Source organism: Mesorhizobium sp. WSM4887 (assembly GCF_029625865.1).
Taxonomy (GTDB): domain Bacteria; phylum Pseudomonadota; class Alphaproteobacteria; order Rhizobiales; family Rhizobiaceae; genus Mesorhizobium.
Genome location: NZ_JARTVP010000014.1, coordinates 1 through 112,986, shown reverse-complemented (window position 1 = coordinate 112,986; position 112,986 = coordinate 1). Strand labels below are relative to the sequence as shown.

Sequence of the window (112,986 nt, the reverse complement as noted above, 5' to 3'; positions counted from 1 at the left end):
GTTGAAGGCCGCAGGAGGCAGGATCGGGCTATCTTTCCCGAAAGGCGCGCTGGAACGAGTCCACCAGCGGCTTGGTCAGATAGCTCAGAAAGGTTCGCTCGCCGGTTGAAATGAAGGTTTCGACCGGCATGCCTGGGTAGATCTGCTCGGGCTTGACCTGCGGTGGCAGCTTGTCGGCCATCTTAAGCCGCACGGTGTAATAGGGCTGTCCAGTGCTGGGAGTGGTCAGCCGGTCCGCCGAAATGTAGAAGACCTTTCCCGGCACTTTTGGTGTTGTCCGTGCGTTCAGGGCCGTGAACATCATGTTCGCGCCTTGGCCGACTCGGATAGAATCGATGTCTTCAGGCTTGATCTTTGCCTCGACGATAAGTTCCTTCGTCGGCAGAAGCTCCATCGCAGGCTCGCCAGCACGAATGACGCTGCCTTCGGAATTGTACAGAGAGCGGACGATGATGCCGTCCGCCGGGGCACGAATGGTCGTTCGCACCAGGACCGATCGAGCGGCGTTGATTTGTTCCTCAAGGTCGGCCACCTCTACCCGGGCTTTGTTCAGTTCGGTGACAGCATCCTCGACCCGGGTGGTTGTTAGTCTTTCAATCTGCTGGCGCGCTTCCACGATCTGGGTGGCCGCGCTGGCGATTTGCGCCTCCAGCGATCCCTCCTGACCTACCAACTCGGCGGTGCTGCGCAGAAGGTCGGTGTATTCGGAACGATTTGTCAGTCCCTTGTCGAGCAAGTGCTTTTTGCGTTCCGTCTCGGCATTGACGATCGCGAGCTGGTTTGCCGCAGCATCCTTTTGCGCCTTCAAGCCGGCAACAGCTTCCTGAAGGGCTGCCACCCGTTCCCTAAGGATCTCCTGATCTGCGCCATAGCGCGCTAGCCGAGCCCGGAACTCCTTGGTTTGCTCTGCAAAGACGTCACTGAATTCGGACGCGTCTGAGTAGGCGCCTAAATCGCGGGGCAGGACGATTTTCTCCAGGCCATCCCGTTCTGCCTCGAGCCGCGCGATCTCAGCCTTTTGTGCGACCCACTGTTTGAGGACTCGGTTGAGCTGCGACTGCGCCACCGTTGGATCGAGCACGATCAGCGCCTGCCCTCGTAAGACTCTGTCACCCTCTCGAGCTTTGACGCTGCTGACCACGCCACCTTCGAGATGCTGGATCATGACATTCTGTCCAGCTGCTGCAATCACTCCTGGCGCGATCGTTGCTCCGGCAATCGGCGCCATTGCGCCCCAGAATACGAAGCCAAGCAAGAAAACGGACACGCTTGCATACCCCGCGAGCGTGATGCGATCTGTGCGTGTGTCGACGTTGCGCTGCCAGCTATACGTCCTGGCGCCGATGGCTTGGCTAGTCATTAGCGACCTTTATCTCGCCTCGAGCAGATGAGGGGAAAGGCACCACTCCTTCGCGCGACTGAGAGGCTGCGGGCCACCCCGCTTGGGCGCGTCGCTCGACAAGTCTATCGAGCACGCCCTTGGTCAAACCGTAGATCTCGACCTGGCCATTGCGTAGCATCAATACGCGATCGCATTTGGAAGCGAGAGAGGGCCGATGGGTTATGACAAGCACGGTCGTTTTTCGTGAACGCGCCCCGCTAATCGCGCGCTCGAGCGCGGCTTCGCCGTTGGAATCGAGATTTGCATTGGGCTCGTCGAGAACCAGCACCTTGGGATCGCCGTAGAAGGCCCGAGCAAGCCCGATGCGTTGACGCTCGCCACCCGAAAGGCGAACGCCGGTCGGGCCGATCAGCGTCGAGTAGCCATCCCTCTGACCCAGGATGAGCTCATGCACTTGGGCCCGCTGGGCTGCTTGAACCAACTTCTCGCTGGGCGCATTCGGTTCGAACCGCGCGATATTTTGCGCGATGGTTCCCGGGAAGAGTTCCACATCTTGCGGCAGGTAACCAATATGGCGGCCGAGTTGTTCCGGGTCCCAGTTCCGAATATCGCCGCCGTCGATCCGGATCGCCCCAGAGCGGGGCGCGATCGCACCGACGATGAGGCGCGCCAAAGTCGATTTTCCAGCCTGGCTCGGCCCTACGATCGCGACTGTCTCGCCGGCGGCGACCTCAAAGGTCAAGCGCTTGATCAGCGGCAGCGAGCCATCGGCCGCGCCCGGAAGATGATAGACTATTTGCTCCACGCTTAGCGCTCCTTCAGGAGCCGGCAATGCTACGTTCTCCTGGTTGTCGAGCCCGGACCGGAGAGCCGAAAGCCTCTTCCACGCAAGATTGGCGTCGATGATCTGCCGCCAACTCCCAATGATCTGATCAAGAGGTTGCAGAGCGCGCGCCGAAATCATCGAGGACGCAAATATCATACCGGCGGTCATCTCGTTGTGCAGAACCAGATAAGCGCCGGCCCCCAATATCGCGATCTGCAGTGTCGAACGAGTGGTGCGCGATACACCGCCATAAAACGAATTGATGCGAGCGAGCCCATCCGAGGCGTGTAGAGAGCCGGAAAAACGGGTGCCCCAGAATTCTATCGCGTTGGACACCATGCCAAGTGCGCGAACGGTTTCGAAGTTTCGGGCGAAAGCCTGCGCCGAATTCATCGAGGCGTTGAGACTCTCCGCCGCCTCCTTGCCAGGTCGCGAGCTCGCGACCTGGTTCAGCATGGCGATGGCGACCATGAGAACCGCCCCGACGACCGTCACGAGGAAGAGCAGCGGATGGATGAAATAGAGCAGGCCTACGAAGATCGGCCCGAAAGGAAGGTCGAAGAGAAAGAAAATCGTTCTCGAAGCGATGAAGCCTCGCACGGTGGCCAAGTCGCGCAAGGCTTGAACATCGCCGAGGCCAGCGCGAGGGCCACTCATTGCAGCGAGAAAAGACGATGTGCCCAAAGAGACATCCAGTCGCGCCGCGAGCCGGCTTGCGTATACACCCCGCACGACTTCGAGCACGCCGAAGAGCAAGAGCGTCGAAAGCGCAAGCAATGTTAGATAGGTGAGCGTGTCCAAATTGGCGGCGGGCAACACCCGATCATAGACCTGCAGCATGTAGAGAGGCAGAACTAGCACCAGGGTGTTCATCACCGCGGAGAACAGGCCCATTTCGACCACGCTCTTCGACAGCACCCTTCTATTCGTGTAACTGGGCATCCCCGAAATCGTCTCTTTTGGTTAAGCGATCATTTTAGACAATGTTTATATATCATGCCAAGCAGCCGCGCTATCGCTTGCGACCTTTTGACAGCCTAGCCTCACTTTCACCGGAAGTTATCCACCGGGCATCCAGTTCGGCTGGGACGCCAGGAACCACCAATCCAGGATGGCGCTAAGCGTCTGATTCTCAAGCAGAGAATTGAATCGTCCAAACCTCGAAATTGCCCTAGTCAGCCAATCGTTTGCTGGCAGTGAAAATGACGTCTGCGAACGAGGCGGCGTGAAACTCTGGTTGCTACATGTTCTCCAATAATAGCGCCGCCGCCGCAGCAAGCTGGCCGCCGATAATGGTGTCGCCGCCATCGGCCCGATCGGTTTGGAATTGGTGATGGCAGCGCCGACCGCAAAGGCCAGCGCATGCGCATCCGCGGCGATCAATGCGGCCGACGTTTATGGCAACTTGATCGGCGTCCGCCGCCTTTCTGATCGGTGACCGTCGGAACCAGGCACGGCGGGGGGCGCGCCCGCCCCTCGCCATGCCATGGTCCGATCGCATGAACGATCAAACGACGAATACGTCGTGATAGGTCAGTGCCGCTCCGGGCTCCAGGTGGGCGATTTCCACCTGCGGGGCCGATCTCGAGCCGTCGGGATCATAGGACAAGACGCCCGTGGCCCGGTTGTAGAGCAGGTGATCGTTGCTATGGGTGGCGTGTTCTCGCAACTCAAAATACGACGAGTTCACCTGCGTCGGGCTGGACGAGGAACCGGCGCCGAGTTGGGTGAAGACGGCGTTGTCGAGATAGAGCGCGTCATTTACCGCGTCGAAGTCGGTCAGCGTGTCGACATTGCCGGCGCCATAGGCGGTGTCAAACACAAAGGTGTCGTGGCCCGCGCCGCCGGTCAGCACGTCGTTGCCACCCTTGCCCCGCAATGTGTCGTTGCCAGCCAGGCCATCAAAGGTATCGGCCGCGGCAGTGCCGACAAATGTATCGTTCCCGGTCGTTCCGTGGGTCGGGTCCGTCGGCAGGGTCGGAGATGACGGTAGCGGGTCGGTCGGCACGGCCGGAGATGACGGCAGCGGGTCCGTCCCGTCATGGGCTGCATGCCAGGCCGCCTTGGCGTTGGCCCAGTAATCGCGGGCCGCTTGGCCTTGAAGGACCGTCCAGCCGGCGGGCGGCATTGGATAATCCGCCGGCAGTGGCGTGTCGGAGAGGTTGAGATAGTAATTGCCGTGCGACTCGACCGTCTTGTCCCAGGCCCGTTGCACCCGCTCCAAGCCGTTGTGGTCAACGTCGGTGATCGCCACCACGCAGTCGATGAAGCGCAAGCTAGGAACGATATCGTCAGCGCCTGTGCCCTTGTCCAGTTTGAACGGCGAACCGTGCGTCATCTCGCCTTTGCGAAGATACTCTCCCATGCCTAGAAGCATGCCATCCATGGTGACCGTGTTGTCAGACCCATCGACGTCACCGTCGCCAAGGCTCACTCCGGAAAACACGTGGTCGAACAGCGAATCCCGGATGGTGCCGCCGATGACGTCGTCGTCCTCGACCGCGTCGTCTCGTGAGTAGCCGACATAGGTATCCTCGATGAGGAAGGTGCCAGTGCCGCCGACACGGATGCCATCCCAGGGCTTGGTGATCGTCCAGTCGTCGATGACAAAGTTGTGGGCTGAATTCACGCGGACTGCGGCGGAGTTGACGTAAACGTCCTCCCAGGCGCCGGTTTGGGAGACCGTGCCGTTGATCGTGCCGCCCGACGCCACGAGGTTGTCGCCGGGGTTGACGACCGCGAAGGGATAGAGGTTGGTGGAGCTTCCCTGATTGGCGACAATCCACGAGGCTTTGCTGGCATCGATAGTGGTGTCGGCGGGGAGACCGGATGCTTTATATTGGCGGTAGCCGTAGTCACCGCTCAAGACAATGGTATTCGTATCGGCCATTCTTGGCGACCTTTCACACCCCCACCCTTTCTGCCCAACATGCCTGAAGCCCGAATGGCTCGCGGCCAAAAGAGCCCAGGTTAGCGGTATGGAGCAAATCACAAAATTTAAAAAAAGTGTCTCAAAATGTAACAATATATCTCTCGCGGGAATTGGGTGGCGCGGCGATTTCAGCGCGGATTCTCTTCAGTGGTCTCAACGCGGCTTTCGATCCCTTGCCACCTCCAAAACCCACCGGCCTCGCAGGAGCAGTCCATGAGCGGAGACGGTGCGCACGGGTTCCATCGTTGCAAATCATCGAAATCCGGACGATTGGCGAGACGATCAAATTCGTCCGTGAGTTATGGGGCAAGAACGCACGCCGGGATGTCGAGCGCCCGGCAATGAACTGACCGATATTTGCGTCAGCTCGAGATCACGCTCTCTCAATATGAAGTGGAAGTCCGTGCTCTGGTCGCGGCGAGCTGTGGGGCAGGTCCCTCGACAATATCGGCCCGACCTCCTATATGCTTCGCGCAAAAGCACGGAGAAAGGGTGTGTCCCGAGAGCGTGACGTGCTTATGTGGCGCGAAGCCGGGAAACTTGCGTTATCTGGCGACTATGAAGGATGGCTTGCCATCGAATGGGAGCTTCGTAGCAGAGGATTCTCACGCGCCAAGCTGTTGTTCGATAACGACCGGGTCCGAAAAAAATTGGATGAGATCTGCAAGAGGGCACAGGAGCAACGCGCCGACCCCAAACAGACCTAAAGACCAGAAACGCCCCGCCTTTCCAGAACCCAGCCAACCTTTCTCTCTTTCCGATGAGTTGCATTTCTCCACGCCAGGTTTCTCGCCAGGCAGGCGATAGCGCCGGCCTAAACCTTTTCCGCCGACAGACGTTGTTTGTTCCAGACGGACCGAGCGACCGGCAGCGGAGAGGATCACCCGATGTATTTCATGGCACTGGCCACCGACTACGACGGCACGCTGGCGCATGACGGACTGGTCACCGCCAGCACGCTGTCGGCGCTGAAGAAGCTGAAGAAGTCCGGCCGCAAGCTCATCCTGGTCACCGGCCGCGAACTGCCCGATCTCAAAGAGGTGTTTCCGGAGGTCGGGCTATTCGACAAGGTGGTGGCCGAAAACGGCGCGCTGATCTACACGCCGGCGAGCGAAGAAGAGCAAACAATCTCGCCCTCGCCTTCCGCCGATTTCGTCGACAGACTGAAGAAGCGCGGCGTCAAGCCGCTCTCGGTCGGCCGCTCGATCGTTGCCACCTGGGAGCCGCACCAGGCCACCGTGCTCGACGTCATCAAGGAGCTCGGCCTTGAGCTGGAGATCATCTTTAACAAGGGCGCGGTGATGATCCTGCCCTCAGGCATCAACAAGGCCACCGGACTGGCGGCTGCGCTCAAGGACCTCAGATTGTCGCCGCATAATGTGGTGGGCATCGGCGATGCCGAGAACGACCACGCCTTCCTCAGGGCTTCGGGTTGCAGCATCGCCGTCGCCAACGCATTGCCCGCCGTGAAGGAAACCGCCGACCTCGTCACGAGGGAGGCGCGCGGCAAGGGTGTCGAAGAACTGATCGGCAAGCTGATAAAGCAGGATCATCTGATAGCTCGCAAGCGCTTGCGCGGCGTCCTGCTGGGAACTGCCAACGGCAAGAAGGTCTATCTGTCGCCCGTCGAGACCGTTCTGATCGCCGGAAGCTCCGGTATCGGCAAGTCGACATTGGCCACAGCGCTCACCGAGCGGCTTGCCGAACAGGGATTGCAGTTCTGCATTTTCGATCCCGAGGGCGACTATGACGGACTGGAGGGCGCCGTTCCGCTAGGTGATGGCTCGACTACACCCAGCAAGGAGCAATTGCTGGAGCTGATCGAAAAGCCTAGCACCAATATCGTGGTCAACGGGCTGGCGCTGAAGGTCGACGAGCGGCCCGACTTCTTTGCCGAATTGCTGCCAGGCCTCGGCAGCGTCCGCTACCGCACGGCAAGGCCGCATTGGCTGATCATCGACGAGGCGCATCACCTTCTGCCCCGGCGCCGCGAGGACACGCGCGCGGTGCTGTCGCTCGAGCTGCCGGGCACGGTGCTGATCACCGTGCATCCGGAAGCGATTTCGACCGGGGTCCTGCGCCTGGTGACGGCGGTCATCGCGCTCGGTCCGAAGGCGAAGAGCGTGATCAAGACCTTCTGCAAGGAGGCCGGGCTGGAGGCGCCCAAGAGCATTCCTTCGCCGAAGGGTGACCGGGTTCTGCTGTGGCGGCCGCAGGACGGCAAGAAGCCGTTCACGGTCAAGGCGATCGAACCCCACCAATCGCTGAAGCGGCACAGCCGCAAATATGCCGAAGGCGAGCTCGACGAGGCCGGCAGTTTCTATTTCACGGGGCCGGAAAAGGCGATGAACCTCAGAGCCCACAACCTGATTATTTTCGCCCAAATGGCAGAAGGCATCGACGACAAGACCTGGGAATATCACCTGCGCGCCGGCGACTATTCCAAATGGTTCCGCCAACAGATCAGGGACAAGGAACTCGCCCGCGAGACGGCAGAGGCCGAGAAGGACAAGCGTCTATCGCCCGAGGACAGCCGCAAGCGCGTGCTGGAGGCCGTGCGCCGGCGTTACACGGCGCCAGCCACGGCACCGGAGAGGTAACTCAGTCGGTTCCGGACGCCAAGCCGCCCTCAACTCGCCTCGCGCATCGCCTCAGCCGCCTGCAGGTCGACCGAGACCAGCTGGCTGACGCCCTGCTCGGCCATGGTGACGCCGAACAGCCGGTCCATGCGCGCCATGGTGATCGGGTTGTGGGTGATGATGACGAAGCGGGTTTCCGTCGTTTTCGACATCTCGTCCATTAGGTTGCAGAAGCGCTCGACATTGTGGTCGTCGAGCGGGGCGTCGACCTCGTCGAGCACGCAGATCGGCGCCGGATTGGTAAGGAAGACGGCAAAAATCAGCGACATGGCGGTGAGCGCCTGCTCGCCGCCGGAGAGCAGCGTCATGGTCTGCGGCTTCTTGCCGGGCGGCCGGGCGAGGATTTCGAGGCCGGCTTCCAGCGGATCTTCGGACTCGATCAGCTGCAATTCGGCCGTGCCGCCACCGAAGAGATGTGCAAACAGCCGCTGGAAATGGCCGTTGACCACCTCAAAGGCCGACAGCAGGCGTTCACGGCCCTCGCGGTTGAGGCTCTGGATCGCTTGGCGCAGTTTTCTGATCGCCTCGATGATGTCCTCGCGCTCGGACACGATGATTTCCAGGCGGTCCGACAGCTCCCTCTGTTCTTCCTCGGCGCGCAGATTGACGGCCCCTAGCCGCTCGCGCTCGATCTTCAGCCGGTCGAGCTGGCGCTCGACCTCGGCCATGTCCGGCATCGGGTCGTCGGTCTCTAGCCCGGTATGCTTGATGACGAGATGCGGCGGCGTGTTCAACGCTTCCTGGATGCGAGCCTCGACCTCGGCGCGGCGTTCGTCGGCCGCGGTCAGCCGCTCCTCGGCGCGGACGCGGGTCTCGCGCGCTTCGGCAAGCGACTGGATCGCCGCGGTCGCCGCCTTGTCGAGCTCGGCTTGCTTGGTCTCCGCTTCCTGCAGGCGATCGCCGGCGGCCTGGCGCAGCGCCTCGGCCTCGGAAAGCTGACTCAACAGCGCACGGCGCTTGGCGTCGATCTCGTCGGGCGCGTCGGCCAGCCGCTCGCGCTCAGCTTCGGCCTCAGCCTTGCGCTCGCCAAGCGCGGCGATCTGCGTCGAGGCGTTTTCGGCCCGCTCCAGCCAGTTCTTGCGCTCGGTGCCGATCGCGTCGAGCCGGCGCATGCGCGCTTCGGCCTCGCGCCGTAGGCCGTCATGCACGGCGCGCGTATCGGCAAGCGTGGCGCGGTCGCGAGCTACACTGGCGGAGGCCTGCTCGAGCTGGAGCTGCAGGTCGCCGAGATCGGGCGCGTCCCTGAGCATCTCCTCGGCTTCGAGGAAAGCGGCTTGCGTCTCTTCATGGCTGTCGACGATGCGCGCGCGGGCGTCATCCAAGGCAGCACGGCGGCTCGCCAGCTCGCCGCCGGCCTTCTCGGCCTCGGCCAGCGCGTTACGGGCGGCGTCCAGTGCGTGCTGGGCATCGCGGCCGGCCTGACGCGCGTTGCGCTCGGCCTCGCTCGCCTGGCGCATCGCCTGCTCGGCGCGCGCCAGCGCCTCCTCGGCCTCGCGCACGACGCGGGTCGCCTGCACGGCCTCGGCATCGAGCTCCGCCAGGCGGTTCTTCTGCGCCAATCGCTGCGCGGCAGCGGTTGGCGCATCGGCGCTGGCCGTCAAGCCGTCCCAGCGCCAGAGCGCGCCGTCGCGGCTGACCAGCCGCTGGCCGGGCGCGAGCTGCGCTTGAAGGCGACGGCCATCGGCGGCGTCGACGATGCCGATCTGCGCCAGGCGGCGGGCAAGCTGTGCCGGCGCGCGGACCACACGCGCCAGGCTCCTCACGCCTTCGGGCAGTGCCGCGTCACCCGGTTGAACCGCGCTCTCGCCCCAATGCACCGGGGCGCTGCGGTCGAGCGGCACGTCGAGGTCCTCGCCGAGCGCGGCGCCAAGTGCCGTCTCGTAGCCGCGCTCGACGCTGATCTGCTCCAGCACCGAAGGAAAGAGATCGCCGCTCGCGGCGTTGAGTATCTTGGCCAGCGTGCGCGCTTCCGTCTCGATGCGCTGCAATTCGGCCTTGGCATCCTGCAGAGGCGGACGGGCAGCACTTTCGGCGGCGCGCGCTTCGGCGACCGCCTGCTCGGCGGCGATGGCGCCTAACTCGCTCTCTTCCAGCCGGGCAAGCGCGTCCTCGACCAGCAGCCGCTTCTCGGCGGGATCGGGCAGGCCGGAAATGCGCGTGACAATATCGGAGAGCTCGCGATCGACCTCGGCAAGCTGGCGAGCGAAGCGGTCGCGGCGCTCGGCGGTCTCACGCAAAGTGCGCTCGATCTGGTGGCGCGAGGCGGCCGCCTCGGCGCGTTCGGCCGTCAGCGCGGCAAGCCTGGCTTCGCTCTGCGAGAGCGTCGCGCCGGCCTGCTCGAAGGCGGCGCGGGTGGTGGCTTCGCGCTCGGCAGCACCTGCATTGTCCGAATTGAGCTCGGCTTCCTCGGCGCGGAGACGCTCGAGAATGTCGGCATTGTCGCGCACCATCCGCTCCTCGCGGGCGATGTCTGCATCGAGCTGTTGCAGGCGCCGCTCCAGCTCCGCCTGGCGCGAGCGGATGCGGCCGGCCTCTTCTTCGATCTGCGTCTTGGCGATCGACAGGCGCTGAAAGGCCGCCGCCGCGGCCGCTTCCGCGTCGCGCAGGTCGGGCAGGCGGTGAGCGGCGATGCCCTGCTCCCTCGCAGCGGCCATCTGGGCTGCGGCGCGGTCACCGACCAGCGTGGTGGCAACGGCAAGCGCCGAACGCGCTTCGCCTTCCTGGGTTTTGGCCAGCGTCCAGCGCAGATGCAGAAGCGTCGCCTCGGCCTTGCGGATGTCGGCCGACAGGTTCTTGAAGCGCGAGGCCTGGCGCGCCTGGCGCTTCAGGCTGTCGATCTGGCTTTCCAACTCGCCGACGACATCGTCAAGCCGTTCGAGGTTTTGTTCGGCCGCCTTCAGCCGAAGCTCCGCCTCGTGCCGGCGCGTGTGCAAGCCGGAGATACCGGCGGCTTCTTCGAGCAGCGCCCGGCGCGCCTGGGGCTTTGCCTGGATCAGCTCGCCGATGCGGCCCTGGCCGACCATGGAGGGCGAGCGAGCGCCGGTCGACTGGTCGGCGAAGAGCAGCTGCACGTCCTTGGCGCGCGCTTCCTTGCCGTTGATGCGATAGAGCGAGCCCGCCTCGCGCTCGATGCGGCGCGACACCTGCAATTCATCGGCGTCGTTGAAGGCGGCGGGTGCCGTGCGGTCCGAATTGTCGAGGAAGAGCGTGACTTCGGCGGTGTTGCGCGCCGGCCGCGCGCCGGAGCCGGAAAAGATCACGTCGTCCATGCCGGACGCGCGCATGTTCTTGTAGGAGCTTTCGCCCATCACCCAGCGCAGCGCTTCGACAAGGTTGGACTTGCCGCAGCCGTTCGGCCCGACAATGCCGGTCAGCCCGCGTTCGATGACGAACTCGCCGGGCTCGACGAAGGACTTGAAACCGAGGAGGCGAAGGCGCGAAAACTTCATTCGCGCCGCTCCGCAAAGACCAATATGCCGAAGCCAAGCAGCTTCGGCGCGGCCTGGACGTCAGAGCAGAGGGTCGATGATGGCCGACATTTCCTCAATCGACATCGCCCCTTTGTAGGTCTTTCCGTTGATGAAGAAGGTCGGCGTCGAGTCGACCTTGAACTCGTCCGCTCCGCGTTTCTGGACTGCTCTCACATCGTCCAGAAGCTTCTGGTCCGTCAAGCAGGCCTCAAATGACTCCTGTGTAAAACCGGCGAGCTTGGAAATCTGCAGCAGCGCTTCCTTGGTGTTGCTGACGCCGACCCAGCTCGGCTGCTGCTTGAACAACACGTCCACCATGGCGAAATAGTTGTCCTTGGCGCAGCGCGCCAGCATGAAGCCGGCCTCGGCGCTCGGGTCGAAGGGGAATTCGCGCAGGATATAGCGCACCTTGCCCGTGTCGATGTATTTCGACTTCAGCTCAGGGAAGGTTGTGTCGTTGAAATGCGCGCAATGCGGGCAGGTCATCGAGGCATATTCGACGATGGTGACCTTGGCGTCGTCCTTGCCGAGCTGCTTGTCGGGCAAAGCGCCGGGCTTGAGCAGTTCCGCCATGTCGACGGTGCCCTGCGCTTCCAGCACCTGAGCGGCCGCGGGCGTGGCAGGCTTGGCTGGCGTCGACGGATTGGCGGGCTTCACATCGGCCGCCTTTGCCTCTTCACCCGAGTCGCTGCACGCGGCAAGCAGCGCCACTGCCGGAACGGCGGCCAGCGTGGTCAGAAGGTTTCTGCGAGACAAAGAGCGGTTCATGCGAATCACCTGATATCGGTTGGATTTTGCAATGCAAGGGCTAGAAAAGGCGAGAGTTGGCGCGAATTAAGGCATCGGCATCCCCAATCCAATCGCCAAATTTTTCGGGCGCGATCACGAATATGCGATATTGACGACAATTTTGCAGCGCGCTCCACGACTTTTCCCGAAACCGCCGGAACTTTCGGGAGACATGCTCAGGGCTTTTTTTGTCCGAGGATGGTCGCGCCGAGCCGCTCGAGCGAAGCGCGCAAGCCATCATCCTCGATCTTGCCGACCGTTCGCGCCAGCTTCGATTTCTCGGCCTCGCTGAGAGGCCGCGGTTGCGGTTTCGGCCGCGCTTTCGCCGAAAGGACCGGCTTCTGCAGGATCTTGATGCGGCCTATGGCGTTGAAACCCAGGAAGGCGTTGACGCGGTTGATGACCTCACCCGCCTCATGCTGAAGATGCAGCGCCGCCATGCCTTCGCAGGCAATGATCAGCACCGCCGGCTCGAACGGATCGTCCTCATGCAGGCGGCGCGGCCACTGGATCTTTTCCGGGCGCGAGTGGCTGGCCAGGCGCGGCCCGGCGATCTCTTCCCAGGACTGCACCAGTCCGATCGAGATGCCGGCGCGCTTCTTCAGGACAGGATCGAGGATCTCGGTCGCGAGATCGCTCACCGGAACGGGATTGCCGAAGGGCCTTTTCCCTGCCATGTGCGTTCTCCGATCCTAACTCACCCGATCAATGGCACCGCAAGACCAGACCCGCAAGGCCGCAGCCGAGAAGTGCGTATCCGGAGATAGCAGCATCGCCGTCCGCCTGCTTGCCTGGTACGACGCGCATCACCGCGACCTGCCCTGGCGCGTGACGCCGAGTGCGTTCTCGCGTGGGACAAAACCCGACCCTTATCGCGTCTGGCTCTCCGAGGTCATGCTGCAGCAGACCACGGTCGAGGCGGTGAAAGCCTATTTCCGGACGTTTGTCGAGAAATGGCCGACCGTCGAGGCGCTGGCGGCAGCGCCGGCCGAGGACGTCATGAAGGCCTGGGCCGGGCTCGGTTATTACTCGAGGGCACGCAATCTCAAAGCCTGCGCCGATCTCGTGGCGCAGCGGGGCGGCCGCTTTCCCGACACCGAGGCGGGATTGAAGGAATTGCCGGGCATCGGCGCCTACACGGCGGCCGCCATCGCGGCGATCGCCTTCGACCGGCCTGCCGCCGTTGTCGACGGCAATGTCGAGCGTGTCATTTCGCGGCTCTATTCGGTGGAGACGCCGCTCAGCGAGGCCAAGCCGGAAATCCGAGCGCTGGTCGAGAAGCTCGTGCCACGTGCAAGGCCCGGCGATTTCGCCCAGGCGATGATGGATCTCGGCGCAACGATCTGCACGCCGCGGCGGCCGCGCTGCATGCTGTGCCCGCTGCGCGAGGATTGCAGCGCGATCCTGTCAGGCGATCCGGAGCGCTTTCCAGTCCGCCTGCCCAAGGGCGACAAGCCGCTCAGGCGCGGTGCTGCCTTTGTCGCTCAACGCGATGACGGCGCCATCCTGCTGCGCAAACGGCCGGACAAGGGGCTGCTCGGCGGCATGACCGAGGTGCCGACCACGGCGTGGACGGCGCGGGCCGACGGCGCTACGACGGCGGACGCAGCGCCCATTTCGGCCGACTGGCGGCGCGCCGGGCGGATCGGCCATGTCTTCACCCATTTCGCGCTCGAACTCGACGTCTTCCATGCCCACATCAGGGGTGATGCGCCCAACGGGCATTTCTGGTCGCTAGCCCACGAAATTCCCGGGGAAGCGCTGCCCACCGTCATGAAAAAGGTAATCGAGGCAGCGATACCGGGCGCAACCAAAAAGCAAGCCCCGCTGCGCCCGCGTTGAAAGGACCGCAATGACTGACATCCGCCACATCGTGTTCGATATCGGCAAGGTGCTGATCCACTACGATCCGGACCTTCCGTTCAGCCGGCTGATCCCGGATGCCGAGGAGCGGAAATGGTTCTTCGACAATGTCTGCACCAGCGCCTGGAACATCGAGCAGGATCGCGGCCGCACCTGGCAAGACGCCGAGGCGCTGCTGATCGCCGAACACCCCGATCATGCCGAGAACATCCGCAACTTCCGTCGCTGCTGGCACGAGATGGTGCCGCATGCCTATGACGACAGCGTCGCCATCATGGTCGGCCTGATCGACAGGGGCCGCGATGTGACCATGCTGACCAATTTCGCCGCCGACACATTCGCCGAAGCCCGCCGGCGCTTCGACTTTCTCAATCGGCCGCGCGGCGTCACGGTCTCGGGCGAGATCGGCCTGATCAAGCCGGACCAAGCCATCTACGACCGTCACGTCGCATCCTTCGACCTGGAGCCGGCCGCCACACTCTTCATCGACGACAGCCAGAAGAATGTCGACGGCGCCAAGGCCGCCGGCTGGCAGGCGGTGCTGTTCACCGATGCCAAGGCGCTTCAAGCGGATCTTGAACGGCTCGGGATTGCGGCCTGAACTGAATCACTTGCGGCAATCGGTTGAGCTTTCGATTCAAGCGGATCAGCCGCCTGCCCGCTCCATTCCGAGGCGGGCGATGCGGCGCAATTCGTCGATCGGGGTGAGGCCGCCGCTGCGCTCATAGTGCCAGAAGGTCCAGCCGTTGCAGGCGTCCAAACCCTGCACCTCGGCGCCGATCTTGTGGATCGAGCCGGCGCTGTCGCCGATGGCCAGCGTGCCGTCGGCGCGCACCTTGGCCGCCCAGCGCTTCTTGGCGTCGTAAAGTGTGGCGCCCGGCGCCACCAGGCCGGTGTCGATCAGGCTTATGAAGGCGACGCGCGGCTCGGCGCGCTTGCCGGACAGCACGGTGAGGTCGGCCTCATCCAGCGGGCGCACGGCGGCGATGCGCTCATTGGCGGCATCGATGTAGGATTGCTCGCGCTCGATGCCGACGAAGTGACGGCCGAGGCGCTTGGCGACCGCACCCGTGGTGCCCGAGCCGAAGAAGGGATCGAGCACGACATCGCCCGGCTTGGTCGAGGCCATCATGATGCGGGCCAGCAGCGCTTCCGGCTTCTGCGTGGGATGCAGCTTGTTGCCGTTCTCGTCTTTCAGGCGCTCGGCGCCGGTGCAGATCGGGAACAGCCAGTCCGAGCGCATCTGCAAATCGTCATTCGAGGCCTTCAGCGCTTCGTAGTTGAAGGTGTAGCCCTTGGACTTCTGGTCGCGCGAGGCCCAGATCATCGTCTCATGGGCGTTCTGGAAGCGGCGGCCGCGGAAATTCGGCATCGGGTTGGTCTTGCGCCAGACGACGTCGTTCAGGATCCAGAAGCCGAGATCCTGCATCCTGGCACCGACGCGGAAGATGTTGTGGTAGGAGCCAATCACCCAGATCGTGCCATTGGGCTTCAGCACGCGTCGCGCGGCAAGCAGCCAGGCGCGGGTGAAGGCGTCATAGGCCTCAAAACTCTCGAACCGGTCCCAGTCGTCGTCGACGGCGTCCACCTTGGACTGGTCGGGCCGATGCAGGTCGCCGTCGAGTTGCAGGTTGTAAGGCGGATCGGCGAAGATAACGTCGATCGACTTTTCGGGCAGCCTGTCGAGGGCGGCGACGCAGTCGCCTTTGAGGATCGTGTCCAGCCATTCGGACTGCTGGGGAGCGTGGGAAAGCTCGTCGAGAAGACGCACGGCAGACATCAAAACACCCAAAGCACGCGTTACGATTTACTGGCCGTTATGGTTACCGATCAGCGTAAACATTCGGTGAAGGTCGGGCGAGAGCCTGCGGCCACTGATTTGCGAACATCGGCCCATTGGTGTATGCCGCGCCGCTTGGGCCAGTCAGGCCATTTTCCTCCCAGCTTCGGATTGCCATGCCCCAGCCAGACCTTGTCATCTTTGATTGCGACGGCGTGCTCGTCGATTCCGAAATCATCGCCGCGCGCGTCGAGGCCGAGCTTCTGACATCGGCCGGATACGAGATTTCGCCGGAGGAGCTTGCCGAGACCTATGCCGGACTGACCTTCAAGGACATCTTGATGCGGGTCGAGGAAAAATCTCACCTTCCCTTCCAAGCCTCGCTCATCGACCGCGCCGAGGAACTCGTCGATCGCAAGCTGCGCAGCGACGTGCGCATCATCGACGGCGCACGCGAGGCGGTGGCGGCGGTGACCACGCCGCGCGCCGTCTGCTCCAATTCGCGCACCGAGCGGATCGAGTTCATGCTTGAAAAGGTGCGCCTGCTGCCCTTCTTCGCCGGCCGCATCTTTTCGGGGCTCGACATCCCCAGCAAGAAGACCAAGCCGGCACCGGACGTGTTCCTCTATGCCGCCGAACAGCTCGGCGCCAATCCGAAGAACACTTTCGTCATCGAGGATTCGGTGCACGGCGTCACCGGCGCCAGGACGGCGGGCATGCGCGTCATCGGCTTCACCGGCGCGGGGCACAGCTATCGCGGCCATGCCGACTCGCTGACCGAAGCGGGCGCCGAAACCGTCATCCGCCGTTTGGCGGAACTCGGCAGCACAATCGCGGCATTGTCTGAGTGGTCGGAGGACGCCTAACCGCGGAAGCGCGATTGGCGGCGAATCAGATCAGTTTGTCGCCGCCGCGGCGGCGCGCTTCTTCCTCTTGGCCTTGGACTTGTCCGTCGCTGCCGGCGCGTTCTCGTCATAGCCGGCATAGGCTTGGTAGTCGCGGGCGGTCGGCTCCGGCACTACGACATTGGTGTCGGTGAAGACGAACTGCGTCGCGGCAGACGGATCGGTGACCTGCACCTGATACTGATGAAGCTGCGAATAGAGCACGTCATGCCCATGTTGGACCGCGATGCGGATCGGCATCGTCACGGTACCGGGCGTGAACTGCGGCCCCGGCACGACCTTACCGGCCACCGCGATCTTCATCGTCAGCTGGCCGTTTTCGTGAATGCAGTCGCGCGTCACGTCGGTGATCGAGGCCTGGTAAATGATCTTGGCGGGATCGCGATTGGGGTCGACGGGTTGACCGTTCGGTCCGGTCTGTGCGGCTGCGGCTGCCTCGGCTTCAGCGTCCGCCGCGGCATCGACTTTCTTTTTCTTCGTCTTGGCGGCGGCGCCCTTAGCATAGGTATTGAAGAAGGCGGTGCCGTCGCGCAGCGTCACTTTCGGGCAGTAGGCGCGCAACTGGCTGGCAAGCACCTTGGGGTCCTGCGGCGGTGGCGGCGCGGTCGGGTCCTTCTTGCTGAAGCCGAAGTTCAAAATGCCATTGTCGCTCGATTGGCAGCCTGCGGCGGCAAGCATAAAGCCGGTGAGCGCCAGACCCGCGACAACACGGCGGTTGACCGAATAAAACCTCATGAACTGCACTTCCCTCTCACAAAGCCGGTGACGTATATCAACGCCGCGGCGAAAATGCGACTGAGCCGGCTCGGAAAATTAACCAATTTGCCGTGGATGACGCGGCCGGCAGCAATGGGTTCTTGACGATGCAATATGTGAGTACCCGCGGGGATGCGCCCGTGCTTGGATTTTCGGACGCGGTGCTGGCCGGACTGGCGCGCGACGGCGGGCTTTACCTGCCGCGCGAATGGCCGCAGTTCTCGTCCGCCGATATTCGCGCCATGCGCGGCCTCGCCTATCCCGACCTTGCCATCCGCGTCTTGACACCCTTCCTCGGCGGCGAGATAGCCGTACCCGTCTTCGAACGGCTGGTGCGTGAAGCCTACGCGACTTTCCGGCACGATGCGGTCTGCCCGCTGGTGCAGACGGGCAAAAACACCTTCATCCTCGAGCTCTTCCACGGCCCGACGCTGGCCTTCAAGGACGTGGCGATGCAGCTGCTCGCGCGGCTTATGGACCATGTGCTGGCCGAACGGGGCAACCGCGCGACCATCGTCGGCGCCACCTCCGGCGACACCGGAGGCGCGGCAATAGACGCCTTCGCCGGCCGCGACCGCACCGATATCTTCATCCTCTTCCCCAACGGCAAGGTCTCGCCGGTGCAGCAGCGGCAGATGACGACGTCGAGCGCCGCGAACGTGCACGCGCTGTCGATCGAAGGCAATTTCGACGATTGCCAGGGCCTGGTGAAGGATATGTTCAACGACCACGGCTTCCGCGACAGGGTGTCGCTGTCGGGTGTCAATTCGATCAACTGGGCCCGCATCATGGCCCAGATCGTCTATTACTTCTCCTCGGCGCTGTCGCTGGGCGCGCCCGACCGGCCGGTGTCATTCACCGTGCCGACCGGCAATTTCGGCGATATTTTCGCCGGTTATGCCGCCAAGCGAATGGGGCTGCCGGTCGAGCGGCTGATCATCGCCACCAACGACAACGACATATTGGCACGCACGCTTGCAAGCGGCGAATATCGCACCAAGGGCGTGTTCGCCACCACCTCGCCGTCGATGGACATCCAGGTGTCCTCGAACTTCGAGCGCCTGCTGTTCGAGGCGGCGGGCCGGGATGCCGCGACGGTCAGGCGCTACATGAACGGGCTGAAGCAGTCCGGCGCCTTTACCGTCGAAGCGGGCGAAATGGCGAGGATGCGTGCGGAGTTCGACGCCGGCCGCGCCAGCGTCGACGAGGTCGCGGCAACCATTCGCCAGACGCTTGAAGCGAGCAGCTATCTGCTCGATCCGCACACGGCCGCCGCTATGCACGTTGCGGCCCGCCATATGTCGGGCGCCGTGCCCATGGTGGTTCTCGGCACCGCGCATCCGGCCAAATTCCCGGCGGCGGTCGAGGCCGCCAGCGGCGTTACGCCAGCGCTGCCGGCCTGGCTCGCCGGCTTGATGACAGCCGACGAAAAGTACACCATACTTCCATCCGAGCTGAAAATGGTGGAAGAATACGTGAGCCGCCACACGCGGGCGGCCCGTTAGGGAGTAGTTGCCATATGGGTGTTGAGGTAAGCCGTCTGTCGAACGGCCTGACGGTCGCCACCGAAACCCTTCCAAGCCTCGAATCCGTTGCCCTTGGCGCCTGGGTCAAGTCGGGCGCACGCAATGAACGCGACGAAGAGCACGGCATGGCCCATCTGCTCGAACACATGGCTTTCAAGGGAACGAAACGGCGCAGCGCCTTCGAGATCGCCTCGGAAATCGAGAATGTCGGCGGCGAGATCAACGCGGCCACCAGCGTCGAGACGACCTCCTACTACGCCAGGGTGCTTTCCGCCGACGTGCCGCTCGCGGTCGACATCCTGGCCGACATCCTGCAGGAATCGGAGTTCGATCCGGAGGAACTGGAGCGCGAGCAGCATGTGATCCTGCAGGAGATCGGCGCCGCGCACGACACACCCGACGACATCGTCTTCGACCGTTTCACCGAAACCGCCTTCCGCCACCAGACCATCGGCCGCTCGATCCTCGGCACGCCGGAGACGGTCAAATCCTTCACCTCCAGGCAGCTGCACGATTTCATCGAACGGCAATATGGCGCCGAGCGCATGGTGATCGTGGCCGCCGGCGACATCAAGCACGACAATTTCGTGCGCGAGGTGGAAAGGCAGCTTGGCGGCTTCCGCGCCAAGGCCACCAGCAACATCCCGCAATATGCGCAGTATGTCGGCGGCGACTTCCGCGAGGACCGCGACCTGATGGACGCGCAGATCGTGCTCGGCTTCGAGGGCCGCGCCTACCATGTGCGCGACTTCTATGCCTCGCAGGTGCTGTCGATGATCCTCGGCGGCGGCATGTCGTCGAGGCTGTTCCAGGAAGTGCGCGAGAAGCGCGGCCTGTGCTATTCGGTCTATGCCTTCCACTGGGGCTTTTCCGACACCGGCATTTTCGGTGTGCATGCGGCGACCGGACAGAGTGATATCGCCAAGCTGGTGCCGGTCATCATCGACGAATTGCAGAAGGCCGGGGAAAGCATCCAGCAGGATGAGCTCGACCGCGCACGCGCGCAATATCGGGCCGGCCTCATCATGTCGGCCGAAAGCCCGGCAAGCCGCGCCTCGCAGATCGCCAGGCAGTTGCTGCTGTTCGGGCGGCCGATCGCCAAGGAGGAGTTGATGGAGCGGCTGGCGGCGCTGACGGTCGAGCGGCTGACCGATCTCTCCTCGCGGCTGTTCTCGACCAAGCCGACGCTGACGGCGGTCGGCCCCGTGGGCACGCTGGCGCCCTACGAGGCGATCCTCGAATCGCTTGCGGGCCCGCAGACGACGGCTCGCAGGCTCGCCGTCTAACCTTCGTTCCAAAGTCGTGTTCGCGCTTCCTTTCTTTCGCCGCGACCTGCCGGCACTGAAGGGCGAAAAAGTCACGTTGCGCGTGCCTTTGACCAACGATTACCGCGAATGGTCGACGCTGCGCGGCGAAAGCCGCGCCTTTCTGGAGCCATGGGAGCCGCGTTGGCAGCCTGACGAGCTCGACCGCACCGCCTGGCGGCTGCGCATCGGCCGCTACCGCGAGGACTATGCGCAAGGCACGGCCATTGCCTTCTTCATCTTCGAGAAGTCGAGCGGCAAGCTCGCCGGCGGCATCACGCTTGGCAACATCCGCCACGGTGTCGCGCAAAGCGGCCACATCGGCTACTGGATCGGCGAGCGCTTCGGCGGCCGTGGACTGATGACCGACGCGGTCAAGGTGGTGTCGCGTTTTGCCTTCGATACGCTGCGGTTGCACCGGATCGAGGCTGCCTGTATTCCCGACAACGCACGGTCGATCCGCGTGCTTGAAAAAGCCGGATTCCGGCGCGAAGGACTTCTCAGATCCTATCTCCGGATCAACGGCATCTGGCAGGATCACTACCTCTACGCCCGGATCGCGGACGATCCGCCGGGTGATGGAACGAAGGGCTGATATGTGACGACTTTTTCGCGAATCGCGTCGCTGTTCGCCCTCATCCTGGCGCTCTTCGTCACGCTTTCAGCGGTTGCGCCGGCATTGGCCGTCGAGCCGATCAAGATTGCCCGCGACGACAAGGCGCTCGACCTTTCGGGCGCAGTCGAGATCTACCGGAACCAGGGCGAGAATTTCCAGGTCTCGACCGCGCCCGGCCCCGACGGCATCGTGCGGCGCATCGAGGTTGAGGCCAATGACGCTCGCTCGACCGGCGACTGGGCGGTGTTCGCGCTCGCCAACACCACCGACCAGCAGCTCGACAGGCTGATCGTCGCGCCGCATTTCCGCCTGGTGAATTCCGGTATCTTCTGGCCCGATCTCGGCTCGACGCGCATCGCGGCGATCACGCCCAGCGAAGGCTTCGCGCTCGACCGCCAGACCAGCCCCGACGCCGATGTGTTCCGAGTGACGCTCAACCCCGGAACGGTCGTCACCTTCATCGCCGAGCTCGCCTCACCCAAGCTGCCGCAGGTCTATCTGTGGGACCCGGAATCCTACAAGGACTCGGTCAATTCCTACACGCTGTTCCGCGGCATCGTCATCGGCATCGCCGGCCTCTTGGCGCTGTTCCTGACCATCCTGTTCGTCGTCAAGGGAACCTCGATGTTCCCGGCCACCGCCGCGCTTGCCTGGGCGGTGCTCGCCTATATCTGCGTCGATTTCGGCTTCCTCAACAAGGTCATCGAAATCTCGCCCGGCAACGAGCAGATGTGGCGGGCCGGTACCGAGGTGGCGCTGGCGGGTACCTTCGTGGTGTTCCTGTTCGCCTATCTCAACCTCAACCGATGGCACGGCCATTTCAGCTATGGCGCGCTGGTCTGGATCCTCGGGCTGCTGCTGATTGCCGGCGTGGCCATCGTCGATCCGGCGGTCGCCGCCGGCATCGCCCGCATCTCGTTTGCCGCCACCGCGCTCACCGGCCTCGGCCTCATCATCTTCCTCGGAATTCGCGGCTATGACCGCGCGATCATGCTGGTGCCGAGCTGGGTGATGGTGCTGCTCTGGCTATGCGGCTCGTGGATGGCGATCACCGGCATGCTGGACAACGACATCGCCCAGCCGGCGCTCGGCGGCGGTCTGATCCTGATCATCCTGTTGATCGGCTTCACCGTTATGCAGCACGCTTTTGCCGGCGGCGCGCTGCACCAGGGCCTGTTTTCCGACCTCGAGCGCCAGGCGCTTGCAGTCGCCGGCTCGGGCGACATCGTTTGGGACTGGGACGTGCTGCGCGACCGCGTGGTGACCAAGCCCGACATCAGCCTGCAGCTCGGCCTTGCCCCTAACAGCCTTTCGGGCGCCGCCCGCAACTGGCTGCCGGTGCTGCATGCCGACGACCGCGACACCTTCCGCACAACGCTGGACGTGGTGCTGGAGCACCGCCGCGGCCGCGTGGCCCAGAATTTCCGCCTGCGCGGCGCCGACGGGCATTATCATTGGTTCGCGCTGCGCGCCCGCCCCGTAATCGGGTCGGATGGCGAGGTGATCCGCTGTGTCGGCACCATGGTCGACGTGACCGAGCAGAAGAAATCCGAGGAAAGGCTGCTGCACGACGCCGTGCACGACAACCTGACCGGCCTGCCTAACCGCGAGCTGTTCATGAACCGGCTGGAGGCGATCATCTCGATCGCCCGCACCGAGGACAAGGTGCGCCCGACCGTCTTCGTCATCGACATCGACCGTTTCAAGCAGGTCAATGACGGGCTCGGCATTTCGGCCGGCGACACCATCCTGCTGACCATCGCGCGCCGGCTGCACCGGCTCTTGAAGCCCAAGGATTCGCTGTCGCGCTTTGCCGGCGACCAGTTCGCGCTGATGCTGCTGTCGGAACAGGATCCGGCCCGCATCGCCGCCATGGCCGATGCCATCAAGCATGCGATCAACAATCCGATCACCTTTGCCAAGCGCGAGATCGTGCTCACTGCCTCGATCGGCCTGATCACCTGGACGACGGCGCAAACCTCGTCGGAGGACATGGTCAAGGACGCCGAGCTTGCCATGCATCAGGCCAAGCGTTTCGGCGGCGACAGGATCGAGCCGTTCCGGCCGGCCTTCCGCACCGTCGGCACCGACAGGCTGCAGTTCGAATCCGACCTTCGCCGCGCCATCGAGCGGCGCGAATTCACGCTCGCCTACCAGCCGATCGTGCGGCTGGAGGATGGCAGCGTCGCCGGCTTCGAGGCGCTGCTCAGATGGGATCATCCGCGGCGCGGCATGATCCCGCCGGGAGACTTCATCCCGGTGGCTGAGAATTGCGGCCTGATCGTGCAGCTCGGCCTGTTCGCCATGCAGCAGGCGGCCGAGGATCTGGCCGCCTGGCAGAAGCAGATCGGCGACGCGCCGCTGTCGGTTTCGGTCAACCTCTCCAGCCGGCAGCTCATCCGCCGCGACCTGGTCAGCGACGTGCGCTCCGTCATTGCGCGGGCCAACTTGAAGCCGCGCTGCTTCCGGCTCGAACTCACCGAATCGCTGGTGATGGACAATCCCGAGCAGACCGCGCATGTGCTGACCAAGCTCAAGCAACTCGGCATCGGACTGTCGCTCGACGATTTCGGCACCGGCTATTCATCGCTCTCCTACCTGACGCGCTTCCCCTTCGACACGATCAAGATCGACAAGAGCTTCGTCGACGACGCAACGCCGAAACGTGCGGTGCTGCTCAAGTCCATGGTCAACATGGCCCACGAGCTTGGCCTGTCGGTCGTCGCCGAAGGCATCTCCGACGAGAGCGACGCGCTGGAGCTGCGCCAGATGGGCTGCGAATATGTCCAGAGCTTCATGTTCGGCGCGCCGATGCCCGGCGAACTGGTGCTGAAGACGCTGAGGGAGCAGTACCCGCTCACGCAGGCTTAGAGAGCGTTGCTTCGGCGCTTACGAACTGCGGCGACCTTCCAACTTCGTTATCACCCTAAACGCTCAGAGCGCCGCCATTCCTCGGAGGTGATGACGAAGCCAAGGCGGGGTTCGACTGATCCCGCAGCAAAGGCGTTTAAGCGTGCCCCGCGGCGGCGCTCAAATGGGCGAGATCGATGCCGATCGAGGCAAGGATGCGATCGTATTTGCGCTCGATGTCGGCGTCGAAGAGCAGCTCAGGCGTCGCCGGGCAGGTCAGCCAGCCATTCTCGGCGATCTCACTTTCGAGCTGGCCTGCGCCCCAGCCGGAATAGCCGAGCGCCATCAGCGCATGACGCGGCCCGCGACCCGTCGAGATGGCGCGCAGGATGTCGACCGTGGCGGTCAGGCAGATGTCGTCGGAGACGTTGAGCGAGGATTCCACGCGATAGTCGCCGGAATGCAGCACGAAGCCGCGGCTGCGGTCGACGGGCCCGCCATTGCGCACGACGAAATCGCGGGCATGCGCCGGCAAGCGGATTGCTTCCTGCTCGTTCACGATGCCAAGCTGCACCAGAAGGTCCGGGAACAGCATCTGCTGCGTCTGATTGATGATCAGGCCCATGGCGCCCTCGTCGCTGTGGGCGCAGATATAGATGACGGAGCGCGTGAAGCGGTCGTCCTTCATGCCAGGCATGGCAATCAGGAACTGATCGTCGAGAAAGCCGCGTCCGGCCGTCTTCTTTTTGTGACGCAACAAGTCCATGGAGCTGAGGGTAACCCGTTTCCGCGGCGCCGAAAAGATGGTCAGGCTGCCCGATGTCACGCAAATATGATACCTGCAGGAACATGAAATCATTGCGCGGCCAAGAACGGGCGATCAAATCACCGTCATGCGATACCTGAATATTGTGGCGCTCGGTGCCGTCGTCGGCCTGGCAGCGGGGCAGCCGGCCGAGGCATCATCCTCGGCCTGGTACAACAGCGAAGGCGGCAAGGTGCGGCTGGTGACCAGCGGCAAGCCGGACGAGGCGGGCAAGATCCACGGCGTGCTCGACATCGCGCTGAAGCCAGGCTGGAAAACCTATTGGCGCGATCCCGGCGACGCCGGTGTGCCGCCGCAGATCGACATCTCGGCCAGCACCAACATCGCAGATGCAAAGCTGTCGTTTCCGCCGCCGCAGCGCCACGACGACGGCTACGGCAAATGGGCCGGCTATGACCGTCCCGTATCGCTGCCGGTGACCTTCACGCTGTCGGCGCCCGACCAGCCGGCGACGATCGATGCCAACGTCTTTCTCGGCATATGCGAGACGATCTGCATTCCGGTGCAGACGCGGCTCAGCCTCGATCCTGCTTCCGATCCGGACAACGCCACCGACGCGGCGCTGGTGAAGACTGCGCTTGCAACGCTCCCTGCCCCGGCGCGATCTGATTTCGGCATCCGCGTGCTGCCCGGCGATCACGAGACGCTCATCGTCGAGGCGCATTCGCCCGGCGATGCCGAGTCCGTCGACTTTTTCATCGCGGGGGAGCGCGACTATATGTTCGGCGCGCCGGTGCGCAGCGAGAAGGACGGCAAGCTTGTTTTCACCGTGCCGATCCTCGACCGGCCGTCGGCGACGCCCACGGACGGCGGGCTCTACTACACGCTGACAAGCGCCGAAGGTGCGGTGGACGGATTGCTGCCTTTCCCTTGAGCCAATTCGTCGTGGAGCCGCAATTCCGAATGGAAAACCGCTGGGCACTTTTCCTGGCATTGCTCTGAACGGTTGCGGAATGCGGCCCGGTTCGATATCGCAGGCACAGATCCTTCCCAATCTCCCGAACGAGGAAACCATGACCATTTCGGTTGGCGAAAAACTGCCCGAGGCGACTTTCAAGGTGATGACCGCCGATGGCGCCAAGCCGATGACCAGCGCCGAGATTTTCGCCGGCAAGAAGGTGGTGCTGTTCGGCGTTCCCGGCGCCTTCACGCCGACCTGCAGCAACAATCATCTGCCGGGCTATCTCGAGAACCACGACGCCATCGTGGCGCGCGGCGTCGACACTATCGCGGTCGTCTCGGTCAACGACGTCCATGTCATGGGCGCCTGGGCACGCTTCACCGGTGGCGAAGGCAAGATCCTCTATCTCGCCGACGGCAGCGGAGACTTCGCCAAGTCGGTCGGACTCGACAACGACCTTTCCGCGAACGGCATGGGGCTGCGCTCGAAGCGCTTTTCGATGATCGTCGATGACAGCAAGGTCGTAGCGCTCAATGTCGAAGCCAAGCCGGGTGTCGACGAGAGTGGGGCGGCCAAGATCCTCGAGCAGCTCTGATGCTCGACATCGTCTGGCGCGCCATCGCGATCGGCATCGGCGCCACGGTCTTCATGGACGTCTGGGCGATTATCCTCAACAAGGCGTTCGGGCTGCCGCGGCCGAATTGGGGCATGGTCGGCCGCTGGGTCCGGCATCTGCCCGAGAAGGTCTTCCATGACGATATCAGTCAGGCCGCCCTCTACACGCATGAAAAGGCGCTGGGCTGGGCGTTCCACTATCTCGTCGGAATTCTCTACGGCGTGATCCTGGTCGTGCTGGCGGGAACGGGCTGGCTGGCAGCGCCGACCTTCCTGCCGGCCTTCATCCTCGGCATCGTCACCGTCGGCGCCGGCTGGTTCCTGCTGGCGCCCGGCATGGGCGCCGGCTGGGCAGCGTCGAGGACGCCCAACCCGATGCTGGTGCGCGCGCTCAACCTCGTCTCGCACACGGTCTTCGCCCTCGGCCTGTTCTCCACGGCGCTGGCGATCCGGTAGAGAACGTCAGGCGCGTCAATAGCTCTGGGTCGAGCGTCGGGGCGCGGGCTTCCTGGCCGGAGCACCAGCCTTCTGCGGCGCAGCCGCAACCGGTGCCGGCCGCGCCTGCTTCGGCTTGAACGGCGCCATGCCTTGCCTTGCCAGTTCGTCGGCGCGCTCGTTCTCCGGGTGGCCGGCATGGCCCTTCACCCAATGCCAGATAACCTTGTGTCGCCTGTTGGCCTCGTCGAGCGCCTGCCAGAGCTCACCGTTCTTGACCGGCTTCCTCTCGCCGGTCTTCCAGCCGTTCTTCTTCCAGCCATGGATCCATTTGGAAATGCCGTCCATGACGTATTTGCTGTCGGTATAGAGATCGACCGTGCAGGGTTCCTTCAGCGCATCGAGCGCGCTGATGGCGGCAAGCAGTTCCATGCGGTTGTTGGTGGTCTCGGCCTCGCCGCCCGACAGCTCCTTGGTGATGCCGTTATAGCGCAGCACCGCGCCCCAGCCGCCCGGCCCGGGATTGCCCGAGCAGGCGCCGTCGGTGAAGATCTCGATTTGCTTGTTCATGTCAGTCCGTATTCGGATGGAGACTTAATCGCCCGGTGGAAGCGCATGCGGCGGATATATTCGGTCGGATCGCGCTTCATCACCAGCCCGCCGTTGGGAATGGTCAGCCAATCATAGAGCCTGGTCAGCATGAAGCGTAGCGCCGAGCCGCGCGCCAGCATCGGCAGCGCCGCTTTTTCCTCGCCCTCAAGCGGCCTCACCGACTGGTAGCCGGCAAGCAGCGCGGCCCCTTTGGTGAGGTTGAAGGAAAAGTCCTTCTCGAAGCACCAGGCGTTGAGGCACGTGGCGACATCATAGGCATAGAGGTCGTCGCAGGCGAAATAGAAATCGATCAGCCCCGACAGCTTCTCGCCAAGGAAGAAGACATTGTCCGGGAAGAGATCCGCGTGGATGATGCCTTGTGGCAGGCGGGTCGGCCAGTTGCGCCCAAAATCGAGGAAGTCCGCGTCGACTTCGGCCGCGAGCCCCAGCTCGACCTCGTCGGCGCGGTCGCGCGACGCCGCCCAGAGCTTGCGCCAGCCGTCGATGGCAAGCGCGTTCGGCCGCTTCATCGGGAAATCCCGCCCGGCGAGATGGAGCGCGGCCAACGCCTTGCCGACCTCGCCGCAATGCGCTGCCGTCGGGCGCCTCAGCGACAGGCCCTCGAGGAAGGTGATGATGACCGCCGGGCGCCCGGCGAGAGTGCCGATGACGGTTCCGTCATGCGCGGTGACCGGAAGCGGGCAGGAAATGCCTTTTCGCGCGAGATGGCCCATCAGGCCGAGGAAAAAGGGCAGATCGGCCTTGTCGACGCGCTTCTCGTAGAGCGTCAATATGTAGGAACCGGTGGAAGCATGGACGAGAAAATTCGAGTTCTCGGTCCCTTCGGCGATGCCCTTGTAGGACAGGAGCTCGCCCACCGGATAGGCTTTCAGAAACGCGCTGAGCTCGTTTTCGTTGACGTCGGTGTAGACGGCCATCTGGGTTTACGCGGCTCCGTTGACGAAGGCCATGTCAGCCGCCGTCAGTTCGACATCGCGCAACACCCGCATCACCGGAAAATCCTCCGTTTCCGTGGCCGTGATGGCCAGATCGATGGTGACGTCGAAGCGTTGCCGGAACGCGTCGATGATCTCGTCGACGATGATTTCCGGCGCCGAGGCGCCGGCCGACAGGCCGAGCGTCGAAATCCTGCCGATCTCATCCCACGGAATTTCGGAGGCCCGCTGCACGAGAAGCGACATCGCGGCGCCCGCGCGCTCCGCCACTTCGACAAGACGCCGCGAGTTGGACGAGTTCGGCGCGCCGACGACGAGGAAAAGGTCGGCACCGGCGGCCGTCTCCTTCACCGCCTCCTGGCGGTTGGTGGTGGCGTAGCAGATGGATTCGGCGGCCGGGGCGTGAAGCTCGGGGAAACGCTCTTGCAGCGCCCGGATGATGCCGGCGGTGTCCTCGACCGACAGCGTCGTCTGGGTGACAAAGCCAAGCGCCGCCGGGTCTGCCGGCACGAAGCTTGCCGCATCCGCCTCGGTCTCGATAAGGGTCACGGCTCCTTCCGGCAACTGGCCCATCGTGCCGATCACTTCCGGATGGCCGGCATGGCCGATCAGGAGCACATGGCGGCCGAGCCGCTGGTGCCGCATCGCCTGCTTGTGCACCTTCGACACCAGCGGACAGGTGGCATCGAGGTAGAACAGGTTGCGCGCCTCGGCGTCGGCCGGCACCGATTTTGGCACCCCATGCGCGGAAAAGACGACCGGCGACTGACGATGCTCGGGTGGGATCTCGGACAATTCCTCGATGAACACCGCGCCCAGGCTCTGCAGCCCCTCGACGACGTAGCGGTTGTGCACGATCTCATGGCGGACATAGACCGGCGCGCCGTATTTCTTCAGCGCCAGCACGACGATCTGAATGGCGCGGTCGACGCCGGCGCAGAAGCCGCGCGGCTGGCAAAGCCTGATCGTCAGCGGTGGCTTTTTTTCAATCATCAAAACGGGCCGGTTCAGTCGGAAAGCTGAAGGCGAAATGAGGCGTGCACCCCTGCCCTGTCAAGAGCGGCGCTCACTCCTCCTTCGCCGGGCGGCGAAGCCTGAGGATCAGCACCGCGGCAAGGGCGGCGGCAAGGCCATACCAGGTGACGGCATATTGCAGGTGGTTGTTCGGCAGATCGATGATGGTGACGCCGCCGACCGGCAGACCGCCGGGGTTAGGAGTCTTGTCGGCATCGATGAAGAAGGGCACCAGCACGGCTCCCGCTGGCAGACCGGCGCTCGAGGCCATGACGTCGCGGTCCTTCCAGTAGAAGATGTTCTTGGCGACGTCGTTGTCGGGCAGCATCATCGAGGGTTTTTCGGGCAGCGGATTGCGGGCAAGCCCGGTCACCGTCACCGTGCCGGCGACCTCGCCCTGCTTCCGCTTGGCCGGATCCTTGAGATCGTAAGGCACGAAGCCGCGGTTGACGAGTACGAAGCGGCCGTCGTCGAGCCGCAGGGGCGTGTAGACATTGAAGCCCGTGTCGCCTTCCCAAGTGGCGAAGAAATGTCGTTCGCCCTGGTGCAGGAAAGTGCCGGTCACCGTAACCGGCGTGTAGTCGACATCGTGTGTGGCGGCGAATTCTTTCTCGACATCGGTCAGTGGCAACGGTGCCGCATGGGTGCGCTTGTCGATGGTATCGATCAGCCCTTCCTTCCAGTGCAAGCGCTGGACCTGCCATGTGCCGAGGCCGAGGAGAATGGCGAACAGGACAAGGCCGAGCCCAAGCAGCAGTGCCGAGCGCGGCCGCGAAGCGCCGGCAGTCGAGGAGGTCGCATCGCTCATTGGCCGCTGTCCAGCCTGCCTTCCGCGGCCTTCTTGGAATATTGCAGGGTGATCAGCACGCCCTTGATCAGGCGCAGCGCCGCCAGGCTCAGCACCAGCGCCAGCGGTATCCACAAAATGAAATGCAGCCAGAGCGGCGGGCTCAGCGTCACTTCCATCCACAGCGCCAGGCCGACGACGATGAAGCCGATGATGAGGATGACGAAGACCGCCGGACCGTCGCCGGCATCGGCAAAGGAATAGTCGAGGCCGCAATTATAGCAGCGCTTGCCGACGGTGAGGAAGCCGGAGAACAGCTTGCCCTCGCCGCAGCGCGGGCAATGGCCGCGCAGCCCGGCCGAGATCGGGTCGACGGGTGGCCAGATCGCCTTGTCTTCGCTCATGTCAGCACCGTAGACCCGTTCGGTCAAAAAGATAAGGCGGCCACGTCGCCGCAGCCGCCTCGTGAACTCAATCCAAAGGGTCTCAGTGGGCTTCGATTACCGCGCCGCTCGAGGCCCAGACATAGATCGCGGTGAACAGGAACAGCCAGACCACGTCGACGAAATGCCAGTACCAGGCGGCCGCCTCGAAGCCGAAATGCTGCTTCGGGGTGAAATCGCCCCGCATCGCCCGGATCAGGCAGACGAGCAGGAAGATGGTGCCGATGATGACGTGGAAGCCGTGGAAGCCAGTCGCCATGAAGAAGGTGGCGCCGTAGATCGAGTCCTTGAAGCCGAACGGAGCGTGCATGTACTCGTAGGCCTGCACCATGGTGAACAGCATGCCGAGGCCGACGGTTAGGATCAGGCCGTTGATCAGGCCCTTGCGGTCGCCGTGCAGCAGCGAGTGGTGCGCCCAGGTCACCGTCGTGCCCGACAGAAGCAGGATGATGGTGTTGTAGAGCGGCAGGTGGAAGGGATCGAGAACCTCCAGACCTTTTGGCGGCCAAACGCCGCCCGTGAAAGTGGTGCGGGCATATTGCGCGGCCTCGCCCGGGAATAGGCTGGCGTCGAAGAAGGCCCAGAACCAGGCGACGAAGAACATCACCTCGGAGGCGATGAACATGATCATGCCGTAGCGCAGGTGCAGCGAAACGACGCGCGTGTGGTGGCCCTCATGCGCTTCCTTGATGGTGTCCGACCACCAGGCGAACATCGTGTAGAGCACGATGATCAGGCCGATGAAAAACAGCCACGGATTGGCGATGTTGTGGCCGAATATTGGGAAGCTGCCGGCCTTCAGATACTGCATCAGGCAAACGCCGCCGACGGCCGTGACCAATGCGCCGATCGAGCCCAGGAAAGGCCAAGGGCTGGGATTGACGAGATGGTAGTCGTGGTTCGGTTTTGCGTGCGCGTCTGCCATATCAACCCCCGAGGCTTGCTTCGGAATCTGGAACTTTGTTGCTGCTGCCAGCGGCCGGCGCGGACGACGCGACTGGCTGCTTCTTTTCGACCGGGAACATGGTGTAGGACAGGGTGATGGTCTTCAAGTCCTTCAGTTCCGGCACGTTGACGATGTCTGGATCGACATAGAACACGACCGGCATGTCCAGCGTCTCACCGGGCTTGAGCGTCGTGTCGGTGAAGCAGAAGCACTCCACCTTGTTGAAATAGGCGCCGGCCATTTCCGGCTGCACGTTGAAGGAGGCGCGCCCGGTGATGGGGCGATCGAACTTGTTGGTGGCGCTGTAATGCGCCTGCGTGGTCTCGCCGATCTTGATCGTCACCGAGCGCGCGACGGGCTCGAACTGCCACGGAATGCCGTTGGTGTTGGCGTCGAAGCGGATGGTGATGTCGCGGTCGAGCACGCGACCGGCATATTGCTTCTCGACGCGCTGCGTCGTGCCGCCATAGCCGGTGACCTGGCAGAACATCTTGTAGAGCGGGACCGCCGCATAGGCCATGCCGACCATGCCGGTGAAGAAGGCAAGGCAGACCGCCACGACGATGCGGTTGCTGTTCTTCCCGATGGGTCCGGTCTCGCCGCTCATCGCCGCCTCACATCAAATTCGTCGGTATCAGGCCGGAGGCATGGTGGCCGAAGCGCACGATGGTGGCGATGTAGAAGATGATGACGAGCGCGGCCAGCGCGACGCCGATGGCAACGGAGCGGCTGCGCCGCGCCTTCCGCTGGCGTTCGGTCAAGGTGACCAGTTCGAGGTTCTTGTCGGCCACGATCATGCTCCCCCCATGACGAGGGCACGCCCGACCACGCTGTCGACGAGATAGGCGGCAAAGATTGCGAAGAGATAGAGCAGCGAAAAGCCGAACAGCGCCTTGGCCGCCTTCATCGCGCGGTCGGCATCGCTCATGCCCAGCACCTTCCAGGCATACCAGACGAAGCCCAGGCCGAGCAGAACGGAAACCGCTCCATAGGCGGCGGTGGTGTAGCCGAGCAGCCATGGCAAGACGCCGACCGGCGCCAGGATCAGCGCGTAGGCAAAGATCTGGCGGCGGGTCGAGGCGTGTCCGGCGACGTTCGGCATCATCGGAATGCCGGCGCGGGCGTAGTCGTCCGACTTGAACAGCGCCAGCGCCCAGAAATGCGGCGGAGTCCAAAGGAAGATGATCAGGAAAAGAACCAGGCTTTCGAGGCTGACCGATCCGGTCACCGCCGCCCAGCCGATCACCGGCGGGATGGCGCCGGCGGCGCCGCCGATGACGATGTTCTGCGGCGTCCAGCGCTTTAGCCACATCGTGTAGATGACGGCGTAGAAGAAGATGGTGAAGGCAAGAAGCGCCGCCGACAGCCAGTTGATGAGCACGCCCAGCGTCATCACCGACAGCGCGGAGAGCACGAGGCCGAAGCTCAGCGCCTCACCCGGCGTGACGCGCCCGGCCGGCACCGGACGGCTCGCTGTCCTGGTCATCACCGCGTCGATATCGGCGTCGTACCACATGTTGAGCGCGCCCGAGGCGCCGGCGCCGATGGCAATCGCCAGGATCGCGATCACCGCCAGCAGCGGATTGATGGCGACCGGCGCCGCGACCATGCCGACAAAGGCCGTGAAGACGACCAGCGACATCACGCGCGGCTTGAGGAGGGCGAAGAAATCGCCCGCGGTGGCTTCCGACATGCGAAAGCCAACTTCCTCCATCAATTTGTGGTCGGCAAGGGCCATGCGTACTTAAAGTCCATCATTCCGTTGGCCAAGACCGCCGGGCGAGCAGGCGGTCCTGTATCTGCGGCCTTACTTGATCTTCGGCAGCTGTTCCCACTGGTGGAACGGCGGCGGCGACGGCAGCTGCCATTCGAGCGTGGTGGCACCCTCGCCCCACGGATTGGCGCCCGCGACGCGCTTCTTCTGGAAGGCCTCGAACACGCCATAGAGGAAGATCGCAACGCCGACGGCGGCGATGTAGGAGCCGTAGGACGAGATCATGTTCCAGCCGGCAAACGCATCCGGATAGTCGACAGTGCGGCGCGGCATCCCGGCAAGGCCGAGGAAGTGCTGCGGGAAGAAGATCAGGTTGACGCCGACGAAGGTGACCCAGAAGTGGGTGTTGGCGATCACCGGCGAGTACATGTAGCCGGTCATCTTCGGGAACCAGTAGTACCAGCCGGCGAAGATGGCGAACACGGCGCCCAGCGACAGCACGTAGTGGAAGTGGGCGATCACGAAATAGGTGTCGTGCAGCGAGCGGTCGAGGCCGGCATTTGCCAGCTGAACGCCGGTGACGCCACCGATCGTGAACAGGAAGATGAAGCCCAGCGCCCACAGCATCGGCGGCTTGAAGGAGATCGAGCCGCCCCACATCGTGGCGATCCAGGAGAAGATCTTCACGCCCGTCGGAACCGCGATGACCATGGTGGCGAACACGAAATAGCGCTGCGTGTCGAGCGACAGGCCGGTCGTGTACATGTGGTGCGCCCAGACGATGAAGCCGACGGCGCCGATCGCGACCATGGCGTAGGCCATGCCGAGATAGCCGAAGACCGGCTTCTTCGAGAAGGTCGAGACGATGTGGCTAACGATGCCGAAGCCCGGCAGGATCAGGATGTACACCTCGGGATGGCCAAAGAACCAGAACAGGTGCTGGAAGAGCAGCGGGTCGCCGCCCTGGTCCGGCACGAAGAAGGCGGTGCCGAAGTTGCGATCGGTGAGCAGCATGGTGATGGCGCCCGCCAGAACCGGCAGCGACAAGAGCAGCAGGAAGGCCGTGATCAGCACCGCCCAGGCGAACAGCGGCATCTTGTGCATGGTCATGCCAGGCGCGCGCATGTTGAAGATGGTGGTGATGAAATTGATCGCACCGAGAATCGACGAGGCGCCGGCGATGTGGAGCGACAGAATCGCAAGGTCCATTGCGGGGCCCGGCTGGCCGGATGTCGAGAGCGGCGGATAGATCGTCCAGCCGCCGCCGACGCCGAAGGCGCCGGGCGCGCTCGGTACGAACATCGAGCCGAGCAGCAGGAGGAAGGCCGGCGGCAGCAGCCAGAAGGAGATGTTGTTCATGCGCGGGAAGGCCATGTCCGGCGCGCCGATCATGATCGGCACCATCCAGTTGGCGAAGCCGCCGATGAGCGCCGGCATCACCATGAAGAAGATCATGATCAGGCCGTGCGCGGCGCCGAAGGCATTGTACATGCTCTTGCCGCCATCGATGGCGGCATCACCCTGCATGCCGTAGACCATCTGCGCCAGACCGCTGAAGATCTGGATGCCCGGCTCCTGCAGCTCCATGCGGATGGCGACCGAAAGCGCGCCGCCGATAATCCCGGCCATGATCGCGAAGATCAGGTAGAGCGTGCCGATGTCCTTGTGGTTGGTCGAGTAGACCCAGCGGACCCAGCCATGCGGCCTGTGGTCGTGGTGGTCGTGAGCTGCAGCCTCTGCCATATTCCGCTCCGTTCCCTAATTCTTGCTAACCCGCGGCGTCAGTTGCCGGCGGCCGCTACCTTGTTGGTACCATCGATCTCGGCCATCAGCGCCTTGTTGGCGGTGGGCACGTCGGTCTTGGCCGTCTCCAGCCAGGTCTTGAACTGCGCGTCGGAGACGACGCGAACCGCGATCGGCATAAAGGCGTGATCCTTGCCGCAGAGCTGCGAGCACTGGCCGTAATAGAGGCCTTCCTTCTCCGCCTTGAACCAGGTCTCGTTGGTGCGGCCGGGCACGGCATCCATCTTGATGCCAAAGGACGGCACGGCGAAGGAGTGGATGACGTCGGTGGCGGTGATCAGCACGCGAGTCATGGTGTTGACCGGCACCACCAGCTCATTGTCGACGGCGAGCAGGCGCGGATAGAGGTTGCGGTCTTCCTTGCCGGCCTTGGCGCGGTCACCGTCCTGAAGGATCGCCGAGTTGAAGGAGAAGCTCTTGTCGACCTGGTATTCGTAGTCCCAATTCCATTGGTTGCCGGTCGCCTTGACGGTCAGCTTGGCTTCTTCCGGCGGGGTATACTGCGCGGTGAGCAGTTGGAACGAGGGGATGGCGATGAGCAGCAGCACGATGACCGGGCCGACGGTCCAGATCACCTCGATCAGCGTGTTGTGGCTGGTCCGGGAAGGAACCGGGTTGGCGCTCGCGCGGAACCGCAGGATGACATAGGCGAGCAGGACCAGCACCAGCAGGGTGATGACCACGATGAATACGAAGGTGTAGTTTCCGAACCATTCGATCTGCCGCATCATGTCGGTCGCAGGCGCCTGGAAGGCGATTTCCCATGGCCGCGGCTGATCCGCATAGGCGGATGCGCTGGAGAGGAGCGTGCCCGCGGCCGCAGCACCTGCCAGAAGTCTGGCGCTTGCCATGAATTTTCTCATCGCCCTCTCGTCTCCCACTTCCTGCAATCGGATCGCACCAATAACGAACGACGCCGGGATGGGGAATCCCGGTCTGTCCCTAAGGTGGTTCAAACCATACTCTATTTCCCTCCGCAAGGAAGGAGCGGGCGAAACCGTGCGGCATTTTTGCGCGCAGCCCGAAGGGCATCCCCGACCATCGCCGCCCCCGCGCCGGGTGGTCGCAATTCGGGCGAATTTGCTCTGGAAAAGCCCGTAATTGCCGGTATCTGGGCGGGCTGGCGACGGTCTCGTCCTTTACTTGGCCTTGGCGCAGCTTAAAGTGCCGTGATTCGCAATGGAGCCGTTATGACTTCCTGGCTTTCGAGACCCCTGGCGAAGGTTATCTTCCTTGCCGCCTCGCTTAGCGCCAGCGTGGCGAACGCCGCGCCACCGCAGACCGCGGCGCCGCCCAGCGGCACGGTCAAGTCGACGCATGGCGCGTGGTCGATCATCTGCGACAGGCCGGCCGGCGCAACCTCCGAGCAATGCGTGATGATGCAGAACGTCGTCGCCGAGGACCGTCCGGAGATGGGGCTTTCCGTCGTGGTGCTGCGCACCGCCGACAACAAGGCGGAGATCCTGCGGGTGCTGGCACCGCTCGGCGTGCTCCTGCCCAACGGGCTCGGCCTCAATGTCGACGGCAAGGACATCGGCCGCGCCTATTTCGTGCGCTGCTTCCAGGACGGCTGCTACGCGGAAGTGATCCTCGAGAAGCCACTGCTCGACACGCTGAAGAACGGCACGTCGGCCACCTTCATCGTGTTCCAGACGCCGGAGGAAGGCATCGGCATTCCGGTCGATCTGAAGGGATTCGCCGAAGGCTTCTCGGCTCTGCCCTAAGTCCAGCGGCGGCAACGCGGCCGCCAGTCGGCTCGGGGCGATGACGATCGCGTGTGAAGGCCGGCGATTGTCTTGACCTCACTTCGCCCCTACATCGGGGGAATGCGAAACCGCCAGCGGACAGCCCTGCCATGAACAGCCTGATCGGCCAATTCGACATTTCCGACGACCGCGTCAAAGAGATCGTCGCCGATACCATCAAGGGCGCCGACGACGGCGAGTTGTTCCTCGAATACAGCGAGAACGAAGCGCTGATGTTCGACAACGGCCGGCTGAAGACGGCGAATTTCAACACCGACCAGGGTTTCGGGCTGCGCGCCGTCGCCGGCGAGGCGAGCGGCTATGCCCATTCGAGCGACCTGTCGGAAGCCTCGCTGCTGCGCGCCGCCGATGCCGTCTCCGCGGTCAAGGGCGGCTATTCCGGAACGCTTGCCGCAGCGCCCGCGCGCACCAATCGCCACCTTTACGGCGACGAGAATCCCATCCCCTCGCCCAGTTTCGAGGCCAAGGCGAAGCTGTTGCAGGAGATCGACGCCTGGCTGCGCGCCGCCGATCCGCGCGTGCGCCAGGTGACGGCCTCGCTCGCCGCCTCCTGGCAGCATGTCGAGATCGTGCGCGGCGACGGCCAGGTGGTGCGCGATATCCGCCCGCTGGTCAGGATGAACGTCTCGGTGGTGGTCGGCGATGGCGACCGCCAGGAGAGCGGCTCCTACGGAATGGGCGGCCGCAAGAGCTTTGGCGAGTTCCTCACCGAGGAGAGTTGGAAGCACGCCGCGCGCGAGGCGCTGCGACAGGCGCTGGTCAATCTCGAGGCCGTTCCGGCGCCGGCAGGCACATTCGACATCGTGCTTTCCAGCGGCTGGCCGGGCGTGATGCTGCACGAGGCTGTCGGCCATGGCCTCGAGGGCGACTTCAACCGCAAGAAAACATCCGCCTTCGCCGGCCTGATGGGCAGCCAAGTAGCGGCAAAGGGCGTCACCGTCGTCGACGACGGCACGATCGCCGAGCGGCGCGGCTCGCTTACCGTGGACGATGAAGGCACGCCTTCGGCGCGCAATGTGCTGATCGAGGACGGCAAGCTGGTCGGCTACATGCAGGACCGCCAGAATGCGCGGCTGATGGGCATGAAGGCGACCGGCAACGGCCGGCGCGAAGGCTATGCCCACCAGCCGATGCCGCGCATGACCAACACCTACATGACCTCGGGCGATACCGCGCCGGAAGAGATCATCGCCTCGGTCAAGAACGGCATCTATGCCGTCTCCTTCGGCGGCGGCCAGGTCGACATCACCTCAGGCAAGTTCGTGTTCGGCTGCACCGAGGCCTACATGATCGAGGACGGCAAGGTGACGCAGCCGATCAAGGGCGCAATGCTGATCGGCAACGGGCCCGACGCCATGCACCGCGTCACCATGGTCGGCAACGACATGAAACTCGACAACGGCATCGGCATGTGCGGCAAGGCCGGACAGGGCGTGCCGGTCGGGGTCGGCCAGCCGCATCTGAGGATGAACCAGATGACGGTGGGCGGCACCAGGGTTTGAGCGCGCTCAATCCGGCAGGCTTGAATAGCACTCCGCCGCTTGAGTATCTTACCTGTGTCTTACATGGGGTAAGCTTGCGATGGCTGGTGCCGAAAGACTCATAACCACCGTCTCGACCAAGGGACAAATGATCCTCCCCAGCGCCATCGGAAAACGGAGAGACTGGGGTGCGGGCACGCGTCTGCAGGTCGAAGAACACACCAGGCGGTGTTCTTCTGAAGCCAGCGCCGGCCTTCACCCCGACGCGACCGGAAGGCGTGTTTGGCCTGCTGCCGCACCGCGGCAGCCGAAGACGCTTGAAGAGATGAACGCGAGTGTCCTTGCCGAAGCGCGGCGGCGCCATGCTCGCAATTGATACCAACCTTGTCGTCAGACACCTGACGAACGACCATCCTGAACGCTCACTTCGATCCGGCCGGAAAGCTCACACCTAGCTACCCGCCGGAGCGCGAACACAATCGTGTTAGCAGATTATTAATTGTTCAATTGCCTTGGCCGACGCTTCCGACTTAACTATCAGCAGTCTTCTCGTTGCGGTGGTGTTGGCAGTGCTGCGTTCCCCTGGCGTCCTGACCTCTTCATTCCTCCTTGGCCTTTGCTCAGTGATCGGTGTGACGTCGCTTTGCGTCGACACGGCGGCGGCGCAGTCGACATTGTTCAAACGGCCATCGAGTCCGGTCGACCTGCGCTCCGCCACAGTGGGAGGACGTACCAGCGTCCCTTATGGCTGGATCGATTTCTGCCACCGCCGGCCGAAAGAGTGCAAAGTGCCTGCCCTGCAGCCGGCGAACGTCAAGCTGACCGCGCAGAACATGCGAACCCTCAAGCGCATAAACCAGAAAGCGAACCGCGCCATCAAGCCCGTCAGCAACTATGATCACTGGGGCACGATGATGGACCACTGGGACTATCCGGTGGACGGCAAGGGCGACTGCAAGATCTACGCGCTCTACAAGCGCAAGCTTCTCATGGAAGCGGGATTTCCCCGCCAGGCGCTGCTGATGACGGTGGTGCGCGACCTGAACAACGAAGGCCACACCATCCTGACCGTGAAGACCGACAAGGGCGATCTCGTGCTCGACAATCTGGTCGACGAAGTCCGGCCCTGGAACGCGACCGGCTATTATTTCCTGAAGCGCCAGTCGCAGCAAAACCCGAATATTTGGGTATCGATCAATCAGCGCGGCGGCACGCCGAAAACCTGACGGATGCCGCCAGGCTCGCAGACCGGACGGCCTGGACAGCCGAGGCATCCCGCTTTGACGGTTGATACGCCCTACAGACCGGCGCCCCCTGCCTTGCACGTTCATGGCCGAAAAATCGGCTCGCAAAGGTAAGGCGCAGGCTCGACCGCGCCAACCTATTGGTTGCAGGCCGGCTCGCCCTGCTGTCCGCAAGAGAGCTTCTTCTTGGGCTGCGGCTTCTCCCGGGGGACACTCCGCTCTTGCATCTGCGGCCTCGGCTGCGAACGGAATTCCGGGCGAGGCTCCGATCTCTGCCGCCGCAGCACCTGCTCGTTAGGCCTTTCCTGCCTGAACTGGCGCTGCGCATTGTCGTTCGGCCTGTTGACTTTGAAGTTCCGCTGGACGGCGACATCCCGGCCGGCGGAACCTTCTTCGTTCTGCAGCCGGCGCAACGTCCTGCGCCTGTCGTTCCCGCTGGCCGAGCCCTGATTCTCGTCGGAGAACAGGGTCGGACTGTTCCTCCTGAGCCGCTTCTGCACGGCCGGTCCATTGTCGGTTGGCCCACCACTAACGCTCGGCAGTCTGCGGAACTTCTTGCTCTTGGCCGAGCCCTGGTTGTCATCGGAGAACATTTCGGGGGTGTTCTTTCTGAGCCGCTCGCGCACGCTCGGCCGGTTCTCGGCCGGCATCCGGTTGACGGTAGGCAGCTTGCGGACCTTCCTGCCCTTGTCGCTCGCGGCGGCCGAACCTTGTTCGTTCGGTTCGACCACGGACTGGCCTGCGGACAAATCCTTGCGCGTCAGCTTCCTCGGCTTGCCACCGCTCCGTTCGGATAAAGCCTTGGGACTGTTCTGCCTGAACTTCTCCCGCGCGCTCTGCCCGTTGTCGGCCGGCATGCCGTTGACGGCGGGCAGGTTGCGGAGCTTTTTGCCCCTCTTCCGATCTGTGTCCTGCTTCCCGGTCCGGTCAGGACCGGCATTTCCGATCGCCTCTTGGTTGCCGCCCGAGACGCCTTGCCTGCCGGGTTGCCTCTTCAATTTGTTGCCGCGCAAGTTCTGGCCGTCGGGCGCCGGCTTGCCGTTGACCAGCGGCAGCCTCTTGCCATCGGCTCCAGGCAAAGCGTGATCGGTTGAGAGCTTGCCGGTTCTGGACGAGGTCTCCGGCGAGGTGTCAGGCTGCTGGCGCTGGATAACACGCTGACCAGGCTTCGGCGGCAGGGCGCCCTGTTGCTGCTGATTGGATGTGGCCTGACGGAACTTGGCCGCCCTCTTCTGCAGAAGCGGCGGCAGGGGAACCTTGGCCGCCAGCGCATCGGCGCGGCCACCAACGGCGCCTTCCATCGTTTTCCGGGCTGTACGGCGGTCAAGCTGAACACGGGCGCTCGGCTGCGCGGCCCGATCGATGGTCTCGTTTTTGATCGTCGTGTTGATGGTGTTGATGACCGTCGTGTTGTGGATGTTTTTGAAGATGATGGCGTTCGGCGGCGGCACGACGTGGCGCGGCGGGTTGATGAATACGGGGATCGGCACGAATACCGGCGTCGGCAGGACGAACACTTCGATCGGCGGCGGAGGTGGCGGAAGCACGATGAAATCCGGCGGCGGCGGCGGCAGGAAGACCACCGTGATCGGCGGCGGCGGTTCGAAGTCGAAATCGGGATCGTCGAAATAGAGCACCGGACGGTCGATATAGATGAATTCCTCCTCCGGCGGCGGCGGCAAATCATACTCATAGACGGTGAACTCCTCCGGCGGCTCCAGGGCAGCGTCGAAATGTTCGAGCCGCCGTCGTGCGTCCCAGGCATGCGGACCACGCGGATAGCGCCGCAGATAAGACCAGTAGGCTTCCGGCGTGTCCTCCAGCCAGGTCTCGCGCCAGGAGATCGCCTCGCGCCGCGCAGCGACAATGGCGCGCACGCGCTTAGCCATCGGATCGTGTGGATAGGCGACGAGGAAATCCTCGTAGCCGCGCATCGTGTCGCGGTCGAGAGCCGCGACATAAGCGTCACGAGCGTCGAAATCCCGGATCGCCCTGGTCCGATTGGAGCGGGATTCGGCCTCCGAAACCTTGGGCGCGGGCGCGTCCGCGGCACGGTCGAAGAAGACGAAAGGCGCGGTGATCTTCGAGGCATGCCACGGAACTTCCGCGCCTTGCGTCATCTCGTTGACGCGCAGCCGCGTGCGGTCGAACACCTCGTCAAGCGACAACCCGCCCTCGCGTATCATTTCGGCGAGCGCCTGGGCATAGGCGCCGTAAGGGCCCTTGCCTTCCGGCGCGACCGTTCCCGGAGCCGCGTTGAACGCAATCAGCATGTTCGGGTCGGGATCGACCAGCGCGAGACCACCGGCCAGGGGCTGGCTCATCTTGGGCAAGGCATCAGGCCGCGCCGCGTCGAGCACGACGATGTTTACCTTCGTCGGCAATCCGGCCAACGACCGGGTGACATCGGAGAGCCGCATTGCCTGAAGCGGCACGTCGGCTGGACTGGCGATCTGGGCATCGACCGGAAGAAAGTAGTTCTCCCCCTCGAACTGCACGCCGTGGCCGGCAAGATAGACGAAGACGACCGCGTCGGGACCGGCGGCGGAAACCTTGCCGAGAAAATCGCGCAGCGCGCCGCGCAGCGAGTCCTGATCGACATCGCGCGCGCCGACGACGTCGAACCCTGCCGCCTGCAGGGTCTGCGCGATCAGGCCGGCGTCATTGGCGGCAGTCGCGAGCTCGCCGGACTGATAGGCGCCGTTGCCGATGACGAAGGCGAGACGTTTTTGCTCTTGCGCGAGCGCACCGGTCGCGGACGCGGCGCCAAAAGCGATGAGAACGATGAGGCTGAGGAATTTTAGAAGCGTCTGCATGGCAATGCGCTGTCCGTTATCCGCCATCCGCCATCCGCTTATTTCAGTAACGCCGAAAGAGCAGGAATGTTTCCCTAACAGCGCAAAACTAAGACCTCCAAGAAGGCGGCTTTAGGGCGCAAATTTCGGAAAAGAGAGCCTTCAAGTTTCTTGCGAACCGGCTCTCGCGGACTACCGGCGCCGCTTCGGCTTCTCCAGCAGCGCGACGGCCTCGACATGCGGCGACCACAGGAACTGGTCGATCGGCGTCACGCTCTTCAGTTGATAGCCGCCGTCGATGAGGATGCGCAGATCCCGCGCCAGCGTCGTCGGATTGCAGGAGACGGCCGCGACCAGCGGCACGTCTGAGCGGGCGATCTGCTTGGACTGATCCTCCGCGCCGGCGCGCGGTGGATCGAAGACGAGGCCGTCGAAGCCGCTCAGCTCCTTGAAGGTCAGCGGCCTGCGGAAGAGGTCGCGACGCTCGCTGGTCACGCGCTTCAAGCCGCTGGCGAAGCGGGAGGCACGGTCGAGCGCGGCAAGCGCCGGGGCGTCTCCCTCCACGGCGTGGACCTCCGACTTCGCCGCCAGCCGGAGCGCGAAGCTGCCGCAGCCGGCGAACAGGTCGGCGACCTTCTTGGCACGCGACAGGTGCTGGCAGACGAGACCGGCCATCGTCTGCTCGGCGGCCTCCGTCGCCTGCAGGAAGGCGCCGGGCGGCAGGGCGACGGCGACCGAGCCGAACTGCACCACCGGCTTCTTCGGCTCGACGATCACCTCGCCGTCGATCGAAAGCCTCGCCAAGCCCGCGGCCATCACGAAATTGGAAGCGATGCGGCGCTGGTTTTCGCCGAGCTTGCCCGCGTCATGGACGGCGACATCGAGGCCGGACGCCGTGGCGGTGACGGTCATGTGGAAGGCTTTCGGCGTCGCGCAGACCAGTCCTGCCAGCCTTCGCAAAGGATCGAGCGCATCAACGATTGCCGGCAACGAGATCGGGCATTCCTCGATAGGAATGATCTCGGAGGAGAGCGCGCGCACGAAGCCGAGCAGCATGCCGGCATCGGTGCGCCGAGCGCTGAAGACGACGCGCCGGCGCGTGTGCGGCGCGCAAGGCACCAGCGCGTCGATCTGACCAGCGATGCCCTTGATCTTGAGCGCCTGCACCACCCGTTCGCGTTTCCACTGCCGGTAGCCGTCGGCCTCGAAATGCTGCAACGCGCAGCCGCCGCATTCGGTGAAGTGTCGGCAGGGCGGATCAACCCTAAGCGGTGAAGCCTCAACAACCGACATCAGCGTCGCGCGGTCCTTCCGGCGCGCGGCGGTGACCGTCTCGCCAGGCAGCGTGAACGGGATGAAGACCTCGCCGCCATCGGCACCGGCGATGCCGTCGCCCTGCGAACCGAGCCTTGTGATGGTGAAGCGCGCGCTCATGGCGATGCCGCGTCCTTGATCGCGGCGAGCAGGAACTCGCGGTTGCCGTCGCCGCCCTCGATCGGCGATGGATGCAGCCCGAGCACGCGCCAGCCCGGCATGCCGGCAAGCCAGTCGCGCAAACCGGCGGCGATGCGCTCGGCCTCGCTCGGGTCCTTGAGCAGTCCGCCCTTGCCGATCGCCTCGCGACCCGCCTCGAATTGCGGCTTGACGAGAAGCAGCGCCCTGGCGCCCTCGCCCGCCAAGGCCAGCGCCGGCGGCAGCGCCAGCTTCAGCGAGATGAAGCTGACATCACAGACCAGGAAATCCGGATCGCGGTCGCCAAGATCGGCGGCGGTCAGGTCCCGCGCATTCAGCCCTTCAATGACCGTGACCCGCCGATCGGTGGCAATTTCCGGGTGCATCTGGCCGTGACCGACATCGATCGCCGTGACATGGGTAGCACCACGCTCGAGCAGCACCTGGGTGAAGCCGCCGGTCGAGGCGCCGATATCGAGCGCCTCATGCCCAGAGGGATCGAGGCCGAAATGGTCGAGGCCGGCAATCAGCTTCAGCGCCGCGCGCGACACATAGGCCTGCGCCGGATCGTCGACGGCAACGACACAGTGTGGCGCGACGGGCTGGCCCGGCTTGCGGGCGACTGCGCCGTCGACAGTGACGGTGCCGCGTTCGATCGCGTCGCGGGCGCGGGAACGGCTGGCGAACAGGCCACGTGCGACGAGCAGTTCGTCGAGACGCGGACGCGCGCTGGCGGGCAAAGAGGAACTCATCGGCCTTCATTGGCGAAAGCCGGCGGCGAAGGCAATGGCAGCCCTGTTGAATATGGCGCGGGGCACGGCAGAATGCCGGTGCCTATAGTCCGCTCACCCGGGCGAGGAGGAGCCATGCTGAAGGGAACCTGCCATTGCGGCGCCGCTCACTGGACGCTGGAAGGCGATCCGGGATCGATCACCGCCTGCAACTGCACCCTTTGCCGCCGCTACGGCACGCTCTGGGCCTATGACTATGTCGACGAGCGCATCCGCATCGCAGGTCCGACGAGCTCCTACAGGAGGGTCGAGGTGGCCGAGCCCGCGCTGGAAATCCTGTTCTGTCCGAAATGCGCCTGTGTGCTCGCCTGGCGCGGGTTGCTTCCCGGCTCGAGCGGCCGCACTCGCATCGCCGTCAATGTCAGGCTGGCCCCGCCGGAGGCGGTCGCCGACCTGCCGATCGAGCATTTCGACGGCCTCGAAACGTTCGACGACCTGCCGCGCGACGGCCGCTGCGTGCGCGATATGTGGTTTTAGAAAATAGTCCGCGAGACCGGGCGCTCGACCGCCGGCATCAGGCCGTCATTGTGGGAGGCCTGCTCGCGCGGCTCAGCAGGAGCCGGCGCCGTCGGCGCGGCTTCCTGCGGCACCACCAGTTGGGGAGCCTGCTTGTAGGAGAAGCCGCCGCGGATGTTGCCCATCTTGCCGGCAACGATGTCCATCACCGCCTTTTCGAGGTTGCGATCGTAACGCGTTTCGGCTGCCACCGGCGCGGCCATGGCACTCAGCAGGGCCATGCCGCAAAGGAACGAATTCATTGTTCTTATCCCCTGCCTAGACCAGGGTTTTAGCAGGGCGCCCGTTGAAAATCGGCCAAAAGACAAGGTAACCGAACGGCCAAATGAAAACGTAAACAAACAGTTGCAACCGCAGCCAGCAAACTCAATCGGAGAGCTGAGGTTTCGATTCAGGCGCGCTGCGCCTGCATTCCATGGCCGAGTGCGGCGAAGACCGTCCGCACGATGCCGGTCGTGTCGAGGCCCGCGTCGGCATACATCTTCTCAGGCTTGGCGTGATCGGTGAACTCGTCCGGCAAGACCAGCGGGCGCACCTTGAGGCCGTTTTCCAACAGGCCTTCATGGGCAAGGAAATGCAGCACCTGGCTGGCGAAGCCGCCGACCGCGCCCTCCTCGACCGTCACGAGAACCTCATGCGAGCGCGCCAGGCGGCGGATGAGATCCTCGTCCAGCGGCTTGGCGAAGCGAGCGTCGGCAACGGTGGTCGAAAGGCCCGCGGCGCCGAGCTCCTCGGCGGCCAGCAGGCAATCCTGCAGCCGCGTGCCGAACGAGAGCAGCGCCACCTTGGTGCCTTCCTTGAGAATGCGGCCTTTGCCGATCTCGAGCACTGAGCCGCGCTCCGGCATGTCGACGCCGACGCCGTTGCCCCGCGGATAGCGGAAGGCAATCGGGCCGCGGTCGTAGTCGGCTGCCGTGCGCACCATATGGCGAAGCTCCGCCTCATCGGCGGCGGCCATGACGACGAAGCCAGGCAGCGAGGCGAGGAAGGTCGTGTCGAAGGCGCCGCAGTGCGTGGCGCCGTCGGCGCCGACGAAGCCGGCGCGGTCGATCGGGAAGCGCACCGGCAGTTTCTGGATTGCCACGTCGTGCACCACCTGATCGTAGGCGCGCTGCAGGAAGGTCGAATAGATGGCGGCGAAGGGCTTGTAGCCTTCGGTGGCGAGGCCGGCGGCGAAGGTCACCGCGTGCTGCTCGGCAATGCCGACATCGAAGGTTCGGGCCGGGAACACCTCGCCGAAGAGGTCGAGGCCGGTGCCACTCGGCATCGCGGCGGTGATCGCCACGATTCGTTCGTCCTCGCGCGCCTCCTGGATCAGGCTCTCGGCGAAGACCTTGGTGTAGCTCGGCGCGTTGGCCGGCGCTTTCGCTTGCGCGCCGGTGATGACGTCGAACTTGTTGACGCCGTGATACTTGTCGGCGGCGGCCTCCGCCGGCGCGTAGCCCTTGCCCTTCTGGGTGACGACATGGATCAGAATGGGACCGTCGCCATTATCGCGGACGTTCTTCAGCACCGGGATCAGGTGCTCCAAATTGTGTCCATCGATCGGGCCGATGTGGAAGAATCCCATCTCCTCGAACAGCGTGCCGCCGGTGACGTAACCGCGCGCATGCTCGACCGCGCGGGTGATGGCGCTGTCGGCGCGCTTGCCGAGATAGGAGGTCAGCTTCTTGCCGAAATCGCGCAGGCCGAGATAGGTCTTGCCGGAGGCAAGCCTCGCCAGATAGGCGCTCATCGCGCCGGTCGGCGGGGCGATCGACATGTCGTTGTCGTTGAGGATGACGATCAGGCGGGCATTGAGCGCGCCGGCGTTGTTCATCGCCTCGTAGGCCATCCCGGCGGACATGGCGCCGTCGCCGATGACGGCGATGACATTGTTGCGGCCGCCCGCAAGGTCGCGGCCCATCGCCATGCCGAGGCCGGCCGAAATCGAAGTCGAGGAATGCGCTGCGCCGAAGGGGTCGTATTCGCTCTCTGCGCGCCGGGTGAAGCCGGAGAGACCGCCTTCCTGGCGAAGCGTGCGGATGCGGTCGCGGCGGCCGGTCAGAATCTTGTGCGGGTAGGCCTGGTGGCCAACGTCCCAGATCAGCCGGTCTTCCGGCGTGTTGAAGACATAGTGCAGCGCAACCGTAAGCTCGACGACGCCGAGACCGGCGCCAAGATGGCCGCCGGTGTGCGACACCGCATCGATCAGCTCCGCGCGCAGTTCGGTCGCCAGCTGCGGCAGCTCGCTTTCATCAAGCGTCCGCAAATCCGCGGGGATGCGGACTTTGTCGAGGAGCGGCGTGTCAGGCTTCGGGTTCACTCTGGGACGGCCTGTCAACTTAACCTTGGGTTAACCTTCAAATATGCGCTTTGCTATGCGCGAGATAGGCTGACGGCGCGCCAATGTAAATGCGTGTCAGTGACGCGCCTGGCGCAGAATGTCCATCCTGCGCTAACCTTCCGGCAGCGGAATGAATTCTTCCTCATCGCCAGGAACGATATCGAAGCGGCCCGTCTTCCATTCTTCCTTGGCCTGCTCGATGCGTTCTTTCGAGGACGAAACGAAATTCCACCAGATATAGCGCTTGGAGCCCAGCGACGCTCCGCCGAACAGCATGAAATGCGCGCCGCGCTCGGACGACACGACGATTTCCTCGCCCGGTTTGAACACCAAAAGCCGCTCGGCCGGGAAACGGTCGCCGGCAATCGAAACCTCGCCCTCCAGCGTGTAGATGGCGCGTTCCTCGGCGTCGCCGGGGATTTTGACGCTGGCGCCCGCCGCCAGCCGCAGATCGGCATAGAGCGTTTCCGAGGCGGTCGCGACGGGCGAGCGCAGCCCGGAAAATTCGCCGATGACGACGCGGCCGCTAACGCCCTCGGCATCGATTTCGGGCAGTTGGACGACCGACGTGTTCGCGAACACCGGGGCGATTTCTTCCTTGCTGTCCGGCAGCGCCAGCCAGGTTTGCAGGCCGGAAATCGACATCGGCGCGCGGCGCAATTCCTCGGGCGTGCGCTCGGAATGAACGATGCCGCGGCCGGCGGTCATCAAATTCACGTCGCCCGGCGCGATCACCATTTCGGTGCCGAGCGAGTCGCGATGCCTGATCTTGCCGTCGAACAGATAAGTGACGGTGGAAAGCCCGATATGCGGATGCGGGCGCACGTCGATCGCATGGCCGGCGCGCAGGATGGCCGGACCCATGCGGTCGAAGAAGATGAACGGACCGACCAGCCTGCGCTTCGCCGTCGGCAAGGCGCGGCGAACCTCGAAGCCGCCAATGTCCTTGGCGTTCGGAATGACCATCAACTCGATCTGGTCGCAGGCGAAGGCGTCGCCGGCCTCAGGATCGTTGCCCGGAAAGAAGCTCATGACCGGCGTCAGGCGAAGCGGAGCGCGGATCGGGCCTTCGCCTTGGCGGCCTCTTCCTCGCGGTTGCGCGGATGCTGGGTGGTTTCGAGGCTGTCAAGCAGCTCGCGCGCGGCGGCGGCGATCGCCTCGACGGCGTGGTTGAAGGCATGCTCGTTGCGCTTGGACGGCTTGGTCGCGCCGCTCAGCTTGCGAACGAACTGCAGCGCCGCGTCATGGACCTCGTCGTCGGTCGCCGGCGGATCGAAGTTGAACAGGGTCTTGATGTTTCGGCACATGCTTTAACTCCTTACCTGCTTTCTGCCCGAACCGGTCTGACATTGTGCACCGAGGTGTGTTGAGATTCAGGTCAGACCGAGCCGAAAATGGCGGGTTCCGAGAACCGGACCGGAGCGTACTTGAAGGACGTGAGCACCGGAACCGCAGAAAGCCGCGTTTGCAGGCGGCCTCACCTGAATATCAATACACCTCACTCGGCGTCGAGCGGCTCCGTTCCAACCGGCTTGCCGTCGCGCGAGAGCCTGATCTTCTCGACCTTGTCCTCGGCGGCCTTGAGCAAGCGGTCGCAATGAGCCTTCAGCGCCTCGCCGCGCTCGTAGATCTTGATCGACTGGTCGAGCGGAACGTCGCCGCGCTCCAGATCATCGACGATCTTCTCCAGCGCGTCGAGCGCCTGTTCGAAGCTCATCGCCTTGACGTCTTGGTTAGCTTCATCAGCCATCATTCATCCCTTCATCAGCCGCCCGACATGGGCGGCGACCGAAAATGCCAATCCTTGCAGATCGTAACCGCCCTCCAGCAGGCTGACGAGCCGGTTGCCGCTGTGGCGCCCGGCGCGCTCCATCAGCTGGCCGGTCGCCCAGTCGAAATCATCCTCGGTCAGGTTGATCGCGGCCAGCGGATCGCGATGGTGCGCATCGAAACCGGCGGAAATGATGATCAGATCCGGCTGGAAGGCGTCGATCGACGGCAGCACGCGCGACAGGAAGGCGTCGCGGAACGTGTCGCTGCCGGTGCTCGGCGCAAGCGGCGCGTTGACGATGTTGCCGGCGCCGGTCTCGCTCTTGGCACCGGTGCCCGGATAAAGCGGCATCTGGTGGGTCGAGCAATAGAGCACCGACGGATCGTCCCAGAAAATGTCCTGCGTGCCGTTGCCGTGATGCACATCCCAATCGACGATGGCGACGCGCTCGGCCAGATGCTTCTCCTGCGCATAACGGGCGGCGATCGCCGCGGTGTTGAACAGGCAAAAGCCCATCGCGGTCGCTTTTTCGGCGTGATGGCCGGGCGGACGCGCGGCAACGAAGACATTGGCGGCACGGCCCTCGAACACATCGTCGACGGCGGCGTTCGCCGCGCCGATCGCCGTCACCGCGGCCTGCCAGCTTTTCGGGCTGGCGCTGGTGTCGGCATCGATCGAGACGATCCCCGTCTCGGGAATCGCAGCGCGGACACGGCCGACGAAATCCTCCGGATGCGCGTAAAGGATAGTCGCCTCGTCGCCTTCCGGCGCCTCGACGCGGTCGAGGGCCGAAAAAGCCTCGTCGTCGAGCACGCGCTCGATGGCGCGCAAACGGTCGGGCCGCTCGGGGTGGCCGGGCGGCGTGAGGTGTTCCAGGAATACGGGATGAGTGTAAAGACGAGTGGTCATGGCGCCTAATCTAGGCACCTGTCGCACGGATAGCCATGTTTCAGCGCCGAATGATTGGGGAAATCGCGCCCAATCGTGTCGCTGGCGGCATTGGCCCGGCTTCGGCTTCGCGATAAGGTCGCGTCGCTGCCTGGTGCCCGCAACGCGGGAGAATCGGGAACACGGTTGAAATCCGTGGCGTGCCCAACGCTGTGAGGGGGACCGCGCCGGCAAACGCCACTGTCCCAGACGGGAAGGCGCCGGATGCGGGTCGATCCCGAGCCAGAAGACCGGCCCGGCAGACATGGTCATCCGCATGGTCAGGCGGAGGACTGCTTATCGCAAGGGGACAAGCGATGCAGGCACGAACAGCCGCCGCCGGCGGCGATGACTTTGACCAATTGGCGCGCGACGCCGTCTACCGGGCCATGTTCACCCGGCGCGACGTGCGCAGCCATTTCCTTACCGACGATCTCGACGACAGCGTTTTGGCGCGGCTGCTCACCGCGGCACACCACGCGCCGTCGGTCGGCTACATGCAGCCCTGGAACTTCATCATCATCCGGGACGCCACAAGGCGGCGGCAGGTGCGCGACCTTTTCCTCGCCGCGCGCGAACAGGAACTGCCGGCGATCGAGGTGGAGCGGCGGGCGCTCTACCGCAAGCTGAAGCTCGAGGGCATCTGCGAAAGCGCGCTCAACCTCTGCATCACCTGCAACCGCCAGCGCTCGAAGAACTCGCCGCTCGGGCGCTGGCACAATCCGGAGATGGACCTCTACAGCACCGTCTGCGCGGTGCAGAATTTCTGGCTCGCGGCGCGGGCGGAAGGCGTCGGGGTTGGCTGGGTGAGCATCATCGAGCCCGAAGCGCTGAAGCGACTGCTGTCGATCCCCGAGCACGTCACGCCGATCGCCTATCTCTGCGTCGGCCGCGTCTCGGAATTCGCGCCAAGGCCCGACCTCGAAGCGCATGGCTGGGGCAAGCGCCTGCCGCTGCCCGAGCTGGTGATGAGCGAGACCTTTTGCGGCGCCGGCGAGGCGCCGCTCAAATCGGCGATCGCTCGTCTCGGAGAACGATTGAAGCCTTAGAGCCGCTCGGCGTTCCATAGACCCGCACCAACCGCAACGCGCCGTTCGCGTTTGCGCAATGGCGCATTGGCAGGCCTGACCGTCGTTGCCCGCTCTCAGAAACCGGGGATTGTTCGCGCATCGCTTGACAACGTGACGGTTCTTCTTGGCGTGATTGGGCCGGATCTCCGCACTCGCTTCCTCACGGCTAACCCTGTGCCAAGCGATGTCGTTCTCGGGCTTCAACGTCTCGCGAATTCACCGGCGTTCGCAATTAAATTCTGTCTTCTCATGTGAATAGGCAGATTGAGCTGGGCTACGGCGCTTATTGTCGGGCGATAGATGAGACCCGGCGCGTTCCCATGAACTTTTTTGCAATAGATCGGTCCGCCGAACATGAGGGCGAAGCGGAATGGGAGCGCATCCGCGCAAAATACCCGCCGCAAGAACCATTCCTCAACTTGAACAACGCCGCGGTCAGTCCCCCACCGACTGTTGTCGAGGAAGCGACGGTTGACGCCTACCGCTTCATCAGTCGCAATTCCGACTACAATATGTGGAGCAAGCTCGACACAGCACTTCCTCATATCAAACGCGAGCTGGCGGAACTGATCGATTGCAGCCCCGGAGAGATCGCGCTGAACCGGAATTCGTCGGAGGGTCTTTCGACAGCGATCTTCGGAATACCGCTGACTAAGGGCGATCAAGTGCTGATCTCGCCTTGGGACTACCCCAGCGTTCGTGCGGGCTGGCTGCAGCGGCAACAGCGCGAGGGCATCGAGGTTGTAAACTGCACCTTCGACCTCATGGACAGCGACGACGACATCATCGAATCCTATGTTCAGGCGATGACCCCGCGTACCCGCGTCCTGCAGCTGACTCACATGTACCACTGGAACGGGCGTGTCCTGCCGGTGAACCGGCTCTGCGAGATCGCGCGGGAGCGCGACATCATGACTGTCGTCGACGGTGCCCAGACTTTTGCTCAGATGCCGGTCAGCTTCCGCGAACTCGATTGCGATTTTTTTGTCACCAGCCTGCACAAGTGGCTCGGTGCTCCTATCGGCAACGGGATGCTGGTCGTCAGCGAACGCCGGATCGATACCACCTGGCCATTGCTTGCACCTTTCGACCAGCCCGCGGTGCACATAGACAGGTTCGACCATTAGAATCTCGGCACCTACAATTCCGCTGTCCAGGCAGGAATCGCGCCCGCAATTCAATTCCACAAGGCGATCGGCGCGGAACGGATGCATGCGCGACTGCGCGAACTCACCCGATATTGGGTAGGTCTCGTCCAGGACATTCCCGGTTTCAGGCTCCATACGCCGACCGACACGGACAGCCTCGCTGCGATAAGTCTGTTTTCGATCGACAGCATCGACATGCAGCAACTCGAGCGCGACCTTCGCGAGAAACACCAGGTCCACGTGAAATACCGCAAGGTCGAGCACGTCGAGGGTTTGCGGGTTTCGCCACACATTTACATGCTTAAGCGCGATCTTGATGCCTTCGTCGCCGCGCTGCGAAGCGCTGTGGAGTGAACCGACGAATTTTCTCTGGCTGTGCCTGACCTTAGCCGTCTGCTGTCTGGCGAATAGCGTTTTCGCAGTCGAGGGGTGCAGGATGGCAGCGCCGCTATTTGCGCTTAAAGCTGCCCAGGCCTGCACCCCGACAAGAGTTCAATAGTTTCGCTCAAGGCCGTGAGCGTGGTCTGCATTTTTGAGGTCTATCAATGCGCCAAGTCTACGTGAGTGGATCCTATCTACCGGAAAGCGAGGCCCGCATCTCGGTCTTCGATCGGGGCTTCCTGTTCGCCGACGGAGTCTATGAGGTCACGCTCGTTCTTGATGGCAAGCTCGTCGATTTTGCCAGTCACATGGCGCGCCTGCGGCGATCGCTCCGTGAGCTCGATATGCCGTTCTCCCTGACCGAAGCAGATCTTTTGAAGATCCACAGGGAGCTCATTGGACGGAACAATGTATCCGAGGGACTTGTTTATTTGCAGATCACCCGGGGCGCGGCCGACCGCGATTTCATATTTCCTACTCGGGATACGCCGAACACCGTGGTGCTCTTCACACAAGAGAAGGCACTTGTCGAAAATCCGGTCGCCATACGCGGCCAGCACGTCATAACCGTGGAAGATCTCCGGTGGCGGCGCTGCGACATCAAAACGGTGCAACTCCTGTATCCCTCCATGGCCAAAATGCAGGCGAAATCACGCGGCGCCGATGACGCATGGCTAGTGAGGGATGGTTACGTCACGGAAGGCTCTTCCAACAACGCCCATATCGTGACTTCGGATGGGACGATCGTCACGCGGGATCTCTCGAGCGATATCCTGCACGGGATTACCCGGGCAGTCGTTCTGCAGTGCGCAAGTGAACTTCATCTGCGGGTGGAGGAGCGCCCATTCACAGTAGTAGAGACCAGACTTGCGACGGAGGCGTTTTCAACGTCATCATCCGGGCTGGTGAACCCGGTGGTCAGGATGGATGGTGCGCCGATCGGCAACGGGCTGCCGGGCTTAGTCACCCGGCGGTTGCGACAAATTTATCTCGATAGAAGCCGAGCATCGGCGATCTAGCGTTGATCGTCGACCGTGTTCTCTGCGGCGTCAAACCTCGATACGCAACCTGCCGGTGGCGTTACTCAGGGCGCATATGGACCGCGCTAACTCAAGCACTCCTGACGCCAGCCCTGCACGTGAATAGCTCGCCCGAGCACTCGCGGCGCCCAAGTAGCTTGACAAGGCCGCTGCTAGACTGGCGTTCGCGCCAGATGCTAGCGGCGATCCTTCCATTGGCGAGGCATCTTCTCTGACTCTAGTCAAGCGGTCCTTGGCGAATCCCAGCGCGAGCCGCCAAAGGGGCTGAGCGCCTTGTCGCGCAGCTCCATGAACTTGGACGAGGCTTCTGCCAGGCGCCGGTCCCATTCCGGGTTGGGGACCTGGCCCTCGATGGCGGCGAAGTAGACCTGCATCAGCGAAGCGATGGCGAAGGGCTCGATGAAAGCCGCCTTGAAGGCCCAGGCGAAGACGATGGCCAACACGAAGGCCCAGCCGGCAAGCTGGCCCGGCATGACCCAGAGGATCGCGGCGGCGGGCGCCAGCATCAAAAGGAAGATGACGAAGGAAACACCCCACATGATCACCGCCAGCCAGACGGCGTTCTTGACCATCAACTTGCCGTTCTGCGCATAGAGCACGACGCCTTGCCTGGCGGTCTCGAAAGGCGAGTTGGAATTGGTGCGGATGTTGTAGCCGAGGATGATCTCGTCGACATAGGTCAGCGACAGGCGGATGACGGTGTTGATGAAGCTCACCAGACCGCTCAAGCCTGGAATGGGTAGGAACGCAGCAATGCCGCCGATCAGCCCGGTGATCGCGCGGATGGCGCCTTTCACCAGCTGGTCGACGACGAAAAGGATGTTGGCCTCGGCGAAGCGCTTCGTGACCACTTCGCGCGCATAGGCGATCTGGCCCTGGCCGTCGGGAACTTCCTGCCCGTCGATCAGATGGACCATGACGGCGATATGGCCGGCCTTGAGCACATAGAGAATGAATTCGCGGATCCAGTAGACGGCGATCGAGACCACGCCGAAGCCGACGACCCCACCCCACAAGGCAAAGGACATCGGCCCGTCCGGATCGGTCGAGATGTGGCCGACGCCGTAACCGACGCTGGCGCCGGTGCCGGTCGCCGTTATGTAGGCCACCGTGATGCCGAAATAGACGATGATGCGAAAGACGATGAACGGCCACGTCCGCATCATGATGGACACCGACCGGCCGATGCTGAAATCCCACATGGCCCCGACCCTCCGCCTCAGAGAATTGGCGGGAGAGGATGCGCTCGCTCCTGCCAAAGTCAATGTCGGAGGGATTTTGAGCGGGGGACAATTGTCTGAGGCAGCGCGGACCCGAGTGATTGCCCGGAACGCCGCGACCGGATGCTATTTGGTTTTCAGGCCTTCCAGCAGCTGCTTGAACGCCGCCACAACCTTCTTCGACGTCGCTTCCGGATCCTTGGCATTGGCGATGCGCTGCGAGGCCTGGCTACTGGCGCCGTTGATGAGCCGCGCTGCGGTCTCGGGATCGAGATCGGGAACGACGACGCCCTCCTCCTGCAGCTTTGACAGGTGATCGGTCATTGAAGCCGTGCAGGCGCTGGCGTTGGGCCACTGAGCCGGATCGCCGAGCACGGCCGGGCCGTCCCTGAACATGATGCGCTGGATTTCCGGCTCAAGCGCCATCTCGATATAGGTGGTGCATTCGTCGACGAAATGCTGCCAGCGAGTAGGCGCCCGCGAGGCCACCTCGTTCACCCGCGCCGCCATCTCGGCGTCGATCTCGGCGATCACCGCCTGCAGGAGCCCCTTCTTGTCGCCGAAATGATGATAGAGCGCGCCGCGCGTCAGACCCGCCGAAGCGGTGAAATCGTCCATCGAGGCCTCGGCATAGCCGATCGTGCCGAAGGCATGGCGTGCGGCCGCGATCAGCTTGGCGCGCGTCTCGGCGATCATCTCCTTGCGGGGCTTATGCATGGCTCCTGGCCTTATTCACATACGCGTCGTATGCTAATTGACATACGCGACGTATGAACTATCTGACATTCATACGCTGCGTATGTAATTGCGGCACCTTCCCTTGTCGAGGAACAGGACCATGCGAAACCCCTATTCGGAAATCTTTCAGGCTCCTGGCACAAAGAGCTTCGCCGCGGCAGCCTTCATCGCCCGGCTGCCGATCGCCATGGCGCCGATCGGCATTGTGGCGATGCTGTCGCAAACGCATGGCGAGTACTGGCTGGCCGGCGCCGTCTCGGCCACCTACGCTTTGGTCAACGCCTTCCTGTCGCCGCAGGTCTCGCGGCTGGTCGACCGCCTCGGCCAGAGCCGGATTGCCGTGCCGACGACACTTGTCTCGGCGCTTGCCTTCGCAACCTTGATCGTCGCGGCCAACCAGCACTGGCCGGTGTGGACCTTGTTCCTATCCGCGCTGCTTGCCGCGTTAATGCCCAGCATCCCGGCGCTGGTCAGGGCGCGCTGGACCGAGATTTTTCGCGACCGCCCCGAGCTCAATACCGCCTTCGCCTTCGAATCGGCCGCGGACGAGCTGGTCTATGTCGCTGGGGCATCGCTGTCGGTAGGCTTGAGTGCCGCGCTGTTCCCGGAAGCCGGGATGGTGGTGAGCACCTTGCTGCTCGCCTTCGGCTCGGCGGCATTCCTGCTGCAGCGTTCGACGGAACCGCCCATCCGTCCGGCCGAGGATGGCGCGGCCGGTTCGGCGATCCGCCTGCGGCCGGTGCAGATCATCACCGTCGCGCTGATCTTTGTCGGCGCGACCTTCGCAACCACGGAAGTCACCACCGTTGCCATTACCGAAGAGCTCGGCCAGCCCGAAGCAGCCAGCCTCGTCATCGGCGTCTATGCACTGGGATCCTTCGTGCTCGGCATCATCGTCGGCGCGCTCAGTTTGCGCACGCCGCTGCAACGCCAACTCGCGATAGCGGTCGCCGTCATCGCGCTCACCACGCTGCCGCTGCTTTTTGCCGACACGGTGCCGACCCTGGCGCTAGCCGTCTTCGTCAGCGGCGTTGCCATCTCGCCGACCTTCATCACCGCCTTTGGCCTGATCGAACGCCACGTGCCGCCGGCAATGCTCACGGAAGGCGTGACCTGGGTGGCCACCGGGATCGGCATCGGCATGGCGCTGGGCTCCTTCGCCGCCGGCTGGATGGTCGACACTTTTGGACCGCAGAACGGGTTCTGGGTGTCGGTGGCGGCAGGCTCAGTCGCTTTGGTCACCGTGCTCGCCGGCCAGTGTCGGCTGGCGACGCCGGACAGCGCCCCGGATGAATGCGAAGCGGCGATTGCTCCGGCTGGATGATACCGATGCATCCGGTGCTGGCTGGCTATATGTCCTGCTTTTGAACGAACTTCGCCGCCGGGACTGCGTAAAGCCCCGTCGGCGCGCCATGGAGCATGATCTCCCGCTCGAAGACGAAGCCGCATTTCTCCAGCACGCGCCGCGATGCCGAATTGGCGGGACGCGCCAGTGCGATCACCCGATCGGCGCGCAAGGCGCCGAAAGCCGCGTGCAAGCTCCCCCGGACCAGTTCCGTCGCGTAGCCATGCCCCCAGGTCTCGGGGTGAAGATGATAGGACAGGTTCAGCCCATCGAAATCGCTCGATAAGGTGACGCCGCCGAAGCCAATCAGTTTCTCATTGGCTTCGACCGCCCAGCGACCAAATCCGCGCCTGTCCCAATGATCGATGTCGCGAGCGAGCCTCGCGGCACTCTGCTGCGGCGTGTCCGGCGTCGGGTCGGGGCGATGCGCCACCAGTTCGGGGCGCGAGAAAAGATCGGCCAGAAACTCCAGATCCGCCTGTTTGGGCCGGCGCAGCAGCAGTCGTTCGGTCTGCTGGCTGACAGGCAATGGCGCGGCCATCGTTTTTCTCCGTCGCCCTGTCGGCCGAAACGTCAGAGAATTTCCGTCTTGGCGATGTGAATGCCGAATCCTTCGAGCCCGACATAGTGGCGCTCGCGCGAGGCGATCAGGTTGATCGAGGAGATGCCGAGATCCTTGAGGATCTGCGCTCCGAGCCCGATCTCGCGCCACTCGTTCTCGCGCCGGCGCGCCTCTTCGTGATCCTCGCGGTCGCCGCTTTGTGGCCGCTTGCGCTCCTGATGGGCGACGCCGACCGAGCCTTCGCGCAGGTAGACGATGACGCCACGCTTGCGCTCGCCCATCGCCTTCATGATGTGGTCCAAGCGGTGGCTGGTGCCGAAGACGTCGGTGACGACGTCTTCCGAATGCAGCCGCACCGGCACCTCCTCGCCGTCGCGGATGTCGCCGAAGACGACCGCGACATGGTGCATGGAATCCCAGGGCAGCGTGTAGGTGAAGACCTGCGCCTTGCCGCCGGGCGTCTCGATGTCGGAGCAGGCGACGCGCTCGACCAGCGTTTCCTTGCGCTGGCGATAGGCGATGAGATCGGCGACCGAAACCTGCTTCAGCCCGTGCTGCGCGGCGAAAGCCTGCACCTCAGGTCCACGCTTGACGGTGCCGTCGTCGTTGACCAGTTCGGAGATGACGCCGATCGGCGGCAGCCCGGCGAGTTTGCACAGGTCGACCGCGGCTTCCGTATGGCCCGAGCGCATCAAGACACCGCCTTCGCGCGCGATCAGCGGGAAGATGTGGCCGGGCCGCACGAAGTCGGAGGCACCAACATTGCCATTGGCGAGGTTACGCACGGTGAGCGTGCGGTCGTCCGCCGAAATACCCGTCGTGGTGCCGTGCTTGAAGTCGACGCTGACGGTGAAAGCCGTGGTGTGGGCGGAATCATTGTCGGCCACCATGGGCGCAAGGTTTAGCCTCCTTGCGTCCTCGCGCAGCATCGGCGTGCAGACGATGCCGGAGGTGTTGCGGACGATGAAGGCCATCTTTTCCGGCGTGCAGTGGACGGCGGCAACGATCAGGTCGCCCTCGTTCTCGCGCCCATCATCGTCCATGACGACGACGATCTCGCCGCGCTCGAAAGCGCGGATCGCTTCGACGATCTTCTTCTGGTCGTATGGCATGGACGCTCGCTAGCTCGCTTGGGGAATAGGGCGGTAAGGGAGTAGGGGAACGGAAAAAGTTTGGCGTCGCCGAATGCGACGTAACATACTCACCTACTGCCCTACTGCCTTCCCGTCTGTCCTCTATGCCGCAGATAATGATCCGCGATCGCGCAGGCAACCATGGCCTCGCCGATCGGCACGGCGCGGATGCCGACGCAAGGATCGTGGCGGCCCTTGGTCATGACCTCGACGTCCTTGCCGTCCTTGTCGATCGATTTCCGCGGCGTGAGGATCGAGGAGGTCGGCTTGACGGCGAAGCGGGCGACGATCGCCTGGCCGGTCGAGATGCCGCCGAGGATGCCGCCGGCATTGTTGGACAAAAACACCGGCTTGCTGTCATTGCCGATCCGCATCTCGTCGGCATTCTCTTCGCCGGTGATGCGGGCGGCTTCGAAGCCGTTGCCGATCTCGACGCCCTTGACGGCGTTGATCGACATCAGGCCGGAGGCGATGTCCTGGTCGAGCTTGGCATAGATCGGCGCGCCGAGGCCCGCCGGCACACCTTCGGCGACGATCTCGATCACCGCGCCGACCGACGAGCCGGCCTTGCGAATGCCGTCGAGATAGGCGGCAAAGACCGGAACCGAGGCCGGGTCGGGGGTGAAAAACGGGTTTTCCGCATCGCCGACGAAACTCCAGTTCCAATTGGCGCGATCGATCGACTTTTCACCCATCGAGACCAGCGCGCCGCGCACCACCATGCCCGGCACTACCTTGCGTGCCAGCGCGCCGGCCGCCACTCTGGCTGCCGTCTCGCGCGCCGAGGAGCGGCCGCCGCCGCGATGGTCGCGCAACCCGTATTTGACCTCATAGGTGTAATCGGCATGGCCCGGCCGGTACTGGCGGGCGATCTCGCCGTAATCCTTGGAGCGCTGATCCACATTTTCGATCAGCATCGAGATCGGCGTGCCGGTGGTGATCATCGTCTCGCCGTCCTCGTCGAGGATGAAGCCGGAGAGGATCTTGACCTCGTCCGGCTCGCGGCGCTGGGTGACGAAGCGCGACTGGCCCGGGCGGCGCCGGTCGAGCTCGGCCTGGATGTCCTCGCGCTTGAAGCGGATCCCGGGCGGGCAGCCGTCGACAACGCAGCCAAGAGCGGCGCCATGGCTTTCACCCCAGGTGGTGACGCGGAAAAGATGGCCGAAGGTGTTGTGAGACATGGAAAAAACGCCCTGCCCGGCGCGGACCCGGTTCGCCGGTTCAAGCGTGCCTTCTATTGGCGTTTTCCACAGCGGTCAAACGGTGATCGGATGCATCAATCTGTGATCTGGAGGATTTAGTTTTGACACATTCGGTTGGTTTCTGCTCTCTTCCATCCGCCGTTGAGGATCCGCCGTTGCTCATGCCGGCGCAATGACCAAAGAGGACGACGATGCGTACCCTGATTGGCGCCGCCTGCGCCATGTTGCTCATTTCCACCGCTGCCGCGTTCGCCGGCCAGACCGAAGGCTTGATCAAGAAGGTCGACAAGGACACGCTGACGCTGACGCTGGACGACGGAAAGTCCTACAAGCTCAACGCCGAAACCGATCTCGACGCGCTGAAGCCCGGCATGGATATCGTCCTCGCCTACGACGTGACCAATGGCGAGAATGTCGTGACCGATATGCAGCTGCCGGACAGCGACTAGAATCATCCGCGCCGCGAGGTCTTGGCGGACGGCGCAGTACGTTGTAGCAGTACGTTGGTAGAGGACACCTTTGCCAATGTCCGAGCGCCGAACGCTTCGTCATGCTGGAGCGAAGCAAGGGGCGCAGCGACGCAAACGCAGATTCCCGGATGGCGACGTTCGAGGCCTTCGGCCTGCCTCCAACACACGGCCTGAAACGCAGGCCCTACAGCCACTCCAGGGTGCGGCCCTCGAGCCGTAGCAGGCGGTCCTGCGGTACGTCGAGGCTGGCGGCTTCCTGCTTGGAAATGCCGGTGACGAAGCGGAAGAAGCAGCGCATGATCCCGCCATGGGTGACGCAGACGGTCGGCTGGCGAAGCGCGTCGAACCAGGGTTTTATCCGCTCGAGCAGCATCTCGTAGCTTTCGGCGCCCTCGCCGGGCGGCTGGAAATCCCACTTCGCGGCGCGGCGGCTTTTGGTCGAACCCGGGACACGCTTTTCGAGTTCGGCAAAGGTGAAACCCTGCCAGTCGCCGAAGCTTAGCTCCACCAAGCGCGGATCGGTGCGATAGGCGAGCGGGTCGAGACCCATCGCCGCGCGCATCAGTTCCATCGTCTCACGCGTGCGGCGCATCGGGCTGGCGACAAAATCGAAATCCGCGGCGTTTCCGATAAGGTCCGCCAACCGTCGGCCGTTTTGCGTCGCCTGCTCGCGGCCAAGTTCGTTGATATCGGTATCCGCCTGGCCTTGCAGCCGACCCTCGGCGTTCCACTGCGTCTGGCCGTGGCGCGCGATGTAGACGAGCGGATACATCAGGTCTCCGGAGGTCGGGCCAGGGCCTGGACGATAGACAGGCGGAGAGAACTAGTCCTTGACGGTCGAGATGTCGGGCGCGTCGACCGCCTTCATGCCGACGACATGGTAGCCGGAATCGACGTGATGGACCTCGCCGGTCACGCCGCGCGACAGGTCCGACAGGAAGTAGACGCCGGAATCGCCGACTTCTTCCTGCGTCACCGTCTGCTTGAGCGGCGCGTTGTACTCGTTCCATTTGAGGATGTAGCGGAAGTCGCCGATGCCGGAGGCGGCAAGGGTCTTGATCGGGCCGGCCGAGATGGCGTTGACGCGGATCTTCTTGGCGCCGAGGTCGACGGCGAGATAGCGCACGCTGGCCTCGAGCGCCGCCTTGGCGACGCCCATGACGTTGTAGTGAGGCATAACCTTCTCGGCGCCGTAATAGGTCAGCGTTAGCAGCGAGCCGCCTTCGCTCATCAGCGGCTCGGCGCGCTTGGCGATGGTGGTGAAGGAAAACACCGAAATATCCATGGTGCGCAGGAAATTATCGCGCGTCGTCTCGACATAACGGCCGGTCAGCTCGTCCTTGTCCGAGAAGGCGATGGCATGGACGAGGAAGTCGAGCTTGCCCCAGTGCTTGGCGATGTCGGCAAAGACTGCGTCCAGGCTTTCCGGATCGGTCACGTCGCAATGGCCGGCGACATGCGCGTTGAGTTCCGCCGCCAGCGGCTCGACGCGCTTCTTGAACGCCTCGCCCTGATAGGTCAGCGCGATTTCGGCGCCGTGATCGACGCAAGCCTTGGCGATGCCGAAAGCGATCGACCGATTGTTTGCGACGCCAAGGATGAGGCCTCGCTTACCGGCCATCAGGCCCTGTCCACCCGCCATGTGCGCAATTCTCCGCAAGAATGTCTGCTTTGTGGAGCCCTATCGCACAGGCACAGGGCCCCTTCAAGCGTCGAAAACAGACTGGCTTGAGGAGAAAACCGCTTCGATCAGCCTTTCCGCTTGCGCATCAGGGCTTCGAGATCGGCGTCTCCACCCTCCGGCAGCATCAGCCGCACATGGGCGTAGAGATCGCCATGGCCACCTACTTTTTCCGGCAGGCCCCTGCCCTTCAGGCGCAACACCTTGTCCGAGCTCGACCATGCGGGAACGTTGACCGCGAGCTTGCCGGTCGGCGTCTCGACGGCCACCTTGGCGCCGAGCACCGCGTCGGCGAGTTCGATAGGCAGGTCGACATGCAGGTCGCGGCCCTCGATGCGATAGCGCGGATGGCGGCGAATGTGGATCTTGACCAGCGCGTCGCCCGGCTGGCCGGGCCCCTGCTCGCCCTGACCCTTCAGGCGGATGGTCTGGCCCTCCTCGACATAGGTGGGAAGCTTGACCGCCATCTTGCGGCCGTCAGGGAACATCGCCGTCACCTTCTCCGCGGTGGCGGCCTCTTCGACGGTGATGTCCAGCGTGACATTGAGGTCAGGCGCCTGGACCGGCTGGCGACGGTCGCCACGGCCTGGACCGCGCCCACCCGAAAAGGCCTCGCCGAAGATCTGGCTGAAGATGTCGCTGTTGCCGTCGAAAGGATCGCCGCCCGGACGACCGGTGCGGAATTCGAAATGCGCCCCGCCGGGGCCCTGCTGACGGCGGAATCCGGCAAACGGATCGCCACCGGCCGCGCCCTCGAAGCCCTGGAATCTCGGCTTGCCGTCGGCGTCGATCTCGCCGCGATCGTAAGCTGCGCGGCGCTTCTCGTCGCCGACGATCTCATAGGCCTGGTTGGCGGCCGCAAAACGCTCTTTCGCCTTCGGATCATTCGGATTCTGGTCCGGATGATGCTGCTTGGCGAGCTTGCGGTACGCCGATTTTATTTCCTTGGCCGAGGCGTTCTTGGCAACGCCCAGCACCTCATAGGGGTCGCGCATGCTTCCTGCCTGAAAGAGAGATTGGGTCCACAGTTGCCCTCTATATGCGCTCGCATAGGAAGAAATTCCAGTGGTGCAAGATGCCAATGGAGACTGAAATTAGAGCGCCTTGAACTCCTGCATGCGCCAGCCTCCGGCGTCGGCAATGCACAGCTCGCCCTGATACATGGCGACGCCGTCGAAACTTTCCCGCGTCGCGTTGAAGCGGCGGCAGGTCAAGCCGCCATCCTTGAGTTCCACCAGCTCGGTGATCGAGCCGCGGGAGCCGGTGCCGGCATTGGCCCATGGCACCGCCTGGCCGCCGAGCTCCTGGATGTCGGCGGAAGACACCGCATTGCCGATCGTGGTCTGGTCCGAGTCGTTGTCGCTGCTTGCCGGCACGGCGGGCGCGGACGGCGCGCTGGAGGTGATGATCGAGCGGTCAACCTCCGCCTTCTCGAGGCTGAAGCCGCCGGCGCCACAGGCCGCGAGCGGAAGCGCCAATGTCAGCAACGCAGCCTTGGCGCTGGCCGAAGCAATAACGCTCCATTGCCCGCTGTCAAAAGCTTGCGCGATACGCGACAATCGGCGAACTCCTCCCGCAACGTTAAAAATTTGGAAAACTATGAACGAAAGCGAGTTAACAAGCGGTGACTTCGCCGAGGCTTTGGAGCCGTTCCGGCTGTTTGCCGAGTGGCTGGACGACGCCGTCAAGAGCGAGATCAACGACCCCAACGGCGTTGCGTTGGCAACCGTCGACGCCGACGGCATGCCGGATGTGCGGATGGTGCTGCTCAAGGGGTTCGACGAAAGGGGATTTGTCTTCTACACGAATTTCGAGAGCGCCAAGGGCCGCGAGATTCTTGGCAGCATGAAGGCGGCGATGTGCTTCCACTGGAAATCGCTGCGCCGCCAGGTGCGCGTGCGCGGGCCGGTGGAGATCGTCAGCGACGCCGAGGCCGACGCCTATTATGCGACGCGGCCGCGCGGCAGCCGCATCGGCGCCTGGGCCTCGAAACAGTCGCGGCCGCTGGAAAGCCGCTTCGCGCTGGAAAAGGCGGTGGCCGAATACACGGCGCGCTATGCGATCGGCGAAATCCCGCGGCCGAAACACTGGTCGGGCTTCCGCATCCTGCCGCAGACGATCGAGTTCTGGCACGACCGCCCGTTCCGGCTGCATGACCGCATCGTGTTCTCGAGAAACGACGCCGGCGGCTGGCACAAGACGCGGCTCTACCCCTGAGATCGCCGAGAGCGAAGAGTTCAGCCTTTCTTGCGGGTCATGAAGGCGGTCAACGCCGCGCGCGCCTCGTCGGACTTCAGCCGCTCGCGGAAATGCTCGCTCTCGACCTTGATGCGGGCGACGATTTCCTTGCGCGGCTCACGCATCAGATCGCGGGCAATCTTAAGCGCCTGCGGCGGCTTGGCGGCGATCTCGGCCGCCGCAGCCAGCACCGCGCCTTCCAGCTCGTCTTCCGCGACCACATCGTAGATCAGGCCGGCGGCCTTGGCGCGCTCAGCCGAAAAACCTTCGCCGAGACCGAGCAGCGCGAAGGCGCCCTGGCGGCCGAGGACCTGCGGCGCGAGCAGGCTCGAGCCGGCCTCCGGCACGAGGCCGAGGTCGACGAAGGGCGTGCGGAAGAGCGTTCGCGGCGTGGCGAAGGTCAGGTCGCAATGCAGATTGAGCGTGGTGCCGATGCCCACCGCTATGCCATCGACACCCGAAACCATCGGCTTCTCCGCCTTGGCCAGCGCCATCAGGAAATCCCACACCTCATTCCCCCCCTCGCCGCCGGTGGCGATCACCAGGAAGTCCGCAAGGTCGTTGCCGGAAGAAAAGGCACCGGGCACCCCGAGAAAGACATGGACGCGAACGGTCGGGTCGGCATCCCCTTCAGAAAGGGCGGCCGACATTTTCGCATACATGGCACGCGTCAGCGCGTTCTTCTTGTCCGGCCGATTCATACGGATGATCTGCACGGCGCCCCAGCGCTCGATGAGGATATGGTCGGTCACGGTCGGTTCCTTCGGCTGACTGGCTGTTCAGGCGATCAGCGCCTTGCCGGCGGCGGCGAGGCTTTCGGCGCCGTCGATGACGCGCTCCTTGAGCGGGCGCGTCTCGCCTAGGAGATTCTCGGCAAAGAAGCGGCAAAGCGCGACGCGGCCGCGGTCGGCTAGGCCGCCTTGCGCCAAATAAGCGCCGCCGGCGGCGAGCGAGATTAGGCGCAGATAGGGCGTGGCGCCGGCCATCGCGGCATCGGCCTTGCCGTCGGCCAACAGCCTTTGCAAGAAGCGCGTTGCCTCGTCGAGATCGGCAAGCGCGCGATCGAGATTGTCGGCGGTGCGGCCAAAACCTTCGATGTTGGAGGTGCGCACCGCATCGGCCATCGCTTTCAATTCGCCGATATAGCGATGCACGTGCGCGCCGCCGCCGAGCGGCAGTTTTCGCGAGACGAGGTCGATCGCCTGGATGCCGTTGGTGCCTTCATAGATCGGCGCGATGCGGGCGTCGCGATAGAGCGCCGCCGCGCCCGTCTCCTCGATGAAGCCCATGCCGCCATGCACCTGGATCCCCAGCGAAGCGACCTCGACGCCGACATCGGTCGAAAAGGCTTTTGCCAGCGGCGTCAAGAGATTGGCGCGGTCGCGCCAGTTGGCGGCGGCCTCGCCCTCGGCGACACGGGCACGGTCGATGGCGTGCGCACAGGTATAGGCGATAGCACGCGCGATCTGCGTCAGCGCCTGCATGGTGAGAAGATTGCGCTGCACGTCCGGGTGACGGACGATCGGCGCCATGCCGGACCCTGAATAATCAGATGCCTTGCCCTGCCGGCGCTCATTGGCATAGGCGATCGCCTTCTGCGTGGCGGTTTCGGCTACCGCAACGCCCTGCATGCCCACCGCGAGACGAGCGTTGTTCATCATCGTGAACATGCAGGCCAACCCTTTGTTCTCCTCGCCGACCAGCCAGCCGATGGCGCCGGGCCTCATGCCCTCAAAACCGTCGCCATAGATCATGGTGCAGGTCGGCGATGCATGGATGCCGAGCTTGTGCTCGAGGCCGGAACAGAAGACGTCGTTGCGGGCGCCGAGCGAGCCATCGTCATCGACCAGGAACTTCGGCACCAGGAAGAGCGAGATGCCGCGCGTGCCGGCGGGCGCGTCGGGCAGCCTCGCCAGCACCAGATGCACGATGTTGTCGGTGAAATCGTGCTCGCCATAGGTGATGAATATCTTCTGGCCGAAGATGCGGTAGGTTCCGTCGGCGGCAGGCTCGGCACGCGTGCGCAAAGCGGCGAGGTCCGAGCCCGCCTGCGACTCGGTCAGGTTCATCGTGCCCATCCACTCGCCCGAGACGAGCTTCGCCAGGTATTTGGCCTTGAGCGCCTCGGAGGCGTGCTTGTCGAGCGCCTCGACCGCGCCCATGGTGAGCGTCGGGCCGATGCCGAAGGCCATCGCGGCGGAGTTCCACATCTCGAGCGCGGCGACGGCTAGCATGGTCGGCAAGCCCTGGCCGCCATATTCGGCCGGCCCGGACAGCGCGTTCCAGCCGCCTTCGATCCAGCGCCGGTAAAGCTCCTTCCAGCCGGGCGGTGTGGTGACAGAAGCGCCCTTCAACACCGCGCCATGCTCGTCGCCGATCTTGTAGAGCGGCGCAACCTCCTCGCTGGCGAAGCGCCCGGCCTCGGCCAGGATCGCGTCGACCAGGTCCTCGCCGAGGTCGCCGAAGGTGCCGTCGTCCAGCGCCGGCTTCAGGCCGGCTACCTGCTTCAGCGTGAAGGCGATGTCCTCGACCGGTGCGCGATACATGTTTGCTGCTTCTCCTCCAGTGCGGCCAACCGTAGTCGCGTAGCCGAAGCGAGGCCATTCATTCTTGGGGTTGGCCTGCGTCCTTCTTTTTACGTAAACGTCAAACACGCGGATTTTGCAAGCGTTGACTCCGTCATCCACGGCCGGAGAGGTTCAGTCGCTGTTCCGGCGCTGAACACCTCGCGGTTTGACAGCACTTCCTTAACCATAGCGGTTCAGGATCGTCGTCTGGTCAGTGGGGACACCCTGATTGAAAAAGCCGGCGCGCCCTCTTCGCCGCCTGGCGCTTCTCGCGGCTGCGGTTGCGCTGGGCACGGCGGCAAAGGCCTCGGATTTCTCCGAGCCGTGGAAGAATGCCGACCGCGCGCTGGTGATCGACGCCTACGAATATAACTCCATCGATTGGGCTGAGCTTGCCACCGACAAGCGCATCGTCGGCTTCATCAACAAGGCGTCCGACGGGCTGCCGCCGCCCTATTTCTGCTTCGGCGACGAGACAGAGGAGAAGCTCTGCAAGGCGCTGTGGAAGCGCCATGCGGTGACGCGCGAGCTTTTCCAGACACGCAAGGTGGTGGCGAAGGCGCTCGGCCTGAAGTGGGGCGCCTATCACCTCGCCCGCCCCGGCAATCCGGTCGAGCAAGCCAACAATTTCATCGATTTCGCCGAGCCGGCGCCGGACGATCTCATTGCCCTCGACATCGAGGGCATCGACCCCACGCAATGGATGTCGCTCGAGGATGCGGAAGAATTCGTGCGCCAGGTGCATCGCCGCCTCGGCCGCTTCCCGGTGCTCTACTCGAACGGCAAGACCGCCCAGTACATCGCCGACAACCGTTACACCCACCGGCTGTTGTCGCGGTTGCCGCTCTGGTATGCGCGCTACAAGCCGGACATCGACGTGCATTTCCCGATGGGCAACTGGCAGGGTTACGCGCTCTGGCAGTTCGCGGCAAAGGCGAATTGCGGCCGCTTCAGCTGCCCCTATCGCGTGCCGGGCACGCCCAACGACATCGACGTCAGCGTCGCGCCGATGAAAGCCGATGCGTTGCGCCAGCAATGGGCCTTTGGCGGCCTGATCGACGTGCCGGCGGATTACCTCGCCTCGATCCCGGTGCCGATCCCGCGCGAAGCGGGCCTCGCCGGCAAGGTCACCATCACCTATGCCGATGTGGCGACGCCGCCGACCATCGAGGAAATGGTCGCGGTGCTCGGCGCGCGCTGGGAGAAATTCCGCGACGGATTCCGCATGCCGGTGGTCAAGACCGTGCCGCAGCGCCCGAGCTTCGGCATCGTGCAATATGTCGCCTGGAAACGGGCCGGACAGCGCACGCCCGAACAGCTCGACGCCGCCTTCGCGGCCGCCGATCCGGTCAGCACTGCATCGACGACGCTCGACCACCGCAGGCAGTAGTCAACGGCAGCGTCAACGATGATTGCCCAGGCTGGCATACATGCCGGTGGTGCGGAACTGTGTGGGCGTGATGCCGTAGCAGCGGCGAAACACCTTGGAAAAGTAGTTCGGGTCGTCGAAACCGCACAGAACAGCGACTTCCTTTACCGGCAGGAAATCGGCCTTGGTCAGCAACTTGGCGGCGCGCTGCAGCCGCTGCTGCAGGACGAATTCGGCCGGCGGCAATCCTTCGCTCTCGGCGAAGCAGCGCGAGAAATGGGCGCGGCTGAGGCCGCTGATTTCGACCAGCTCCGCCACCGGCAGCGGCTTGTCGAGATTGGCGTTGATGTGATCGATGACCGGCTGCATGGCGCTCTGCTTCTCGGCGAAGGCGTGCGAGCCGAAGACATCGTCGTAAAGCGCCATCGCCGCCTCATAGGCGATCGCCGAGGCCGCGCCCGGCGAGGCGGCGCCCTTGATCAGGCGCAGGCTGCAATCGGCAAGGTGATCGATGGTCGCCGGCTGCAGCCGGAACACGGGACCTGAGACGCTGAGGATCGACTTGTGGACGCGCAGCGCCTCCTCGCCGTTCATCGATATCCAGAAATATTCCCAGCGGTCGCCCTTGGCCAGCCAGTAGCGATGGTTGTGCGGCACCAGCACCAACAGCGTATCGTTCGCCTGCAGGCGGTAATTGCGGCTTTCATAGCGCAATTGTCCGGTGCCGCTGATCGTATGCTGGAGCACGGTAAACGGGATCTGGCCGCGCTTTCGCCCGTCCCAGTCGTAAGTCTCGTCCTCGCGCACCTCGTAGCCGGTGCTGGTCGGCATGGCGTGCAGGCGCTGGCGCCCGCGCGGCAGCGAAATCGTGCGCATCAGCTTTCCATTGGCGATCAGATCCTGCAGCACAAAATTACCCTCGAAAGCATAATCCTTCTCTGGCCGCGCTGGCGAATAAGCGCATAATCCGGCTCACTCAAGAACGGGAAAGACCCGCGGTCGAGGAGCGGGCGGGAGGAGAAAGAGCTGGATTTCCGGCTCCACATGGCGAGCGCGCCTGCCGGCGCGCGGCCATATCCTCCCTTGCTGCTCCTTGCCTAACATTCGATTGGATCGAGGTGAAGGTGATGAGCTTCAAAATCGCTATTATTGGCGCCGGCAGCGTCGGCTTCACCAAGAAGCTGTTCACCGACATTCTCTGCGTGCCCGAATTCAAGGACATCGAATTCGCGCTGACCGACATCAGCGAGCACAATCTCGGGATGATCCAGGCGATCCTCGATCGGATCGTGGAAGCAAACGGGCTGCCGACCAAAGTGACGGCGACGACCGACCGCCGCAAGGCGCTGGAAGGCGCGCGCTACATCATCAGCTGCGTGCGCGTCGGCGGTCTCGAAGCCTATGCCGACGACATCCGCATCCCGCTGAAATACGGCATCGACCAATGCGTCGGCGACACGATCTGCGCCGGCGGCATCCTCTACGGCCAGCGCAACATCCCGGTGATCCTCGACTTCTGCAAGGACATCCGCGAGGTCGCCGAGACCGACGCCAAGTTCCTGAACTACGCCAACCCGATGGCGATGAACACCTGGGCCGCGATCGAATACGGCAAGATCGACACGGTCGGGCTCTGCCACGGCGTGCAGCACGGCGCCGAACAGATCGCCGAGGTGCTCGGCGCGAAGTCGCCCAGGGAGCTCGACTATGTCTGCTCCGGCATCAACCACCAGACCTGGTTCATCGAGCTCAGGCTGAACGGCCGCGCGATCGGCAAGGACGAGCTGGTCGCCGCCTTCGAAGCGCATCCGGTCTATTCGAAGCAGGAGAAGCTGCGCATCGACGTGCTGAAGCGCTTCGGCGTGTATTCGACCGAAAGCAACGGGCATCTGTCCGAATACCTGCCCTGGTACCGCAAGCGCCCCGACGAGATCACACGCTGGATCGACATGTCGGACTGGATCCATGGCGAGACCGGCGGCTATCTGCGCTACTCGACCGAGACCCGCAAATGGTTCGAAACCGAGTATCCGCAGTTCCTCGAAGCGGCGTCGAAGCCGATCGACCCGGCGAGGCGCTCCAACGAGCATGCCAGCCACATTCTCGAGGCGCTGGAAACAAACCGCGTCTACCGTGGCCATTTCAACGTCAAGAACAACGGAGTGATCACCAACCTGCCGCAGGACGCCATCATCGAGTCGCCCGGCTTCGTCGATCGCTTCGGCATCAACATGGCCGCCGGCATCACACTGCCCGAGCCATGCGCCGCCACCTGCATGTCCTCGATCAACGTCCAGCGCATGTCGGTGCATGCCGCGATCGCCGGCGACATCGATCTCTTGAAGCTCGCCATGCTGCACGATCCGCTGGTCGGCGCGGTGTCGACGCCGGAGGAGGTCTGGCAGATGGTGGACGAGATGGTCGTCGCCCAGGCCGCCTGGCTGCCGCAATATGCCGACGCCGTGCCGGCGGCAAAGGAGCGGCTTGCGAAGTCGAAGGTCAAGACCCGCGAATGGGCGGGCGCGGCGCGGCGCAACGTCCGCTCGATCGATGAACTGCACGCCGAAAAGGCGGCACTGAAACAGGCCGGCTGAGATTTCGGGCAGGCGGACCTGCAGGAGGCAGGTCAGCCGAAACGGTCCCCAAAATAAAGATCAAGCGGCGGGCAAGCAGCAGACGTTCAAAACATTTGGGAGGAGACAATGAGGAACTTACACAGAATTGGCATTGCCGCCGGACTGGCGCTCGGCGTTTCTATTCCGGCGCTCACCGCTTTCGCTTCCGAACCGACGATCCCGCCGGAGCCGGCGACATTCCCGGCCGAGGGCAAGATCCATTATGTGGCGCGCGACTCCATCCTGGAGTTCAAGGCCCTGCCCGACTACCACGAGCCGGACTGGGTGACGCAGAAATACGTCAAGACCGGCAAGCTGCCGCCGCTCAAGGACAGGCTGCCCAAGGAACCGCTGGTCTTCAAGACCGCCAACATGCCGGACGGCATCGGCGTCTATGGTGACACGATGCGCCATGTCATCGGCGGCAGGCCGGAAGGCTGGAACTACGGTGCCGGCCAGACGCAAGGCTGGGGCGGCATCGACATCGCGCTTTCCGAATGCCTGACACGCACCGCGCCGCTGTTCCAGGTCGACGCCAAGGACACCGAGCCGCTGCCGAACCTCGCCAAGAGCTGGGAATGGTCGAAAGACGGCCACAAGCTCACCATGCATCTCGTCGAAGGCGCCAAATGGTCGGACGGCGTGCCCTTCAACGCCGACGACGTCATGTTCTACTGGGACGACGAGGTCGTCGACCCCAACGTGTCGCCGCTCAACGGGGCGACGCCCGAAACCTTCGGCGTCGGCACGACGCTCAAGAAGATCGACGACTACACCGTCGAATGGACGTTCAAGGAAGCGTTTCCGAGGCAATATCTCTACGCAATGGCCTACGGCACCTTCTGCCCCGGCCCGGCGCACATTTTGAAGCCGCAGCATCCGAAATATTCGAAGAACACCTACGACCAGTTCAAGAACGCCTTCCCGCCCGAATACATGAACATGCCGGTGATGGGCGCCTGGGTGCCGGTCGAATACCGCCCGGACGACATCATCGTCATGCGGCGCAATCCTTACTACTGGAAGGTCGACGAGAAGGGCAACCAACTGCCATATCTCAACGAGCTGCAATACAAGCTCTCGACCTGGGCAGATCGCGACGTCCAGGCCGTCGCAGGCTCGGGCGACTTCTCCAATCTCGAGCAGCCCGAGAACTTCGTCGCCTCGCTGAAGCGCGCGGCTGACAAGAACGCGCCGGCACGGCTTGCCTTCGGTCCGCGACTCATCGGCTACAATCTGCGTATGAATTTTTCCGCCAATGGCTGGGGCAACCCGGACGAGCGAGGCCAAGCGATCCGCGAATTGAACCGCGACGAGGATTTCCGCAAGGCCGTGACCATGGCAATCGACCGCAAGGCGCTCGGCGACTCGCTGGTCAAGGGACCGTTCACCGCCATCTATCCCGGCGGCTTCTCCTCGGGCACCAGCTTCTATGACCGCAAGTCGACGGTTTATTACCCATTCGATCTTGAAGGCGCCAGGGCCGAGCTCGCCAAGGCCGGCCTCAAGGATACCGACGGCGACGGCTTCGTGAACTTCCCGGCCGGCACCGCCGGCGGCAAGAATGTCGAGATCGTGATGCTGGTCAACAATGACTACACTACCGACAAGAGCCTTGCCGAAGGCGTCGTGGCGCAGATGGAGAAGCTTGGGCTGAGGGTCGTGCTCAACGGGGTCAATGGCACGCAGCGCGACGCGATCCAGTATTCCGGCCGCTTCGACTGGCTGATCCGGCGCAATGACCAGGAGCTCACCTCCGTTGTGCAGAACACGGAGCAACTCGCTCCGGTCGGTCCGAAGACCAGCTGGAACCATCGCGCGCCTGAAAGCGGGGAAGTCGATCTGATGCCGTTCGAGAAGGACCTCGTCGACATCGTGAACAAGTTCGTCACGACGCAGGACAACGACCAGCGCGCCGACCTGATGAAGAAGTTCCAGAAGATCTCGACCGAGCACGTCTACAATGTCGGGCTGACGGAATATCCCGGCGCGCTGATCGTCAACAAGCGCTTCTCCAACATCCCGCAGGGAACGCCGATCTTCATGTTCAACTGGGCCGAGGATTCGATCATCCGCGAACGCGTCTTCGTCGCAGCTGACAAACAGGCGAAATATTTGCTCTTCCCCGACGAGCTTCCCGGCAAGCCCGGAGACAAGGGGCCGATGAACTAGTTAACCTCCGACGAAGAGAACTCCGGTCGCGCCAGCTGGCGCGGCCGGACAAAGCCAAATCTCCGGTAGCGCCCAAGGAGCGACCGGCCAGCAAAGGAAGCCGACCATCCATGTTGCGATTCCTGCTCATGCGCATAGCGTCGGCGCTTCCCGTGCTCGCCATCTTGAGCCTGGTCACCTTCGCCATCATCCAGGCGCCGCCGGGCGACTATGCCGACTACATCAAATCGCAGCTCATCAACCAGGGCGGCGCCTCCTATGCCGAGGCGGATGCACAGGCCCAGGCCTACCGGAAAGAACACGGCCTCGATAAGCCGCTGCCCGTTCAGTATCTCAACTGGATCGGCGGCATCGTCACGCGCGGCGATTTCGGCTACAGCCTCTACTACAACAGGCCGGTGGCGGACGTGGTCGGCGAGCGCCTGCCGCGCACGCTGCTCCTGGCGCTGGTCTGCCACCTGCTCGCCTCGGTGCTGGGCATAAGCTTCGGCATTTGGGCGGCGACCCGCCAGTATTCCTGGATCGACTCGACGCTCTCGGCCATCTCCTTCCTCGGCATGACGGTGCCGCGCTTCCTGATGGCGCTGATCATCGTTTATCTGTTGGTCTTCCAATTCAACGTGTCGGAGATCGGCAGCTTCTTCTCGCCGCAATATGGCGGCGCGCCATGGTCTTGGGCGAAATTCCTCGACCTGGTCAAGCATGTCTGGCCGGTGGTGGCAATCGCGACCTTCGGCGGGCTCGCCTACAATATGCGCGTCATGCGCGGCAACCTGCTCGACACGCTCAACGCGCAATATGTCGAGACGGCCAAAGCCAAGGGCCTGACTGGCGGCGCCGTGGTGATGCGCCATGCCGTGCCCAATGCGCTGCATCCATTGGTCATGTATCAAGGCGTGGTGCTGCCCTACATGCTGACCGGCGAGATCGAGACGGCGATCATTTTCGCGCTGCCGACCGTCGGGCCGGCGATCGTGGGCTCGATGGCGGTGGGCGATGTCTATGTGACCGCAACCTTCATGATGGTTCTGTCGGCGACGCTGATCGTCGGCAACATCATCGCAGACATGCTGCTGGTCCTGCTCGACCCCCGCGTGCGCCAGTTCGGGGAGCACTAGATGCTGGCCCGCGATCCCTCGCCCCCGCCACCCGCCGAAGGAGCCGCGATTCCGGCCGCGCATGGCAACGAGAGCTACATCGCGCTTGTGTGGCGCCGGCTGAAGCGCTCCTGGACCGGCATGGCCGGGCTATGCCTGGTCGTGCTGCTGCTTCTCATGACCCTGTTCGCGGAATTCCTCGCCCCTCTTGACCCGAAAGCGACCGATATCGCCTTCGCGCCACCGCAGATGGCTAGCCTTCACGACAAGGACGGCAACTTCGTCGCGCGGCCAAGGATTTACGCGCTGGCCGAATCGACCGACCTCGACCCGGTGACCTTCCAGCCGATCGTCGGCCCCGATTACGATCATCCACGACTGCTCGGCTTCCTCGTCGAGGGCGCTCCCTACAAACTCTTCGGCCTCATCCCGGCGAACCGGCATTTCTTCGGCTCGATAGACGGCCAGCCGGTGCATTTCCTCGGCACCGACAAGTTCGGCCGCGATGTGCTGTCGCGCGCCATCTACGGCTCGCGCGTCTCGCTGATGATCGCGCTGACGGTGGTCTTCATCATCACGGTGATCGGCACCAGCGTCGGCATGGTGTCCGGCTATTTCGGCGGCCGGTTCGATGTCTGGATGCAGCGCTTCGTCGAACTGGTGCTCGCCTTCCCGCAACTGCCGCTTTACCTGGCGCTGACAACGCTGATCCCGGTCACCGCGCCGACCAATGTCTTTCTCGCCTTCGTCATCATCGTCATGTCGGCGCTTGGCTGGGCGCAGATGTCGCGCGAAGTACGCGGCAAGACGCTGGCGCTGGCGCGCATCGACTATGTGCGCGCGGCCATGGCGGTGGGCGCCACCGATCGGCGGATCATCATCCAGCACATCTTTCCCAATGTGATGAGCCATGTGATCGTCGCCGTGACGCTGGCGATCCCAACGGTGGTGCTTCTGGAATCCTTCCTCGGCTTCCTCGGCTTCGCGGTGAAGCCACCGCTGATCTCCTGGGGACTGATGCTGCAGGACACCGCGACCTATTCGGTCATCGGCACCTATCCGTGGATTCTGTCGCCGGTCGGCTTCGTGCTGATCACGGTCTTTGCCTTCAACGCGTTGGGCGACGGCCTGCGCGATGCCGTCGATCCCTATTGAGGTGGCAGGAATGACGACGATCGCGCTTGCCCAATCCTTCGCTCCCGCCGTCCGGCTCGACCATGACGGACGCCACGACCAGCCGGTCATCGACGCCCGCAACATCGAAGTCGCCTTCAAGGTCGAGCACGGCATCGTCGAGGCGGTGAAGGACATCTCGTTCCAGCTCTATCGCGGCGAGACGATCGCGATCGTCGGCGAATCCGGTTCCGGCAAATCGGTGACGGCGCGCACCGTCATGGGGCTTTTGTCGCGGCGGGCAACGGTATCGCCGAGGTCAAGCGTCGACTATCTCGGACAGAACATTCTGAAATTCGCCGAGAGCGCCCGGCGCAAGCTGCGCGGCAACCGCATCTCGATGATCTTCCAGGAGCCGATGAGCTCGCTCAACCCGATCTATTCGGTCGGCAGCCAGATCGTCGAAGCGATCAGGGTGCACCGCAAGGTGAGCCGCAAAGAGGCCTGGGCGCGAGCGCTCGAGCTTTTGCGGCATGTCCAGATTCCCGAACCCGAAGCACGCCTCAAGCAGTATCCGCACCAGCTCTCCGGCGGCCAGCGGCAGCGCGTCATGATCGCCATGGCCTTGGCCAACGAGCCCGATGTGCTGATCGCCGACGAGCCGACCACCGCGCTCGACGTCACCGTCCAGGCGCAGATCCTCAACCTGATCCGCAATCTGCAGAAAGAAATGCGGATGGCGGTGGTTCTGATCACGCACGATCTTACCGTCGTGCGCAAATTCTCCGACTATGTCTATGTCATGCAGCATGGCGAGATGCGCGAGCATAACGTCACCGAGCGGCTCTTCGCCGATCCGCAGCATCTTTACACAAAGCGGCTGCTCGCATCCGAACCACACGGCCGGCCGAAGCCGCTGCCCGAAAAGTCCAGCACGATCCTCGAGGCGAACGGCGTGCGCGTCTGTTTCACGCTGCGGCACGGTACGTTCCTGAAGCCGGACTGGCGCGAGCTGGTCGCGGTCGACGATCTCGACCTCAAACTTTGCCGTCACGAGACGCTGGGCCTGGTCGGCGAATCCGGTTCCGGCAAGACCACTTTCGGCCAGGCGCTGCTTCGGCTGCTCGACGCCAGGCGCGGCGAGATCCGTTTCGACGGCCAGCCGATCCAGGATCTCACGCGCGCCGAGATGCGGCCGCTGCGCTCGCGCATGCAGATCGTCTTCCAGGATCCGTTCTCCTCGCTCAACCCGCGCATGACGATCGGCCAGATCATCGAGGAAGGCCTGGTCGTGAACAGGATCGGGGCCACACGGCGCGAGCGGATCGAGCGGGTGCGTGAGGCGCTGGTCAGCGCCGGCATGCCCGGCGATATCCTGTCCCGGTTTCCGCACGAATTTTCGGGCGGCCAGCGGCAGCGCATCGCGGTCGCGCGGGCCATCGCACTGGAGCCGGAATTCATCCTGCTCGACGAGCCGACATCGGCGCTCGATCTTTCCGTCCAGGCGCAGATCATCGACCTGCTGCGCAAGCTGCAGGACGAGCGCGGCTTGAGCTATCTCTTCATCTCGCACGACCTCAAGGTGGTGCGGGCGCTCTGCCACCGCGTGATCGTCATGCAGCACGGCAAGATCGTCGAACAGGGGCCCGTAGACGAGGTCCTCACCAGTCCCAAGACCGCCTACACCGAACGGCTCGTCCGGGCCGCTTTCGACGTGGCGTGACCATATTCCGGAGGCTCACAGTGGCAAGAAATCCCAGGATCACCTTCATCGGCGCCGGCTCGACGGTGTTCATGAAGAACATTGTCGGCGACGTGCTGCAGCGCCCGGCGCTGTCGGGCGCGACGATCGCTTTGATGGACATCAACCCGCAGCGGCTGGAAGAGAGCGCCATCGTCGTCAACAAGCTGATCGCGACCCTCGGCGTGAAGGCGAAGGCCGAGACCTATTCCGACCAACGCAAGGCGCTGTCCGGTGCCGATTTCGTCGTCGTCGCCTTCCAGATCGGCGGTTACGAGCCCTGCACCGTCACCGACTTCGAGGTGCCCAAGAGATATGGCCTGCGCCAGACGATCGCCGACACGCTGGGCGTCGGCGGCATCATGCGGGGCCTGAGGACGGTGCCGCATCTGTGGAGGATCTGCGAGGACATGCTCGCCGTCTGCCCCGACGCGATCATGCTGCAATACGTCAACCCAATGGCGATCAACACCTGGGCGATCGCCGCGAAATTCCCCCAGATCAAACAGGTTGGGCTCTGCCATTCGGTGCAGGGCACGGCGATGGAGCTGGCGCACGACCTCGACCTTCCCTATGAGGAGATCCGCTACCGCGCAGCTGGCATCAACCACATGGCGTTTTACCTCAAGTTCGAGCATCGCCAGCCGGACGGCTCCTACCGCGACCTCTATCCCGACCTTGTCCGCGCCTATCGCGAAGGCCGCGCGCCGAAGCCCGGCTGGAACCCGCGCTGCCCCAACAAGGTGCGCTACGAGATGCTGACCCGGCTCGGCTATTTCGTCACCGAAAGCTCGGAGCATTTCGCCGAATACACGCCCTATTTCATCAAGGAAGGTCGCCCCGACCTGATCGAGAAATACGGCATCCCGCTTGACGAATATCCGAAGCGGTGCATCGAGCAGATCGAACGCTGGAAGGGTCAGGCGGAGGCCTACCGCTCGGCCGACCGGATCGAGGTCGAGCAGTCAAAGGAATATGCCTCCTCGATCATGAACTCGGTGTGGATCGGCGAGCCGTCGGTCATCTACGGCAATATCCGCAACAATGGCTGCATCACCTCGCTGCCTTTAGACTGCGCGGCGGAAGTGCCGTGCCTGGTCGATGCTTCCGGCATCCAGCCGACCTATATCGGCGAGCTGCCGCCGCAGCTGACGGCGCTGATCCGCACTAACATCAATGTTCAGGAATTGACGGTGCGGGCGCTGATGAGCGAGAGCCGCGAGCACATCTACCACGCGGCGATGATGGACCCGCACACGGCGGCCGAGCTCGATCTCGATCAGATCTGGTCGCTGGTCGACGACCTGCTTGCAGCGCATGGGGACTGGTTGCCGGCCTGGGCGCGACCAGGCAAGAGCAAGGCTGCCTGATTAGAGCAATTTCAGGAAAAGTGAGAAGCGGTTTTCCGTCCGAAATTGCGTCAAAACAAATAGACGGGAGATTTCGCCGTTTCCGTGAAACGGTGAAATGTCCCTATTTGCCGGTCTGCTCGCGCTCGACGGCGCGCCAGCCGATGTCGCGGCGGAAGAAACCCTGCGGCCAGTCGATATGATCGGTCGCCCCGTAGGCCTTTTTTTGTGCCTCCCCGACGGTTGCGCCGGTTGCGGTGACGTTGAGCACGCGGCCGCCATTGGCGACGAGCGCGCCGCCATTGATGGCGGTGCCCGCGTGGAAGATTTCGGCGCCGTCGCTGGCGGCCTCGTCGAGACCGCGGATGACCGAGCCCTTTTCCGGCGTGCCGGGATAGCCCCTCGCCGCCATCACCACGGTCAGGGCCGCGTCGTCGCTCCAGCGGACCGACATGTGCGCGAGCTGGCCGTCGACAGCGGCGTTGAGCAGGACGAGCAGGTCGTCCTTCAGCCGCATCATCAGCACCTGGCATTCGGGATCGCCGAAGCGGGTGTTGTACTCGATCAGCTTGGGGCCCTGGTCGGTGATCATCAAACCGGCGAAGAGGATGCCGGCGAAAGGCGCGCCGAGATTGGCCATGCCGCGCATCGTCGGCTCGATGATCTCGCGCATGGTGCGCTCGGTCATCTCGGGCGTCATCACCGGCGCCGGCGAATAGGCGCCCATGCCGCCGGTGTTCGGACCGGTATCGCCGTCGCCGACGCGCTTATGGTCCTGCGCGGTGCCGAAGGGCAGCGCGGTGGCGCCGTCGCATAGGCAGAAGAAGCTCGCTTCCTCGCCGGTCAGATATTCCTCGACGACGACCTCGGCGCCGGCGGAGCCAGAAGCGCCGTCGAAACAGGCCTCGAGCGCGGCAAGCGCCTCCTCCAGCGTCATGGCGATGGTGACGCCCTTGCCGGCGGCAAGCCCGTCAGCCTTGATGACGATCGGCGCGCCCACCTTTTCGACATAGGCCTTGGCCGCGGCGAGATCGGCGAAGCGGCCATAGGCTGCGGTCGGGATGTTGAACTTGGCGCAAAGATCCTTGGTAAAGCCCTTCGAGCCTTCGAGCCGCGCCGCCGCCTTGGAGGGGCCGAAGACGCGGATGCCCCAGGCGCGCAAATCATCGGCAATGCCAGCCACCAGCGGCCCTTCCGGACCGACCACGACGAGGTCGATCTTCTTCTCCTGGCAGAAGGCGGCCACAGTGGAGTGGTCGGCGATGTCCAACTTGACCAGTTCGGCGAAACGGCCGATGCCGGGATTGCCGGGCGAAGCATAGAGCTTCGTCAGCAGCGGCGACGCGGCGATCTTCCAGGCAAGCGCATGTTCGCGGCCGCCGGAGCCGAGAAGAAGAACGTTCATGGCCACCTCTTGCTGATCGTCTCCCCGAACCCGCTATTGGTCCAAGGGCGACGGGTCAAGGCATCTTGGCGTTTCGGGGGGCGATTGCACACGGGAAGATTGCCCACATCAAGACGCAATGAGGCAATTTGCCGATGGGAAACCGATCCCGCCCGGCCCAATCCAAAGTCGACTCAGCTCCGGAAAACGACAGGGAACCAGTCCTCGCGCAACTTCTGGCCGGGCTTGATGTGCTTCCCATGCAGCGCATTGTTCTCGCCCACGACGCGCGCCTGCGCCTATCGAAGGCGGCACTCGCCTTCATCGAGACAGCGAAAGCATGGTTCGCCAGTCACGATGTTTTCACTGCCTGAGCGACAACGCGGCTGCTTGACGGCGCCCATCGCTGCTGCCACTCCAGCACGATGGAAACCATCCAGTCGAAAGCAGCCCAGGGCCGCGTCGCGGACGCGCCGAGCGGCCATTGGGTTTACCGGGTGCTGCCGCGCTGGCTGTGGCCCTATGCGCAGCTTGCGCGCTGGGACCGGCCGATCGGCTGGCAGCTGCTCTTGTGGCCCTGCTGGTGGTCGGCGGCTCTTGCGGCCAGCGCCTATCCGCGGCCGACGGATCCGCTGCTGACGCTGTTGCCCGCGCCCTGGTACCTGTTCCTGTTTTTCATCGGCGCCGTCGCCATGCGTGGCGCCGGCTGCACCTACAACGACATCGTCGACGAAGACATCGACAACCAGGTCGAGCGCACCCGCTCGCGGCCGCTGCCGGCCGGCAAGGTGAAGCGCCGCCAGGCCTGGGCGTTTCTGATCATCCAGGCGCTGGTCGGGCTCGCAGTGCTTTTGCAGTTCAACAGCTTCGCCATTCCGCTCGGCATCGCCTCGCTGGCCATTGTCGCGATCTACCCGTTCATGAAGCGCATCACCAATTGGCCGCAATTCGTGCTCGGGCTCGCCTTCTCCTGGGGCGCGCTGATGGGCTGGGCGGTCGAGTTCGGCGATCTCGATGGCCCCGCCATCATGCTCTATATCGGCTCGATCCTGTGGGTGATCGGCTACGACACGATCTACGCGCATCAGGACAAGGAAGACGACGCCATCGTCGGCGTGCGCTCGACGGCACGCCTGTTCGGCGACAACACGAAGACCTGGCTCACCGGGCTCTATGGCGGCACGCTTGCCTGCTTCGCCATCGCCTTTGCCTCGGCTCAAGTGCCGATGCCGGCGCTGGCCGGGCTGATTGCCGCCGGCGCGCATATGGCGCGCCAGATCATCCGGCTCGACATCAACGATCCCGATCAGTGCCTGAAGCTGTTCAAGTCGAACAACCAGGTCGGCTGGCTGATTTTTCTGGGGCTGATCGGCGGGGCGTTTTGGGTGGTGCTGAAGCCGCTGGTGTAGCGCCTCTCCTTCTCCCCTTGTCGTGGGAGGGTGGATCGGCGCGCAGTGCCGAGACGGTTGAGGGTGTTTCAGCGGAGTGAGAGCTCGGCGTTTCCTGGAGAACCCCTCATCCGTCGCCTTCGGCGACACCTTCTCCCACAGGGGGGAGAAGGGAAGGGTCGCTGCTATTCGCGCGCGATAATCTCCTCACCGCCGACGACGAGACGCAGGCCGAGATTGCCGGTCCTGCGGCGGGCGAGGAAGCGCGGGCGGCGCATGTTGGAGACACGGCCCTGGCGGCGTTCCTGCGGCGGCAGCGCTTTGATTGCGGCGCCCAGCGATTCCTCCAGCGTGCGGGCGACGCCGTCGGCCTCGATCAGAAGCATCGGCAGGCGATAAGCGTCGGCCCAGGCGCGCCAGTCGGCGGCGACGTCGTCGAGATCGTCGGCGACCAAAAGCGGCACCGACAGCATCGGATCATTGTGCAGAAGTTCCAAAGTCACGGTGACATTGCCGTCCGGATCCTCCATGGCGCGGGCGGCGACACCACGGAAGGCATTGGCGGGCAGCGCGATGATCGCCGGCACGCCGCTCATCTCCAGCGTGCGGCGAATGACGGCGCCGCGCGGGTCGATGGTGAAGGTTACATCGCCATAGTCGTCGCGCGTGGCATAGCTTACCATCTGCGGCAGGCGAAACGGGTCGAGACGCATGTTGCGCCCCGCCCAGACTGGCTTCAGTCCAGTGTTCATTCGAATGCCTTCCTGTTTCTCCTGAGGGCCGTTTTCCGGTTCTCTCCGGGCCGGTTTTTCCGGCCTCGTTATGCGGGAAACATTAGCGCTCGCTTCTTACCGCCGCGCTTAAGAAAGTCAGTTAAATTTTGCTGATCGGAGCCGATGGTTATCGGAATGCGACCAGCCACAAGATGTTGGAAGAATTAGATAACCTTACCGGGATTCATGATGCCGGCCGGGTCGAAGGCCGCCTTCACCCGGCGCATCAGATCGATCGCCATTGGCGGGGCCGTGGCGATCAGCTCGTCGCGCTTCAATTGGCCGATGCCGTGCTCGGCCGAGATCGAGCCGTGGAAGGAACGCACGACATCGTGCACGGCCTTGTTCATCGGGTGGTAGAGCTCAAGGAACGGGTCGTCCTGCCAATCCAGCGGGCGAGAGATGTTGTAGTGAAGATTGCCGTCGCCCATGTGGCCGAAGCAGACGACGCGGGCGCCGGGACAGACAGTCTGGACCACGCCTGCCGCCTTTTCGATGAACTCCGGGATCGAGGCGATCGGCACCGAGATGTCGTGCTTGATCGAGGCGCCCTCCGGCTTCTGGCATTCTGGCAGCGTCTCGCGGAAATTCCAGAAGGCGTCGCCCTGGGCAAGACTTGCCGACACCACCGCATCGCCGACGATACCCTGATCGAGGCCGGCCGAAAGAATCTCCTCGATCAGCGCCTTGCCATCTTCTTCCGAGCGACCTGAAGAGACCTGCATCAGGGCATACCACGGCCAGTCATCCGCCAGCGGTCGGGTGATCCCTTGCCCATGCTTAAGCGTGAAGTCGTAAGGCCGTTTGGCGATCAGCTCGAAAGCCGTGAGCGAAGCACCGGCGCGATCCATCGCTAAGCTGAACAGCGAGAGCGCTGCCTGGGGCGACGACAGGCCGGCGAAGGCAACCTCCCTGCCCTTCGGCTTCGGAAAGAGCTTCAGCACCGCGGCGGTGATGACGCCGAGGGTGCCCTCGGCGCCGACGAAGAGGTTTTTCAGATCGTAGCCGGTGTTGTCCTTCTTCAGCTTGCGCAGATCGTCGAACACTTCGCCGGTCGGCAGCACCACTTCGACGCCGAGGCAAAGCTCGCGCGCATTGCCATAGGCAAGCACGCCGGTGCCCCCGGCGTTGGAAGAGAGATTGCCGCCGATCTGGCAGGAGCCTTGGGCTGCAAGCGACAGCGGGAACAGCCGGTCGGCAGCGTCGGCCGCTTCCTGGAGCGTCTGCAGGATGACGCCGGCCTCGGCGGTGATGGTGTTCGACAGGACATCGATCTCGCGGATGCGGTTCAGCCGCGACAGCGAGAGCACGATGTCGCGGCCGGACTTGTCCGGCACTTGGGCGCCGACCAGCCCGGTGTTGCCGCTCTGCGGCACGACCGGCGTGCCGGTCTCGGTCGCGAGCCGCATGATGCGGCTCACTTCCTCGACGCTGCCTGGCCTCAGCACCAGCGGTGTCCGGCCATGCCAGAGGCCGCGCCGCTCGGCGATGTAGGGCGCGATGTCAGCCTGATCGCGCAGCGCGTATCTGTCGCCGACGATGGCAGCGAAGCGGTCGATGAGGGCAGGATCGAGGTCGAAGGGCTGGTCGTTCATGCGCCCAAACCTAGAGCAATTCCAGGAAAAGTGTGAAGCGGTTTTCCGTCCGGAATTGCGTCAAAACAAAGAGATAGGCTCAGTGTCACGCGGGGCGGCGGCGCGCGCGAGCCGGTCGTTGATCGCCTCGCCCAAGCCGTCGGCCGGGATCGGCTCGACGGCGATAGTGGGCGCGCCACTGCGGTCGAGCGCCTGCATATAGGCGAACAGATTGGCGGCGGCCTCCCGCAGATTCCCCGCCTCGGAAAGATTGCGCAGCGCCACGGCATCCTGCCAGCCTTGAGCGCGAGCGCGGCCGAAGGCGAGCAGCGCCTCGCCGCTCGTGAGCTTGCCGACGTTGAGCCGCATCGATGCGCGCGGCGCGTAATGCGAGGCGAGCATGCCGGGCGCCTGGATTCCGGTAGCGCCGCGGATCACCTCAATTCCGGCGACCGCTTCAATGTCCCGGGCAGCGATGCCGCCGGGTCGTAGCAGACGCAGCTTGCCGTCCTCGATCTTGACGATCGTCGATTCCAGGCCGACGGGCGTCGCGCCGCCGTCGACCACCAGCTTGATCTTCTCGCCGAGATCAGCCGCCACGGCCTCGGCCGTCGTGGCGCTGATCCTGCCGGAGGAATTGGCGCTGGGCGCCGCGAGCGGCCGGCCTAATCTCGCGATCAGCTCGCCGCCGAAGCCTCTCGGCATGCGCAGCGCGATCGTGTCAAGCCCGGCTGTGACGAGCGGATGGATGCCGTTTTCCGCGCGCTGCGGCAACACCAGCGTCAGCGGACCGGGCCAGAAAGCTTCCGCCAGCTTTGTTGACAATGGATCGAACGCAGCAATGCGGGTCGCCATGGCGAGGTCGGCGACGTGGGCGATCAGCGGGTTGAAGCGCGGGCGCCCCTTGGCCTCGAAGATACGCGCCACGGCAGCCCCATTGGTGGCGTCACCTGCCAGTCCGTAAACGGTCTCGGTCGGGATGGCGACAACATCGCCGCCTTCGAGCAGCGCCAGCGCCCTTTCCATCGCCTCGCCGACGCCAAGTATCTCAGCCAAATTCACCACCGATCCTGAACATGCCGGTCCCGTAATACGGCTTGGAAGCAGGGGCAAGGGCGGGCATTGGCGATTTATCAATCCCTAAAATGTTAGGTTTCCGCGCAAGCCGGCATCAATTCGCCGACGCTAGGGTGTGGATTTCCGGTTGGTGGGTGATGCGTATGTCTCGCTTCGATGCAATTGCGAACGGAAAGCTGTTACGTCCCTTTCCTGGAATTGCTCTAGGAGCGGTCGTTATCGGTCTTCTGGCGACGAGCGGCTTGGCACAGGCTTCGTCCATCGTCGTGCTCGGCGTGGCGACCTCGACGCCATCCGTCGTCAGGCTGGCCGCGATCGAGCCCGGCAAGGTTACACCGTCAGTTGTGGCGCTCGGCGAGCCGGTGCCAGCCGTCACCGATGAGAAAGTGGCCGCGATCCCGGAGAAATCCGGACAGAGGCACGCGCAGGCGCCGACGATCATTCGCGGCGGCATCGTCGGCGGCGCTTCGGCGACTGCCCCGGCCAAAGAGGCCGCGACACCGGCAAACGGCACCGCGCCCGCCCCCACGCCTCCCAACGGTACGGCTGCGGCCACGTCCCCCAACGGCACGGCTCAGGCTGCCGCCAACGGCGATACCAAGGCTTCCGAGAACAACCCCGCCACGACGGCAACCGCGTCTGGCGGCGAGACGCAACCGGAAGCCCAACCGGAAGCTGCCCCGACGCCGCCGCGGTTCAGCAAGGCGATGTAAGCGCGACGGCCTCCCGCGCCTTACGGAGCATGCAGCTTCCGACCGGCATTCTGGCTGTCAGCCGACGATTTTTGAAAAATCGGCGACCTGGTCGGTGGCGGCGCGGATGCGGGCAAGCAGCGCCAGGCGGTTGGCGCGCACGGCCTGATCCTCATCATTCACGAGAACCCCTTCAAAGAATGAATCAACCGGTTCACGCAAAACGCTAAGCGTCAGCATGGCGGCGGAAAAATCCTCGTTTTGAATCGCTTGGCCGGCTTCCTTCTCGGCCTGATTCACCGCAGCCGACAGCTTCTTTTCCGCATCTTCGCGGAACAGCGCCGGCTCAACTATCTCGGCGACCCGTGTTTTCTTCTTCTCCTCGGCAGCCAGGATGTTGGCGGCGCGCTTGGTACCGGCGAGCAGGTTCTTGCCATCCTCCGTGTCGAGGAACTTGCCCAGCGCCTCGACGCGACGAGCGATCTGCAGAAGGTCGTCGGACTGCGGCGTGATGACGGCGTCGATCAGATCGTACCGTGCACCGCTTTCGCGGAGATATACCTTGAGGCGGTCATGGAAGAAGCCGAGGAGATCCGAAATTTGTGCGACATCGCCGGCGAAGCTCGCAAAGGCCTTGGCGAAGACGGATGTCAGTCCGAGGCGAATGCGGTTCTCGATCAGGATCCGGACCACGCCGAGTGCAGCTCTTCTGAGCGCGAACGGATCCTTGCTGCCTGTCGGCTTTTCATCAATCGCCCAGAAGCCGGTCAGCGTATCGAGCTTGTCGGCCAGCGCGACAGCAACCGACACCGGGTCGGTCGGCACCCGGTCGGACGGGCCTTGCGGCTTGTAGTGCTCCTCGGCGGCCGCGGCCACCGACGGATGCTCGCCCTGGAGCAGCGCATATTTGCAGCCCATGGCGCCCTGCAATTCCGGGAACTCGCCTACCACCTCGGTCTGCAGGTCGGCCTTGGCGAGCACCGCGGCGCGGGCGACGAGCGCGGTAATCTCCCCCCTCGAGGGGGAGATGTCGCCAGAGGCGACAGAGGGAGTCGTCTCGCGTGGAGTGCCAACCTCTTCCCTCTTCGAAATGCCAGAATGCGTCGCACCAGCCGAAGCAACCCCCTCTGGCCTGCCGGCCATCTCCCCCTCAAGGGGGGAGATCGACTTCGCCACCGTCGGCGCCAATTCCTCGGCCAAGCGCTTGATGCGCGCCACGCGCTGCCCTTGTGTGCCAAGCTTGGCATGGAAGGTCACATTGAGATGGTCAAGGCGCGCCATGCGCTGGTCGAGCGGCTTCTTTAGATCCAGCTCGAACTTCGCCGCCGACTCTTGCAGCGTGCCGAGGTCGGGCAGATCGCCCTGGTCGGTCTTCCAGAAATAGAGGGCGTCTGAGAGACGCGCCCGCACCACCTTGCCATTGCCGTAGGCGATCTCTTTGCCGCCGTCCTTCGCTTCGATATTGGCAACCAGGATGAAGCGATCGGAGAGTGGCGATTGGCCAATCTCCCCCCTTGAGGGGGAGATGCCCGGCAGGGCAGAGGGGAGTGCCTCGCGCTGAGAGAACGGCGGGACGGCACCCCCCTCTGTCGGCTTCGCCGACATCTCCCCCTCTAGCGGGGAGGTTGGGCGCGACGTGACGAAGCATTTCTGATTGGCGCGAATGGTCAGGCGAATGACCTCGGCCGGGATGGTGAGAAAATCCTGCTCGAACTCGCCCATCAGCACGACCGGCCACTCGACCAGGCCAGAGACCTCTTCCAGCAGGCCCTCGTCCTCGACGAGATCGAGGCCGTTGGCGAAGGCGACATTGCGGGCATCGGCCAGGATGATCTCCTTGCGCCGGTCGGCATCAAGCACGACCTTGGCCGCTTCGAGCTTCGCCACATAGTCGTCGAAGCGGCGCACGGTGATCGGGCCCGGAGCATGGAAGCGGTGGCCGTAGGTGATGTTGCCGGAGCGGATGCCGTCGATCTCGAAGTCGACCACCACCGGCTCCTCGGTCTCAGGGCCGAAGGTGCAGACGATCGATTGCAGCGGCCGCACCCAGCGCAGCGAGCCGGGCTTGGCCGAGGCCGCGCCCCAGCGCATCGATTTGGGCCAGGGAAAGTTCTTGATGATGCCCGGCACCAGCTCGGCGATGATCTCTTCCGCCGCCCTGCCCGGCTTCGAGATGTGGGCGACGTAGAAGTCGCCCTTCTTGGGATCGGAATGGACATGCGCCTCGGCGATCGACGAAAGGCCGGCCTTGCGCAGAAAACCCTGCACCGCCTGGTCGGGCGCGGTGGTCGAGGGGCCCTTGATCTCTTCGCGAATGTCCTTCGAGCGCGCCGTCAGCCCGCGCACGTCCAGCGCCAGGCGCCGCGGCGTCCAGTATTCGCGCGCCGCCTCATAGGTCAGACCCGCCTCGACCAAGCCGTCGGTCAGCATCTTGCGAAGATCGCCGGCCGCCTTGCGCTGCATGCGCGCGGGGATTTCTTCCGAGCGGAGTTCTAGGAGGAGGTCAGGCATCAGTTAGCTCCTTACCCTCCCCTTGATGGGGAGGGTCGGCGCGCAGCGCCGGGGTGGGGTGGCGGCGTTTCAGCCGCCAGCACCTTCGGCACCATCGCGCAGACCAAGGTGTGATTTTCGTTCTTCCACAGCCGCATAGATTGTATCGAGAACGGAATCCAGTTCGTTTTTTATCTCGTGGTTCCAGAAGCGGACGACGCGATAGCCCTGGCTCTCAAACCATCTCGTTCGGACTGCATCATGGCACTGCTGGCCATCAAAGCCATGTTGGAAGCCATCCACCTCGATGATCAGCTTCAGCCGATGGGAGATAAAGTCAGGATAGTAACCGCCAACCGACGCTTGTCGACGAAAGTGCGTTCCTTCGACCGGAATACGCCAGAGGTGCCGCCACAGCCTGCGTTCCTCCTCGGTCATTGCCGCGCGCAGCCTTCGTGCGGACTGCAGCTTGAACCGATCAAGTTTTGGCATAGGGAAGCGCCCGTCACCCCCACCCGCCGCTTCGCGGCGACCTCCCCCATCAAGGGGGAGGTAGAGGGCGCATAGCAACTCGGCTCGCGCCTGTCACCCTGCCTGCCGGTCGGCAGTTCGAGCTATTTCAGGAAATTTTCAGTTCTTTGTCGGGACGACGCGAGCCCATCCGTCATAAGAACAGACACCCCATGAACCAAACGCAGCGCTGAAGCGACCAACGCTCAGACGGAGAACTATTGGCTGAACGACCATGAAGACGGCATCGAGAATCCTGCAGATCCTGGCACTGAGCGCCTGCTTCGCCGCCCAGATGCATGGCACATTCTCGATGCCGGGCGTGCGACAGGCACTGCGGACGATTGATGCCGCGACAGTCCAGATCACGTTGCCGATGGCAGCCGCCGCCGAGATCGCCAGCGTGACTTTGGGCTAAGTCGCCAGGCCGCCCGCGCGCGTCTGCAGGAACGCCTCTCCGCAAGCCTTGGCAAGGTTGCGCACGCGCAGAATGTAGCTCTGGCGCTCGGTCACGGAAATCACGCCGCGGGCGTCAAGCAGATTGAAGACGTGGCTTGCCTTGATGCACTGGTCATAGGCGGGGAAAACCAGACGATGCATCGACGAATTGTCGTTCGACGCCGGCGCGCCGGCGGCGAGCAGCGCCTTGCACTCGGCTTCGGCGTCCTCGAAATGCCGAAGCAGCATCGCCGTGTTGGCGAATTCGAAATTGTGGCGCGAATATTCCTGCTCGGCCTGCAGGAACACGTCGCCATAGGTGACCTTCTCCGGCCCTTCGCGGCCGTTGAAGTTCAAGTCGTAGACATTATCGACGCCCTGCACATACATGGCGAGGCGCTCCAGCCCATAGGTGAGCTCGCCCGCCACCGGCGCGCATTCGATGCCGCAGACCTGCTGGAAATAGGTGAACTGCGACACTTCCATGCCGTCGCACCAGCACTCCCAGCCGAGGCCCCAGGCACCCAGCGTCGGGCTTTCCCAATCGTCCTCGACGAAGCGGATGTCATGCAGCAGCGGATCGACGCCGATGGCTTCCAGCGATCCGAGATAGAGCTCCTGCAGGTTCGGCGGGTTCGGCTTCAGGATCACCTGATATTGATAGTAATGCTGCAGCCGGTTGGGGTTCTCGCCGTAGCGGCCGTCCTTCGGCCGGCGCGACGGCTGCACGTAAGCCGCGTTCCAGCGCAACGGGCCGAGCGCGCGCAAGGTGGTGGCGGGGTGGAAGGTGCCGGCGCCGACTTCCATGTCGTAGGGCTGCAGGATGACGCAGCCGTAAGCTGCCCAGTAGTTGTGCAAGGTCAGGATCAGCCCCTGGAAGGAGCGGCTGGGATGCATGTGGGCAGGGATCTCGACGGTCACGGCGGCCTCGGAAAGCGCTGGGAGTGGGCTTTCCCTAGTTGCCGGGCCGGCAAGCGTCAAGGCAGGGCGCCGCATCGAGGAGAGGTTGAAGCTTTGCCGGCGGGTGGCCCATTGCCGGCCGCTCACGCGGGCCGTTTGCTTCGGCGAGCCGCAACGACAAAGGTTCCCGCCATGCTCGGTCAACTCACTGTCCGCCCCGTCACCCAGCAGGACTACGAGCAGTGGCTGCCGCTCTGGGACGGCTACAACGAATTCTACGGCCGCTCGGGCGAGACCGCGCTTGCCGGCGATCACCCAGATGACCTGGTCGCGCTTCTTCTACGCTTACGAGCCGGTGCATGCTCTGGTGGCCGAGCGCGACGGCAAGCTTCTCGGCCTCGTCCATTATCTCTACCACCGCTCGACCACCGCGATCGCGCCGAACTGCTATCTGCAGGATCTCTTCACCTCACAAGCCGCGCGCGGCCAAGGCGTCGGCCGGGCGCTGATCGAAGGCGTTTACGAGTGCGCCAAAGCCGCGGGCTCGGGTCGCGTCTACTGGCTGACGCACGAGACCAACCACACCGCCATGCAGCTCTATGACAGGATCGGCGAGCGCTCGGGGTTCGTCGTCTACCGCAAGATGTTTTGAAACGTTGCGGGGCCCCCAAGGGCCCCGCCAAACTGCAGAAATGTGCGCCTCAGCCCTTCGGCGCCGCGGGCGGGACCGGTTTCAGCTTCGGCGTTTCCTGCGCCGTGTTGGACTCGATCGGCGGCAGGCCCTTCAGCAGCTTCTGCTGCAAGGTGGCGAGCACATCCGGGTCCGGCTTCAGGTCGCGTGCCTGGGTCCACTGGAAGGTCGCTTCCAGCTTGCGGCCGACGCGCCAATAGGCGTCGCCCAGATGGTCGTTGAGAACCGGATCCTCGGGCTTCAGCGACACGGCGCGCTCCATTTCGCGCACGGCGTCGTCGAAGCGGCCGAGGCGGTAATAGGCCCAGCCAAGCGAGTCGACGATGTAGCCGTCGCTTGGCCTGAGATCCACGGCCTTCTGGATCATCGCCAGGCCTTCCTTGAGGTTCGTGTTCATGTCGACCCAGGAATAGCCGAGATAGTTCAGAACCTGCGGCTGGTCGGGCTGCAGCTCCAGCGCCTTGCGGAAATTGGGCTCGGCCTTCGGCCATTCCTTCAACCGCTCATAGGCGATGCCGCGCTGGTAGAAGATGTTCCAGTTGGCGGCAGTCGGCGTCTTCAGCTGTTCGACCGCCTTGTCGTAGAGATTGGCAGCCGAACGGTAGTCCTCCTTGGAGGAGTAGACGCCGCCAAGCGCCAGGTAGCCGCGCATGTCGGTCGGGTGCGCATCGACGTAGCCCTTGAGATGCGCGATGGCTTCGTCGTGACGGTCGATGTCGGCAAGGTTCAGGCCAAGCTGCAGCTCAGAAAGCTCCTTCAATGGCGAGGAGGCCGGAATGCGCCGATAGAGCGCGATCGCGCCTTCGCCGTCCTTCAGCTGCTCGGCGACGGCGGCCAGCTGCACGAGGGCGGCGTCGCTGTCCGGCTTCAGCGCCAGCGCATATTGCAGATAGAGCCTAACGAAAGGCTCGCCGCCGCCACGGTTGAGCGCGGTGGCGAGGTCGAGCAGGATTTCCGAGGCGCCGTCGGCCGGGGTAGCGACCAGGGGCTCGATCTTGTCGCCTTTGCTGATCCTGTCGCGCAGCGTGGTGATTTCGAGCTTGCCAGGCGCGAAGGCTTCGGCCTGGTTCAGCACCGCCATCGCCTTTGTCTTGTCGCCCTTGCGGGCGAGGAACGAGGCATAGGCCTGGGCATTGCGCATCCACGTCTCGGGCGCGGAGCCGCCGGCGGCGGTATCGGCCAGGGTGGCGGCATAGATCTCATCGGCCTTGGCGGAAAGGCCGGCGGCGTCGGCGATGAGGGCGCGATGGAAGGACTTGAACAGGCCGAACCAGTCCGGCCCCTTCAGCTTGTCGATCGAAGCCATCGCCTCGGAGGCATCGCCCGCGCCTTCCTTGGCCCAACCGTCCATGACGCCGGAGAGCAGCCGGTCGAGATCGGATTCGAGCGACAGCTTCAGCCAGTACTGAGCCTTGGCGTAGTCCTTCTTGTGGAAGGAATCGACGGCAAGCGCCAGACGCGAGAAGCGCTCGACATCGGGAACTTCCTTGAGCTTGTCGGCATAGACCAGCGATTCCTCGAAGCGGCCCTGGGCGACCAGCGCCAGCATGAGGCTCTGCTGCAGCTCGGTGTCATTGGGGGCAAAGGCCAGCGCCTGCTTGTAATAGGCGATGGCATTGTCGAGATCGTTGTCGCTTTCGGCAATATGGGCGGCAAGATAGGCGCCCGAAAAGGACGTGATCTGGACCGGTTGGGAGTTTTCCTTGGCATGGGCAGGCAGCACCGACAGCGCCACACCCGCTAAAAATGCCAGCCTCGTCAGCCAGCGCGCACGTCCTTGCCGCATTGTATCCCTTTCAGCCAGACGCGATCCCCCCTTGGCGGACCGCCCATAGAGTCGATGTTTTCCCGACAAAGCATGGCCTTTTTGGGGTCAGGCTTCAATCCGCAGCGAATCACAATGCAATCATCGGGCTTAAAAAATACGGCGTGCATCCAAAAAGTCCGGCGCGGGAAGCCGCAGACAGCGCCGCCTAAAGACGCGTATCTTGGAATCCGCTGAGGGCAACCGCGCTGCACAGGTCGGACCATTCGCAGCCCGAGCACGCCTGACGCGTCAGGCCGGCGGAAAACGCCTTGCGCATCGGCGCCAGGCTGGAGGCATCCAACACGAGCCGGTCGCCGGCCCGGACGGGCCGGCCGAGGAGAGCGCCGACGTCGCGCGCCCCGAGCCCGTCGCGCTCGGCGGCGCCTTCGCCCAGGCAGTGCGGCTCGCGCTCGTCCAGCATCGGGGCGCAGATGTCGTCCGGCCCGGACACGATCAGGACCGCCTCGCCCTCGCCCAGCCGCTTCACCACATTGTCGTAGTTGGCGGTGAAGGCGGGCGAGTAGCCTTTGCCGACATAGGTCAGCAGGCAGAGCAGATGATGGGCGCGCAGCCTGACAGTCATTGCGTCTTTGACGAGCGGTCGCGCGGTTCGGCTCGATAGGTGGAAAAGAGCTTCAGCGTCGCGGCGCCCAGCGCCGACTTCAGAAGGCCGCCGACAATGAAGGGTAGGAAGCCGAAGGTGATGGCCTTCTCGGCGCCGATCATGGCGGCAAGCCAGGCCGTGCCGAGAACCAGGCAGAGAAGGTTTCCGATGAGCATGGCGGCGAAGGCAAGCATCACCCGATTGCCGTTCCAGCCGCGCTCGGCCAGCCAGCCGACGATCGCACCGACGATCGGGAAGGAGAAGAGATAGCCGCCGGTCGGGCCCATAAAATGCTGCACGCCGGCCGCACCGCCGGCCAGAACCGGGAAGCCGGCGGCACCCTCGACAAGCCAGGCCGCGATGGTGAGCGCGCCGAAGCGCCAGCCATAGAGCGCACCGACCAGCGTCACCGCGAAGGTCTGCATGGTCACCGGAACCGGCACCATCGGCACCTCAATGTAGGACGACAGCGCCAGGAACAGCGAGCCGAGGACGACGGCGCCGAACTGCCAGGCAACGGAGCGGCTGTGCAGTTGGAGCGGGCTGAAGGAAGACTGGCGGGTCGAAACGGCGATGTTTGTCACGGTGAGGTCCCTGGCTGAGTTGAAATTATAGATAATTCCTGCAATCGATCTATTATCGAATCCATATTTTTGCGGAGATGGCAAGCGCTGCCTTCGCGGAGGCAGATCGCAGGAGCGAAGAAGCTGAGCCGTTCACCGGGTTCTGGGGCGCGCAAAACCGACATTTGAGTGCGATTGAGCGCAGAAAGGCAGCTGTGTCTGCGTTCTCGCGTTAGCCGACAATGGCAAAGGCGTCGCGAGTCCTGCCGGAAGCGGTCTTGACCGGTTTTTGGCCGATCCATTGCACATGCCGGCCGAGCGTGGCGGCGGCCGATTCCGTGTTGCCTTGCCTCAGCGCGCTCAGGATCGCCCGGTGATCCTGATCGGTGCGGGTCTCCCATTCGGAGCGCCAGGCGGCGAACAGGAAACGCGCGCTTGCGGCATGCAGGTCGTCGATGGTGGAAAGCAGGCGCGGCATGTTGCAGGGCGTCAAGATCAAGCGGTGGAAGGTGCGATTGGCCTCCTCCCAGGAGCGGACATCGCGGGATTTGTCGCCCGCCTTGGTCGCCTCCTCGGCGCGGTCGAGGATCGCCGGCGTCAGATGCGGCGCGGCGTGGCGCAGCGCCAGCACTTCGAGCGCCGCGCGCATCTCGGCCACTTCCCTGACCTCGCCGAGGTCGAAAGCGGCCACACGCACGCCGCGGCGCGGCTCGCTGATCGCCAGACCCTGCGCCTCGAGGCGGCGAAAGGCCTCGCGCACCGGCACGTGGCTGGTGCCGAATTCCTCGGCGACATGGTCCTGGCGCAGCCGCGATCCGGGCTCGATAGCGCCCGAAATGATGCGGTCCGCCAGTTCCTTGCTGATGCGGACGGCGATCGTGTCCTCTGTGGTGGCCATGTTTTATAGATAATTTGCTGAGCTGCCGTTTGTCGAGACGGCCAGAGCGGAATCACAGGCGCCCGCCCGGCGGACGCCAGGCGATGCCAAGAAGAACCGACAGGCGCTCAGTTGACGCGGCTGATGCAGAAATCGATGACGTCGATCAGCGCCGATTTCTGCGGCGTCGCCTCCAGCGGCGCGAGCGCGTCGCGGGCGATCTCGCCGAAGTGTCGGGCGCGGCCAATCGTGTCGGCGATGGCGCCATGGCGGGTCATCAGACCGATCGCCTTTTCGAGCCCGGCATCGTCGGCGACATTTTCCTCGATGGCGCGCTTCCAGAAGGTGCGCTCGGCCTTGGTGCCCCGCCGATAAGCGAGGATCACCGGCAGCGTCACCTTGCCCTCGCGGAAATCGTCGCCGACATTCTTGCCGAGGTCCTTGCTGGAGCCGCCATAGTCCAGCGCGTCGTCTATGAGCTGGAAGGCAAGGCCGAGATTCATGCCATAGGAGCGCAGAGCCGCCCGGTCGGTGCGGGAAGCGAGCGCGATCACCGGACCGACCTCGGCGGCGGCCGAGAACAGGGCGGCGGTCTTGGCCTTGATGACGGCGAAATGCTCGTCCTCGGTGGTCTCCAGATTCTTGGCAGCGGCAAGCTGCATCACCTCGCCCTCGGCGATGATGGAGGCGGCGCTCGACAGGATGTCGAGAGCCTCCAGCGAGCCGACCTCGACCATCATGCGAAAAGCCTGGCCGAGCAGGAAGTCGCCGACCAGCACGCTCGCCTGGTTGCCCCAGATCATGCGCGCCGTCTTCTTGCCGCGGCGAAGCGCGCTCTCGTCGACGACGTCATCGTGGAGCAGCGTCGCGGTGTGCATGAATTCGACCGCGGTGGCGAGCTTGACGTGCCCCTCGCCCGCATAGCCGAACATCTGGGCGGCGGCGAGCGTCAGCATCGGCCGCAGCCGCTTGCCGCCGGACGAGATCAGGTGGTTGGCGACCTCCGGGATCATCTCGACGTCGGAGCCGGCCTTCGACAGGATCAGCTCGTTGACCCGTCCCATGTCGGCTGCCGTCAGGTCGATGAGATCCTGGATGGAAGCAGGTTCCCGCTTGCCTTCGATATTCAGAACGACACCCACCACGATCACTCCCGTCTCATTGACGCGCCCGACAACACCCTGGTCCCGGTGGGACTCTAGGTCGGCACAACCGCGCACGGCAAGAGGCGAATTGGCGCGGTTTGGCTGGCGCTGGGCTGCCCTGGCGTTTACATGAGCGCCGCAACCTGCGATTTTCATTCCATGATCGAGCTTGTCCGCACCAACGACGCCGTCCTCATCTCCTTCGTCGAATCGCTCATGCGCGACGCTGGCATCGCCTGCTTCGTCGCCGACCAGAACATGAGCGTGCTCGACGGATCGATCGGCATCCTGCCCAGGCGCGTCATGGTCGATGCCGAGAAAGCCGATGCCGCGCGGCGCATCCTGAAGGATGCCGGCATCGAGAACGAGATCCGCCGGCAATAATGGCAGCATCAACCGCCCTCGCCCCGGACACGCCGGCCCACACGGTCGACGCCTTCCATCGCGGGCGCTTCTGGCTGGTGCAGCCGCGACAAGGCCACCGTGCCGGCATGGACGCCATGATGCTGGCTGCTGCCGTCCCGTCCGGCTTTTCCGGCCGGCTCGCCGATTTCGGCGCGGGCGCCGGTGCGGCGACGCTCGCCGTGCTGTCGCGCTGCCCTGAGGCACACGCGGTTCTGGTCGAGCGTTCCGAGGAGATGGCGGCCTTTGCCGCCGCCACGCTTGCCCACCCCGGCAACGCGCATCTCGGCGACCGCGCCTCGGTGCTTAAGGCCGACGTCACGCTTGCGGGACGGGCACGGCACGGAGCCGGACTTGCCGACAATTCGTTCGACTTCGTCGTTATGAACCCGCCCTTCAACGCGGCACAAGACCGCGCAACGCCGGACGCGCTGCGCAGAGAAGCGCATGTCGCGGAGGACGGCCTGTTCGAGCGCTGGATCAGAAGTGCGGCCGCCGTCGTCAAGCCGCGCGGCGGACTGGCGGCGATTGCGCGGCCGGAGCAGCTTGTCGCCATCCTGGATGCGATGGAAGGCCGCTTCGGCGATGCCGAGATGCTCTGCGTGCACCCGCGCCCAGACGCGGCGGCGATCCGCATCGTCGTCAGGGCGGTGCTCGGCGCGCGCGGAAAACTGTCGATCCGGCCTCCGCTCACCTTGCACGGCGCATCCGGCAACGAGCCGACGGAGCGGACCGAAATGATCAGCAACGGGCTGGCGTCGCTGTTCGGCGATTGATCAGAGGCCGGCGATGCGGCATTGCCGTTGCGCGGCGAATTCCTACATGCCCGGGAGCAAGGATGAGGTCTGACCTTGCTCTAGCATCTGTTGTGGAGACAAGCTTTCGTGAAACGCTTCTTCAACCGCCTGCTGCCGAAATCCTGGCGCTCGACAGTCGTCACCATTCCGGTCATCCGGCTGCATGGCACGATCATGCCCGGCGGCGGCCAGTTCCGGCCAAGCCTGTCGCTCGCCTCGACGGCCGGGCTCATCGAGAAGGCGTTCGGCTTCGACGCGCCGGCGATTGCGATTTCGATCAACTCGCCGGGCGGCTCGCCGGTGCAGTCGCGGCTGATCTTCAAGCGCATCCGCGACTTGGCGGCAGAGAAGGACAGACGAGTGCTCGTCTTCATCGAGGATGTGGCGGCCTCCGGCGGCTACATGATCGCAATCGCCGGCGACGAGATCTTCGCCGACCCTTCCTCGATCGTTGGCTCGATCGGCGTCGTCTCCGCCTCCTTCGGCTTCCCGGAGCTGATGAAGAAGATCGGCATCGAGCGGCGCGTCCACACCGCGGGCCAGAACAAGGCCGTGCTCGACCCCTTCAAGCCGGAAAAGAGGGAAGACGTCGAGCGGCTGAAAGCCTTGCAGCTCGAAGTGCACGAGACCTTCATCGATCTCGTCAAGGAACGGCGCGGCACCAAGCTCAAGGACGACCCGGATCTGTTCACCGGACTGTTCTGGACCGCCAAAAAGGGTCTCGAGCTCGGCCTCGTCGATGCGCTGGGCGACATGCGCAGCGTGCTCAAGACCCGTTTCGGCGAAAAGACGCAGCTCAGGCTGATCACCGCGCCGCGCGGGCTTTTCGGCCGTTTCGGCTTGTTCGGATCGCGTTTTTCGGCGCCGGACATCGCCGCGGCCGCGGCCAGCGGCGTCATCGATGCGGCGGAAGAGCGCGCGCTGTGGGCGCGCTTCGGGCTTTGAAAAAGCCATGATTGCGTCTAGCATGGCCGCTTGACCGACCCATCCGGCCGGCCTTGCCGCGAGAAACGCGGGAGGAGTTGTGAGATGCCGCAGATCATTTTCTTCGTTGTCGTCGGCGCCGCCGCCTATTTCGGTTATCGCGCTTTCGTACGCGAGGCCGAGCGCGTGACGGCCAAGATCCGGCGCACCGAGAAGCAGGCGGCCAACGGCACGATGGGAACGCTGGTCAAGGATCCGAAGACCGGCGAGTACCGTCTGGCTAAGGACTGAACACCATCTCGCCAGCAGCCGACATTCTGGAGGCCGAGGCCAAGTCCCGGACATGGCTTGCGCCTGCCAAGATCAACCTCGCGCTGCACGTCACCGGACGGCGCGCCGACGGTTATCACCTACTCGACAGCCTTGCCGTGTTCACGCGCTTCGGCGACCGGCTCGAGATCGAGCTGGCGCAACACGATGCGTTCTCGGCGTCTGGTCCCTTCGCCGCCGGCGTGCCAATCGATGGCGACAATCTGGTACTCAAAGCGCGCGACGCGTTGCGGCGGGAAGCCGGCGCGCGACAGGCGCCACCAGTCGCCATCCGGCTGGAGAAGAACCTGCCGGTCGCTTCCGGCGTCGGCGGCGGCTCGAGCGACGCGGCGGCGGCGCTCAACGGCCTTTCGCGCCTCTGGGAGCTCGACATCGGGGAGGCGGGGCTGGCGCGGATCGGGCTGACGCTCGGCGCCGATCTCCCGATGTGCCTCAAGGCAAGGCCGCTAATTGCGCGCGGCATCGGCGATGAACTGTCGCCGCTGACGGAGTTTCCGGCGCTTGCGCTGGTCCTCGTCAACCCGGGCGTCGCCGTTTCGACACCCGAAGTATTCAAGGCGCTTTCCGGACCTGACAATGCGGCATTGCCGCCGCTGCCCGGCCGGCTCGATTTTCACGGCATACGCAATTGGCTGGACACGACGCGGAACGATCTCGAACCTGCCGCTCGCGCCATCCAACCGGCGATTGGCGATGCGCTCAAGGCGCTGAAAAAAGCGGGAGCCGCCTTTGCCCGCATGTCGGGCTCCGGCGCTACCTGCTTCGGCCTGTTCGAGACTGGCAATGTCGCCAAGCGCGCGGCGATCGACATCCGCCGCCGCCATCCCGGTTGGTTCGTGGCCGCGACGCGCAGCATGGAGACCGACTGATGGCCAACGAAAGCCGCCCCTTCATCCCGGTGCGCATCGCGGTGCTGACCGTTTCCGACACGCGCAGCCTGGCCGAGGACAAATCCGGGCAGATATTGGCCGACCGCATCGCAGAGGCTGGCCATATACTGATGGCTCGCGACATCGTCACCGACGACCGCGAGAAGATCCGCGAAAAAGTGCTCGCCTGGTCGAGGGATGAAACGGTGGACGTCGTTATCACCACGGGTGGCACCGGCTTCACCGGCCGCGACGTAACGCCGGAAGCGCTGGAGCCGATTTTCGAAAAGCGCATGGACGGCTTTTCGGAAGTCTTCCACCGGATTTCCTATGACAAGATCGGCACATCGACGGTCCAGAGCCGGGCGACCGGCGGCGTCGTCAACGCCACCTTTATCTTCGTGCTGCCGGGCTCGCCCGGCGCGTGCAAGGATGCTTGGGACGGCATCATCAAGGCGCAGCTTGACTACCGGCACATGCCCTGCAACTTCGTCGAGATCATGCCGCGGCTGGACGAGCACCTCAGGCGCCGCGGCAAGCCGGAGTAGCGGCCCCGTCCGGCTCAGCGGATGACCGGCTCGCCGTGGAAGCGGCGGCGCGACGGCCGCGAGACGCCGAAGCCGATTTCCATCATCAGCCGCGGCGTATGCGCCGGCACCGTTCCCATATGGAAGCCGAACGGATCCTCGACGAAGCCGAGGCCCGCCTCGCCCGTCAGCGTCACAGAGCTTTCCGGACCGTAGACGTCCAGCACGTCTTCCGCGGGGTGGCCGACCAGAAGCGTGAGCTGGTGCTTGAGCGCGCGGCGCCTGTGGCTGCCGCGGACATAGACATGCGGGCCGGTGCCGGCGTCGACCGGCACCAGATAGAAGAAGAATTTCAGCATCCGCCAATCGTCGAGATCGAAATGGTATTTGCCGAGCGAGGCGAGATTCTTGTCGGCATCCGAGGCCTTGCCGGTCGGAAAGCTCCACCACACGCGCGTCGTGATCAGTTTCGCCTGGCCGCCGAGATAGTGCTGCGCGACCTCGAGGAGCAGCGGATCCCGCTGGATGGCAAGCGCCGCCGGGCAATCGAGAATGCGTTCGAAATAATGCCCGCTGAGCAGCGAGCGGCCGAAACGCTTCTCCGCCTCGGCATGGTCGCCCGGCATGAATTCGAGACGGCGGTCGAAATTGCCGAAACAGGGCGTGCGTTGCGCAAAAACGGCGATCTCCTCATGGATCGCCGACGGCAGCGTGAACCCCGAAAACAGTCCATCGGAGCGAAGCGCCGCGACCACCGCCTCGCGATCGACGCCGGCAAACATCGTCTCTCCCGCATTGTCGAGCGGGCGAACGCGTCTGGCGCCTAGCCAGTGCATGCGGCGCCCCGGCATGGTGCGCGCCAGCACGAACATCGGCAGCCAGGCCGGATTTTCGCGTAGATCTTTCAGATAGGTCGGGATGCGCACGGCGATGCGCCTGAACAGGCTGCCATTACGAGCGATCGCCTCCAGGCTGGCCGCGCCTGAATTGTCTGGAGTACCAAGGTTCATCGGGTTCCTCGTATGCATGGCGTCCGACGAAGCGCCAGCCGTCTGCCGCTTCATCGTCACCCAATCCCGATTGTCCCGCTTCAAGCAGATGCTAATCCACTGCAGGTTTTTGTGCAATGCACAATAGTATGGGCCGGCAAAGTTCGCGGCCTTTTTCTCTCTTTTCGCCTTCTGGAGAGAAGGAGGGCATGCGCTCACTTCGGCGGCGCCACCCAGATTTCGGCAATCAGCCTTCTGGTGGCGAGGCCGCGCGCCAGGGCTTCGGCGCTGCGGGCGCTTTTCGCCAGCACCGTGGCCTGGCGCTTGCTGATGACAAGCCCTTCCTCCAGAGCCCGGTTGCCCGAAAAAACCCGGACCAGAAACGGCGTGCGATTGCCGCGGGCGCGTGAAAAACGCGCCGGCATCGTCTGTTTCGCCGTGTGAGCGACGACCTCGTCGATCCAGCCTTCGGCGAGCCGGGCGCCGGGTTCCAGAAGCAGCAGCCAGTCGCCCTTGGCCTGGCCGATGCCTGTTGCGATGCCGCCGGCGACAAGGTGGCAGCCGGCATGCTCGGCGACGCGATGCGTCTGGTCGGTCGAGCCGGTGTCGCAGACGATGACGTCGCGCACCACGCCCTCGACCGCGCCGCCGATCAGCGAGGCCAGCGTGCGGGCAAGGCCTTCTTCGTCGTTCCTGGTTTCGATAAGGACGCTGAGCATTTTAGCCGAATAGCGGAAAGCGCGGCGCTGCGCCAGTTGCGCTTTCTGAACGAGAAAGTTCTTGCTTTGTTCTCATTGGCAAAATAGGAATAGTTTCATGAACAGAGCGATTCGACAGCCTGCCCACAGTCCCTGGGAGAGGGCGAAAATGGAACAGATCGTGCGCGCCGACATTGCCGCTTTCGGAGCAGGCAGAGCCGAGATGGCAAATGCAATGATAGACCAGAGCGGCATGCGCGTGCGGCCGGACCGCAATCGCGGACGCTCCGCGGGCATCAATCCGTCCGGCCGCTTCGAGCCGGTCAGCCGGCATGTGTTCGACGATGGCTGGAACTCGCTGGAGGAACTGCCGCCGTTCAAGACGGAGGTGCAGGTCGAGAAGCCGCGCACCATCATCACGCGCAACGAGTCGCCGGACATTTCCTTCGATCGTTCGATCAATCCCTATCGCGGCTGCGAGCATGGCTGCGTCTACTGCTTTGCCAGGCCGACGCATTCCTTCATGGGCCTGTCGCCGGGGCTCGATTTCGAATCGAAGCTCTTTGCCAAGCCCGATGCGGCGCGAATGCTGGACAGGGAATTGTCGAAGCCCGGCTACCAGCCGCGCACCATCGCCATCGGCACCAACACCGATCCCTATCAGCCGATCGAAAAGCAATACCGCATCATGCGCGAGATCCTGGAGGTGCTGGAGGCGCGTGGCCATCCGGTCGGCATCGTCACCAAGTCGGCACTGGTGACGCGCGATATCGACATCCTGTCGCGCATGGCCGAGCGCGGGCTCGCCAAGGTGGCGCTGTCGGTGACGACGCTCGACCGCATGCTGGCGAGAACCATGGAGCCGCGCGCCTCGACGCCGACAAAGCGGCTGGAAGCGATAAGGCAGCTTTCGGATGCCCGCGTCCCCGCCTCGGTGATGGTGGCGCCGATCATTCCCGGCCTCACCGATCCGGAGATGGAGCGCATCCTCGATTCGGCGCGCGCCGCCGGCGCCAGGGAGGCAGGCTATGTCGTGCTGCGTCTGCCGCTCGAGGTGGCGCCGATCTTCAAGGACTGGCTGTTGCGCCATTATCCGGATCGCTACCGGCATGTGATGTCGCTGATCCGCTCGATGCGCGACGGCAAGGACTACGATTCGGAATGGGGCAAGCGCATGAAGGGCGCCGGACCCTATGCCTGGCAGATCGGCCGGCGCTTCGAGATCGCCGCCAAGCGGCTCGGCCTCAATGCCGAGCGGCGGCAGCTTCGGACCGACCAGTTCGTCGCAGGCTCCGGCGTCGGCGAGCAGTTGATGCTGCTGTGAAGATGATGCCGGCCGCGAAGGCCGGCGGCTAAGGCAACTCGGGAGGCAGAGTTTTGCGCCCGGATTGCGATCCGCTAACCCTCTGTTTTGATGTAACTTCGTACGGAAGGCCCGCTACGCACTCTTCCTGGAATTGCTCAAGAATCCCGTCCGGCCCAGTCCCCCGGCCGTGAGACGGTGCCCTCCCGGTCCGACGCCCCATCCGACCCGGAGGGACTTGCGGAGAATCGGAGCCGATGCGAACCTCGCCGCACCATGGCTCGCGCGCGTTCCGATTCTCCGCTTCTCTTCGAAATGGTCGAGAAGCCCGACTTCTCGATTGAAACGAAAGCGATGGTCGAGGGGCTGTGGCCGGTAGCGGGGATGGACGAGGCGGGCCGCGGGCCGCTTGCCGGTCCGGTGGTGGCCGCGGCCGTGGTGCTCAACCCGGCCAACATTCCCGAAGGGCTCGACGATTCCAAGCGCCTCACCCATCTGCAGCGCGAGGCGCTGTTCCTCAAAATCCTGGGCTCGGCGCTCAGCGTCTCGATGGCCTCAATCAGCGCCGAAGGCATCGACAACAGCAACATTCTGAAAGCCAGCCTGGAAGCCATGCGCCGCGCCGCCGCCGGACTGTCGCTGCCGCCCAAACTGGCGCTGGCGGACGGCCGCGACGTGCCGCCAGGGCTCACCTGCGAGGGACGCGCGCTGATCAAGGGCGACCAGCGCTCGCAATCTATCGCCGCCGCCTCGATCATCGCCAAGGTGATGCGCGACCGCATGATGTGCGGCTGCGGCGGCCATCATGAGCATTACGGGTTCGAAATGCATATGGGCTACGCGACGGTCCGCCACCGGACCGCGATCGAGGCGCATGGCCCGGTGGCGCGACTGCATAGGGCGTCGTTCGCACCGTTCCGGTTTGGCGGCGTCGAGGTGGCGGAAGCGGAAGAGAGCTTCGAGGGAATAGATTAATCTTCCCCGTCGGGGGGAAATGGCCGGCTGGCGGAGAGGGTCGTCGCGCGTGAAGCACCGACGCCCTCTTTAGTCGCACAAGGCGTCGAGCTCTACGCGCAACGATCCTCTCTGTCGGCTTCGGCGAAAGCTCCCCCTCAAGGGCCCTCAAGGGGGAAGATTGTTCGCGCCCAAAACAAAAAAGCCGCCGGGTTGCCCAGGCGGCTTCATGTCAGCAACGGCAGAGCCGCTCAGTTCAGCTTGGCCTTCACGTCCTGCAGCGCCGACTTGAACAAATCGGCGCCGGCCTTGGCGTCGACCTTGGCGGCAAGCAGCGCACGGGCGGCCTCGACGGCGATGTCGACGGCGCTGGCACGCACCTCGCCGATCGCTTCGCGCTCGGCCTGGCTGATCTTCTGCTCGGCAAGCGCCGTGCGCCGGGCGACGTAGTCCTCGGTCTTCTTATGCGCCTCGGAAGCAAGGAGCTCGGCCTCGCGCTTGGCGGCGGCGACGATGTCGGCGGCCTCCTTCTCGGCTTCCTTGCGCTTCTGCTGGTATTGGCCGAGCAGCTGCTGGGCCTCTTCGCGCAGGCGGCGCGCTTCCTCGAGTTCGCTGCTGATCTTGGCCGCACGGGAATCGAGCGACTTTGCGAGCATGCCCGGCACCTTCAGATAGATGACGGCGCCGAGGAAGATGATCAGGGCAATGGTGGCCCAGAGCGTGGCAAGTGATGTGGCGTCCATGATGGCCTCCTCACCGGGTCGCGGATTTGACCGCGGCCGAAATCTCGGCCTTGTCGGTCTTGCCGCCGACCAGCGCCTCGACGATGGCCGACGTGGTGTCCTCGGCTATCGTGCCGACTTCCTTCATCGCCTTGGCCTTGATCGAGGCGATGCTCGCCTCGGCTTCGCCGAGCTTCTGCTCGAGTTCCGCCTCGAGCTTCTTGCGCGTGCTTTCGGCTTCGCTCTTGGCGGCGTCGCTCGCCTGCTGGCCGATCTTGTTGGCGTTGGCCTTAGCTTCCGCCAATTCCTGCTCATAGGCGGCAACGGCAGCGTCCGCCTCGCCCTTCAGCCTGGCGGCGTGGTCGAGATCCTGGGTGATGCGATCGTTGCGGACATCGATGATACCGCCGATGCGCGGCATCACAACCCGCTTCAGGAACAAATAGAAGAGCCCGAAGGTGATGACGAGCCACAGGATCTGCGACGGGAAGGTCTCGGCATTGAACGGCGGGAACGTGCCATGCTCCTCGGCAGGCACGGCGGTGCCCGCATGCGTATCGCCCTCGGCCGTGGCCGGCGCGGATTCTTGCGCAAAGGCAGATGTCACGAACATCTCATTCCCCTGTCCATACGGCGGGGCCGCACCATGCGGCCCCTTTCGTCAGCGCGTGGTTCTTACCTGAAGACCAGCAGCAGCGCGATGAGGAGCGAGAAGATGCCCAGCGCTTCGGTCACGGCGAAGCCGAAGATCAGGCGGCCGAACTGGCCGTCAGCGGCCGACGGGTTGCGGAGCGCACCCGAGAGATAGCTGCCGAAGATGTTGCCGAGGCCGATGCCGGCGCCGCCCATGCCGATGCAGGCGATACCAGCGCCGATAGCAGCTGCTGCAGTTGCGTCCATTTCAAAACTCCTGTGGTTTTCGTAATCGTTGCGGTTGGTACGTTGGGTATGCTGGCGCCGGGGCGCCGGTGAAAATCGATCAGTGGCTCGGGTGCAGAGCGTCGTTCAGATACATGCAGGTCAGCACCGCGAAGACGTAGGCCTGCAGGAAGGCGACCAGCAGTTCCAGCGCCGTCAGGGCAACCGCCATGGCGAGCGGCAGGACCGAGCCGGCGATGCCGACCGCACCCAGCGCGCTGAGGCTGACGACGAAGCCCGAAAACACTTTCAGCGTGATGTGGCCGGCCAGCATGTTGGCGAAAAGACGAACGGAGAGGCTGACCGGACGCGAGACAAAGGAAATGACTTCGATCGCCACCACCAGCGGCATCAGATAGCCAGGCACGCCATGCGGCACGAACAGCTTGAGGAAGCCGAGGCCGTGCTTGGCGAAGCCGTAGACGATGACGGTGCCAATGACCAGGATCGCCAGCGTGAAGGTGACGATGATGTGGCTGGTGACGGTGAAGAAATAAGGGAACAGGCCGATCAGGTTGGCGACCAGCACGAACATGAACAGCGAGAACACCAGCGGGAAGAACTGCATGCCCTGCTTGCCCGCCGCATCGCGCAGCATGTTGCCGACGAACTCATAGGCCATTTCCGAGACCGACTGCAGGCGGCCAGGAATGAGGGCGCGGCTGGCGGTGCTCATGCAGAGGAAAGCGGAAGCGACGGCGATCGTCACGACCATGAACAGAGCGGAGTTGGTGAAAGAAATGTCGTAGCCGCCGATATGAAGCGGGATGATCGGATGGATCTGGAACTGGTGGATCGGATCGACCTGGTCAGCAGCAGCCACTTTAAATCCCCGTCAAAGCCACAACCGGCTTCTTAAGTTTCTTTCGCGCCTTGCGGCGCCTTACTTCAGTCCTTCGGTTCGGGCGGCTTGCCGCCCTGGCCGAATTCCGATGCAAGTCCCGACGAACGCAGGACATTGAGTATACCGGCGCCAAAACCCAGCAGCAGGCCGACGATCAGACCCCAGGGCGCGATTCCCGCCAAGCGGTCGATGATCCAGCCCAGGCCGACACCAACCACCACTCCGGCGATGAACTCGCTGGACAGTTTCAGGGCCTGACCGTAACCGGTCGCAGCTTTCGCTTCGTCTTTCCCCTCGAGCCGGTCCGTGCGTCTTGATGCAAGCGATGCTTCAAGCTCGCGCCGGCGGCGCTCAAGTTCGTCGTCGCGGATGGTGGCTTCTGGCTGCCTGCCGCGGCCGGTTTCTCCGGTTCCGTCTGGCCCGTTTTTGTCGGCCATCGCAACCCCCCTGCCCGGGCAGACGATCACCGTCCGTCCGCTTCTAAAGTCGCCGGCAACATAGTTAGCGGGTCCGCGCCCGTCAAGCCACGGGCCGAACTTCAAAGCGATGTATTTTCCGCTTTCAAATCAATGGCTTATCCGGGTGCGACATCGTGCCCGTCACGCCTGTGCGAGGACTCGGCGCGAATCCGGGCGACAAGCCGCGCTGATCGGTGCGCGCAGCAAACGAGAAAGAGCCGATCAAGCGGCTCAGTTCGAGCCGCCTAAACGGCTCAGCTCCAGCCGCCGCCATAGGTGCGATAGAAGATATGCAGGCCGATCCTGGTCATGCGCTGCATGGCGCGCGCCCAGCCCGGATGGACGTAATTGGCGTAGTAATGCGTCGAGGATCCGACCTCGGGGATGAAGATCTTGCCGGCGGTCACCGCCATGGCGACATCCTGGGCGGTCTTGTACGCAACCGCGTCGTTGATGCGCTTCTTCCTGCCGTCGCAGGCGAAGGAGAACTGGCAGCGGTTGAACCAGTTGTCGTTCTGGTAGACGACACCGCAGATCGTCTTCGGATAGGCAGGGTTGCGGACGCGGTTTAGGATCACCTGCGCCACCGCGGCCTGGCCGCGCACCGGTTCGCTGCGCGCCTCAAAATAGATGCCCTTGGCGAGGCATTCCTGTTCCGGCTTGGAGAAGACGGCCGCCGGCAGCGGATTCTGCATCCAGGCGTGATCCCCCTTGCCCATTGGCGGAATGAAGCGGCCGTCATTCGGATCGTCCTGCAGCAGAGCCTCAAAGGGCGAGGCCTTGGCATAGTCCGGCGCCGACTGGGCATAGGCGGTGGCGAGGATGTCCGGCTTGTCGTTGTTGACGAGAGCGACGAGAGCCGCCGGCAGATCCGGATCGGGCTTCTTGTCCTCGCGGATGTGGAAGGCCTGGGCGATCTGGATTTCCTTGCCCTTGATGCCGGGCTTGGCGAAAGTCAGCTTCAGGCCGCTGTCCATCGCCGGACGGAGCAGCGAGGAGGTACGCTCGAAGATGGAGCCGGCGCTGAAATTCTTCGGCGGCGCAACCGGCGACACCTGGACGAGGCGGCCCTTCTTGTCGGCGCGCACGACGCGGTCCTCATCGGGCGTAGCGCCGGCGACATTGCCCTTGCCGCGGAGCGCCACCGTGCCGACGCCAGGCAGGTCCACGCCGGAGCCGGAGATCGAGCCCTTGGCGGCCGAATCGACGAACGGCATCTCGGCGGCATGCACCGAGCCGGCGACGGATTTTTCGACATAGGCATTCCAGCGATGGCTGGGCGACTCCAGCCCGGACACGAGGCTTGCCATATCCTGGTAAGCGACGACGGACGGAAAGCCGACCCAGAAGCCGAGCCCCAGAACCAAAGGAGGAAGGAAGGAACGTTTATTCGCAACGGCGGCGGCGACGAGCCGCGTAAGAACGCGTCGATGCACGGAACTCTCCAGAAACGCTACTGACCCCGGAGAGCCAAAATGAAGCATTAACCTTGATGGGGGGTTAACGGCACCGATCGTGTTTTTTTCATGTTGCAGATAAGCCGGCCTCCGCCAGCTGTGGAAAGCCGGCGAAAACGTCAGGCCGTGCGCAGAAAAATCGGCCATGCGATCGCCGCGCAGATCGCGGCCGCCAGCCACACGCCCGGCCATGCGAAGAGAAGCAGAAGCCAGGGAATGGCGATCGGCACCAGGCAGAAGCCGACAAAGACCAGAGTGTTGGCGAGGCTGAGCGCGGTGCCGACATGGCCGGCACCGGCAAGTGTCGCAAGCTCGGTATAGGCAACGCCATGCCAGGCCGATACGCAGATGCCGGCTACGATCATCATAAGGGGCAGGAGCAACAGCAGCGACGGCTGCCTGGCTGCAGCGATGGCCAGAACCCATAGCACCAGGAAGGCCAGCGCGCTCAGCGCGCTGCAGAACCTCAGGAACGGCCTTCGGTTGCGGTGGCGGTCGGTGTAGCGGCCGCTCCAGACACGCATCACCATGGCGCCCGTCTGCACGGCGGCGAGGGTGGCGCTGGTCACCCATGTGCCCGTGCCGGCAAAGTCGTGCAGGAAGACGGAGGCAAAGGTGAGCACCGCCACCTGCGGGAAGCAGAGCAGGCCGATGGCTGCCGAGATGCGCCAGACCTCGATGTTGCGCAGCGGCGCCGGGCCGGTCGTGACGGCGGCGGCATGCGCGTCGCCTTGCGTCGGCGGCTCGTGCAACCAGCGCCGGGCAAAGCAAGCCGAGAGCGCGGAGAGAGCCGCCAGCAGGCCGAAGACGGCGGCGAAGCCGAAGCCCAAGGCTAGCCACGGCAGGACGAGCGCGCCGAGCCCGCCGCCAAGCGGCACCGCCATCTGCCTGATGCTCATGGCGAAGCCGCGCTCGCCTTCGCCGAACCAGCCCATGATGGCGCGGCCGCTGGAGCCGTTGACGCTGCCGCCGAGCAGGCCTGCAACGAGCAGGCTGGCCGAAAGCAGCACGACACCGGGAGCGGCTGTTTTCGTCGGCACGACGAGGATTGCCATGGCAAAAAGCCACACGGCCGTCGCGCCGAGCCCGGTCAGGAGCACGCGGCGGTCGCCCCAGCGGTCGGTAAGCACGCCCCAGGGCAGTTCGCTGAGCGCCACGCCGAGGCCGAGCAGACCGAGCGCAGCGCCGAGCGAGGCATTGTCGAGATGGTAGTCCTGGCGCATCACCACAGCCGTCGCCGGGATGCCGGAGAAGGTAGCGGAGAAGCCGGCATTGGCGGCGACGCCGATGCCGAGCACTTTCCATCGATGGGTGGGCCCGAAGGCGCGGCCAGCCGAAGCGGCGGCGCCTGCCGCGGGCCGCCGGCAATCGTTGCGAGTTACGATGGCGGACATGATCTCGTATTCCCTCTGCGCCGGTCGATCGGTCTTGACCGGTCGGATGTAGCGCCATAGCTTCATCCAGAAAATCAGCAAGTTTTTGATCGATAATCCTGAAAATAAGGACGATCTCATGCGACGCGTCACATTCGACCTCGACGTGCTCAGGACCTTCGTCACCGGCATGGAGCTTGGCAGTTTCGCCAAGGCGGCCGAGCGGCTCGGCCGCTCGACCTCTGCCGTCAGCGCGCAGCTGAAGAAGCTGGAAGAACAGGCGGCGACCCCGGTCTTCCGCAAGGCGGGGCGCGGCCTGGCGCTTACCGAAGCCGGCGAGACGATGCTCAGCTATGCGCGGCGTCTCATCGAGCTCAATGACGAGGCGGCCTCAGCTATCCGCGACGTCGAGCTGGAAGGCTGGGTGCGGCTCGGCCTGCAGGAGGACTTCGGCGAGGCCGTGCTGCCGGAGGTGCTCGGCCGGTTTGCCCGTGCGCATCCCAAGGTCCGGATCGAAGCGCGGATCGGACGCAGCCATGAGCTCGCCGAGCGCGTCGTCTCAGGCAGCCTCGACATCGCGCTGGCCTGGCACGACGGCACGATCCTGCCCTACAGCCGGCATGTCGCCGAGGTGCAGGCGCGCTGGATCGGCCCGGCGAAACCGATGCAAGCCGGCCACAATGGTGAAGCGCTGCCGCTGGTGTTGTTCGAGGCGCCATGCCTGCTGCGCACCGTGGCGACCGAGACGCTCGACCGCGCCGGCCTCGCCTGGCGCATGGCGTTCTCGAGTCCCAGCCTCGGCGGCATCTGGGCGGCGGTCGCCGCGGGTCTCGGGCTGACGATCCGCACCGATATCGGCCTGCCAGCCACTGTCAGGGCGATCGCGCCGGGCGTGCTCGGGCTGCCGCTCCTGCCGATGATGGCGCTGCATCTGCACCAGAAGGATGCCGAGCTCGATCCGGTGGCGGCACGGCTGGCAGAGATATTGTTGGAGGCGGCGCTGGATACGCTGCCGGAGGGAGCGCGTTTCGGCGAGGGCTTGCCAGCGGTCGCGTAGGATTCCACGCTATTCTTCATCCTCGAGCGGAGCAAGGAGCGAAGCGACACGGCACAGACCCGTGAATGACGACGGGAGGGGCGCTGCCGACCCTTTCCCACAAAGGGCTCAGCGCTTCTTCGCCCGACCTGCGAAAGGATTCTCCGAGGTGCGCAGCGCCATGCGGATCGGCACGCCGGGCATGTCGAAAGCCTCGCGCAGGCTGTTCGAGAGGTAGCGGACATAGGATTGCGGCATCGCGTCCGGGCGCGAGCAGGAGACGACGAAACCCGGCGGCCGGGTTTTTGCCTGCGTGACATATTTGATCTTCAGCCGGCGGCCGGCGACGGCGGGCGGCGGATGATGCGCCAGAATGCCTTCCAGCCAGCGGTTGAGCTTGCCGGTCGAGACGCGGCTGTTCCAGACCTTGTGCGTCTTGATGACGGCGTCCATCAGCCGATCGAGGCCGCGCCCGGTCTCGGCAGAGACCGTCACCGCCTGAATGCCGCGCACTTGGGGAAGCAACCGCTCGGTCTTTTCGCGCAGCTCGGCCAGAAGCTCCTGCGGGTTGTCGATCAGGTCCCATTTGTTGAAGGCGATCACCGGCGCGCGGCCCTCGCGAATGATCAGGTCGGCGATTTGCAGGTCCTGCTTCTCGAAGGGGATGGTGGCGTCGAGCACGATGATGACGATCTCGGCGAAGCGGATAGCGCGCAGGCCATCCTGCACCGAAAGCTTCTCGAGCTTTTCCTGGACTTTGGACTTGCGCCGCATGCCGGCGGTGTCGAACAGCTTTATCCGGCGGCCGCGCCAGTCCCAGTCGACCGAGATGGAATCGCGGGTGATGCCGGCCTCGGGTCCGGTCAGCAGCCGCTCCTCGCCGATCAGCGCATTGATCAGCGTCGACTTGCCGGCATTGGGGCGGCCGACCACGGCTATGCGCAGCGGCTTGGTCTCGTCATAGGCCGGCTCGGCGTCGGGGTCGGCGATATCCTCGCCGATCAGCACCTCGCTCACGGCGATCTCATCGCCCGGCTGTTGCGCGTCCTCGCCGAAGGCGCGTTCCTCGCCGAGTGCCGCGATCACCGCATCGCGCAGATCGGGCATGCCTTGGCCATGCTCGGCCGAGACGGGGATCGGCTCGCCGAGGCCGAGTTCCCAGGCTTCCAGCATGCCGCCTTGCGCGCCTCGCGCTTCCGCCTTGTTGGCCACCAGCACCACCGGCTTGCCGGATTTGCGGACCACGTCGGCGAAGGTCCGGTCGTCGGGCATCAGGCCCGACTTGGCATCGACGGTGAAGAAGATCAGGTCGGCCTCGCGGATGGCGATCTCGGTCTGCTGGCGCATGCGGCCGGGCAGCGTCGAGGCCGCCGCATCCTCGAAGCCGGCGGTGTCGATGACGTCGAAGTGAAGATCGTAAAGCTTGGCGGCATGGACGCGACGATCGCGCGTCACGCCCGGCGTGTCGTCGACAAGCGCCAGCTTCTTTCCCACCAGCCGATTGAAAAGAGTCGATTTGCCGACGTTAGGCCGGCCGATGATGGCGACTTTGAACGTCATCCGGGGTCACGAAGCGTTGCCCGACCCGCGGATCAGCTCGGACATCAACTGCGCCCGCTGGCGCGCATTGCGCGGGGCGCCGTCATCCGAAGCGATCTGGTCGAACAGTTTCAGCGCATCCGCCGACTTGCCTTCCTTCCAGGCGGCAAGGCCGAGCGCCTCGCGCGCCGAGCTGCGCAGCGGATTGGTGTCGGCGGTGAGCGCCTCGACACGGCTGGAGACATCGGCAAACGAGCCGTGATCCACCAGCAGCAGCGCCGCTCTCAATCGCGCCATGTCGCGGATGCCTGCGGGAATGGCGCTGTCGGCCGCGACCGCATCGAAATCCTTGACGGCGGCGTCGACGTCTCCCTTGTCGGCCTTGACGGTCGCGGCCCGCATGCGGGCGAGCAGCGGATAGGCGCCATAGCCATCCTTTTCCAGCTGATCGAGAGCGGCGATCGCCTCGTCGTTCTTGCCGTCATTTGCGAGCTTGAGCGCCTGCGAGAAGGCATCGCCCGACCGGTTGGCGCGGGTCTCGTCCCAGTAGCGGTAGCCGACGAAGGCGGCAGTCGCCACCACGATCAGGATCGCGGCACCGAGCAGGGCCGGACCAAAGCGGTCCCACAGCGCCTGCGCCTGCTCGCGACGAATCTCTTCGTTGACTTCGCGGATAAAACTGTCGTCCGACATCAATCAAAAACCATTGCGGCCCCGGAACGGAGCGCTTCTTGAGCCCCGCGTTTTAGCGAAATTTCGTCGGCATGGAAGAGGGATCGCCGGAAAATCGGCGGAGGCTCCCAGTGCCCCACAGGCCTTGCCGGAACGCATCGATGCTACATTTGGGCGATAGACGGCTTTCCTACAGCCCCAAAGGTTGCCCAAAAGGTTGCCAGTGCCACGTTCGTTCCGCGTCCTTGCGTTCAGCCTCGCCTGGCTTGGCTCCGTTGGCACGGGGCTTGCCGATCCGCCGAAACCGATGGCGGCGAAACCAAAGCAGATCGTGCTTATCTCCTTCGACAGCGCACGCGAGATCTCGCAATGGGAGCGCAGCCGCGCGCTGGCAAAGCGCACCGGCGCGCATTTCACGTATTTTCTGTCCTGCGTCTTCCTGCTCTCGCCGAAAACGCGCGCCGAGTACGTCGCGCCCGGCAAGGGTGCCGGCAAATCGAATATCGGCTTCGCCGCCTCGGAGCAGGATGTCGCGGACCGGCTGCAACAGATCCGGCTCGCGGCCGCCGAAGGTCACGACATCGGCAGTCATGCCTGCGGACATTTCGACGGCAGGGGCTGGAGCAAGGCCAACTGGCTGGCCGAGTTCTCGGCGTTCGGCCGCGTCCTCGAAAACGCCTATGCGATCAACGGCATTTCGCCCGAGCCCTCTGGCTGGCGTGAATTCGCCCGCCATGCCGTGATCGGTTTTCGCGCGCCGTACCTCTCGACCGGCAAGGCGCTTTACGAAGCGCTGCCCGAGGCCGGCTTCCAATATGACGCAAGCGGTGTCTCGAACGGCCCTGCCCTGCCGCGCGCAAAGAACGGCACCACCCGTTTTGCATTGCCGCAGATTCCGGAAGGGCCGAAGTCGAAGCGGGTGGTCGCCATGGACTACAACCTCTATGTTCGCCATTCGGGCGGCTTGGAGAAGCCGTCGATGGCGGGCGTGTTCGCCGACCGCGCCTATCGGGCGTTTCGCGCAGCCTTCGATGCGCAATACAACGGCAAACGACTTCCGCTGGGGCTCGGCTTCCACTTCACGCAGATGAATGCCGGCGCCTACTGGAACGCGCTGGAGCGCGTTGCCGGTGAAGTCTGCGTCATGGAGCAGGTCGAATGCATCAGCTTCCGCGACTATATCGAGCGGCAGCGCTCCGGCGATGCACGGGTTGCCGTGGGGGGGGGGGGGGGCCCCCCCCCAAAAAAAAGGAGGGGGGGAGTAAGGGAGGGGAGGCGGGCGGCCCAAATTTATAGGTGTAGGCGGGGGCGA

Annotated in this window: 105 protein-coding genes, 4 pseudogenes and 1 riboswitch; of the genes and pseudogenes, 44 read left to right on the top strand and 65 right to left on the bottom strand. The window is 64.1% G+C overall.

Annotation, left to right across the window (positions count from 1 at the left end):
* Positions 1-28 precede the first annotated feature (28 nt).
* From P9230_RS29460 to P9230_RS29445, 4 genes are all read right to left on the bottom strand, one after another.
* Positions 29-1,360 (bottom strand): HlyD family type I secretion periplasmic adaptor subunit, encoded by a 1,332-nt coding sequence (locus P9230_RS29460; RefSeq protein WP_067327876.1) that lies wholly within the window; start codon positions 1,358-1,360, stop codon positions 29-31.
* The gene (locus P9230_RS29455; protein WP_164748217.1) at positions 1,353-3,086 is read right to left on the bottom strand and encodes a type I secretion system permease/ATPase; all 1,734 of its coding nucleotides are present in this window, start codon (positions 3,084-3,086) and stop codon (positions 1,353-1,355) included. Before P9230_RS29455 ends, P9230_RS29460 begins: the two co-directional genes overlap by 8 nt.
* 589 nt (positions 3,087-3,675) lie before the next feature.
* The gene (locus tag P9230_RS29450) at positions 3,676-5,058 is read right to left on the bottom strand and encodes a calcium-binding protein (protein ID WP_127239396.1); all 1,383 of its coding nucleotides are present in this window, start codon (positions 5,056-5,058) and stop codon (positions 3,676-3,678) included.
* A gap of 647 nt (positions 5,059-5,705) precedes the next feature.
* The gene (locus P9230_RS29445; protein WP_127246395.1) at positions 5,706-5,984 is read right to left on the bottom strand and encodes a hypothetical protein; all 279 of its coding nucleotides are present in this window, start codon (positions 5,982-5,984) and stop codon (positions 5,706-5,708) included.
* Between the two features lie 3 nt (positions 5,985-5,987).
* On the opposite strand from P9230_RS29445, the gene P9230_RS29440 reads away from it, so the two are divergent.
* Positions 5,988-7,700 (top strand): HAD family hydrolase, encoded by a 1,713-nt coding sequence (locus P9230_RS29440; protein WP_127246396.1) that lies wholly within the window; start codon positions 5,988-5,990, stop codon positions 7,698-7,700.
* Positions 7,701-7,729: 29 nt separating this feature from the next.
* Here the strand turns inward: P9230_RS29440 and smc are convergent, their stop codons facing one another.
* From smc to P9230_RS29425, 3 genes are all read right to left on the bottom strand, one after another.
* The gene (gene smc / locus P9230_RS29435; RefSeq protein WP_278121450.1) at positions 7,730-11,188 is read right to left on the bottom strand and encodes a chromosome segregation protein SMC; all 3,459 of its coding nucleotides are present in this window, start codon (positions 11,186-11,188) and stop codon (positions 7,730-7,732) included.
* Between the two features lie 60 nt (positions 11,189-11,248).
* Positions 11,249-11,977, bottom strand: coding sequence for a DsbA family protein (locus tag P9230_RS29430; protein WP_095800285.1), 729 nt, complete (start codon positions 11,975-11,977; stop codon positions 11,249-11,251).
* A gap of 197 nt (positions 11,978-12,174) precedes the next feature.
* On the bottom strand, positions 12,175-12,675 hold the full coding sequence (locus tag P9230_RS29425; RefSeq protein ID WP_067327870.1) for a DUF721 domain-containing protein: 501 nt from the start codon (positions 12,673-12,675) through the stop codon (positions 12,175-12,177).
* 31 nt (positions 12,676-12,706) lie between these two features.
* On the opposite strand from P9230_RS29425, the gene mutY reads away from it, so the two are divergent.
* Positions 12,707-13,840, top strand: coding sequence for an A/G-specific adenine glycosylase (gene mutY, locus P9230_RS29420; RefSeq protein WP_278121447.1), 1,134 nt, complete (start codon positions 12,707-12,709; stop codon positions 13,838-13,840).
* Positions 13,841-13,850: 10 nt separating this feature from the next.
* Complete coding sequence (locus tag P9230_RS29415) at positions 13,851-14,462, top strand: HAD family phosphatase (RefSeq protein WP_095800287.1); 612 nt, start codon at positions 13,851-13,853, stop codon at positions 14,460-14,462.
* Between the two features lie 45 nt (positions 14,463-14,507).
* Here the strand turns inward: P9230_RS29415 and P9230_RS29410 are convergent, their stop codons facing one another.
* Positions 14,508-15,641 (bottom strand): site-specific DNA-methyltransferase, encoded by a 1,134-nt coding sequence (locus P9230_RS29410; RefSeq protein WP_095800288.1) that lies wholly within the window; start codon positions 15,639-15,641, stop codon positions 14,508-14,510.
* A gap of 176 nt (positions 15,642-15,817) precedes the next feature.
* Between P9230_RS29410 and P9230_RS29405 the strand changes: the two genes are divergently transcribed.
* Positions 15,818-16,507, top strand: coding sequence for an HAD family phosphatase (locus tag P9230_RS29405; protein ID WP_278121445.1), 690 nt, complete (start codon positions 15,818-15,820; stop codon positions 16,505-16,507).
* A 30-nt stretch (positions 16,508-16,537) separates the two neighbouring features.
* Here the strand turns inward: P9230_RS29405 and P9230_RS29400 are convergent, their stop codons facing one another.
* Positions 16,538-17,281 carry a hypothetical protein gene (locus P9230_RS29400; protein WP_278121443.1) on the bottom strand — a complete coding sequence of 248 codons (744 nt, stop codon included), beginning with the start codon at positions 17,279-17,281 and terminating at the stop codon, positions 16,538-16,540.
* Positions 17,282-17,409: 128 nt separating this feature from the next.
* Here P9230_RS29400 and thrC point away from each other — a divergent pair, with 128 nt between their 5' ends.
* Genes thrC through P9230_RS29380 form a run of 4 tightly spaced genes read left to right on the top strand, consistent with a single transcriptional unit; the run spans position 17,410 to position 23,619 of the window.
* Positions 17,410-18,807, top strand: coding sequence for a threonine synthase (gene thrC, locus P9230_RS29395; RefSeq protein ID WP_127246402.1), 1,398 nt, complete (start codon positions 17,410-17,412; stop codon positions 18,805-18,807).
* A 14-nt stretch (positions 18,808-18,821) separates the two neighbouring features.
* Entirely contained in the window at positions 18,822-20,114 is a 1,293-nt protein-coding gene (locus P9230_RS29390) for a pitrilysin family protein (protein WP_066997977.1), read from the top strand.
* 16 nt (positions 20,115-20,130) lie between these two features.
* Complete coding sequence (locus P9230_RS29385) at positions 20,131-20,727, top strand: GNAT family protein (protein WP_066997979.1); 597 nt, start codon at positions 20,131-20,133, stop codon at positions 20,725-20,727.
* 3 nt (positions 20,728-20,730) lie between these two features.
* Positions 20,731-23,619 carry an EAL domain-containing protein gene (locus P9230_RS29380; RefSeq protein WP_095830423.1) on the top strand — a complete coding sequence of 963 codons (2,889 nt, stop codon included), beginning with the start codon at positions 20,731-20,733 and terminating at the stop codon, positions 23,617-23,619.
* A 136-nt stretch (positions 23,620-23,755) separates the two neighbouring features.
* On the opposite strand, the gene P9230_RS29375 is transcribed toward P9230_RS29380, so the two are convergent.
* Complete coding sequence (locus P9230_RS29375; protein WP_066997984.1) at positions 23,756-24,364, bottom strand: YqgE/AlgH family protein; 609 nt, start codon at positions 24,362-24,364, stop codon at positions 23,756-23,758.
* A 127-nt stretch (positions 24,365-24,491) separates the two neighbouring features.
* Here P9230_RS29375 and P9230_RS29370 point away from each other — a divergent pair, with 127 nt between their 5' ends.
* The 3 genes from P9230_RS29370 (at position 24,492) to P9230_RS29360 (ending at position 26,396) form a co-directional block, all read left to right on the top strand.
* On the top strand, positions 24,492-25,298 hold the full coding sequence (locus tag P9230_RS29370; protein WP_278121441.1) for a protein-disulfide reductase DsbD domain-containing protein: 807 nt from the start codon (positions 24,492-24,494) through the stop codon (positions 25,296-25,298).
* Positions 25,299-25,437: 139 nt separating this feature from the next.
* Complete coding sequence (locus P9230_RS29365) at positions 25,438-25,920, top strand: peroxiredoxin (protein WP_066998201.1); 483 nt, start codon at positions 25,438-25,440, stop codon at positions 25,918-25,920.
* Positions 25,920-26,396: a DUF2938 domain-containing protein gene (locus P9230_RS29360; protein ID WP_067327862.1), complete on the top strand. Its 477-nt coding sequence runs from the start codon at positions 25,920-25,922 to the stop codon at positions 26,394-26,396. Before P9230_RS29365 ends, P9230_RS29360 begins: the two co-directional genes overlap by 1 nt.
* Positions 26,397-26,411: 15 nt before the next feature.
* Here P9230_RS29360 and rnhA read toward each other — a convergent pair whose 3' ends face one another.
* The 11 genes from rnhA to coxB form a co-directional block, all read right to left on the bottom strand.
* The gene (rnhA, locus tag P9230_RS29355) at positions 26,412-26,945 is read right to left on the bottom strand and encodes a ribonuclease HI (protein WP_127324222.1); all 534 of its coding nucleotides are present in this window, start codon (positions 26,943-26,945) and stop codon (positions 26,412-26,414) included.
* Positions 26,942-27,904 (bottom strand): homoserine kinase, encoded by a 963-nt coding sequence (locus P9230_RS29350; protein ID WP_067327860.1) that lies wholly within the window; start codon positions 27,902-27,904, stop codon positions 26,942-26,944. The genes rnhA and P9230_RS29350 overlap by 4 nt, the downstream gene beginning before the upstream one ends.
* Positions 27,905-27,910: 6 nt before the next feature.
* On the bottom strand, positions 27,911-28,915 hold the full coding sequence (gene ispH, locus P9230_RS29345) for a 4-hydroxy-3-methylbut-2-enyl diphosphate reductase (RefSeq protein ID WP_067327859.1): 1,005 nt from the start codon (positions 28,913-28,915) through the stop codon (positions 27,911-27,913).
* 73 nt (positions 28,916-28,988) lie between these two features.
* The gene (locus P9230_RS29340) at positions 28,989-29,744 is read right to left on the bottom strand and encodes an SURF1 family protein (protein WP_067327858.1); all 756 of its coding nucleotides are present in this window, start codon (positions 29,742-29,744) and stop codon (positions 28,989-28,991) included.
* A complete protein-coding gene (locus tag P9230_RS29335; RefSeq protein WP_067327857.1) occupies positions 29,741-30,127 on the bottom strand; it encodes a DUF983 domain-containing protein in 387 nt (128 codons plus the stop codon). Before P9230_RS29335 ends, P9230_RS29340 begins: the two co-directional genes overlap by 4 nt.
* A gap of 82 nt (positions 30,128-30,209) precedes the next feature.
* A complete protein-coding gene (locus P9230_RS29330) occupies positions 30,210-31,091 on the bottom strand; it encodes a cytochrome c oxidase subunit 3 (protein WP_066998007.1) in 882 nt (293 codons plus the stop codon).
* Position 31,092: 1 nt separating this feature from the next.
* A complete protein-coding gene (locus tag P9230_RS29325) occupies positions 31,093-31,719 on the bottom strand; it encodes a cytochrome c oxidase assembly protein (RefSeq protein ID WP_127246407.1) in 627 nt (208 codons plus the stop codon).
* Between the two features lie 7 nt (positions 31,720-31,726).
* Positions 31,727-31,909 carry a hypothetical protein gene (locus tag P9230_RS29320; RefSeq protein ID WP_066998013.1) on the bottom strand — a complete coding sequence of 61 codons (183 nt, stop codon included), beginning with the start codon at positions 31,907-31,909 and terminating at the stop codon, positions 31,727-31,729.
* The gene (locus tag P9230_RS29315) at positions 31,906-32,850 is read right to left on the bottom strand and encodes a heme o synthase (RefSeq protein ID WP_278121438.1); all 945 of its coding nucleotides are present in this window, start codon (positions 32,848-32,850) and stop codon (positions 31,906-31,908) included. The genes P9230_RS29320 and P9230_RS29315 overlap by 4 nt, the downstream gene beginning before the upstream one ends.
* A gap of 69 nt (positions 32,851-32,919) precedes the next feature.
* Positions 32,920-34,569 (bottom strand): cytochrome c oxidase subunit I, encoded by a 1,650-nt coding sequence (ctaD, locus tag P9230_RS29310; protein ID WP_066998019.1) that lies wholly within the window; start codon positions 34,567-34,569, stop codon positions 32,920-32,922.
* A gap of 38 nt (positions 34,570-34,607) precedes the next feature.
* Positions 34,608-35,480 carry a cytochrome c oxidase subunit II gene (gene coxB, locus P9230_RS29305; protein ID WP_278121436.1) on the bottom strand — a complete coding sequence of 291 codons (873 nt, stop codon included), beginning with the start codon at positions 35,478-35,480 and terminating at the stop codon, positions 34,608-34,610.
* A 339-nt stretch (positions 35,481-35,819) separates the two neighbouring features.
* On the opposite strand from coxB, the gene P9230_RS29300 reads away from it, so the two are divergent.
* From P9230_RS29300 to P9230_RS29285, 4 genes and pseudogenes are all read left to right on the top strand, one after another.
* On the top strand, positions 35,820-36,353 hold the full coding sequence (locus tag P9230_RS29300) for an invasion associated locus B family protein (RefSeq protein WP_278121435.1): 534 nt from the start codon (positions 35,820-35,822) through the stop codon (positions 36,351-36,353).
* A 131-nt stretch (positions 36,354-36,484) separates the two neighbouring features.
* Positions 36,485-37,897 (top strand): metalloprotease TldD, encoded by a 1,413-nt coding sequence (tldD, locus tag P9230_RS29295; protein ID WP_067327853.1) that lies wholly within the window; start codon positions 36,485-36,487, stop codon positions 37,895-37,897.
* Between the two features lie 79 nt (positions 37,898-37,976).
* Positions 37,977-38,252: pseudogene (locus P9230_RS29290) on the top strand (AbrB family transcriptional regulator).
* 247 nt (positions 38,253-38,499) lie between these two features.
* Positions 38,500-39,102: a transglutaminase-like cysteine peptidase gene (locus tag P9230_RS29285; RefSeq protein ID WP_082954009.1), complete on the top strand. Its 603-nt coding sequence runs from the start codon at positions 38,500-38,502 to the stop codon at positions 39,100-39,102.
* A 155-nt stretch (positions 39,103-39,257) separates the two neighbouring features.
* Here P9230_RS29285 and P9230_RS29280 read toward each other — a convergent pair whose 3' ends face one another.
* The 3 genes from P9230_RS29280 to P9230_RS29270 all read right to left on the bottom strand — a co-directional run bounded on the left by P9230_RS29280 (position 39,258) and on the right by P9230_RS29270 (position 44,119).
* Complete coding sequence (locus tag P9230_RS29280) at positions 39,258-41,963, bottom strand: caspase domain-containing protein (RefSeq protein ID WP_278121433.1); 2,706 nt, start codon at positions 41,961-41,963, stop codon at positions 39,258-39,260.
* Positions 41,964-42,107: 144 nt separating this feature from the next.
* Complete coding sequence (locus P9230_RS29275) at positions 42,108-43,349, bottom strand: class I SAM-dependent RNA methyltransferase (protein WP_095823804.1); 1,242 nt, start codon at positions 43,347-43,349, stop codon at positions 42,108-42,110.
* A complete protein-coding gene (locus P9230_RS29270) occupies positions 43,346-44,119 on the bottom strand; it encodes a TlyA family RNA methyltransferase (protein WP_278121432.1) in 774 nt (257 codons plus the stop codon). The genes P9230_RS29275 and P9230_RS29270 overlap by 4 nt, the downstream gene beginning before the upstream one ends.
* A 114-nt stretch (positions 44,120-44,233) precedes the next feature.
* Here P9230_RS29270 and P9230_RS29265 point away from each other — a divergent pair, with 114 nt between their 5' ends.
* On the top strand, positions 44,234-44,635 hold the full coding sequence (locus P9230_RS29265; protein ID WP_095823806.1) for a GFA family protein: 402 nt from the start codon (positions 44,234-44,236) through the stop codon (positions 44,633-44,635).
* Here the strand turns inward: P9230_RS29265 and P9230_RS29260 are convergent.
* From P9230_RS29260 to P9230_RS29235, 6 genes are all read right to left on the bottom strand, one after another.
* Entirely contained in the window at positions 44,632-44,916 is a 285-nt protein-coding gene (locus P9230_RS29260) for a hypothetical protein (protein WP_067327851.1), read from the bottom strand. The two genes, P9230_RS29265 and P9230_RS29260, sit on opposite strands and share 4 nt — an antisense overlap.
* Before the next feature lie 149 nt (positions 44,917-45,065).
* Positions 45,066-46,979, bottom strand: a complete 1,914-nt coding sequence (dxs, locus tag P9230_RS29255; RefSeq protein ID WP_127215634.1) for a 1-deoxy-D-xylulose-5-phosphate synthase — start codon at positions 46,977-46,979, stop codon at positions 45,066-45,068.
* 132 nt (positions 46,980-47,111) lie between these two features.
* Positions 47,112-48,032 (bottom strand): pirin family protein, encoded by a 921-nt coding sequence (locus P9230_RS29250; protein WP_278121430.1) that lies wholly within the window; start codon positions 48,030-48,032, stop codon positions 47,112-47,114.
* An 8-nt stretch (positions 48,033-48,040) separates the two neighbouring features.
* On the bottom strand, positions 48,041-48,307 hold the full coding sequence (locus tag P9230_RS29245; RefSeq protein ID WP_066998050.1) for a DUF2277 domain-containing protein: 267 nt from the start codon (positions 48,305-48,307) through the stop codon (positions 48,041-48,043).
* Between the two features lie 191 nt (positions 48,308-48,498).
* Positions 48,499-48,750: an exodeoxyribonuclease VII small subunit gene (locus P9230_RS29240; RefSeq protein ID WP_095778033.1), complete on the bottom strand. Its 252-nt coding sequence runs from the start codon at positions 48,748-48,750 to the stop codon at positions 48,499-48,501.
* A 3-nt stretch (positions 48,751-48,753) separates the two neighbouring features.
* Positions 48,754-49,680: a histone deacetylase family protein gene (locus P9230_RS29235; RefSeq protein ID WP_066998053.1), complete on the bottom strand. Its 927-nt coding sequence runs from the start codon at positions 49,678-49,680 to the stop codon at positions 48,754-48,756.
* Positions 49,681-49,794: 114 nt separating this feature from the next.
* A riboswitch (cobalamin riboswitch) is annotated at positions 49,795-49,973 on the top strand.
* A 42-nt stretch (positions 49,974-50,015) separates the two neighbouring features.
* Here P9230_RS29235 and bluB point away from each other — a divergent pair.
* The 3 genes and pseudogenes from bluB (at position 50,016) to P9230_RS29220 (ending at position 53,316) form a co-directional block, all read left to right on the top strand.
* Positions 50,016-50,747 carry a 5,6-dimethylbenzimidazole synthase gene (bluB, locus tag P9230_RS29230; protein ID WP_278121429.1) on the top strand — a complete coding sequence of 244 codons (732 nt, stop codon included), beginning with the start codon at positions 50,016-50,018 and terminating at the stop codon, positions 50,745-50,747.
* Positions 50,748-51,088: 341 nt separating this feature from the next.
* Positions 51,089-52,270: pseudogene (locus P9230_RS29225) on the top strand (aminotransferase class V-fold PLP-dependent enzyme).
* Between the two features lie 191 nt (positions 52,271-52,461).
* The gene (locus tag P9230_RS29220; protein WP_278121427.1) at positions 52,462-53,316 is read left to right on the top strand and encodes a D-amino-acid transaminase; all 855 of its coding nucleotides are present in this window, start codon (positions 52,462-52,464) and stop codon (positions 53,314-53,316) included.
* Between the two features lie 242 nt (positions 53,317-53,558).
* Here P9230_RS29220 and P9230_RS29215 read toward each other — a convergent pair whose 3' ends face one another.
* Entirely contained in the window at positions 53,559-54,539 is a 981-nt protein-coding gene (locus tag P9230_RS29215) for a hypothetical protein (protein ID WP_278121425.1), read from the bottom strand.
* Between the two features lie 144 nt (positions 54,540-54,683).
* The gene (locus P9230_RS29210) at positions 54,684-55,274 is read right to left on the bottom strand and encodes a TetR/AcrR family transcriptional regulator (RefSeq protein ID WP_066998060.1); all 591 of its coding nucleotides are present in this window, start codon (positions 55,272-55,274) and stop codon (positions 54,684-54,686) included.
* 121 nt (positions 55,275-55,395) lie between these two features.
* Between P9230_RS29210 and P9230_RS29205 the strand changes: the two genes are divergently transcribed.
* Positions 55,396-56,619, top strand: a complete 1,224-nt coding sequence (locus tag P9230_RS29205; RefSeq protein WP_278121424.1) for an MFS transporter — start codon at positions 55,396-55,398, stop codon at positions 56,617-56,619.
* Between the two features lie 25 nt (positions 56,620-56,644).
* On the opposite strand, the gene P9230_RS29200 is transcribed toward P9230_RS29205, so the two are convergent.
* From P9230_RS29200 to aroC, 3 genes are all read right to left on the bottom strand, one after another.
* The gene (locus P9230_RS29200; protein ID WP_278121422.1) at positions 56,645-57,181 is read right to left on the bottom strand and encodes a GNAT family N-acetyltransferase; all 537 of its coding nucleotides are present in this window, start codon (positions 57,179-57,181) and stop codon (positions 56,645-56,647) included.
* A 32-nt stretch (positions 57,182-57,213) separates the two neighbouring features.
* On the bottom strand, positions 57,214-58,314 hold the full coding sequence (ribB, locus tag P9230_RS29195) for a 3,4-dihydroxy-2-butanone-4-phosphate synthase (protein ID WP_067327840.1): 1,101 nt from the start codon (positions 58,312-58,314) through the stop codon (positions 57,214-57,216).
* A 101-nt stretch (positions 58,315-58,415) separates the two neighbouring features.
* Positions 58,416-59,516 carry a chorismate synthase gene (gene aroC / locus P9230_RS29190; protein WP_067327839.1) on the bottom strand — a complete coding sequence of 367 codons (1,101 nt, stop codon included), beginning with the start codon at positions 59,514-59,516 and terminating at the stop codon, positions 58,416-58,418.
* 212 nt (positions 59,517-59,728) lie between these two features.
* Between aroC and P9230_RS29185 the strand changes: the two genes are divergently transcribed.
* Positions 59,729-59,986, top strand: a complete 258-nt coding sequence (locus P9230_RS29185) for a DUF1344 domain-containing protein (protein ID WP_066998075.1) — start codon at positions 59,729-59,731, stop codon at positions 59,984-59,986.
* A 205-nt stretch (positions 59,987-60,191) separates the two neighbouring features.
* Here P9230_RS29185 and P9230_RS29180 read toward each other — a convergent pair whose 3' ends face one another.
* From P9230_RS29180 to P9230_RS29165, 4 genes are all read right to left on the bottom strand, one after another.
* Positions 60,192-60,779 (bottom strand): histidine phosphatase family protein, encoded by a 588-nt coding sequence (locus P9230_RS29180; protein WP_095800309.1) that lies wholly within the window; start codon positions 60,777-60,779, stop codon positions 60,192-60,194.
* A gap of 51 nt (positions 60,780-60,830) precedes the next feature.
* Positions 60,831-61,649 (bottom strand): enoyl-ACP reductase FabI, encoded by an 819-nt coding sequence (fabI, locus tag P9230_RS29175; protein WP_059186698.1) that lies wholly within the window; start codon positions 61,647-61,649, stop codon positions 60,831-60,833.
* Positions 61,650-61,756: 107 nt separating this feature from the next.
* Positions 61,757-62,683 carry a DnaJ C-terminal domain-containing protein gene (locus P9230_RS29170; RefSeq protein WP_066998086.1) on the bottom strand — a complete coding sequence of 309 codons (927 nt, stop codon included), beginning with the start codon at positions 62,681-62,683 and terminating at the stop codon, positions 61,757-61,759.
* A gap of 99 nt (positions 62,684-62,782) precedes the next feature.
* Positions 62,783-63,247, bottom strand: a complete 465-nt coding sequence (locus P9230_RS29165) for an RT0821/Lpp0805 family surface protein (RefSeq protein WP_067327836.1) — start codon at positions 63,245-63,247, stop codon at positions 62,783-62,785.
* A 40-nt stretch (positions 63,248-63,287) separates the two neighbouring features.
* Here P9230_RS29165 and pdxH point away from each other — a divergent pair, with 40 nt between their 5' ends.
* A complete protein-coding gene (gene pdxH / locus P9230_RS29160; RefSeq protein WP_278121419.1) occupies positions 63,288-63,905 on the top strand; it encodes a pyridoxamine 5'-phosphate oxidase in 618 nt (205 codons plus the stop codon).
* A gap of 20 nt (positions 63,906-63,925) precedes the next feature.
* Here pdxH and P9230_RS29155 read toward each other — a convergent pair whose 3' ends face one another.
* Positions 63,926-64,678, bottom strand: a complete 753-nt coding sequence (locus tag P9230_RS29155) for a crotonase/enoyl-CoA hydratase family protein (RefSeq protein ID WP_127241113.1) — start codon at positions 64,676-64,678, stop codon at positions 63,926-63,928.
* Positions 64,679-64,705: 27 nt separating this feature from the next.
* Positions 64,706-66,472 carry an acyl-CoA dehydrogenase family protein gene (locus P9230_RS29150; protein WP_278121418.1) on the bottom strand — a complete coding sequence of 589 codons (1,767 nt, stop codon included), beginning with the start codon at positions 66,470-66,472 and terminating at the stop codon, positions 64,706-64,708.
* 250 nt (positions 66,473-66,722) lie between these two features.
* Between P9230_RS29150 and P9230_RS29145 the strand changes: the two genes are divergently transcribed.
* Positions 66,723-67,883 (top strand): glycoside hydrolase family 25 protein, encoded by a 1,161-nt coding sequence (locus P9230_RS29145; protein ID WP_278121417.1) that lies wholly within the window; start codon positions 66,723-66,725, stop codon positions 67,881-67,883.
* A gap of 12 nt (positions 67,884-67,895) precedes the next feature.
* On the opposite strand, the gene P9230_RS29140 is transcribed toward P9230_RS29145, so the two are convergent.
* Positions 67,896-68,738: an AraC family transcriptional regulator gene (locus P9230_RS29140; protein ID WP_095801111.1), complete on the bottom strand. Its 843-nt coding sequence runs from the start codon at positions 68,736-68,738 to the stop codon at positions 67,896-67,898.
* Between the two features lie 251 nt (positions 68,739-68,989).
* On the opposite strand from P9230_RS29140, the gene P9230_RS29135 reads away from it, so the two are divergent.
* The 6 genes from P9230_RS29135 to P9230_RS29110 all read left to right on the top strand — a co-directional run bounded on the left by P9230_RS29135 (position 68,990) and on the right by P9230_RS29110 (position 77,970).
* Complete coding sequence (locus P9230_RS29135; protein WP_278121416.1) at positions 68,990-70,456, top strand: alpha-glucosidase/alpha-galactosidase; 1,467 nt, start codon at positions 68,990-68,992, stop codon at positions 70,454-70,456.
* Positions 70,457-70,564: 108 nt separating this feature from the next.
* On the top strand, positions 70,565-72,649 hold the full coding sequence (locus tag P9230_RS29130; RefSeq protein WP_278121415.1) for an ABC transporter substrate-binding protein: 2,085 nt from the start codon (positions 70,565-70,567) through the stop codon (positions 72,647-72,649).
* Between the two features lie 110 nt (positions 72,650-72,759).
* Positions 72,760-73,767: an ABC transporter permease gene (locus P9230_RS29125; protein ID WP_067327828.1), complete on the top strand. Its 1,008-nt coding sequence runs from the start codon at positions 72,760-72,762 to the stop codon at positions 73,765-73,767.
* Complete coding sequence (locus P9230_RS29120; protein WP_278121413.1) at positions 73,768-74,901, top strand: ABC transporter permease; 1,134 nt, start codon at positions 73,768-73,770, stop codon at positions 74,899-74,901.
* Between the two features lie 10 nt (positions 74,902-74,911).
* Positions 74,912-76,582: an ABC transporter ATP-binding protein gene (locus P9230_RS29115; protein ID WP_278121410.1), complete on the top strand. Its 1,671-nt coding sequence runs from the start codon at positions 74,912-74,914 to the stop codon at positions 76,580-76,582.
* A 20-nt stretch (positions 76,583-76,602) separates the two neighbouring features.
* Positions 76,603-77,970, top strand: coding sequence for an alpha-glucosidase/alpha-galactosidase (locus P9230_RS29110; RefSeq protein WP_278121408.1), 1,368 nt, complete (start codon positions 76,603-76,605; stop codon positions 77,968-77,970).
* Between the two features lie 103 nt (positions 77,971-78,073).
* Here P9230_RS29110 and purD read toward each other — a convergent pair whose 3' ends face one another.
* Positions 78,074-79,354: a phosphoribosylamine--glycine ligase gene (gene purD / locus P9230_RS29105; RefSeq protein WP_278121407.1), complete on the bottom strand. Its 1,281-nt coding sequence runs from the start codon at positions 79,352-79,354 to the stop codon at positions 78,074-78,076.
* A gap of 134 nt (positions 79,355-79,488) precedes the next feature.
* Between purD and P9230_RS29100 the strand changes: the two genes are divergently transcribed.
* Both P9230_RS29100 and ubiA read left to right on the top strand, forming a co-directional pair.
* Entirely contained in the window at positions 79,489-79,707 is a 219-nt protein-coding gene (locus P9230_RS29100) for a hypothetical protein (RefSeq protein ID WP_278121406.1), read from the top strand.
* A gap of 51 nt (positions 79,708-79,758) precedes the next feature.
* Positions 79,759-80,742 (top strand): 4-hydroxybenzoate octaprenyltransferase, encoded by a 984-nt coding sequence (ubiA, locus tag P9230_RS29095; RefSeq protein WP_067327822.1) that lies wholly within the window; start codon positions 79,759-79,761, stop codon positions 80,740-80,742.
* Between the two features lie 164 nt (positions 80,743-80,906).
* Here the strand turns inward: ubiA and P9230_RS29090 are convergent, their stop codons facing one another.
* The 3 genes from P9230_RS29090 to P9230_RS29080 all read right to left on the bottom strand — a co-directional run bounded on the left by P9230_RS29090 (position 80,907) and on the right by P9230_RS29080 (position 84,124).
* On the bottom strand, positions 80,907-81,473 hold the full coding sequence (locus tag P9230_RS29090; protein WP_067327821.1) for a DUF6101 family protein: 567 nt from the start codon (positions 81,471-81,473) through the stop codon (positions 80,907-80,909).
* 185 nt (positions 81,474-81,658) lie between these two features.
* On the bottom strand, positions 81,659-83,089 hold the full coding sequence (locus tag P9230_RS29085) for an FAD-binding oxidoreductase (RefSeq protein WP_067327820.1): 1,431 nt from the start codon (positions 83,087-83,089) through the stop codon (positions 81,659-81,661).
* A 60-nt stretch (positions 83,090-83,149) separates the two neighbouring features.
* On the bottom strand, positions 83,150-84,124 hold the full coding sequence (locus tag P9230_RS29080) for an L-threonylcarbamoyladenylate synthase (RefSeq protein WP_278121405.1): 975 nt from the start codon (positions 84,122-84,124) through the stop codon (positions 83,150-83,152).
* A gap of 263 nt (positions 84,125-84,387) precedes the next feature.
* Between P9230_RS29080 and P9230_RS29075 the strand changes: the two genes are divergently transcribed.
* Positions 84,388-84,858, top strand: a complete 471-nt coding sequence (locus tag P9230_RS29075) for a hypothetical protein (RefSeq protein ID WP_278121403.1) — start codon at positions 84,388-84,390, stop codon at positions 84,856-84,858.
* A gap of 57 nt (positions 84,859-84,915) precedes the next feature.
* Here P9230_RS29075 and glyS read toward each other — a convergent pair whose 3' ends face one another.
* Together glyS and P9230_RS29065 are read right to left on the bottom strand one after the other, a co-directional pair.
* Entirely contained in the window at positions 84,916-87,348 is a 2,433-nt protein-coding gene (gene glyS / locus P9230_RS29070) for a glycine--tRNA ligase subunit beta (RefSeq protein WP_278121401.1), read from the bottom strand.
* A 69-nt stretch (positions 87,349-87,417) separates the two neighbouring features.
* Positions 87,418-87,819, bottom strand: a complete 402-nt coding sequence (locus P9230_RS29065; RefSeq protein ID WP_278055350.1) for a DUF559 domain-containing protein — start codon at positions 87,817-87,819, stop codon at positions 87,418-87,420.
* A 253-nt stretch (positions 87,820-88,072) separates the two neighbouring features.
* Here P9230_RS29065 and P9230_RS29060 point away from each other — a divergent pair, with 253 nt between their 5' ends.
* The gene (locus P9230_RS29060) at positions 88,073-88,255 is read left to right on the top strand and encodes a hypothetical protein (RefSeq protein WP_095823826.1); all 183 of its coding nucleotides are present in this window, start codon (positions 88,073-88,075) and stop codon (positions 88,253-88,255) included.
* Here the strand turns inward: P9230_RS29060 and P9230_RS29055 are convergent.
* The gene (locus tag P9230_RS29055) at positions 88,252-89,196 is read right to left on the bottom strand and encodes a glycine--tRNA ligase subunit alpha (protein ID WP_082954005.1); all 945 of its coding nucleotides are present in this window, start codon (positions 89,194-89,196) and stop codon (positions 88,252-88,254) included. The two genes, P9230_RS29060 and P9230_RS29055, sit on opposite strands and share 4 nt — an antisense overlap.
* A 171-nt stretch (positions 89,197-89,367) precedes the next feature.
* Here P9230_RS29055 and P9230_RS29050 point away from each other — a divergent pair.
* Positions 89,368-89,827, top strand: a pseudogene (locus tag P9230_RS29050) (GNAT family N-acetyltransferase).
* A 49-nt stretch (positions 89,828-89,876) separates the two neighbouring features.
* Here the strand turns inward: P9230_RS29050 and P9230_RS29045 are convergent.
* The 5 genes from P9230_RS29045 to P9230_RS29025 all read right to left on the bottom strand — a co-directional run bounded on the left by P9230_RS29045 (position 89,877) and on the right by P9230_RS29025 (position 94,859).
* Positions 89,877-91,652, bottom strand: a complete 1,776-nt coding sequence (locus tag P9230_RS29045; RefSeq protein ID WP_278121399.1) for a tetratricopeptide repeat protein — start codon at positions 91,650-91,652, stop codon at positions 89,877-89,879.
* Positions 91,653-91,839: 187 nt separating this feature from the next.
* Positions 91,840-92,256 (bottom strand): DUF1284 domain-containing protein, encoded by a 417-nt coding sequence (locus P9230_RS29040; RefSeq protein ID WP_278057150.1) that lies wholly within the window; start codon positions 92,254-92,256, stop codon positions 91,840-91,842.
* Positions 92,253-92,861, bottom strand: a complete 609-nt coding sequence (locus tag P9230_RS29035) for a biotin transporter BioY (RefSeq protein WP_095830456.1) — start codon at positions 92,859-92,861, stop codon at positions 92,253-92,255. The genes P9230_RS29040 and P9230_RS29035 overlap by 4 nt, the downstream gene beginning before the upstream one ends.
* 211 nt (positions 92,862-93,072) lie before the next feature.
* Positions 93,073-93,738: a GntR family transcriptional regulator gene (locus tag P9230_RS29030; RefSeq protein WP_095800918.1), complete on the bottom strand. Its 666-nt coding sequence runs from the start codon at positions 93,736-93,738 to the stop codon at positions 93,073-93,075.
* 107 nt (positions 93,739-93,845) lie between these two features.
* Positions 93,846-94,859: a polyprenyl synthetase family protein gene (locus P9230_RS29025; RefSeq protein WP_095801112.1), complete on the bottom strand. Its 1,014-nt coding sequence runs from the start codon at positions 94,857-94,859 to the stop codon at positions 93,846-93,848.
* Positions 94,860-95,021: 162 nt separating this feature from the next.
* Between P9230_RS29025 and P9230_RS29020 the strand changes: the two genes are divergently transcribed.
* The 6 genes from P9230_RS29020 (at position 95,022) to moaB (ending at position 98,732) form a co-directional block, all read left to right on the top strand.
* Entirely contained in the window at positions 95,022-95,246 is a 225-nt protein-coding gene (locus P9230_RS29020; RefSeq protein WP_066999078.1) for a DUF2007 domain-containing protein, read from the top strand.
* Positions 95,246-96,040, top strand: coding sequence for a methyltransferase (locus P9230_RS29015; protein ID WP_278121397.1), 795 nt, complete (start codon positions 95,246-95,248; stop codon positions 96,038-96,040). The genes P9230_RS29020 and P9230_RS29015 overlap by 1 nt, the downstream gene beginning before the upstream one ends.
* 108 nt (positions 96,041-96,148) lie before the next feature.
* The gene (locus P9230_RS29010; protein WP_067327810.1) at positions 96,149-97,006 is read left to right on the top strand and encodes a S49 family peptidase; all 858 of its coding nucleotides are present in this window, start codon (positions 96,149-96,151) and stop codon (positions 97,004-97,006) included.
* An 84-nt stretch (positions 97,007-97,090) separates the two neighbouring features.
* Positions 97,091-97,276 (top strand): hypothetical protein, encoded by a 186-nt coding sequence (locus P9230_RS29005; protein ID WP_066999017.1) that lies wholly within the window; start codon positions 97,091-97,093, stop codon positions 97,274-97,276.
* A gap of 26 nt (positions 97,277-97,302) precedes the next feature.
* The gene (locus tag P9230_RS29000) at positions 97,303-98,184 is read left to right on the top strand and encodes a 4-(cytidine 5'-diphospho)-2-C-methyl-D-erythritol kinase (protein ID WP_278121452.1); all 882 of its coding nucleotides are present in this window, start codon (positions 97,303-97,305) and stop codon (positions 98,182-98,184) included.
* Entirely contained in the window at positions 98,184-98,732 is a 549-nt protein-coding gene (moaB, locus tag P9230_RS28995; protein ID WP_095823831.1) for a molybdenum cofactor biosynthesis protein B, read from the top strand. Before P9230_RS29000 ends, moaB begins: the two co-directional genes overlap by 1 nt.
* 14 nt (positions 98,733-98,746) lie before the next feature.
* Here the strand turns inward: moaB and P9230_RS28990 are convergent, their stop codons facing one another.
* Both P9230_RS28990 and P9230_RS28985 read right to left on the bottom strand, forming a co-directional pair.
* On the bottom strand, positions 98,747-99,721 hold the full coding sequence (locus tag P9230_RS28990; RefSeq protein WP_278121395.1) for a hypothetical protein: 975 nt from the start codon (positions 99,719-99,721) through the stop codon (positions 98,747-98,749).
* A 194-nt stretch (positions 99,722-99,915) separates the two neighbouring features.
* Positions 99,916-100,419 (bottom strand): glycosyltransferase, encoded by a 504-nt coding sequence (locus tag P9230_RS28985; protein ID WP_278121393.1) that lies wholly within the window; start codon positions 100,417-100,419, stop codon positions 99,916-99,918.
* Between the two features lie 148 nt (positions 100,420-100,567).
* Between P9230_RS28985 and P9230_RS28980 the strand changes: the two genes are divergently transcribed.
* Together P9230_RS28980 and P9230_RS28975 are read left to right on the top strand one after the other, a co-directional pair.
* Complete coding sequence (locus tag P9230_RS28980) at positions 100,568-101,722, top strand: PA0069 family radical SAM protein (RefSeq protein ID WP_278121391.1); 1,155 nt, start codon at positions 100,568-100,570, stop codon at positions 101,720-101,722.
* A gap of 255 nt (positions 101,723-101,977) precedes the next feature.
* Positions 101,978-102,676: a ribonuclease HII gene (locus P9230_RS28975; protein WP_278121390.1), complete on the top strand. Its 699-nt coding sequence runs from the start codon at positions 101,978-101,980 to the stop codon at positions 102,674-102,676.
* A 230-nt stretch (positions 102,677-102,906) separates the two neighbouring features.
* Here P9230_RS28975 and P9230_RS28970 read toward each other — a convergent pair whose 3' ends face one another.
* The 7 genes from P9230_RS28970 to P9230_RS28940 form a co-directional block, all read right to left on the bottom strand.
* Entirely contained in the window at positions 102,907-103,398 is a 492-nt protein-coding gene (locus P9230_RS28970; protein ID WP_066999035.1) for a F0F1 ATP synthase subunit B, read from the bottom strand.
* 10 nt (positions 103,399-103,408) lie between these two features.
* Positions 103,409-103,990: a F0F1 ATP synthase subunit B gene (locus P9230_RS28965; protein WP_278121389.1), complete on the bottom strand. Its 582-nt coding sequence runs from the start codon at positions 103,988-103,990 to the stop codon at positions 103,409-103,411.
* A 62-nt stretch (positions 103,991-104,052) separates the two neighbouring features.
* Positions 104,053-104,277 (bottom strand): F0F1 ATP synthase subunit C, encoded by a 225-nt coding sequence (locus P9230_RS28960; protein WP_066999040.1) that lies wholly within the window; start codon positions 104,275-104,277, stop codon positions 104,053-104,055.
* Positions 104,278-104,356: 79 nt separating this feature from the next.
* Complete coding sequence (locus P9230_RS28955) at positions 104,357-105,118, bottom strand: F0F1 ATP synthase subunit A (protein WP_278121387.1); 762 nt, start codon at positions 105,116-105,118, stop codon at positions 104,357-104,359.
* A 65-nt stretch (positions 105,119-105,183) separates the two neighbouring features.
* A complete protein-coding gene (locus P9230_RS28950) occupies positions 105,184-105,576 on the bottom strand; it encodes an AtpZ/AtpI family protein (protein WP_066999046.1) in 393 nt (130 codons plus the stop codon).
* A 275-nt stretch (positions 105,577-105,851) separates the two neighbouring features.
* A complete protein-coding gene (locus P9230_RS28945; protein WP_278121385.1) occupies positions 105,852-107,033 on the bottom strand; it encodes a cell wall hydrolase in 1,182 nt (393 codons plus the stop codon).
* Between the two features lie 140 nt (positions 107,034-107,173).
* Positions 107,174-108,448, bottom strand: a complete 1,275-nt coding sequence (locus P9230_RS28940) for an MFS transporter (RefSeq protein ID WP_278121383.1) — start codon at positions 108,446-108,448, stop codon at positions 107,174-107,176.
* Positions 108,449-108,566: 118 nt separating this feature from the next.
* Here P9230_RS28940 and P9230_RS28935 point away from each other — a divergent pair, with 118 nt between their 5' ends.
* On the top strand, positions 108,567-109,484 hold the full coding sequence (locus P9230_RS28935; RefSeq protein ID WP_278121382.1) for a LysR substrate-binding domain-containing protein: 918 nt from the start codon (positions 108,567-108,569) through the stop codon (positions 109,482-109,484).
* Between the two features lie 108 nt (positions 109,485-109,592).
* On the opposite strand, the gene der is transcribed toward P9230_RS28935, so the two are convergent.
* Positions 109,593-111,023, bottom strand: coding sequence for a ribosome biogenesis GTPase Der (der, locus tag P9230_RS28930; protein ID WP_067327802.1), 1,431 nt, complete (start codon positions 111,021-111,023; stop codon positions 109,593-109,595).
* A 6-nt stretch (positions 111,024-111,029) separates the two neighbouring features.
* On the bottom strand, positions 111,030-111,695 hold the full coding sequence (locus P9230_RS28925; protein ID WP_066999055.1) for a tetratricopeptide repeat protein: 666 nt from the start codon (positions 111,693-111,695) through the stop codon (positions 111,030-111,032).
* A 202-nt stretch (positions 111,696-111,897) separates the two neighbouring features.
* On the opposite strand from P9230_RS28925, the pseudogene P9230_RS28920 reads away from it, so the two are divergent.
* Positions 111,898-112,899: pseudogene (locus P9230_RS28920) on the top strand (polysaccharide deacetylase); the annotation flags it as partial.
* Between the last annotated feature and the right edge of the window lie 87 nt (positions 112,900-112,986).

Excerpts from the sequence above, each read along its gene's own strand:
- P9230_RS29460 (WP_067327876.1), bottom strand. The coding sequence starts at position 1,360 with ATGACTAGCCAAGCCATCGGCGCCAGGACGTATAGCTGGCAGCGCAAC.
- P9230_RS29450 (WP_127239396.1), bottom strand. The coding sequence starts at position 5,058 with ATGGCCGATACGAATACCATTGTCTTGAGCGGTGACTACGGCTACCGC.
- P9230_RS29440 (WP_127246396.1), top strand. The coding sequence starts at position 5,988 with ATGTATTTCATGGCACTGGCCACCGACTACGACGGCACGCTGGCGCAT.
- smc (WP_278121450.1), bottom strand. The coding sequence starts at position 11,188 with ATGAAGTTTTCGCGCCTTCGCCTCCTCGGTTTCAAGTCCTTCGTCGAG.
- P9230_RS29430 (WP_095800285.1), bottom strand. The coding sequence starts at position 11,977 with ATGAACCGCTCTTTGTCTCGCAGAAACCTTCTGACCACGCTGGCCGCC.
- P9230_RS29425 (WP_067327870.1), bottom strand. The coding sequence starts at position 12,675 with ATGGCAGGGAAAAGGCCCTTCGGCAATCCCGTTCCGGTGAGCGATCTC.
- mutY (WP_278121447.1), top strand. The coding sequence starts at position 12,707 with ATGGCACCGCAAGACCAGACCCGCAAGGCCGCAGCCGAGAAGTGCGTA.
- P9230_RS29415 (WP_095800287.1), top strand. The coding sequence starts at position 13,851 with ATGACTGACATCCGCCACATCGTGTTCGATATCGGCAAGGTGCTGATC.
- P9230_RS29410 (WP_095800288.1), bottom strand. The coding sequence starts at position 15,641 with ATGTCTGCCGTGCGTCTTCTCGACGAGCTTTCCCACGCTCCCCAGCAG.
- P9230_RS29405 (WP_278121445.1), top strand. The coding sequence starts at position 15,818 with ATGCCCCAGCCAGACCTTGTCATCTTTGATTGCGACGGCGTGCTCGTC.
- P9230_RS29400 (WP_278121443.1), bottom strand. The coding sequence starts at position 17,281 with ATGAGGTTTTATTCGGTCAACCGCCGTGTTGTCGCGGGTCTGGCGCTC.
- thrC (WP_127246402.1), top strand. The coding sequence starts at position 17,410 with ATGCAATATGTGAGTACCCGCGGGGATGCGCCCGTGCTTGGATTTTCG.
- P9230_RS29390 (WP_066997977.1), top strand. The coding sequence starts at position 18,822 with ATGGGTGTTGAGGTAAGCCGTCTGTCGAACGGCCTGACGGTCGCCACC.
- P9230_RS29375 (WP_066997984.1), bottom strand. The coding sequence starts at position 24,364 with ATGGACTTGTTGCGTCACAAAAAGAAGACGGCCGGACGCGGCTTTCTC.
- P9230_RS29370 (WP_278121441.1), top strand. The coding sequence starts at position 24,492 with ATGCGATACCTGAATATTGTGGCGCTCGGTGCCGTCGTCGGCCTGGCA.
- P9230_RS29365 (WP_066998201.1), top strand. The coding sequence starts at position 25,438 with ATGACCATTTCGGTTGGCGAAAAACTGCCCGAGGCGACTTTCAAGGTG.
- P9230_RS29360 (WP_067327862.1), top strand. The coding sequence starts at position 25,920 with ATGCTCGACATCGTCTGGCGCGCCATCGCGATCGGCATCGGCGCCACG.
- rnhA (WP_127324222.1), bottom strand. The coding sequence starts at position 26,945 with ATGAACAAGCAAATCGAGATCTTCACCGACGGCGCCTGCTCGGGCAAT.
- P9230_RS29350 (WP_067327860.1), bottom strand. The coding sequence starts at position 27,904 with ATGGCCGTCTACACCGACGTCAACGAAAACGAGCTCAGCGCGTTTCTG.
- ispH (WP_067327859.1), bottom strand. The coding sequence starts at position 28,915 with ATGATTGAAAAAAAGCCACCGCTGACGATCAGGCTTTGCCAGCCGCGC.
- P9230_RS29340 (WP_067327858.1), bottom strand. The coding sequence starts at position 29,744 with ATGAGCGATGCGACCTCCTCGACTGCCGGCGCTTCGCGGCCGCGCTCG.
- P9230_RS29335 (WP_067327857.1), bottom strand. The coding sequence starts at position 30,127 with ATGAGCGAAGACAAGGCGATCTGGCCACCCGTCGACCCGATCTCGGCC.
- P9230_RS29330 (WP_066998007.1), bottom strand. The coding sequence starts at position 31,091 with ATGGCAGACGCGCACGCAAAACCGAACCACGACTACCATCTCGTCAAT.
- P9230_RS29325 (WP_127246407.1), bottom strand. The coding sequence starts at position 31,719 with ATGAGCGGCGAGACCGGACCCATCGGGAAGAACAGCAACCGCATCGTC.
- P9230_RS29320 (WP_066998013.1), bottom strand. The coding sequence starts at position 31,909 with ATGATCGTGGCCGACAAGAACCTCGAACTGGTCACCTTGACCGAACGC.
- P9230_RS29315 (WP_278121438.1), bottom strand. The coding sequence starts at position 32,850 with ATGGCCCTTGCCGACCACAAATTGATGGAGGAAGTTGGCTTTCGCATG.
- ctaD (WP_066998019.1), bottom strand. The coding sequence starts at position 34,569 with ATGGCAGAGGCTGCAGCTCACGACCACCACGACCACAGGCCGCATGGC.
- coxB (WP_278121436.1), bottom strand. The coding sequence starts at position 35,480 with ATGGCAAGCGCCAGACTTCTGGCAGGTGCTGCGGCCGCGGGCACGCTC.
- P9230_RS29300 (WP_278121435.1), top strand. The coding sequence starts at position 35,820 with ATGACTTCCTGGCTTTCGAGACCCCTGGCGAAGGTTATCTTCCTTGCC.
- tldD (WP_067327853.1), top strand. The coding sequence starts at position 36,485 with ATGAACAGCCTGATCGGCCAATTCGACATTTCCGACGACCGCGTCAAA.
- P9230_RS29280 (WP_278121433.1), bottom strand. The coding sequence starts at position 41,963 with ATGGCGGATAACGGACAGCGCATTGCCATGCAGACGCTTCTAAAATTC.
- P9230_RS29275 (WP_095823804.1), bottom strand. The coding sequence starts at position 43,349 with ATGAGCGCGCGCTTCACCATCACAAGGCTCGGTTCGCAGGGCGACGGC.
- P9230_RS29270 (WP_278121432.1), bottom strand. The coding sequence starts at position 44,119 with ATGAGTTCCTCTTTGCCCGCCAGCGCGCGTCCGCGTCTCGACGAACTG.
- P9230_RS29265 (WP_095823806.1), top strand. The coding sequence starts at position 44,234 with ATGCTGAAGGGAACCTGCCATTGCGGCGCCGCTCACTGGACGCTGGAA.
- P9230_RS29260 (WP_067327851.1), bottom strand. The coding sequence starts at position 44,916 with ATGAATTCGTTCCTTTGCGGCATGGCCCTGCTGAGTGCCATGGCCGCG.
- P9230_RS29250 (WP_278121430.1), bottom strand. The coding sequence starts at position 48,032 with ATGAGCTTCTTTCCGGGCAACGATCCTGAGGCCGGCGACGCCTTCGCC.
- P9230_RS29245 (WP_066998050.1), bottom strand. The coding sequence starts at position 48,307 with ATGTGCCGAAACATCAAGACCCTGTTCAACTTCGATCCGCCGGCGACC.
- P9230_RS29240 (WP_095778033.1), bottom strand. The coding sequence starts at position 48,750 with ATGGCTGATGAAGCTAACCAAGACGTCAAGGCGATGAGCTTCGAACAG.
- P9230_RS29235 (WP_066998053.1), bottom strand. The coding sequence starts at position 49,680 with ATGACCACTCGTCTTTACACTCATCCCGTATTCCTGGAACACCTCACG.
- bluB (WP_278121429.1), top strand. The coding sequence starts at position 50,016 with ATGCAGGCACGAACAGCCGCCGCCGGCGGCGATGACTTTGACCAATTG.
- P9230_RS29220 (WP_278121427.1), top strand. The coding sequence starts at position 52,462 with ATGCGCCAAGTCTACGTGAGTGGATCCTATCTACCGGAAAGCGAGGCC.
- P9230_RS29215 (WP_278121425.1), bottom strand. The coding sequence starts at position 54,539 with ATGTGGGATTTCAGCATCGGCCGGTCGGTGTCCATCATGATGCGGACG.
- P9230_RS29210 (WP_066998060.1), bottom strand. The coding sequence starts at position 55,274 with ATGCATAAGCCCCGCAAGGAGATGATCGCCGAGACGCGCGCCAAGCTG.
- P9230_RS29205 (WP_278121424.1), top strand. The coding sequence starts at position 55,396 with ATGCGAAACCCCTATTCGGAAATCTTTCAGGCTCCTGGCACAAAGAGC.
- P9230_RS29200 (WP_278121422.1), bottom strand. The coding sequence starts at position 57,181 with ATGGCCGCGCCATTGCCTGTCAGCCAGCAGACCGAACGACTGCTGCTG.
- ribB (WP_067327840.1), bottom strand. The coding sequence starts at position 58,314 with ATGCCATACGACCAGAAGAAGATCGTCGAAGCGATCCGCGCTTTCGAG.
- aroC (WP_067327839.1), bottom strand. The coding sequence starts at position 59,516 with ATGTCTCACAACACCTTCGGCCATCTTTTCCGCGTCACCACCTGGGGT.
- P9230_RS29185 (WP_066998075.1), top strand. The coding sequence starts at position 59,729 with ATGCGTACCCTGATTGGCGCCGCCTGCGCCATGTTGCTCATTTCCACC.
- P9230_RS29180 (WP_095800309.1), bottom strand. The coding sequence starts at position 60,779 with ATGTATCCGCTCGTCTACATCGCGCGCCACGGCCAGACGCAGTGGAAC.
- fabI (WP_059186698.1), bottom strand. The coding sequence starts at position 61,649 with ATGGCGGGTGGACAGGGCCTGATGGCCGGTAAGCGAGGCCTCATCCTT.
- P9230_RS29170 (WP_066998086.1), bottom strand. The coding sequence starts at position 62,683 with ATGCGCGACCCCTATGAGGTGCTGGGCGTTGCCAAGAACGCCTCGGCC.
- pdxH (WP_278121419.1), top strand. The coding sequence starts at position 63,288 with ATGAACGAAAGCGAGTTAACAAGCGGTGACTTCGCCGAGGCTTTGGAG.
- P9230_RS29150 (WP_278121418.1), bottom strand. The coding sequence starts at position 66,472 with ATGTATCGCGCACCGGTCGAGGACATCGCCTTCACGCTGAAGCAGGTA.
- P9230_RS29140 (WP_095801111.1), bottom strand. The coding sequence starts at position 68,738 with ATGCGCACGATTTCGCTGCCGCGCGGGCGCCAGCGCCTGCACGCCATG.
- P9230_RS29135 (WP_278121416.1), top strand. The coding sequence starts at position 68,990 with ATGAGCTTCAAAATCGCTATTATTGGCGCCGGCAGCGTCGGCTTCACC.
- P9230_RS29130 (WP_278121415.1), top strand. The coding sequence starts at position 70,565 with ATGAGGAACTTACACAGAATTGGCATTGCCGCCGGACTGGCGCTCGGC.
- P9230_RS29125 (WP_067327828.1), top strand. The coding sequence starts at position 72,760 with ATGTTGCGATTCCTGCTCATGCGCATAGCGTCGGCGCTTCCCGTGCTC.
- P9230_RS29120 (WP_278121413.1), top strand. The coding sequence starts at position 73,768 with ATGCTGGCCCGCGATCCCTCGCCCCCGCCACCCGCCGAAGGAGCCGCG.
- P9230_RS29115 (WP_278121410.1), top strand. The coding sequence starts at position 74,912 with ATGACGACGATCGCGCTTGCCCAATCCTTCGCTCCCGCCGTCCGGCTC.
- purD (WP_278121407.1), bottom strand. The coding sequence starts at position 79,354 with ATGAACGTTCTTCTTCTCGGCTCCGGCGGCCGCGAACATGCGCTTGCC.
- P9230_RS29100 (WP_278121406.1), top strand. The coding sequence starts at position 79,489 with ATGGGAAACCGATCCCGCCCGGCCCAATCCAAAGTCGACTCAGCTCCG.
- ubiA (WP_067327822.1), top strand. The coding sequence starts at position 79,759 with ATGGAAACCATCCAGTCGAAAGCAGCCCAGGGCCGCGTCGCGGACGCG.
- P9230_RS29090 (WP_067327821.1), bottom strand. The coding sequence starts at position 81,473 with ATGAACACTGGACTGAAGCCAGTCTGGGCGGGGCGCAACATGCGTCTC.
- P9230_RS29085 (WP_067327820.1), bottom strand. The coding sequence starts at position 83,089 with ATGAACGACCAGCCCTTCGACCTCGATCCTGCCCTCATCGACCGCTTC.
- glyS (WP_278121401.1), bottom strand. The coding sequence starts at position 87,348 with ATGCCTGACCTCCTCCTAGAACTCCGCTCGGAAGAAATCCCCGCGCGC.
- P9230_RS29065 (WP_278055350.1), bottom strand. The coding sequence starts at position 87,819 with ATGCCAAAACTTGATCGGTTCAAGCTGCAGTCCGCACGAAGGCTGCGC.
- P9230_RS29060 (WP_095823826.1), top strand. The coding sequence starts at position 88,073 with ATGAAGACGGCATCGAGAATCCTGCAGATCCTGGCACTGAGCGCCTGC.
- P9230_RS29045 (WP_278121399.1), bottom strand. The coding sequence starts at position 91,652 with ATGCGGCAAGGACGTGCGCGCTGGCTGACGAGGCTGGCATTTTTAGCG.
- P9230_RS29040 (WP_278057150.1), bottom strand. The coding sequence starts at position 92,256 with ATGACTGTCAGGCTGCGCGCCCATCATCTGCTCTGCCTGCTGACCTAT.
- P9230_RS29030 (WP_095800918.1), bottom strand. The coding sequence starts at position 93,738 with ATGGCCACCACAGAGGACACGATCGCCGTCCGCATCAGCAAGGAACTG.
- P9230_RS29020 (WP_066999078.1), top strand. The coding sequence starts at position 95,022 with ATGATCGAGCTTGTCCGCACCAACGACGCCGTCCTCATCTCCTTCGTC.
- P9230_RS29015 (WP_278121397.1), top strand. The coding sequence starts at position 95,246 with ATGGCAGCATCAACCGCCCTCGCCCCGGACACGCCGGCCCACACGGTC.
- P9230_RS29005 (WP_066999017.1), top strand. The coding sequence starts at position 97,091 with ATGCCGCAGATCATTTTCTTCGTTGTCGTCGGCGCCGCCGCCTATTTC.
- moaB (WP_095823831.1), top strand. The coding sequence starts at position 98,184 with ATGGCCAACGAAAGCCGCCCCTTCATCCCGGTGCGCATCGCGGTGCTG.
- P9230_RS28990 (WP_278121395.1), bottom strand. The coding sequence starts at position 99,721 with ATGAACCTTGGTACTCCAGACAATTCAGGCGCGGCCAGCCTGGAGGCG.
- P9230_RS28985 (WP_278121393.1), bottom strand. The coding sequence starts at position 100,419 with ATGCTCAGCGTCCTTATCGAAACCAGGAACGACGAAGAAGGCCTTGCC.
- P9230_RS28980 (WP_278121391.1), top strand. The coding sequence starts at position 100,568 with ATGGAACAGATCGTGCGCGCCGACATTGCCGCTTTCGGAGCAGGCAGA.
- P9230_RS28975 (WP_278121390.1), top strand. The coding sequence starts at position 101,978 with ATGGCTCGCGCGCGTTCCGATTCTCCGCTTCTCTTCGAAATGGTCGAG.
- P9230_RS28970 (WP_066999035.1), bottom strand. The coding sequence starts at position 103,398 with ATGGACGCCACATCACTTGCCACGCTCTGGGCCACCATTGCCCTGATC.
- P9230_RS28965 (WP_278121389.1), bottom strand. The coding sequence starts at position 103,990 with ATGTTCGTGACATCTGCCTTTGCGCAAGAATCCGCGCCGGCCACGGCC.
- P9230_RS28960 (WP_066999040.1), bottom strand. The coding sequence starts at position 104,277 with ATGGACGCAACTGCAGCAGCTGCTATCGGCGCTGGTATCGCCTGCATC.
- P9230_RS28950 (WP_066999046.1), bottom strand. The coding sequence starts at position 105,576 with ATGGCCGACAAAAACGGGCCAGACGGAACCGGAGAAACCGGCCGCGGC.
- P9230_RS28940 (WP_278121383.1), bottom strand. The coding sequence starts at position 108,448 with ATGTCCGCCATCGTAACTCGCAACGATTGCCGGCGGCCCGCGGCAGGC.
- P9230_RS28935 (WP_278121382.1), top strand. The coding sequence starts at position 108,567 with ATGCGACGCGTCACATTCGACCTCGACGTGCTCAGGACCTTCGTCACC.
- der (WP_067327802.1), bottom strand. The coding sequence starts at position 111,023 with ATGACGTTCAAAGTCGCCATCATCGGCCGGCCTAACGTCGGCAAATCG.
- P9230_RS28925 (WP_066999055.1), bottom strand. The coding sequence starts at position 111,695 with ATGTCGGACGACAGTTTTATCCGCGAAGTCAACGAAGAGATTCGTCGC.